Source organism: Peribacillus sp. FSL P2-0133, assembly GCF_037975445.1.
Lineage (GTDB): Bacteria > Bacillota > Bacilli > Bacillales > DSM-1321 > Peribacillus > Peribacillus simplex_E.
The window spans coordinates 167,501-282,843 of the sequence record NZ_CP150254.1 but is presented as its reverse complement, the minus strand read 5'-3'; the positions used below and the strand labels follow the sequence as shown (position 1 = coordinate 282,843).

Here is a 115,343-nt window from a genome sequence, read left to right as displayed (position 1 = left end):
CTCGTTAATTCCAACGCAACTTCTATTCCTTTTTTCAACGTATTTTTTGTAATCACTTCATTTAAATTAATTCCAAGATTAACGATGGTTTGGGCTATTTCAGGGCGGATGCCGCAAAGTATACATTTGGCGCCCACCAATCGGACCGCTTCCGCAGCTTGAATGATATGATGGGCAACCATGGTATCCACGACCGGCACGCCCGTTATATCAATAAGTACAACTTCAGATCTATGCTTAACCACGCCAGTCAACAGGTTTTCCATTATCTGTTTGGCACGTTCCGTATCAATCGTACCAATCAGCGGCATTACAGTAATGCCTTCCAATACAGGAATGAGCGGAGCCGAAAGTTCTTGCAACGCTATTTTTTGCATGGAAACCGTTCTTTCCCAAGTTTGAGTATATATATTGACTATTTCATTATTTATCGGTGTGGCCCATTTATCCAAATGGTTAACAAGGTTGACTTGATTATCAGGAGTAACCAGACCCTTTTCCACCATGCCATTAATGACAATTAAAGTGAATTTATGAAGTCCTTCATTGACGAAAGTAAGAGGCCATCCCAATTGGACGACTTTCTCGGCAAAATCAGAAAGCTTCAATGTGAATTCCTTGTTTTTACTATCAACGTTCGTGATGATCATATCTATAAATTCACTGCTCGTTTGCGTGAACATTCGATCTGAGACGACTTTAATTAATCTTTCGTCCGTACTTTCCTTCATGATGCCCATCCACTCAGTAAGGATGTAATCTTGATTTTGCTTAATAAAATCGTAAACCAATTGATTCATAATATCCTCCCATTCTAACACAATCGCTATGTTTCCCTGTCCTCGTCACAAGGATGTTAACTAACTGTAATCTTATTCCCATCTGGATTTTCTTCGAGTTTCCCTACTACACTTTTGCTTTTTTTAGGTATTTACAACATAACTACATACCCAAAATTCAGGTAAGAAAAACATCAATTAAAGAAAAGTTAAGGAGATACTATAAAAACAATGAACGTTCGATCCAATATCTAACTGTATAATGTTTTTATTCGTCAATTTTTTCATATTTCCTGCTGATACTTTTTGGACATATATTCATGTTATTTCACAAAAAAAAACACGATTCCCACATTTGGAGGAATCGTGTCATCTAAAATAGCATCAAGAATGATTTGTATTATAATAACGCCCGGTTTAACGGGAAAAATTTTCTTTAAAACTCAATGAGGCCTAAACTAATTTGCAAAGCTTCATTGACTTTTTGCATCATCGGTTCGTCAAGATGCGTAATTTTATCAGTTAAACGCTGCTTATCAATTGTCCGGATCTGTTCTAATAAAATGACGGAATCCCGCTCGAATCCGTACTTTTTTGCATTAATCTCAACATGTGTAGGCAATTTCGCTTTTTGAATTTGAGCTGTAATGGCTGCCACGATCACAGTCGGACTAAAGCGATTACCAATATCGTTTTGTAAAATTAGTACCGGACGGGTCCCACCCTGCTCTGAACCAACCACCGGGGAAAGGTCTGCGAAGTATACGTCACCACGCTTAACAACAATCAATGGCTCAGCCTCCGCTAACTAATCGTTCAACGCAATGACCAGCCTCAAATTCAGCCTGGAAGGCTTCAGAAGCAATCGTCAAATTAATGGCCGCCATTTCAATATAACCGCGTTTCATCGATTCACGAAACTCTTTCTTTTTACGTTCGCGAAGATACATTTTTGTGGCACGATAAATAAATTCACTGCGATTCACATTTTCCTCACTCGCATACCCATCTAACTCTGTTAAAAAATTTTGAGGTAATCGAATTAATATCTCTCTTGTTGCGCTGGATTCAGACACAAACATACACCTCCACCATCACTACACACCTTTATTATATATCCTTTTCAATATTACCATTAAATTGCCTATCTGCAAAGAGTATATTCTATTCTAAATCTTATTATCAGCATAATAAAGGAAATCTTATTCACAATCTTAGGATTTTTTTACAATCCGGTCATTCCAGGATGAAATTGCGTACATGATTCACCTGATTGTCTTTAATATATATGCGGGGCACTCTTGCTCCTATCATACATGTTACTTCATAGTTGATCGTCTCCAGTTTTGCCGCTATCTCATCGACAGTGATTGATTCATCCCCATCATTCCCCATTAATGTAACCTCTGTTCCTACAGGGTATGGTCCAGGAAGCTTGATCATGCATTGATCCATGCAAATCCTTCCGACTATGGGCACTCTTTTTCCATCCACAAGAACTTCCTGACCTTGCAGCTTACGGATCCAGCCGTCAGCATAACCGATTGGCAAAGTCCCAATCCATTCATCACCTTCAGCCGTATAAGTCGCCCCATAACTAACGCTTTCACCCTTGGCAAGCTGTTTAACCGCGACCATCTTCGTTCTCAATGATATAGCCTGTTTTAATGGAAATGGCAATATCGGCTTCATCTCCATGGAAGGACTCAAACCATACATGGAAATCCCCATTCTTATTGCATTCCATTCAGGATCGGTGAACCTTAAAGAAGCTGCACTATTGGCTGCATGAACATATTCCGGCTTTCTGGTCAATTCGGAAAGCATCCCTTTAAAGAAAGCAAGCTGCGCTTCATAAAAGTCAGTCTTTATTTCATCCGCCGTCGCGAAATGAGTGAATATCCCTTGGAAATTGAAACAAGCTTCCCTCTCAAGCAAACTTTCCACTTTCATGAGTTGGCCTTTATCTCGAATGCCGATTCTCCCCATGCCGCTATCCACTTTTACATGGATTTGCAAAACTTGTCCCGGTTTCAACAAATCCTTTGCCTTCTCCAACCATGCTACATCGAAAACCGTCAAGGAAATCCCATACTCGGCAGCAAGAGCTGCACTTTCAGGCCTCGATGCCCCAAGTACAAGAATCGGAGCCAATATTCCCTTTTTCCGCAAGGCGAGAGCTTCATCCAAAAAAGCGACACTTAAAAAATCTGCCCCCGCTTCAAGCGCCGTTTTAGCCACTTCATAGTCCCCGTGTCCATAAGCATTCGCTTTAACGACAGCGAAAAGACTAACACCTTTTCTTAGACTTTTTTTCATTGAAGAAATATTTTCAAAAATATTATCCAAATTTACTTCTGCCCATGTATCTCGATGAAATGTTTTCGTTTCCAAGACCTTTTCCTTCTTTCCTACACTCACAATAAGATTCTTCCCAGTAGCGAAGTTTTCGTTTCATTATAGGACCATTCTATAACCAACCGCTAGAAATATAAAGTGCTTTTTCACCTTGATTCTAATTTACCCAGCTGCCAGCCTAAATCAAATGGAAGGATTAAAAATGTCAACAAGCTGCTTCCCCGCCTATCCTACCTAGAAGAAACCTTCATAAGGAGACGGGAAACATCAGCTTGTTATGTAATCCTATTTGACTGGATCTTCCCCAACCGAACGGGCGACTTCTATCATTTCTTCCTGTTTCAGATCCTTTGATGCAAGCATATAATCGACACCTTCAAAAGTCCATGCAATCGTATTTCCTGTCATGGCTCCGACAGTATAACCCAAATCAACCGGTTCTCCATTCACATTCGTCGAAACGGATGTTTGAACCACCTCAGCTTTTTCCTGTACCAATGTAAAACTTTTTGTACCCTCATAGGTCAAAACGACTCGTTCTCCCTTTTCCGTCGTAATTTCTTTTTCTTCCGTTAAATTCATATCACCAATATTTTCAGGGTATTTCACCGCAAACCCCTCATTTTGGACTTCTGCCATAACAGGAGCTTCAAGTTGTGCACTTGTCATATTTTTCTTCATATCAAATGAATCTTTATCAAAAGTCGTATCGAATTTAACTTTTGAGAATTCAACAAGAACCAATGCAGTCTTATCGGGGTCCATAACTTTCACACTGACTGGAGATAAATCCTTTTTGTTTATAGTAATCTCTTGATATGGCAACATTTTATTGTTTTGGTAGCGCGTTTTCGTTTCAAAGACATAATGTTTATCCGTTTCTTTATATGTCGCACTTTTATCTTCCGTAATGTCTTTCACCAACGACTCGAACAAATAGGCCTGACTGCTGTTCTCCGGCCACTCGCTTTGAAATTTAAAACTTTTATTCAAAGCTGGCGTCAAAACATATACACCATCATCATTTTTCAATATCATCTGGCTTTGATCCTTCTCTTCATTTTTCAGATTCACGCGGTAAAAAGAGGGGTCCTTATGCCAAATCTCCACATTATACACTTGAGGTTCCGTCCCCATCTTTAATGTCATCTTCGCGTTAGCTTTATATCCTTTCATTTCGCCAAGCTTCTCATTCAATTCACTCACTACGTCACTCTGTGATTTTTGGCCGCAAGCAGAAAGAGCAAGCAAGAGCATGATCCCTGCAAAAAGCATTACCATCTTCTTCATCTTTTCAACCCCTTTTTGTCATTTGAACGTAAAAGGGAGAGGAAAAGGCAGGATCCGGACATTGGCTCGACTGATGTCTTAGATTCCTCAGTATTTTAGACACGGACTAATTCTAAGATCCGACTAAAAACTTTTCGAGAGCACCTACTCTGCCATGTACCTTTTACCGGGCCTTGTCTCCCTATAGCACTAAATGTATATGAGACAACCTTAAGGTTTATGACCCGATTGGACAAAACTCCATTCACCCTTCGATTACGACTTGCGCAACCGCATAATCCCTGCTGTGGCTAATCGAAAGATGGACCCCTTCAGAAAACGGCTTCGAAATCACCGGCTTTCCTTTATCATCCGAGATGATTTCAATATCCAAAAAGGATAAGTGCTTACCGATCCCTGTACCGTTCGCTTTTGAAAAAGCCTCCTTTGCCGCAAAACGCCCAGCAAAATACTCGACCTTCCTTCTTCCATTTAACTTTTCGAAAATCAAGATTTCACTTTCTGTTAATATACGCTCCTTTAAACGGGGTTGCCGATTAATCAATGTTTCCATTCTATCCAACTCAGTAATGTCCACGCCTATACCTTTAATCACTTTTACACCTCTTCTATTCATTTAATAGGTTGCATATCATTAGGAGGACTCTTTTACCTGAAAATGATAATATTGTATCTAATTAAAAACGATAATAAGGAGGAATTTATGTTTACAAGAACAGAAGGCTTCCGCGAATACGCAAATTCATATCGAGCTGTAACTGTGCTCATACTCATTATGATGATTGTATTCGTTCTCGTCCTTTTCCCCACATTTCCCGGCAATGTACTCTTTTATTATGGCACAGGTGTTAACTTATACATCGCTGATGGACAATGGTGGCGTTTAATCACCCCCATCTTTCTACATAGCACGTTTACACATTTACTGTTTAATGGATTCTCCCTTGCCATCTTTGGTCCATTCCTAGAGAAATTACTTGGCACCGTCAAGTTTTCAATCTTCTTTTTATCGACAGGGCTCCTTGCCAATATCGCAACCTTCCTAATTAACCCACTGACATATAACCACGTAGGTGCTAGCGGAGCAATTTTTGGTTTACTCGGATTCTTTCTATATCTTGTCCTGTTCAATAAAACCAATTTTACGAACAACGAAAGAAATACAGTATATACACTGACCGGAATTGCCGTTATCATGACTTTCATTCAACCGCAGATCAACGTTGTCGGTCATTTGGCTGGACTGGCAACCGGCTTTTTAACAGCTCCATTATACTTAAGAAAAAAATGGTAGGACAAACAGCCGACTCTTCCTTTAAATCATTGGGAGTCGACTGCTTTTTTTAGGTAAATACCATGATTTAATTATTAGGCAATCCTTTTCTTCCACATCAGCAACCACGCCGACCCTGGAAGTGATTCCTGATTTAATCGATGCTGAAATCGTAGCTAATTCTTTTCGATTCTGAAACCAACTTTTTTTATATGTGATTGATTGAATTCTGCTTCTCTGCATGATTAATGTTTGCTTTGAGAAAAAACGGCTGCTCAATAGCAACAAATTCCCTTCTATGCTCCATCCTGCATCCCTATATTGCATGTAAGCCCAAAAAATCGCCAACGGTACAAGCAAAAGGGAAAGATAACCCCAAGGTCTGAAAAACCATACCAAGGCACCTATGATCGGGATGTGGTATAGAAACTTACGAAACAAATACGGGGAAAGTGCACGCTTAGGTATCGGTGTCATCTCAGTGGTTGTTTCATAAACCGGTAAAATTCCCAGGATTTTTTCATGTAAATGCTTCTTCCTGATTAAAGGGAACAGCATGATCGATAGACTTTCTTTATCTTCCACACTGCCTCCCGCATACTCAATATAAACCGTCGCCAATCCCAATGGCTTTCGAATCAAATTCTCCATGATCCGAATACCTTGTATTTTATGGACAGGGATTGTCAGCTGTCTTTTCTCGAGAAGCCCTCTGGAAATAACGATTTCCTCATCCGTTTTTATCACGGTAAAGGAAGCATATTTAATTACCATGCTTAATGTGGCCAGTACATAAACCACCAATAAAGCAACTAGGGCAAACAAGGTCAGAATGATGGTCCCCATTTCAATAAAATCTTCATAATCCTTAAATATCCTCTCAAAAGGTATCATTTCATCGAACTGTGAAATAAATGCGATTGCTCCAGATAGGAAGACACCTACCGCTCCCGAAGTGGCAGCCATAACGAATAGTTGCGGCAGCGTCTGCTTAAAAACAGAAGACGATTTTGCAGCATAATCATTATCCGCTACTTCATCTTTATCTATATCAAAAGGATTATTCGCATTTTTTTCCTCACTAATAAAAGCATTGATTCGATCTGCATCACTTTTGCTTATAGCTGATAATACGGCATCAGCCTGAGACCCGCCTGCCGTTTCAATATTCAACTTCACCAGGCTGAATATCCGCTGGATGATGCCCTCTGAAATATCTATGCTATGAATCCGATCAAACTTTATATACCGTTTCTTCCTTACGAATACCCCGGACTCAATTCTGAATTCTCCCTCTTCCACGCGATATGTAAAGCGTAACCATTGAAGGAATGCATTACCTATAATAAAAAGTATAATAATGGCTATGACCAGCGGTTGTATCCATCCAGGAATTCCTTCATTCTTCCCAGGAATGACGACCACTAACAAAAAAGGGATGACTAACTCCTTAATCGATTTTATAATGTTAAGCAATACAGCTATGGGGTGCAGCCTTTTAGGTTCAAACATCTTCTTCCTCCACACTTGCCATCCTGGAAATATAGTGCCGCAATTCATCTGCCTCTGCTAGGTCCAGGGCAGGGATGACATGAAGGGTCGCTGCAGTTGAAATTTCAACGGAGGCTAAATCGTATTTCCTTAATAATGGCCCTTGCTTCGTTTCAACATGCTGAACCCTAATCATGGGTATGAGTGTTCTTTTAATGACGAAAATACCACTTTGGATATCAATTTCGGTATTTCTTACTTCGTAACGCCATCTCTTCCATTTCACCGATGGAATCAGAAAAATGGCCAGATAGGATTGGATTATCGAAATCATGATCAACGCTCCAAACACCCAATATGTCCAATCAAAAATGATTGTAAGCACGAGTACGGCGATGCTTATAATCCAAGTTATTGAAGAGCTTATAAGACCACTGATTTTCCATACGGTCAAGGCCTTATTCGATATACGATTTTCAGGTTCCATGTGCTTCTCCTCTTCCGGACAGGTAATTTTAATGAACCTCATCCTCCATCCTTCGCTTTCATCCATTATACTATAATTAATTGCTGGAAATTAACCCCTTTTCAAACAATGCTTTGAGCAGTCCATCCATCCAACCGTCAGCCATTCGGAAACCATATGAATTATGAAGATGCACACAAAAAAATGCCGCTCAAATGAGCGGCATTTCCAATTCAATTAAATCTTATTTGTTTTTTCTCTTTTTTGGCTTGTGCTGCGGTTTCCGTAACCATTCGATTTACGGTTCGTGCTCGGGCGTTTACTTGATCCGCTACCGTAATCTTTTCTGCCTGAAGAACTGCGGCCATTGCGCTGTCTGTTACCAGAAGAACTGCTGCCACCGCGATTGCGACGCATTGGAGATGGAGATTCTTCCGTTAACTTGATAGGCGTTTGATCCGGTTCTTTTGTCATTGACTTAAGCATGGCTGCAACTAAGTCCGCTGCGCTATGTTTTTGTAATAATTCTTCCGCTTGACCAAGGTATAATGTTAAATCCTCATTCTCGATTGTATTAAGGATTTTTTCCGTTACTGCTTTTTGTTGACCTTCCAACGCTTCAGTTAACGTAGGAGTCTTAAGTTTCTCCATACGTTTTTTCGTTGTATGTTCAACTGCATGCAGTTGGCCTCTTTCTCTTGGTGTTACAAACGTAATGGCAATACCATGTTTACCCGCACGTCCTGTACGTCCAATACGGTGAACGTAGCTTTCCGGATCTTGAGGGATATCAAAGTTGTATACGTGAGTAACGCCGGAAATATCTAGTCCACGTGCAGCCACATCAGTAGCAACGAGTACATCGATGCTGCGGTCTTTAAACTTTTTCAATACAGAAAGGCGTTTTGCCTGACTAAGGTCACCATGAATGCCTTCAGCCATATAACCGCGGATATTCAATGCAGATGCCAATTCATCTACACGGCGTTTCGTACGTCCGAAGACGATGGCTAGATCCGGTGTTTGAATATCGAAAAGGCGTGCAAGTGTATCGAATTTTTCACTTTCTTTTAACTCCAAGTAATATTGTTCGATACGATCCACTGTCATTTCTTTTGCTTTTACACGTACAAGAACGGGTTCCTGCATGAATCTTTCAGCAATTTTACGGATTGGATCAGGCATTGTAGCTGAGAAAAGCAATGTTTGTCTTTCATCAGGTACCGTTGAAAGGATCAATTCGATATCCTCAATGAATCCCATGTTAAGCATTTCATCCGCTTCATCAAGAACTACAGTGTGAACTCCGCCTAATTTAATATTTTTACGTTTGATATGGTCTAAAAGACGACCAGGCGTACCAACGATAATATGTGGTTTTTTCTTTAAAGCACGGATTTGACGGTCGATATCTTGTCCACCATAAACCGCAAGTACACGAGCGCGTTTTCCGTAACCAAGCTTGAAAAGTTCCTCGGAAACTTGAATGGCAAGCTCACGTGTAGGTGCAATGACGATCCCTTGCACGTTTTCGTTATTAATATCGATGTTTTCCATCAATGGAATACCGAATGCCGCTGTTTTACCTGTTCCTGTTTGCGCTTGACCAATGATATCTTTACCTTCAAGTGCTAGAGGTATCGTTTGGGATTGAATCGGGCTCGCTTCTTCAAATCCCATTTTTTCTATTGATTTCATGGACGTTCTATCTAATCCTAATTCGCTAAACAATGTCAATGTTTTCGTACTCCTTTTTATATCGTAAATTTACACGTGCATTCATGGATCATGCACAGATGTTTTAGTTCAAATCCTCATCATCATGACGGATGTTCTTCTTTATCTCTTATAAAAAGTTTATCATTATCACCTAAAAGTATGTCTGCCTTTTAGTTCAAATGAACTCAATATGATTTTTTAAAAAGGAAATATACCAGTACGAACATTCACCGGCATTTTTATTTTCGCGCACGTGTAGACTTATCATTAACATACGCTCATCTTTTTAAAAGTACATGTAACCAAAATTAAATTCAATATGGAAAATTAAAAGTAGCATAAACGGGTGTTTGACCGTTTTATTCAGGTGAGGGCTGCTGCACCTATTATTCATCAGACTTAAAAAGGCTGTATGAACAAAACTTGACGAGAGCCAAGATTCTTATACAAAACAGGCCCGGTGCGTTGAGGATTTGCAGAAGTGGAAAAGCGCTTAAATGCGGCTTGATTCCCTAATAGCTACTAAAGCCGCCAAGAGATGCAGCTTTTATATATGACCAGACGCGCGGCCTATTTAATCTAAAATAATCTCAAGAATGAACTCATGAAACATGTAAGAACATACAATTTTGTTGCCTCAACCTGATTAATTTAAATAATCATCAATGATAAGACATTTAAACTCATACTCATATTACCATTTTCAAACTGTTAATGCAATAAAGGATATCGCCCCATTCAGAGTTACTAAAAACTTTAGATCGTTTCAAAAACGAGGAAATTGGATAGTCCCACTTGATAATTGTGCAGCCTGATTTATTCATCACTAGGATTACCTTAGTTACTAAATCCATTCATGCGTAAGTGGATTTAAGACTGCAGACAAATTCGGAAGAAAGCGAGTTTACCTACGGTTTTTCCCTTTAAAGAACGTTCCAGTCGGTTTCAGAAATCCAGTTATGAGGATTTCAGTAACCTAGTCCTGTTTTAGGATGAGACGATTCCAACCACTTACTGTATCCATTTATATGCTTTGCAAAACGAACATCTATACATGATATGTGTTTAAATCAAATAGTTTCAACAAACATTTTTCAGGAAGGATTAGTTCGAATGAATGGCCACCATCCACGGTTACCCCCGTTGGAAAAAGAAAGGGCTTATTAAGAATCCACTTTGAATTGCCAGGTATATGGAATCATTTGATTTTCGAAAATTCCAACTTTTCACTCAAAAAATATAGTAAATAAGTCTAAATGCAGTATGATTGACCTATCAACAAAACAACGGGGGGTTATATGAATATATTCACAATAGATGTTCCTTTATGTAAGGATTTTGGTCGAATCTTAAAGAAAATGAACAAGAATGTCACCTTTTTGGAGGATCCACTCAATCAAAGTCATCTATTCAAGGATTCAACGGACTTAATGAAATCATTATTTATTTTACCTTTACACATATCAAAAGATTCTTGGCAGCAAACTTCTTTGTTTGCCTTAGCTGAATCTCACGAAATCCCTATCTTATTCATTTTCAAACGCGCTTTAGGAATGGAGACACCCTCGGCTTTACCAGAAAAGACATTTTATGAAACCATGGCGGTCCCTGCCGATTCAGTAGAAGTCAGGATTAAATTAAAATCACTCAAAAACATCAGCATGCAACTGTTTTCGGCAAAAATGAAGGGGCAAGAGCTTGAAAAGATACACCAAAAATCAGCAAGGAGCCTGCGAATTGCAAAGGGCATTCAACTTTCAAATTTACCTTTGTCGATCAATAATGAAGATATAGAGGTCAAAGGTCTTTCCCAGCCTTCGAGTGAACTGTCAGGGGATTTATTTTACTGGACGGAGGTTGATGACAGGATATACGGCTTCATAATGATCGATGTATTCGGAAAGGGCATCCATACAGCACTTATAAACATGTCCATACGGACTATGATGCCCGACCTAATCAAACGTGTAAAAGACCCCATTTTCATAACAGAGGAACTGGACAAACATATGCGGGGCCTATTTCAAGGAATTAATCGGGAAAACAAAAACCATGCTCGCATTACAGCTTTCATAGCATATGTGAATACAAAGGATCGACTCATCGAATATGTGAACTACGGACTTCCTTCAGCCTTTTTGTATTCCCCATGCACCAACCAAATTCTCAATTTAAACGAAGGGGCCACCCCAAGCGGACTGATTCCCGAATTGCCCATTAAAAAAATAGTCTTTCATTATGAACCGGGAAGCCGTTTCATCATCTATACAGATGGACTCTCTAAAACGCCCATTTCTTCCGCCTTTGACCGGTCTGACAATATCGAGAGGGAATTCATGGAAAATGTCCATCTCGATACAAATGACCTTCTTCAGGAACTTTTGGTCTCAAGGATGAGGCATTCAGTGATTAGCGATGACATCTGCATTATTGCAGGGACACTTTTTTAGGTACGATGAAAAAAGGCCGTTTCAAAAAGAAACGGCCAACTTTCTACGCTTTTTATTTTTGCAGGGCTTGAACGACTTCCTCCAACTTCATGCCCCTGGATGCTTTAACGAGAATGATGTCATTTCCCTGTGTAGAAGACTTAAGTTCCTCTATAAGCTCCTGCTTATCTTGAAAAGGACGAACCTGCTCCGATGAAAAAGACTTACTCGCTCCCTTGGCAATAAACTCGGCTAAAGGACCAAACGTGAAGATCTTATCAATCCGCTCATTGGAAATCAATTCACCAATTTTCAAATGAAAGTCTTTTTCCTGTGGCCCTAACTCCAACATGTCTCCCAATACAAGGATCTTTTTCTCGAATCCAGATAATCCCTCAACCAACTCCACTGCTGCCTTAACTGAAGTTGGACTGGCATTATACGCATCATTGATGATTTTCTGCCCTTTTGCGCCTTCGACCAATTCCATCCTCATATTAGTTAACTGAATGGTTGACAGACCTTTACGGATCGATGAATCATCCACATTGAATTCTTTAGCAACCAAGATGGCAGCCAATGCATTAAGAACATTATGATTGCCTAATACGGGTATCTCATAATTGATCTCCTTTTCACCACTTGCGATTGTAAACTCGGTACTGTCTGCCCCTTGGCTTATGGTCTGTGGATATAAATCATTTTGTTCCGTACGTCCAAAAGATATTACGTTTAAATCAGGGAAATCCTTTATACGATTGCGAAGCAATGGTTCATCACCATGATATATCAGCGTCCCATCTTTCGCCAAACCTTCGACAATTTCCAACTTTGCATTCGCGATTTCCTCGCGTGATCCTAAATCCAATAAGTGTGATTCACCGATATTGGTAATGATCGCTACATCAGGCTTTGTCATTTTTGATAAGAACTCAATTTCACCGCGGCTGCTCATTCCCATTTCCAAAACAGCCGCTTCAGTATCCTCTTCCATAGAAAGCACCGTTAGTGGTAACCCTAAATGATTATTGAAGTTTCCAATGGTCTTATGGACTTTATAGGTAGTGGCCAGCAACGCAGCCGTCATATCTTTCGTTGTCGTCTTACCGTTGCTTCCTGTTATCCCAATGACTTTTATATTCAACTGCTGACGGTAAGAACGCGCCAATTGCTGAAGCGCTTTCTCGGTATTTTCGACAATGATTATCGGTAAATCATTAGGAGGATTCGGAACATCCCTTTGCCAAAAAGAAGCAGCAGCTCCTTGCGCTAAAGCTTGCTTGACATACTGATGGCCGTCAACCTGCCCACCCTTAAGCGGAATGAACAAACATCCTTCCTTAACCGTTCTTGAATCGATGGTAACCCCATTAATTCCTTTGGACTGGAATGGACTGATATCATTTAATCCCTCTGCCATTTCATGTACTTGTTTTACCGTTCTCTTTATCATTTTGTTCCTCCTACATTCATCGAACCATTAATCGCTCTCTACTTCCAATAACCAAACGAAGCAGAAACCAGTTTAAATTGCACCGGTTCCTGCTGATTGGAATCCATCAAATCAACGTTTGATAGATTGTGAAGTTTACTGCTACATTACTTGCATGATCAAACTGTATATTTGATTTGTTGTTTTTCCTGATGACGTTCCAAGGCAAGTTTCACGAGTTTTTCAATTAGCGCTGGATAGTCGACACCTGTGTGCTTCCACAATAACGGAAACATGCTGAAAGGAGTAAACCCAGGCATTGTATTCACTTCATTAATATAGATTTGCCCCTCATGAGTTAAGAAGAAATCAGCGCGAACCAATCCAGAGCAATCCAATGACTTAAAGGCAGTAATGGCCATTTCGGATAAAGTTGCATACTCGCTTTCCGATATCTCCGCTGGAATGACCATTGCTGAATTACCGTCTACATATTTTGCTGAATAATCATAGAAGGTAAAATCCTTCTTAGGGATGATTTCGCCTGCCACTGAACAAGACGGTTCATCATTACCGAGAATACCAAACTCTAGTTCACGAGCAACGACCCCTTCTTCAATGATGATCTTCCGATCGAATTGAAAAGCTTCCGCTACCGCTTTTTCCAGTTCATCAGCATCATTACATTTGCTGATACCGACACTCGAGCCTAAATTGGCAGGTTTGACAAAACAAGGGTACCCCAATTCATCCGCTACCTTTTTAATGGCACTTTCAGTATTCTTCTCCCATTCGGACCGAATGAACCAAGTGTATTTCACTTGCGGAAGTCCCGCCTGGGCAAAAATGTTTTTCATGATGACCTTATCCATTCCTGCTGATGAAGCTAAAACGCCATTTCCTACATAAGGAAGGTTCAATAGTTCCAGCATCCCTTGTACGGTCCCATCTTCTCCATTTGGTCCGTGAAGCAATGGGAAAATTACGTCATACCCTGTTGATTCACTATTTTCATCAGTTGAATGTGCCTGCAAGGCAAGAGGCGAGCTCGATTTATCCGGTGAAAATGTCAAAGCCTCCACATTCTCAGCAGGTCCTGTTAACTTTGGTCCATTAATCCATGAACCCTCTTTTGTTATGTAAATCGGATATATATCAAACTTTGCTAAATCGAGAGCTTTAATGACCGCTAAAGCCGTCTGCATAGAAACCTCATGCTCCGCAGATTTTCCACCATAAAGCAAACCAAGTTTAGTTTTCATGAGTTATTACCCTCCAATATTCTTTTAACCATGTTCATTGTATCACTTTACACTAAAACGGATAAAGCGAAACTTCCATCATTCGAGCTTTACCAATGATGGTTAGTTGAGCCAATCGGGCATTTACAGGCTGTTAGACCTCCACATTTCTTTTTTGTTACATCATCTATCCGCCTGACCTACAGCCTGTTAATGCGGGGTAAAGCGAAACTTCCATCATTGGTGCTTTTCCAATGATTACCATAAGCGGAACACAGGTTAAAACCGCCACGTCCTGTGGCAACACCTGTGCTAGCACATCCTGTACGTCGCAATCGGGCATTTACAGGCTTGTTGGCCCACCACATTTCTTTTTCATTACATTTGCCATCCGCTTCCCTTACAGCCTGTTAATGCGGGGTAAAGCGAAACTTCCATCATTGGTGCTTTTCCAATGATTACTATAAGCGGAACACAGGATAAAACCGCCACCTCCTGTGGGTCGCCCTCTCTTATCTTTTATGCATGAGATGGTAAGTCTTACCCTAAAAAATTCGAGGATGTCAAATAATCCAATCCACGAACCTCGGAAGTTAGGATCATCAGGAGGATGATGTATTTTTAATAACGCTTTCCCATACCTTTTCTTTTCGATTGAAGATAATAAAGGCATCGGGTTCATTAATATCTCTATCCGAAAAGTCATCATGCATCTCATCCATATTTAAATAATCCCCTACGATCCATGCAGGTATCTCAATTTTCGTTCTTGTATACTTAACATCCCGAAAGGAAAAAGCGAGCCCCTCTGCCAGAATATGAGCCAAGGAAGAAATGATTTCTGCTGGAATCGCCGTCAGCTCTTTTTTCTTTCTGATTCCAAGCCATGTCCTCTCTACTTTTAATGGCTCCAGCTTTTGCGGAATCAGGCTTCCTAACATCATATAAAATGTCGAAAGAGAACGAAAATAAATTTTATTGAACCAGCCATCATCCTGGGCAAGGTACACAAATTGATTATTCAATTTACGGAAAAACGGGGGACTCAGATGGGTTTTAGCGTGTCCTAAATATAAAAGTTCCGCTAATTCCCTTCCATCCAATTCATCCAGTCCTTCCGCCTCTTCAAAATCGACCCAACAGAAATCTCCATATGCCCGAACATTTTCTTTAACGAGCTTCGCAATATCCTCAGATGAAGCGCTCTCAAGCAGGACATTCAAATTGTATTCCCCACCATCGAATTGATGTTTCAATAATAAGATGGAATCCAGGGTATATGGCAGCGAATAGACGAATTCACGAAAATTGAGTCCATTAAAAAGGACAAACCTTTCGGAAGCCTGCATATACATATATAAGATATCATTGCTATCATTCTTCATAACCTGACCCCCTCCGAGCTTTCAATCAATAATGTTATTTTATCAAACTTTTGGGTTTTCACGTAAGTTATATAGCCCTCAATATTAATCATCATCAGCATCGTGTAAATAATGCGAAACACAAAATCCATATTAACCCAAATAAACATCCCTATTACAGTAAAAAATATCGAATTTGAGGAATTGATCATGGATAAAGTTAAAAAAGCTTTTATCATTTATTCTTTTCACAGGAACGCTTCCCCTGATGCAACTAAAAGATTAGGTCTATGGCAATCAGAAAAATATGCATTCGAAAAATGTTTATATCAGGATAATGCAATCCTTGATATGGATGCGGTACAGGAAGAACTACCTTCGCACTATATAAAAAAGGATTCCATAATATAACGGGAATCAATCTATCTCCTGACATGCTTAGTGAAGCCGAAAAAATAGCCATGAATATAACGGGGACATACCCTTTATCCTTGGCGATGCAACACATGACCTTGATAAAAACGAAAATCATCTAAACTTCTGGGAACAAGAGGAAATGATTCGGTGTGGAGGTAAACAAAATGCAAGGCTTTATGAGCTTGGGTATATTTTGATTATCCGGAAAGACGCTTCAAGAAACAGTTACCTCCATATCCCTACTCGACTCGAATGAAGGATACAGGGTTTACATCCATCGAGAGCTTCTACCATAGTGAATTATTCCATGAAAACGATGATGTCAACGCTTTCTCTTCCGATTGCAGCTTCTGGATCGTCAATCGGAAGAGAAAGCGCATTTTTAATTCAAAAAAAAAAAATCCAGAGTGACATTTCACTCTGGATTTTTTATATTAAGAAACTTGCTCTAATTCTTTTTTGGAAGGAGGGTTGAATTGACCTTCCCATTTAGAGATGACGATAGCTGCAAGTGAATTACCGATAACGTTTACTACTGTACGTCCCATATCAAGAATACGGTCGATACCGGCAATAAATGCTAGACCTTCAATAGGAATACCGACAGTTCCCAATGTCGCTAAAAGAACTACGAAAGATACACCCGGTACACCGGCAATCCCTTTGGACGTGATCATTAACACTAGCATTAGCGTAATTTGTTCATACGCGCTTAAATCGATTCCGTACATTTGAGCGATGAAGATAGCTGCTAATGCTTGGTATAATGTAGAACCATCAAGGTTAAAGGAGTATCCAGTCGGAATAACAAATGTAGCAATATGTTTCGGACATCCCGCTTTCTCCATTTTTTCCATGATTTTCGGAAGAACCGCTTCTGAACTTGCAGTAGAGAAAGCAAGAATCAATTCTTCTTTTAGAAGTTTAATCAAAGTAAAGATATTGAATCCGACAAATTTCGCAATAAGACCAAGAATGACTATTACAAAGAAAATCATTGTTCCGTATACAGAAAGCGCTAACTTTCCTAGCGGAATTAAAGATTCCAAACCGAACTTGGAGATCGTCACACCGATTAGTGCAAATACACCGATAGGAGCGAATTTCATGACCATGTTAGTTAGGTAGAACATTCCTTCAGCTACACCTTGGAAGAAACGGAATACTGGTTTACCCTTTTCACCGATGGCCGCAATACTAAGTCCAAACAACACGGAGAAGAAAATGATCGCTAGCATATCGCCTTCTACCATGGCTTTAACTGGATTGGATGGCACAATGTTTACGATTGTATCTACGAACGATTCATGTTGCTTAGTTTCTGCTGTATCAACATAGGTAGAAATATCAGTTTGTTCTAGCTTGTCCATATTTACACCAACACCAGGCTGGATGATATTCGCTGAAATTAAACCAACAGCAATCGCTATCATAGTTACTACAACAAAGTATGATATTGATTTAGCTCCAAGTTTACCTACTGATTTTAAATCGCCTACACCTGCAACTGCAACGATAAGACTTGACACAATGATTGGTACTACAATCATTTTAATCATTCGTAGGAAAATGTCTCCGAATGGCTGTAAAAAGTTTTGGGCCGCCTCACTACCATAAAAAATGGCACCAACGATAATCCCTAAAATTAAACCAATGAAAATTTGGCTAGCTAAACTTAATTTGAATTTCTTCATTTACTTTCCTCACCTTCCATAAAGTCTTTGATGCAAAAACATTTTTGTCTCGGTAAGGGAAACAAGATACTAATAAAAGAAAGTAATTTTTCTTTTTTTGAAAAACTCTGTCTTTACGCCGAAAAAAAAGACACTTCATGTGTCGATTTCTTATTGGCGTGAATATTCACACATGTTCCCTTAAAGACGCTGACGAGGTTAGCTGTCGGGTTAGGAATTGGAAACACAAAGCCCTTTCATTTCTGAATTCACCCCTAGCGGATAAAATCCACAAAAATGGGTCCCCCGTTCTTGGAATAAGATTAAGCGAGTTAACTTATAATAAAATATTATACTAAAAATGATAATCTGTAAATATTTATTCGCATCCGTTCTAGAAAAAATCTTTAAATATGTCTGAATATTCTGTATTAATGGCTATTTTATCTATAATTACTCTTCCCATTTTTCAATCACACAAGTTATATTGATATAATTACTAAATAATTTGACATCACCTCTCTTGTTGAAGGAACAGTTATTTTTCCAAAATGCCAAGTAACAGATATCTTACTTTTTCCCTAGAGGTGAATTTTTTATAAGTTGCAACTTTCACTTTTTCAAATTGAATCGGAGTAATAAAATTAGAATGGTTCTTCACTGCCACATCCGGCTTCAACAGGATGACGTCACCTACCGACGGTCCCTTTATGATTTCTTGCTTTCCTTCTGCTTTAAGCCCTTTTGTAATGTAATGTTTATCCACATATCCTTTTTTAGTCAATTTGTAAATATAAGGCTGTTTTTGGTAATGTACCGCCTCTATGGGAACGGAGGGTACACCGGCTTTCTCATTGGTTATTACTGTAAGATACACTTTGGATCCCACCAATAAAGGTTCCGTTTCTTCGCCTTCCGGTTCTATTAAAGCCTGAAATGGAAATCTGTTATCTTTTTTTAACGACGGCTCTTCAGCTGGATAGGAATGGATACGGCCTATCGTTCCTTTCAATGTCTTTTTTGAATCAGAGGAACTTGCTTTTATAGTCATGCCCACATCAGCCTTTTTCATTTCCTCTTCGGTGAAATACCCTTCAATTGCCATATTTGTAGAAACAATGGATATGATGGGATTATTCAGGTTTTTATTAATATTTTTAACTACACCATCACCCTCGCTCGTCGTCACGATCGCATTGGACTGCTCCTCAATTGAACTTAATTTAGCGTCAAGCATTTTCACTTTTTCATTCAAACTGTTTTTTTCCAGTTCCTGCTTGTACATTTCTTGCTCAATGTTACTTTTAATAAGATCCGTCGAGCTTGTTGTTAAATCAATACTCAAGTTTTTTTCCACCGATTCATCAATGGCCGCTTTTCCAGAATCACTGGTCAGAGTCCCTTGATAAGACCTCAACTTGCCTATGTATTCTTCAATCCCTGCAATTTCTCCCTCAGCTGCCGTTTTCTCCGCTTCTAAATCCGCTTTTAGCGCATCAAGTTCGGTCGTCGTATACTCAAACAACGAGGTGCCAGCCGTAATCGCATCGCCTTCTTTTACAAGGAATTTCTTAAAATCATTTTTCTTGGTATCGAAATAGATATCATACTCTTCTACAGGTTTAATTACCCCATTTGTTTGAATAGTATCCGTAATTGTATCTTTTTTTACCTTTGTCCAGTTTTCAACGAAAACAGTTCGTTCCACTTTGCTTTCTTTTTTTTCAAGAAGGTATATGTTAACGGTTATTAACACTATCGACGCGATCGAGACCGCTGCTATTTTCCATTTTCCGCTCATTCTTTTCACCCGCCTTATACAAATACGCCTACTTGGATGTATGCTAAAAAGGCTTTAACAAACCATGTGGCCAGATAGAATAGAACAATCATTAAAAGGACCAAATAATTATTTCGTTCTGAAAATTCCTTTAAATAAAAATATTGCAGAGCAATAATAAGAAATTGAAAAATGGTGATTTCGCTGAAAAAGTGAATGAAATAATCACTTCTGAGAAAATACTGACTGATGATCCCCAATGAAAAAGGATTGGCATCGCTGCCTATATCCATTAAAACGAATAGAGGAATCAGTAATATTTTTTCCACTAACTGCAAACCAAAAAGAATCATTTGAACGATGACCAATTTTATATATGGGATATCAGTAACGATCCAAAAGAATAGAGCTGCTAAAAATATGTATATGGAAGGGGCGAGTATGCCTGTTATTATATTGCCGCTCAAAATCAGCAACTTTGCTGCTTCGAATTCATTGGCACTCATCGTCGTGATTTCTTTGGAAAATGATTCTGAACCAATGCCAAAATAACCCCCAATGGCGAATACTATAAGACTAAGAAAATATAAAAATAGTAATTTCAATCCAAGCTTTGTGACTGCCTCTGCATTTTGCAGCTGATAACGACTCCGATAAGGCTCTAAAATGCCCTTTAACAATCTGACCTGGTACACCATATGTGGTCCTCCTGCAAAAAATGATATTTCATCATATATTTTATCTTATTTTGGAAACAATTGCAGAAATAAGGGATGAATATACAAAAAAAACACATAAGCCCTTCCCTTCAAATTTAATCCCCACACTAATTTGTTGTTAATGCTGACAATTGAAAGAATGTCTTCTTCCCATCACTAGTACTTTTCCTAAACCCCCGCTTTTAAAACTCATTAACAAATGAAAAAAGAGGCTATACGCCCCTTTCAGTAATGCCTTCATATATTCAACAAATAATCCTTCATCATTAAGATAAGCTTTGAACTCAACGGACTTCTTTTTTCATTTTTTTCCAAAAACAACAAAAGGCTTTCCAAGATGATGGGGCTTGGCCTAACTTTTGAAAACTCTTCCTGGATCGCCTTTAAAGCTTCCGTATTCTTATTTGGTTCCATTCCCTCTTCCTTACGTGTTTCCACTTCCAGCATCCTGACGATGATCGAATGGATTTCCTCTTTTGGGCTCATATCCCGCATCGAGCATCCTGGTAAGGGAAATTGTTTCAATAATGGATCTTCCATGTTCTGCAGGCTTGCGATGATTGAATCCATCCGGTTCAATATGAAGCTAGGTAACAATTCCACATCGAAAGCATTTTGTTTCCTGATCAATATTCCGATATATCCTTTGAAAAGGGAATCCAAAATTATGGTGCAATCCGGCAAAAGATCAGCAGAAAGTCCCGGGTATAACTCAATGATTTTACGCTTGAACCAAATCAAGCCCTCTTCATGGATATAATGTAAAAATCTATCTAGTTCTTTGCTGATATGAACCATTTGTTCCTGCATCATCATTTGAATCAAGTTGGTGTTTCCCGTCATATGCTCAATGTGAACGGTGATCTGCCTCATGAATTTGTCTTTACTGGACAATGAAGCATCCAGTTCAAGATCAAGCAATGAATCCGTCAACGCTTCATAATAAAATTTAAAAATGGAGACCAGTAATTCTTCCTTCGATTTAAAATGATTATAAAAAGACCCCTTTGCTATCCCACATTTTTCAGCTATTTCCTGAACGGAAGTGGCATGATAGCCTTTCTCCGCGAAAAGCTCTACAGACTTATCTATGATCATCTTATTTTTTTCTTTCATCAAATTCATCCTATCTCTTAAAATTATCCGTTGGTGACCAATGGGTCACTTCTTCCAAATTGTATCCCAAAACCCTTGAAATAACAACGTTAACACTACTGAATATTATCTGTTGCAATCATAATCCATATACTATATATTTAAATTTGTGACCGAGTAGTCACAATTTTATGTATGGAGGGTGCAAGCTTGAATTCAATAATTAAATTTTCATTAAAGAATAAATTGGCAATCTGGTTGCTTACGATCATCATTGTTGCAGCTGGTTTATACTCCGGTTTAAACATGAAACAAGAAACCATTCCTAGCATCTCGACTCCTTTAATAAGCATCTCCACTGTATATCCTGGAGCTGCACCTGAAGAAGTAGCAGATAAGCTCACAGACCAGATTGAGCAGAAAGTAACAAATTTGCCAGGAGTCGAATTAGTCAGTTCATCTTCCATGGCTAATGCCTCTTCCGTCCAATTACAATATGATTATGATACGGATATGGACGACGCTGTAAAACAAGTGAAAGAAGCTTTAGAGAAATTAGAACTTCCTGAGGGAGTGGATGACCCAAGCGTATCAAAATTAGAATTAAACGCTTTTCCTGTCGTCGCACTCAGTGTAACAGATAAGGGTTCTGATTTACCAGCTCTTACAAAAAACGTTGAAGAGGTGTTAGTGCCTAAACTTGAAGGAATTGACGGCGTGACATCCGTATCAATTTCCGGACAACAAGTAAATGAAGGCAGCCTAGTATTCGACGAGGAAAAAATGGCTCAATACGGGCTCGATGAAGATACCGTAAAGAAGGTTATCCAGGCCGCAAATGTCAACATGCCTCTTGGGATATATAACTTTGATGATAAAGAAAAAACGATCGTTGTGGATGGAAACATCTCCACATTAAAAGACCTGAAAAATATAAAGATACCTTTAACCGGCGGCTCTCAAACAGGTACGCCAGCACAAACCGGACCGGAAACCAATCAATTATCTCCTGAAATGGCAACTGGTCCTGCCCAACTGCAAAACGTCAAATTATCAGACATTGCCGATGTTAAAATCACCGGTAAGGCTGAATCGATTTCAAGAACAAACGGTAGCGAATCGATTGGGATTCAGGTTACAAGATCGCCTGATGCCGATACAGTTGCAATCGTAGACGACGTAAAAGAAGAAGTTTCGAACTTCAAAGAAGAATTTAAAGGCGTAAGTGTACACACTACGCTTGATCAAGCCCAACCGATTAAAGATTCTGTTGAAACTATGATCAGCAAGGCACTCTTCGGCTGTCTGTTTGCCGTCATTGTTATCATGCTGTTCCTTAGGAACTTTAAAACGACTCTCATTTCCGTCATTTCGATTCCATTATCCCTGTTAGCAGCCCTTTTGGTGCTTAAACAAATGGATATTTCATTGAATGTCATGACACTGGGGGCCATGACCGTTGCCATTGGCCGAGTCGTCGATGACTCCATTGTCGTCATTGAAAATATTTATAGAAGAATGGCTTTAAAAGGCGAACAATTAAAAGGCGGCGAATTAATACGGTCGGCCACTAAGGAAATGTTCATCCCTATCCTTTCATCGACAATCGTTACTGTAGCCGTATACCTGCCTTTAGCAAGCGTTACAGGACCTGTTGGGGAACTATTCATGCCATTCGCCTTAACAATGGTGTTTGCATTAGTCGCTTCATTAATAATTGCCATCACACTTGTTCCGGCAATGGCAGACTCTTTATTTAAAAAGGGACTATCTAAAAAAGAATTAAAATCACATGAAGAAAAACCAAGCAAACTATCTTCATTCTACCGAAGAGCATTGGATTGGTCGTTAAACCATAAATTGATCACTTTCGGTACAGCCATTGTATTATTGATCGGCAGCTTATTCCTAATCCCAAGCATCGGTGTCAGCTTCATGCCTGCAGATGAAGAAAAAACGATCATCGTCACTTACACTCCCGCACCTGGAGAGTTAAAAGAGGATATTGTAAAACAAACAGAAAAAGTAGAAAAATACTTCATGGATAAAGACGATGTGGAGACCGTTCAATACACACTTGGTGAAAGCATGATGGGCGGCATGATGGGCGGCTCGAGTAACTCGGCTCTCTTCTATGTACTCTATGATAAAGACACCGAAAATTTCGGGGACAAAAAAGAAACCGTCATAAAGGATTTAACTGAACTTGATTCACCTGGAACTTGGAAACAACAAGAATTCACGTCAACATCAAGCAACGAAACCACTCTATTTGTTTACGGAAATACACAAAAAGACATTGAACCGGTAATTGATGATATTCAAAATATCATGAAGAAAAATAAAGATTTAAAAGATGTTGATACAAGTCTTTCCGATGCTTATGAGCAATATACGCTAGTTGCAGACCAGGAAAAGCTAAGCGACCTTGGACTGACAGCTGCACAAATTGGTATGTCCATTGCCAATACGAATAAAGATGATGCTATAACTACGATTAAGAAAGATGGAGAAGAAGTCAAAGTATATGTCGAGACAGAAGAAACGACTTTTGAAGACAAAAAAGATCTTGAGAATACGAAAATTTCTTCTCCAATGGGGATGGAAATCCCATTGAAAGAGCTTGTGAAAATCGAAGAAGGCAAAGCTTCCGATACAATCAGCCGCCGAGATGGAAAAATCTATGCCGACGTGTCTGCAACAATCAAAACGGATGATGTGGCAGCAGTAACAGCTGAGGTACAAAAGGAAGTTGATAAATTAGACCTTCCCGCAAGCGTCTCTATAGACTATGGCGGAGTGACGGAAGATATCCAAGAATCATTCACTCAACTTGGTATCGCTATGTTAGCGGCCGTTGCTATCGTATACTTTGTCCTAGTCGTTACTTTCCATGGTGGTTTAGCACCTATAGCCATTCTCTTCTCCTTACCATTTACGGTAATCGGGGCATTGGCAGGGCTATTCGTTGCAGGTGAGACCATCAGCGTTTCAGCAATGATGGGTGTCCTAATGCTTATTGGTATCGTTGTAACCAATGCCATCGTCTTAGTGGACCGTGTTATCAAGAATGAAGAATCCGGGCTATCTACCAGGGAAGCTTTACTCGAGGCAGGATCCACCCGCCTGCGTCCAATCCTGATGACTGCCCTTGCCACAATCGGCGCTTTAATACCTCTGGCAATCGGTGCGGAAGGCAGTGGATTAATATCACAAGGTTTGGGAATTACCGTTATCGGCGGACTTGTGAGTTCTACATTGCTAACACTTGTAATAGTGCCGGTAGTATATGAAGTTATAATGAAAATAGGTAAAAAGAAGAAAAAAACAGTTAAGTAACAAAGAAAAAGAAAGAGGGGATTCCTTATATTAGGAATCCCCTCTTTCTTGATTCAACAATTGATCAATATGCCCTTAACATATTAGCCCTTCATACTTCCGGCCCCTTTTGACCGAACTATATTCCTTCTTCTTTTAACACTCCCCGTCTCATAAGACAAAACGTCCTATTCGTCATTTCCAAGGAAATTTGTTTGTTTTAAAACTTTATTTAAACAAAAAAAGGGAAAGAACCCGCTTTCCCTTTTAATTTCTATAGCTTAGTGTTTGGTGAAAGTTTGATCTATCGCATTTGCCAGATCCAGCGATTCGTCTTTTAGATAACGCTTCGTTACGTTTAAATCTTTATGACCGGCAAGCTTTGATATCGTTTGTATATCTATTCCATTATCAACTAACCTTTGGCAAAAGGTATGTCGCAGTTTATGTGGATGCACATTGTATTTTTTTAATATATATTGAACTGACCTCGGAGTGATCCTTTGATTATAGCTTGAGATGAATAACGGATCCGCTTTTTCTTTTAAAGAATGAAGATAATTTTTTACATGTTGTATAGCCGATAGTGTAAGGGGAACAGATCTATCGATTTCACCTTTTGCGTTCCTGACAAGTATATAATTTCGCTCTGTTTCCATAATGACGTCACGGCCATTTAAGTCACATAATTCAGAAACACGAATTCCAGTATGTAACAAAAGGTAGACGATGGCAATGTTCCTTAGATTTCCTTCTGCTTCTATATCCCTTAACAGGATCTGCTGCTCATTGACGCTTAAAGTTTCAGGTACCTCAAGCTTGTGCTCCTTAACCTTACGTTCCACAGAAAGCATTACTTGCGGTTTGCCTAAAAATTTAAAGAAGACGTTTAGGGCGATATAGTGTTTTTCGATTGTCCCTGGGCTTTTCTTGCAATTTTCTAAATTATCAAGATAACCCTGAACATCTTCAGAATGAATCTCCATCAATATCTTTTGTGTCTGGTCACAAAACTGTGAAAGGACACCAGTATACGTTTTGATCGTATTAGCTGATTTGCCTTGGTCTCTCAACCATTCAGCAAACGAAAAAATCATTTCATCTTTAGCAGAGGTATCCATCGGCTATTCCCCCAATGACAGTTTCAGAACTACGTTAAGTTTAACATATATCCCTACAGAAACGAAGAATTCTGTCCCTTTGTCTGAAACAGATATGGATAATACAGATAGCTGTAGAAATTCAGATGCATTTATAGTATGTCCTACCATTTATACGGAATATTACTTTCTTTATGGTCCTTTTGAGTCACTACTTTTTTAACCGGTTTAAATAAAAAGATACTGAAGGAATATCAACCTCAAAAAAAGACCAGCCAGGGTGGCTGATCTTTTTAAATGGCTTGGCGGCGTCCTACTCTCACAGGGGGAAACCCCCAACTACCATCGGCGCTGAAGAGCTTAACTGCCGTGTTCGGAATGGGAACGGGTGTGACCTCTTCGCTATCGCCACCAAACATAAAAGGAACGTTGTTCCTTCAAAACTAGATAATAAGAAGGTATTTCATTTTTTAAAAAGCGTTGGTTAAGTCCTCGATCTATTAGTATCAGTCAGCTCCACATGTCGCCACGCTTCCACCTCTGACCTATCAACCTGATCATCTTTCAGGGATCTTACTAGCTTGCGCCATGGGAAATCTCATCTTGAGGGGGGCTTCATGCTTAGATGCTTTCAGCACTTATCCCGTCCGCACGTAGCTACCCAGCTATGCCTTTGGCAAGACAACTGGTACACCAGCGGTGCGTCCATCCCGGTCCTCTCGTACTAAGGACAGCTCCTCTCAAATTTCCTGCGCCCGCGACGGATAGGGACCGAACTGTCTCACGACGTTCTGAACCCAGCTCGCGTACCGCTTTAATGGGCGAACAGCCCAACCCTTGGGACCGACTACAGCCCCAGGATGCGATGAGCCGACATCGAGGTGCCAAACCTCCCCGTCGATGTGGACTCTTGGGGGAGATAAGCCTGTTATCCCCGGGGTAGCTTTTATCCGTTGAGCGATGGCCCTTCCATGCGGAACCACCGGATCACTAAGCCCGACTTTCGTCCCTGCTCGACTTGTAGGTCTCGCAGTCAAGCTCCCTTGTGCCTTTACACTCTACGAATGATTTCCAACCATTCTGAGGGAACCTTTGGGCGCCTCCGTTACTCTTTAGGAGGCGACCGCCCCAGTCAAACTGCCCACCTGACACTGTCTCCCACCCCGATAAGGGGCGCGGGTTAGAATTTCAATACAGCCAGGGTAGTATCCCACCAACGCCTCCACCGAAGCTAGCGCTCCGGCTTCTCAGGCTCCTACCTATCCTGTACAAGCTGTACCAAAATTCAATATCAGGCTGCAGTAAAGCTCCACGGGGTCTTTCCGTCCTGTCGCGGGTAACCTGCATCTTCACAGGTACTATAATTTCACCGAGTCTCTCGTTGAGACAGTGCCCAGATCGTTACACCTTTCGTGCGGGTCGGAACTTACCCGACAAGGAATTTCGCTACCTTAGGACCGTTATAGTTACGGCCGCCGTTTACTGGGGCTTCGGTTCAAAGCTTCGCTTGCGCTAACCTCTCCCCTTAACCTTCCAGCACCGGGCAGGTGTCAGCCCCTATACTTCGCCTTGCGGCTTCGCAGAGACCTGTGTTTTTGCTAAACAGTCGCCTGGGCCTATTCACTGCGGCTTTTCTGGGCTATTCACCCTAAAAAGCACCCCTTCTCCCGAAGTTACGGGGTCATTTTGCCGAGTTCCTTAACGAGAGTTCTCTCGCACACCTTAGGATTCTCTCCTCGCCTACCTGTGTCGGTTTGCGGTACGGGCACCTTACATCTCACTAGAGGCTTTTCTTGGCAGCGTGGAATCAGGAACTTCGGTACTATATTTCCCTCGCCATCACAGCTCCGCCTTAATGGAAACGGGATTTGCCTCGTTTCCGGCCTAACTGCTTGGACGCGCATATCCAACAGCGCGCTTACCCTATCCTTCTGCGTCCCCCCATCGTTCAAACGATGTATAGGTGGTACAGGAATATCAACCTGTTGTCCATCGCCTACGCCTTTCGGCCTCGGCTTAGGTCCCGACTAACCCTGAGCGGACGAGCCTTCCTCAGGAAACCTTAGGCATTCGGTGGAAGGGATTCTCACCCTTCTTTCGCTACTCATACCGGCATTCTCACTTCTAAGCGCTCCACCAGTCCTTCCGGTCTGACTTCAACGCCCTTAGAACGCTCTCCTACCATCGACACCTAATGGTGTCAATCCACAGCTTCGGTGATACGTTTAGCCCCGGTACATTTTCGGCGCGGAGTCACTCGACCAGTGAGCTATTACGCACTCTTTAAATGGTGGCTGCTTCTAAGCCAACATCCTGGTTGTCTAAGCAACTCCACATCCTTTTCCACTTAACGTATACTTTGGGACCTTAGCTGGTGGTCTGGGCTGTTTCCCTTTCGACTACGGATCTTATCACTCGCAGTCTGACTCCCAAGAATAAGTATTTGGCATTCGGAGTTTGACTGAATTCGGTAACCCGTTGGGGGCCCCTAGTCCAATCAGTGCTCTACCTCCAATACTCTCATCTTGAGGCTAGCCCTAAAGCTATTTCGGAGAGAACCAGCTATCTCCAGGTTCGATTGGAATTTCTCCGCTACCCACACCTCATCCCCGCACTTTTCAACGTGCGTGGGTTCGGGCCTCCATTCAGTGTTACCTGAACTTCACCCTGGACATGGGTAGATCACCTGGTTTCGGGTCTACGACCTCATACTCATTCGCCCTATTCAGACTCGCTTTCGCTGCGGCTCCGTCTCATCAACTTAACCTCGCATGAAATCGTAACTCGCCGGTTCATTCTACAAAAGGCACGCCATTACCCATTAACGGGCTTTGACTACTTGTAGGCACACGGTTTCAGGATCTATTTCACTCCCCTTCCGGGGTGCTTTTCACCTTTCCCTCACGGTACTGGTTCACTATCGGTCACTAGGGAGTATTTAGCCTTGGGAGATGGTCCTCCCTGCTTCCGACGGGATTTCTCGTGTCCCGCCGTACTCAGGATCCACTCAGGAGGGAACGAAGTTTCAACTACAGGGTTTTTACCTTCTTCGACGGACCTTTCCAGATCACTTCATTTACCCCGTTCCTTTGTAACTCCATGTTGAGTGTCCTACAACCCCAAGAGGCAAGCCTCTTGGTTTGGGCTAATTCCGTTTCGCTCGCCGCTACTCAGGAAATCGCGTTTGCTTTCTCTTCCTCCGGGTACTTAGATGTTTCAGTTCCCCGGGTCTGCCTTCAGTACCCTATGTATTCAGGTAAAGATACTGTTCCATTACGAACAGTGGGTTTCCCCATTCGGAAATCTCCGGATCAAAGCTTACTTACAGCTCCCCGAAGCATATCGGTGTTAGTCCCGTCCTTCATCGGCTCCTAGTGCCAAGGCATCCACCGTGCGCCCTTTCTAACTTAACCGTTAAAAAAGTCTTACAGATGCTTTGAAAAAAATTAATTGCCTTCTATCTATTATCTAGTTTTCAAGGAACAAAGCAGAAAGAATCCATCACATCGTGATGCTTCTCTTTCCTATTTGAATGAATTACTCATTCAAAACTGAACAAAACAAAAGCGCTCTCGTAATTATCCTTAGAAAGGAGGTGATCCAGCCGCACCTTCCGATACGGCTACCTTGTTACGACTTCACCCCAATCATCTGTCCCACCTTAGGCGGCTGGCTCCATAAAGGTTACCTCACCGACTTCGGGTGTTACAAACTCTCGTGGTGTGACGGGCGGTGTGTACAAGGCCCGGGAACGTATTCACCGCGGCATGCTGATCCGCGATTACTAGCGATTCCGGCTTCATGCAGGCGAGTTGCAGCCTGCAATCCGAACTGAGAATGGCTTTATGGGATTCGCTTACCTTCGCAGGTTTGCAGCCCTTTGTACCATCCATTGTAGCACGTGTGTAGCCCAGGTCATAAGGGGCATGATGATTTGACGTCATCCCCACCTTCCTCCGGTTTGTCACCGGCAGTCACCTTAGAGTGCCCAACTGAATGCTGGCAACTAAGATCAAGGGTTGCGCTCGTTGCGGGACTTAACCCAACATCTCACGACACGAGCTGACGACAACCATGCACCACCTGTCACTCTGTCCCCCGAAGGGGAAAGCCCTATCTCTAGGGTTGTCAGAGGATGTCAAGACCTGGTAAGGTTCTTCGCGTTGCTTCGAATTAAACCACATGCTCCACCGCTTGTGCGGGCCCCCGTCAATTCCTTTGAGTTTCAGCCTTGCGGCCGTACTCCCCAGGCGGAGTGCTTAATGCGTTAGCTGCAGCACTAAAGGGCGGAAACCCTCTAACACTTAGCACTCATCGTTTACGGCGTGGACTACCAGGGTATCTAATCCTGTTTGCTCCCCACGCTTTCGCGCCTCAGTGTCAGTTACAGACCAGAAAGTCGCCTTCGCCACTGGTGTTCCTCCAAATCTCTACGCATTTCACCGCTACACTTGGAATTCCACTTTCCTCTTCTGCACTCAAGTTCCCCAGTTTCCAATGACCCTCCACGGTTGAGCCGTGGGCTTTCACATCAGACTTAAGGAACCACCTGCGCGCGCTTTACGCCCAATAATTCCGGACAACGCTTGCCACCTACGTATTACCGCGGCTGCTGGCACGTAGTTAGCCGTGGCTTTCTGGTTAGGTACCGTCAAGGTACCAGCAGTTACTCTGGTACTTGTTCTTCCCTAACAACAGAACTTTACGACCCGAAGGCCTTCTTCGTTCACGCGGCGTTGCTCCGTCAGACTTTCGTCCATTGCGGAAGATTCCCTACTGCTGCCTCCCGTAGGAGTCTGGGCCGTGTCTCAGTCCCAGTGTGGCCGATCACCCTCTCAGGTCGGCTACGCATCGTCGCCTTGGTGAGCCATTACCTCACCAACTAGCTAATGCGCCGCGGGCCCATCTATAAGTGACAGCGTAAACCGTCTTTCCATCTTCTCTCATGCGAGAAAAGAACGTATCCGGTATTAGCTCCGGTTTCCCGAAGTTATCCCAGTCTTATAGGCAGGTTGCCCACGTGTTACTCACCCGTCCGCCGCTAATCTCAGGGAGCAAGCTCCCATCGATTCGCTCGACTTGCATGTATTAGGCACGCCGCCAGCGTTCGTCCTGAGCCAGGATCAAACTCTCCGAAGAAATGTTTGACTTGCTCATTTGCTTTTTTGATAGTGTGTGCTCACTTAAAATTTAACGTTGGCGCTTTGTTTTGTTCAGTTTTCAAAGAGCAATTTTACAATCATTCTTTCGAACGGCTGTTTATTCATCATAACACTTTATTGATTAGTTGTCAACTTCTGCGAAGTTTTTAACTTATTTTAAATCGCTGTGTTTTTCAGCGACCATTTCATCTTATCATTTTCATAGTAAGAAGTCAATAGTTATTTCTTTCAGCAATCTGCCGAAAGTGATGAAGTTTTTCGTTCGTAAAGTTGGTGCTTATTTATATTAATCTTTTCCTGCGATAAAGTCAACACATTTCACAATAAATATTTTCTTCTCTCAAAGTAAGATCAAGAATGGTTTCAAGGGTACGTTTTGCTTAAGGAAAATACACACATTAGTTGGACAGAGCTGAAGGTATCATGAAAAAGCCTTAAAAGTTTTCATCTTTTTTCATGACCTTATGAAACAAAAAAAGACCAGCCGGATGGCTGATCTTTTTAAATGGCTTGGCGGCGTCCTACTCTCACAGGGGGAAACCCCCAACTACCATTGGCGCTGAAGAGCTTAACTGCCGTGTTCGGAATGGGAACGGGTGTGACCTCTTCGCTATCGCCACCAAACATGAAAGGAACGTTGTTCCTTCAAAACTAGATAATAAGAAGGTATTTCATTTTTTTAAAGCGTTGGTTAAGTCCTCGATCTATTAGTATCAGTCAGCTCCACATGTCGCCACGCTTCCACCTCTGACCTATCAACCTGATCATCTTTCAGGGATCTTACTAGCTTGCGCCATGGGAAATCTCATCTTGAGGGGGGCTTCATGCTTAGATGCTTTCAGCACTTATCCCGTCCGCACGTAGCTACCCAGCTATGCCTTTGGCAAGACAACTGGTACACCAGCGGTGCGTCCATCCCGGTCCTCTCGTACTAAGGACAGCTCCTCTCAAATTTCCTGCGCCCGCGACGGATAGGGACCGAACTGTCTCACGACGTTCTGAACCCAGCTCGCGTACCGCTTTAATGGGCGAACAGCCCAACCCTTGGGACCGACTACAGCCCCAGGATGCGATGAGCCGACATCGAGGTGCCAAACCTCCCCGTCGATGTGGACTCTTGGGGGAGATAAGCCTGTTATCCCCGGGGTAGCTTTTATCCGTTGAGCGATGGCCCTTCCATGCGGAACCACCGGATCACTAAGCCCGACTTTCGTCCCTGCTCGACTTGTAGGTCTCGCAGTCAAGCTCCCTTGTGCCTTTACACTCTACGAATGATTTCCAACCATTCTGAGGGAACCTTTGGGCGCCTCCGTTACTCTTTAGGAGGCGACCGCCCCAGTCAAACTGCCCACCTGACACTGTCTCCCACCCCGATAAGGGGCGCGGGTTAGAATTTCAATACAGCCAGGGTAGTATCCCACCAACGCCTCCACCGAAGCTAGCGCTCCGGCTTCTCAGGCTCCTACCTATCCTGTACAAGCTGTACCAAAATTCAATATCAGGCTGCAGTAAAGCTCCACGGGGTCTTTCCGTCCTGTCGCGGGTAACCTGCATCTTCACAGGTACTATAATTTCACCGAGTCTCTCGTTGAGACAGTGCCCAGATCGTTACACCTTTCGTGCGGGTCGGAACTTACCCGACAAGGAATTTCGCTACCTTAGGACCGTTATAGTTACGGCCGCCGTTTACTGGGGCTTCGGTTCAAAGCTTCGCTTGCGCTAACCTCTCCCCTTAACCTTCCAGCACCGGGCAGGTGTCAGCCCCTATACTTCGCCTTGCGGCTTCGCAGAGACCTGTGTTTTTGCTAAACAGTCGCCTGGGCCTATTCACTGCGGCTTTTCTGGGCTATTCACCCTAAAAAGCACCCCTTCTCCCGAAGTTACGGGGTCATTTTGCCGAGTTCCTTAACGAGAGTTCTCTCGCACACCTTAGGATTCTCTCCTCGCCTACCTGTGTCGGTTTGCGGTACGGGCACCTTACATCTCACTAGAGGCTTTTCTTGGCAGCGTGGAATCAGGAACTTCGGTACTATATTTCCCTCGCCATCACAGCTCCGCCTTAATGGAAACGGGATTTGCCTCGTTTCCGGCCTAACTGCTTGGACGCGCATATCCAACAGCGCGCTTACCCTATCCTTCTGCGTCCCCCCATCGTTCAAACGATGTATAGGTGGTACAGGAATATCAACCTGTTGTCCATCGCCTACGCCTTTCGGCCTCGGCTTAGGTCCCGACTAACCCTGAGCGGACGAGCCTTCCTCAGGAAACCTTAGGCATTCGGTGGAAGGGATTCTCACCCTTCTTTCGCTACTCATACCGGCATTCTCACTTCTAAGCGCTCCACCAGTCCTTCCGGTCTGACTTCAACGCCCTTAGAACGCTCTCCTACCATCGACACCTAATGGTGTCAATCCACAGCTTCGGTGATACGTTTAGCCCCGGTACATTTTCGGCGCGGAGTCACTCGACCAGTGAGCTATTACGCACTCTTTAAATGGTGGCTGCTTCTAAGCCAACATCCTGGTTGTCTAAGCAACTCCACATCCTTTTCCACTTAACGTATACTTTGGGACCTTAGCTGGTGGTCTGGGCTGTTTCCCTTTCGACTACGGATCTTATCACTCGCAGTCTGACTCCCAAGAATAAGTATTTGGCATTCGGAGTTTGACTGAATTCGGTAACCCGTTGGGGGCCCCTAGTCCAATCAGTGCTCTACCTCCAATACTCTCATCTTGAGGCTAGCCCTAAAGCTATTTCGGAGAGAACCAGCTATCTCCAGGTTCGATTGGAATTTCTCCGCTACCCACACCTCATCCCCGCACTTTTCAACGTGCGTGGGTTCGGGCCTCCATTCAGTGTTACCTGAACTTCACCCTGGACATGGGTAGATCACCTGGTTTCGGGTCTACGACCTCATACTCATTCGCCCTATTCAGACTCGCTTTCGCTGCGGCTCCGTCTCATCAACTTAACCTCGCATGAAATCGTAACTCGCCGGTTCATTCTACAAAAGGCACGCCATTACCCATTAACGGGCTTTGACTACTTGTAGGCACACGGTTTCAGGATCTATTTCACTCCCCTTCCGGGGTGCTTTTCACCTTTCCCTCACGGTACTGGTTCACTATCGGTCACTAGGGAGTATTTAGCCTTGGGAGATGGTCCTCCCTGCTTCCGACGGGATTTCTCGTGTCCCGCCGTACTCAGGATCCACTCAGGAGGGAACGAAGTTTCAACTACAGGGTTTTTACCTTCTTCGACGGACCTTTCCAGATCACTTCATTTACCCCGTTCCTTTGTAACTCCATGTTGAGTGTCCTACAACCCCAAGAGGCAAGCCTCTTGGTTTGGGCTAATTCCGTTTCGCTCGCCGCTACTCAGGAAATCGCGTTTGCTTTCTCTTCCTCCGGGTACTTAGATGTTTCAGTTCCCCGGGTCTGCCTTCAGTACCCTATGTATTCAGGTAAAGATACTGTTCCATTACGAACAGTGGGTTTCCCCATTCGGAAATCTCCGGATCAAAGCTTACTTACAGCTCCCCGAAGCATATCGGTGTTAGTCCCGTCCTTCATCGGCTCCTAGTGCCAAGGCATCCACCGTGCGCCCTTTCTAACTTAACCGTTAAAAAAGTCTTACAGATGCTTTGAAAAAAATTAATTGCCTTCTATCTATTATCTAGTTTTCAAGGAACAAAGCAGAAAGAATCCATCACATCGTGATGCTTCTCTTTCCTATTTGAATGAATTACTCATTCAAAACTGAACAAAACAAAAGCGCTCTCGTAATTATCCTTAGAAAGGAGGTGATCCAGCCGCACCTTCCGATACGGCTACCTTGTTACGACTTCACCCCAATCATCTGTCCCACCTTAGGCGGCTGGCTCCATGAAGGTTACCTCACCGACTTCGGGTGTTACAAACTCTCGTGGTGTGACGGGCGGTGTGTACAAGGCCCGGGAACGTATTCACCGCGGCATGCTGATCCGCGATTACTAGCGATTCCGGCTTCATGCAGGCGAGTTGCAGCCTGCAATCCGAACTGAGAATGGCTTTATGGGATTCGCTTACCTTCGCAGGTTTGCAGCCCTTTGTACCATCCATTGTAGCACGTGTGTAGCCCAGGTCATAAGGGGCATGATGATTTGACGTCATCCCCACCTTCCTCCGGTTTGTCACCGGCAGTCACCTTAGAGTGCCCAACTGAATGCTGGCAACTAAGATCAAGGGTTGCGCTCGTTGCGGGACTTAACCCAACATCTCACGACACGAGCTGACGACAACCATGCACCACCTGTCACTCTGTCCCCCGAAGGGGAAAGCCCTATCTCTAGGGTTGTCAGAGGATGTCAAGACCTGGTAAGGTTCTTCGCGTTGCTTCGAATTAAACCACATGCTCCACCGCTTGTGCGGGCCCCCGTCAATTCCTTTGAGTTTCAGCCTTGCGGCCGTACTCCCCAGGCGGAGTGCTTAATGCGTTAGCTGCAGCACTAAAGGGCGGAAACCCTCTAACACTTAGCACTCATCGTTTACGGCGTGGACTACCAGGGTATCTAATCCTGTTTGCTCCCCACGCTTTCGCGCCTCAGTGTCAGTTACAGACCAGAAAGTCGCCTTCGCCACTGGTGTTCCTCCAAATCTCTACGCATTTCACCGCTACACTTGGAATTCCACTTTCCTCTTCTGCACTCAAGTTCCCCAGTTTCCAATGACCCTCCACGGTTGAGCCGTGGGCTTTCACATCAGACTTAAGGAACCACCTGCGCGCGCTTTACGCCCAATAATTCCGGACAACGCTTGCCACCTACGTATTACCGCGGCTGCTGGCACGTAGTTAGCCGTGGCTTTCTGGTTAGGTACCGTCAAGGTACCAGCAGTTACTCTGGTACTTGTTCTTCCCTAACAACAGAACTTTACGACCCGAAGGCCTTCTTCGTTCACGCGGCGTTGCTCCGTCAGACTTTCGTCCATTGCGGAAGATTCCCTACTGCTGCCTCCCGTAGGAGTCTGGGCCGTGTCTCAGTCCCAGTGTGGCCGATCACCCTCTCAGGTCGGCTACGCATCGTCGCCTTGGTGAGCCATTACCTCACCAACTAGCTAATGCGCCGCGGGCCCATCTATAAGTGACAGCGTAAACCGTCTTTCCATCTTCTCTCATGCGAGAAAAGAACGTATCCGGTATTAGCTCCGGTTTCCCGAAGTTATCCCAGTCTTATAGGCAGGTTGCCCACGTGTTACTCACCCGTCCGCCGCTAATCTCAGGGAGCAAGCTCCCATCGATTCGCTCGACTTGCATGTATTAGGCACGCCGCCAGCGTTCGTCCTGAGCCAGGATCAAACTCTCCGAAGAAATGTTTGACTTGCTCATTTGCTTTTTTGATAGTGTGTGCTCACTTAAAATTTAACGTTGGCGCTTTGTTTTGTTCAGTTTTCAAAGAGCAATTTTACAATCATTCTTTCGAACGGCTGTTTATTCATCATAACACTTTATTGATTAGTTGTCAACTTCTGCGAAGTTTTTAACTTATTTTAAATCGCTGTGTTTTTCAGCGACCATTTCATCTTATCATTTTCATAGTAAGAAGTCAATAGTTATTTCTTTCAGCAATCTGCCGAAAGTGATGAAGTTTTTCGTTTGTCTTAGTTGGTGCTTATTTATATTAATCCCATTTCACTTTAATGTCAATGCCTTTTTCTCTATTTCTTATATTTATATCTTGCACCGGTTATAAGCTTCTTCAATTTATCAAAAATTCCAAGACAGTACTTATATAATAGAAAGAATGGCAACGATACATGGAATAGACCTACTAAGTATCTTTATCCTTTTTTAATGCCTCTTAATGACAATGAATTTTGGAATATAACCAAGTTGACTTCACAATTTTCATTATGCTATTATATAACCAAGTAAAATAATCGGAATAGTTAATTTTATTTATAAACTTTCTTTCAATAAAACTTAGCTAATTTAAAGGAGATGGGAATATGACAGCAGCAATGGTAATACCAGGTGCGGAATCTTTTTTCATACCCGGCAATTCTATCGGCATTCTTATTTGCCATGGTTTTAATGGAACGCCACAAAGCGTAAGGTATTTAGGTGAAAAATTCGCCGCCAAAGGCTTCACTGTCTTCGCTCCTCGACTGGCGGGCCACGGAACGGATGAATATGAAATGGAAACGAGTCATTATCAGGAATGGATACAAGATGTTGAAATGGCTTATGCAAAATTAAAGCGAACCTGCACCCATGTATTCGCCATCGGACAATCAATGGGAGGCGCCCTTGTTCTCGATTTAGCGACAAAAGTGGCTTGTGATGGAATTCTCACCATCAATGCCGCTCTCCAAGTTCCTGAATATGAAAAATATCGTAACCAATCGGTTCCGCGCTTCGTTCCTGAAGGCAAGCCTGACATAAAAGACGATACAACTAAAGAAATCACGTATGACCAAGTTCCGGCAAAAGCAATTAATCAATTGCTCGATATAATGGAACATACCAGTCAAAAACTAGTAGACGTTGCATGCCCGATACTTATCTTCCATTCTCCAGAAGATCACGTTGTACCAGACTCGTGTTCCTATCAGATTTACGATACTGTCATGTCCGGTGATAAGGAGATGGCGTCCCTTGAAAATTCATATCATGTGGCCTCGTTGGATCATGACAAAGATCATATCATTGATCGGTCATATCAGTTCATTCAAAGGTTAAGCAAAAGGGCAATAATCGCTTCTTAAACTCCCTTCTCCATAAAAATCAGGTTTACCCATACATTTCATGGGTATATATAGCATATAAAGAAAAAGGAGGTAACATAATGAGCGGTTTATCAGACAAAGTAAAAAGTGCTGTAAATAAAGTTAAAGGTGAAACGAAAGACCAAGTCGGAAACGCGAAAAATGATCCTCACTTACAAGCAGAAGGTAAAGTCGACAAATTAAAAGGCAATCTCCAAGATGGCATTAGTAAATTGAAAAATGACCGTTAATGCAAATAACCGAATAGAGGATTCTCTCTCTAAACGAACATTCTCATTTCATATAAAAGTGACCCCCCTTTTATAGAGAAGAGGCGGCAGATAATCTGCCGCCTCTTCCTTCTTCAATTTGCTTGAATAACAACAACACACATATCATCAGGTTGATCTTGCTGCATTTCCGGGGACATTAAAAAATCGATAGGGGGAGATTCTTTACAATCAAACCATCTCGTCGAGACCGCTTCTTTTATTTGGTCGAGCCCTTCCGTCCCTTCTCGATCTATTGCTTCCATGACTCCATCCGTAAATAGCATAATCTGAATCTTCTCTTCATAATGAATGACGGATTTCTCTATTTTCATTTCGGTGAAGAACCCAACAGGACATGTCCCTTTTGAAAGTGAGGCCACTTTTCCATTGTCCATTAAAGCAAATCCCGGAGGATGTCCGGCATTCACATATTCCACTGTCTTTTGCTCTGTATCAATGATCATATAAATCGCGGTAAAATAATAATGCACTTGATTATCTTCTTTATTAAGGGTACTCATCCAGCGATTCATTTCGTTTATTACTGCCACTGGATCTGTATGTGTCCTGATGGCATCCCTCAATACGGAGGAAATGAACATGCACACAAGTGAGGCGGATATACCATGCCCCATCATATCCAACAGGATGATCCCATACCGATTTTCATCGATGCGGTGCCAATAGTACATATCCCCTGCTAATTTATTCGCAGGTAAGTATGATGCCCTTATAGTTAAGTGGTCATTTATAATGGGTTCACTTAATAAGCTGCTTTGAACCTGCATGGAAAGATCCAATTCATTGCGGATTTTTTCATCCTGCATTTTATGCCAATCTTTTTCATATTTAAGTCTTAACCCTACGCGAATCCTCGCAAGTAAATCTATTTTATTGATAGGCTTCATTATATAATCAATTCCACCAACATCAAGTGCCTCGGCCACCTTATTTGAATCTTCAAGGGCGGTTACAAAAATGACGGGTATATCTCTAAGGTGTGGAATACTTTGAAGTCTCCTGCACGCCTCTATCCCATCGATCTCCGGCATCATGATATCAAGCAGAATGATATCAACTGAAGTCTCTTTAGGTTGCGGACTATCCACCTGTAAATATTCAAACATCTCAACAGCTGAAGTTAATGATAGAAAATCCGTATAGCCAGCTCGTTTTAGAATTTTCTCTATAACGAAAAGGTTAACCTGGTTATCATCTACGATTAAAATCGTCATTCTTTCATTCCCCTTTTGGCTTATATCGAGCGGCAACATTTATCTTCATTATATGGATCGGTACGTTCTAAAACTCCCTTAAATATTATAACGAAGTTCAGTCTCATTTAATAATGATAAACCATGTCAGCGATTTTACATGGAGACCAACTCATTTTATATACCCCTTCTTCCGATACCTTAAACATAGAAATGCAAAAAAAGTGAAAAATAATGCACTAAATTAAAAAGAAAGAGTCCGCTTATATGCGAACTCTTTCTTTTTACAATTTCCGATAAATTCTTTCCTTTGAGTCAAAGTCCTCATAATCTTCCGAAAAGGATGATGTATGAAGTGTTTCCTTGCTGCCAACCGCAAGGAAGCCGTCTTTACAAAGACTGTCATAAAACAACTGATTAACATAGGTCTGCAATTCACCGGTAAAGTAAATCATCACATTCCGGCACATGATGATATGAAACTCATTGAACGAACCATCAGTAACTAAATTATGCTGGAAAAACACAATGTTTTTAAGGAGATTGAAATCAAGATAAGCATTTTGATAATCGGTTGTATAATACTCCGAAAATTCCTGGTTACCTCCAGCTTGCAAGTAGTTTTTCGTATAAGACTGCATTCTATTTAAAGGTAATATTCCTTTTTCCGCATGACGGAGAACTTCATCATTCATATCAGTGGCATAAATCCTCGCCTTATCATAAAGTCCTTCTTCCTTGAGGATGATCGCCATGGAAAAGGCTTCTTCACCGGTCGAACATCCCGCATGCCAAATTCTGATTTCAGGAAGTTTTTTCAGGAGCGGTACAATATTTAAACGAAAGGCTTTAAAGAAATCCGGATCGCGAAACATTTCAGTGACATTTATTGAAAAATCCTTCAAAAGCTTCTCAACATACCCTTTTTCATATAAAACCATTTCAATCATTCCGCTAATCCTGCGAACATGGTCCAGTCTCATTCTATTTTCAACTCTTCTTTTTATTGAAGAACGCATATATTTGCGAAAGTCAAAGCCAGAAACGGAATAAATGGCCTCTAACAATAATTCGATTTCTAAATCTTCTCTTTCCTCAATCGTTAAAGTATCCTTCATGCAAAACCTTCCTTACCCGTACTATCAATCAATTAGTCAGCCATACTCTTAGGACGGATAGCAGCTGATCCAATTTCAATGGCTTGCTGACATAATCGGAAGCTCCGGCCTTCAGGCATTTTTCCCTATCGCCTTTCATCGCTTTCGCAGTTAGCGCGATGATTGGAAGATCCTCGAACTTACTTTGCTCGCGAATTCTGGTCATCGTTTCGTAACCATCCATGCCTGGCATCATGATATCCATCAAAATAACATCTATATTGTTTCCTTTTTCAAGGAGTTCCAAACATTCATAGCCGTTTTCAGCTGTAAGGATTTCCATCCCCTCATGCTTCAGTGCATTTTTCAGAGCAAATATATTACGGTGATCATCATCGACGACCAGTACTGTTTTATTGCAGAACGGTTTGACCTTATCCCGATCTTCTTCATCCATTATAACTACATCCGATTCTCCTTGACCGCCAAAAGGCGCTGCAGAATCATCGTGGTTAGCTGCTGCCACTTCTGGAGAAGCAGCTATTGCTTCGCCGACATTTTTAAAGCCCTCTGGCATGCTTGGAATAAAGAAAGTAAAGGTACTGCCTTGCCCTTCTTCACTATCTACAATGACCCAGCCTCCCAGAAGTTTGGCGAACTCCCGGCAAATCGATAGCCCTAGGCCCGTACCGCCATATTTCCTCATTGTAGCTCCGTCACCTTGCTGGAACGCTTCAAAGATAAGTTTTTGCTTCTCTTTTGATATTCCAATGCCCGTATCCGTCACCTTAATTTCAACCCAATTGCTAGCTCCTTTTGTCTGTATCCATTGTGCTACATTTTCTTCATCAGCTTTTTGGATTTGAACAGACACAGAACCTTTTTCCGTGAATTTAAATGCATTGGATAACAGGTTTTTCAAAATTTGCTGGAAGCGCTGTTCATCCGTAAAGAAAATATCCGGAACGTTTTTACTTTTTTCTATTATAAAGTCAATGTTCTTTTTCTTCGCTACATGATCGAAGTTACGGTGCAATAACTCTGGAAGCTCACTCAAATTCATTTCGTCAAAGACCACTTCAAGCTTTCCGACTTCAACTTTTGATAAATCCAAAATGTCATTGATCAACGTTAATAAGTCTTGGCCCGATGAGTTAATGACACGAGCGAATTCCTGTTGCTCTTCATTTAATTTACTATCATTTGGATCTGAAAGCATTTCTGATAAAATCAGGATACTATTGAGCGGTGTCCGCAATTCATGGGACATATTTGCCATGAACTCGGATTTGTATTTGGAACTTAACTTTAATTCTTCCGCTTGTTTTTCAAGATTTTGTTTTGCGACTTGAAGCTCTTTCGATTTTTCTTCAGTTTCACGATTTCTCTCTTCTAATTGTTCATTGATCATTCGCAACTCTTCAGCCTGGGTTTGCAGTTCCTCCGATTGGGCTTGCATTTCCTCTGACTGTGACTGCAATTCTTCCGATTGAGCCTGTAACTCTTCGGTCTGTGCCTGTGATTCTTTCAATAAACGCTCTATTTCCATCCGGCCCTCTACATTATTAATCGTGATGCCTAGAGTATCAAGAACCTGGTTCAGGAAAGATTTTTGCAACTTCGTAAAAGTCTCCAAACTTGCCAGTTCAACCATCGCCACAACTTCTTCCTCAAAAACGACTGGCGCAATGACAATGCTTTTCGGATTGACTTCCCCTAATCCTGTCGTAACCAATTGAAAATCTTCAGGGATATCGTCAATGACTTTGGATTTCTTTTCAAGGGCACATTGTCCGATTAACCCTTCGCCAAGACGGAATTCACGTCTGCCCGAATCTTCGCCATCTCCAGCAAAGCTGGCAAGCTTCACAAAACGCATATCCACACCCTCACCCCGTTTGACGTAAAAAGCTCCAATTGAAGCCCCCATCATCGGTGCAAGTCTTGTAATGAACCGGTCAGCCAGAACTTCCACATCAACAATGCGCTGATACATGGTAGCTATATCTGCAACACGGGTCTGGATCCAGTTCTGTTCACTGATCTTTTCGGTGAAATCTTTCTCTTTTCGATTATAGTCTTCTAGCGATTCCGCCATATCATTGAACGATCTCGCTATTTCACCAATTTCATCAGTAGTCCGAACCGGAACTCTTGGTATGACCGATAAATTTTTAAAATCGATATTTTTGATGACCTTCGTAATCGATTGCAGATCTTTCGATGTACTGCGAATCATCCAAACAACCGTTACGGAAATAACCAAAATGCTGAGGATAACAGCGAAGATTACAAAACCGATCATATCTTCATAGGTTTGTTTCGAATTACTTAAAGTATCTTTCATGACACCTTCTTGGTAATCCTTAAAGTCATCCATCGTACTTATGACTTTCGTTCGTTTTTCCCTTTGGTCGTCCATCAGGCTTGTTAGATCCGAAGAGTTTCCTGACTTTATCTTTTGGATGATCTCAGCCTCCGTTATGGAGTAAGAAGCATATTGAGTCTCGAACTCTTTCATTAATTGCTTTGCTTTCGCCTTATTTAACGAACCTGATAACCCAGCAACTTTTGATTCAATCAAACTATGATTCTCATTGATGATTTCGAGGCTCTCTGCTCTTTCTTCTTTGTTTGCATCATTAGCTGCAAACAGGATCTCACGGTCCGACCTGGAAAAAAGCTGACGGATTTCCATCGAATCTTGAACTTTTTCATAGCGATTTTCAACTATTTCAGTCATGCTGCTCTTTAAATTGTTAAGCATAACCATCATGAAAGAAAGTAAAATAGCCAAGAAAAGCAAGATTAAACCAAATCCCAACATTTGCTTCTTCTTAAAACCCATTTTCCCGCCCACCTTCGATACTTATTTATACCAGCCAAAAATAAACGGCATTGCAAAGTAAATCTTAATACTATCATTAGTATTACTTTTATTCTTTGACACTTTAAAATGATATATAGATAGATTCATTGCTCAAAGTCAATTTTAACATTTACCAAGTCAAAATGGTTACCTACAGCGTAATTTTCAAGGAATTCCTTTTCCAATTAAGTAACAGTCTGCTTTAACCATTGTTATAATTGTCATTGTTCGAACGAAGGAGCATTAATAAAAGCCGAAAGTTTCCACTTTCGGCTCTTGTTGTGATCCTGTTTATTTAATCTTCTTCACTTCAACATATAAAACATGGTGGCCGTCCATTTCCTTTACAGTAAATTCAAATCCGGCGTATTCGATTTTATCCCCGACAGCAATCTCAAATCTGCCTGTCAGGAACCATCCTCCCAATGTATCGATATCTTCCTCCGGCAAATCGATCGCAAGGGTATCATTGACATCTTCAACCAATGTTTTAGCGTCGAATACATAATGCCCTTCATCAATCTTTTGAATGAGCGGACGTTCATCCTGGTCAAATTCATCACGGATTTCCCCAACGATTTCTTCAAGGATGTCTTCAACCGTAACAAGACCGGCCGTTCCGCCATATTCATCAGTCAAAACTGCCATATGGATCCGTTCCTTCTGCATTTTTAGCAGCAAATCATGAATGGCGATCGTTTCAAGAACACGTATGATGGGCGTTACAAAGGAATCCACCGTCAAAGCTGTTACATTATCTTCTGTAATCGTCGCTGTATAAAGTCGCTTGATATTGACCATCCCCACGACGTTATCTTTATCGCCGTCTATGACCGGATACCTTGTGTATTGTTCTTCTTGAATAAGTTCAACAACTTCCAATAATGGCATGCCTTTTTCGATAACGGTCATTTCCGTACGCGGAACCATGATTTCATTGGCAATACGCTCATCAAATTCAAATATCTGATTTACATATTTGTATTCAGATTGGTTGATCTCACCGCTTTTATAGCTTTCCGATAAAATGATGCGCAGCTCTTCTTCAGAATGGGCCATTTCTGACTCAGATGCTGGCTTTAATCCGAAAATGCCAGTCAGAAGACGCGCAGAACCATTCAGTAACCAAATGAATGGGTATAAAATGCGGTAGAAGAGAATTAACGGCTTTGCAAAAAGCAAGGTTACCTCTTCAGCCTTTTGAATGGCAACCGTTTTCGGTGCCAATTCACCGACTACAACATGAAGGAATGTTACGGAACCGAACGCGATCAGGAACGAGATGATGTGACTTACGGATTCCTCTAATCCCCATTTAGTGAACAATGGCTTTAAGATCGCCTCGACCGTCGGTTCACCCAACACCCCCAAACCTAAGGCGGTTACTGTAATCCCCAATTGACAGGCAGATAAGTACTCATCGATATGCGTTGTCACTTTCTTGGCTGCGAGGGCATTTCTATGCCCTTCTTCAATCAATTGATTGATTCGGGAACTTCTGACTTTCACGATTGCAAATTCCGATGCAACGAAAAATGCGGTTAATGCTATTAATACAGCTACTGCTAATAACTTTATAAAAATCTCCAATATGTGCGGGTTCGCCATATAGTGCCAATCCTTCTGACCTTCGGATTAGACATGTACGGCTTAATCCCAAGCACCTCCTGTATAAATGGTTATTGTCGTTTCAAAATGCGATTTTTGCCTTATAACATGAACCAAAACCATTTAGCCTATATCGTTAATATGCACCTTCGTGCATAAAACTATAGAGATAAATTTTAATCATACAAGCAACAATAATAATGATTGGATCAAGGCCATGCTTTCACGGGACACCTGTTTTTTTAGAAGAAGCTCACTTTTTCCGTCCTTTTCAATCAAGCTGATGAATTCCTGAAGTTCCTCGTTCAGGCCATCCATTTTATTCTTGAGTTGAAGACCTTTTTCCTCAATTGCTGACGCGGCTTCCATTTCCTTTTTAAGTAGTTCTTTAATATCTTCCAATGAAAGGTTTTCTCTTTTGTATCCTTCGATACGGCGGAGCCTTTCAAGTTCACCGACTGAATAATAACGGTAATTAGAGGCGGAACGTTCTGCTTTAAGCAAGCCTAGGTTCGTATAATAATCTACGGTTCGTTTCGTAACGTTCGCCATTTCCGCCAACTCGCCAATTTTTAAAGTCTCGTTCCCAACATAACCCCTCCTAACCGTCACGTGATGGTTTGACAAACAAAAAGTATGTCTTTTCCTCCATGACGTTTTATTCTATTCCATAATCGTACATTATTTTAATTGAAATGAAAAATATTTATTACCCTCTTTTTACCCTTTAATGGAAAAACAAAAACCGATTAATTGAATAATCGGTTTAATTTTATAATTTAATCCACGGATTTATTTTTTTGTTTTAACTGAGAATTGATTGCTCAATATCTTAGGACCGCATTGGCATAGGGAAGAATGCTTTAGCTTTTTTATTGGTGTTCCGCATGTTTCACAGACTTTTGCTACCATTTATACTGTCCTCCTTACTTTAATTGCTTGTTATATATATTATACTACTTTTATAATGATAATCAATACTAAATTAAAATAATTATAAACAAAGGGAGTTTTTGACTTTATTTTATTAGCTTTTCAATTCACAAGTGATTATAATAAAGATAAAATATCACAAAACACATAAGGAAGGTTGGTATAAGTATGCCGAGTGAAATCCGTTCCATTCCCCGTCCCTTAGTACGAACGAATCAATGGGTCATTTTGTTAAGCGTAGCCACCGCCTTATTAACGGGACAAATATGGATATTAGTGATTCCTTTAACAGCAGGACTTTTGGGTCTTCTCTTTAATTTCAATCCAGTGATGCGTCTCGCCAAGCTCTTTCTGAAAAAGAAACCTTCCGATTATATTCCTGAAGATCATTCACAACAGCAATTCAACCAAGTTATTGCAGTCGTTTGCTTGGGACTTGGATTAATTTCCTTCTTGCTTGGTTGGACCGTTTCAGGATATATTTTTACGGTGATGGTCGGGCTTGCTTCTTTCATAGCCATTCTTGGATTCTGCATTGGTTGCTTTATCCTCTATCAATGGAAACAATATTCCTATCGCCGATCTCTGCGCTAGATACTACAAAAGAGGACTGACATTCGTCAGTCCCTTTTTTTATTCAGATGCATGTACAGAATTATTTTTTTTAACCCAATAGGTAGCCAGTAAGATCAACAGAATTAATACAGCTTGCGGCAGTATCGTTTCTACTGTCGGATAAAGTCCTATCCATTTTACAAACGGGAAGGAAGTAATCGTATGTGTCTGCAGAACTTGTGAAACTTGAAGTGAATGAATAGAGACCCCAAGAATCTTAAATGCCAAAACATAGATGAGTATCGTTGCTGCTTTAAAGAATAGGGTAATCGGTAGTTTCACGCTGTAACGTAGCATGATAAAACCAATCACTACTAATATGAGGAAGGCAATTGCAATCCCGCTTAATAGCTGCTTCAATTCCATATACGGCGCCATACCTGTATAAAAGATAATTGTCTCCGCACCTTCACGGAAAATGGATAAAAAGCTAATTAAAGCAAACGAGACGATACTACCTGTAGCAATAGCTTGGTCCATTCGCTTGCCAATATAACGGTTCCATGCATGGATATTCGATTTACTATGGAGCCAAAGGCCAATTGTCAACATCATCAATACTGCCACTATCCCAGTGATTCCCTCAATGTACTCACGGCTTGACGCAGCCGTAATTTGAGAGAAAACAATATTGATGATGACCGCAAAGATGGTACTCGCGGCTAATCCAGCACCGACCCCTGTCCAAATCCATTTTTGTTTGTCCGCTTGTCCAATTTTCTTTAGAAAAGACAATAATGTCGCTACAATCAAGAGTGCTTCTAGCCCCTCCCGTAAAAGTATCAAAGCAGCATCCCATGTTGTATAGCTCGTATCTTCAATCAAGGGTAGCAACCGGGTGTTTAAATCCGAAACGATATCCTTCGCTTCCTCTGCTTTTATCTTTTTCGATTGTAACAAGCTGATTGCGGTCGGAACTTTTGTTTCCATATCACTGTACAACTTGCTGTCTCTTGTTGAAACTTCCCCTTCGACATTAGGCCAAATTGTTAAAATTTCATTCAACTGATCAATTGCTGAATCGATATCATTTTTTTCAATATCGGTTATGCTTCCTTGTAAGAGTTGTGTAACATCTCCAAGTGAATAAGTCACCTTCTGGTCTTCTTCTTTAACCTTACCAGCAAGAAAATCCTCCAGTAAACCTTTTAATTCAGAAAGATTCGTTTTGGCTTTTTCCGAATCAGGTGGGTCCTGGGTAATGGCTATCCTCACAAAGGCCATATACGTTTCAATCTTACCGTATGAAGCAACACTTTCCTCCCGAACAACAACCTCTGCGTCAATCCAATGATTCCGCAGGTTTGTATATTGACTCTTAGCTTGAACAAAGTCACCTTCAGCTATTGTTGCATCCAACTCATCTATCAATGGGATTAATGCCTGTAACCGGTCTTTATAGACCGTCTTATCTACTGGGTTTTCCTCTGTATCATATGTAATAAGAGTACTTGATAAAGCCGATAATTGCTTTTTAATTTCATCAGCGTCTGCTTGGTTCTTCACAGCACTTTTTACAGCCAATAGTTGCTTATCAACTTTCTTCGCAACTTCACTGTCCGTTTTTATCATTTTCCAATCTTGCTCGAATAGATCGATATTTTTCGATACTTCCTCAAGGTCGCCGGATTTTACCTTCATTAAACTATCGCCAATATAAACAAAAAGCTGATCATGGTTTTCACCCGCCGAAACCATCTTTATATCAGTCGAAAGAAATAAAAGACTGACGACTAAAACCAATATCCCACTCTTCCATCTAGAAACAGTCATACTGGTCCCTCCTTATTTATGAATTAAAATCGCCAACCCGGATACGCATCCATGCTGGCGATTTTCTCGTCTATCTTTTAAAATTCAATTACCTAAAAAGGGATTCTCCGATATAGCCACCCTTTTTCACACCTGGCAAACAAGCAAATACAGCACTACCTCGGTGAATGATATATTCATTCAGCTTATCATTTTTCGCAAGGCGTTCCTGTATAGGAACAAATTGTTTACTTGGGTTGCGTTGATAACAAATGAACAGAAGGCCAGCGTTTAAGCTTCCTGTTTTAGGATCCATTCCATCCGCATATGAATAAGGACGCCGCAGAATCTTTGCTTTTCCGTCCCCCCTGGATAGACTCATATGCGAATCTTCTGGAATAATCCGATTTCCATTTGGATCTTTAGCTTCTAAATCAACACTATCAAATTCATTCTTCATCCCTAATGGAGCTCCACTGTCACGGTGACGGCCAAATGTATTTTCCTGCTCTTTCAATATAGTACGATCCCATACTTCAATGTACATCTGAATTCGGCGTACAACCATATAACTGCCGCCAACAAGCCAGTCTGGACCATCCCCAGCCTTTACCCAAACATGATCATTCATTTCACTACTTTTCTTCGTATCCGGATTGGCAGTTCCGTCCTTAAACCCGAATAAGTTACGCGGTGTCGTTTTTTGAGAATCGGCTTGTTTAGTACGTTGGAAACCTGTTTGGGCCCAATGAATAATCGTTTTCCCTCTCCCGATTCTCACTAAGTTCCTAACGGCATGAAAAGCAACCTGAAGATCATCTGCACATGCTTGAATACAAATATCTCCACCGCTCCAAGAATCTTCTAACGCATCTAAAGGGAATTTGGGCAGATCCTTTAATTCAGCAGGCTTTTTCGATTTCAAACCAAACCGATCTTTACCATTCTTCGTAAATAGGGTAGGACCCACTCCAAAAGTAATCGTCAAATTAGAAGGTGACAATTCTTTTGCTTCCCCAGTATCTTTTGGAGGCATACTAGTATTTAGAGAAGCTTCACCTACCAATTTTCCCGCTGTCATCTGAGCCGCTGCTTCTGTCCAGTCCTTAAATAGCTGGATTAGGTCAGATTTATTATCTGTCGTAACTTCCAGTGCTGCAAAATAAAGGTTATCCTGAGCTTCAGTAGTAATGCCCGCCTGATTTGTCCCATAAAATGGAACAACATCATTAGTTTGTCCATTTGCCTTCGAATCAGATAGATTCAAAAGCCCACCAAATCCAGAGGCTCCTATCACGACTCCGACCCCACCAACTCCTGCTGTTTTCAACATATTGCGACGACTTACTTTTTTAGTAAAAAGCGAAGTTTCGTCATTTGGCGTGTTTTCTTTCAATTATGATTCCTCCGTTACAATCCCTATTTGCGAAAGTGGTTCAGCTAATGCATCAATGGCTTGGCTTAGCTCTTTAACCTCAGATTCTTTTAAATCCGTATAAGAGGTATAGCCATTACCTTCTTTATGCTTCTCAAGCAAGCTGTATACATCGTCAAAACGTTTTTGGATTTCCGTTACAAGCTTTTCGTCTTTTTCTTTAAGAGCTGGTGTAAGAAGTTCGTAGATTTTTTCGGCACCTTCTACATTTGCAACAAAGTCATATAAGTCTGTATGAGAGTATCGATCCTCTTCTCCAGTTACCTTACTGGTAGAAACTTCATTCAATAAATCCACCGCACCCGTGATCAACAAATCAGGTGTTACCTCAACCGTCTCAACTTTGGCACGAAGCAAATTGACATCACTCATTAATTGATCTGCATACTCTTCATAACCTTTTGTTGTGTTTTCTTCCCATAGACCCATTTCAATCCGGTGGTAACCGCCCCACTCTTCATCTTTAACGTCCCCTTTACGCGCATCAATTTTGGGATCAAGATCACCAAATACTTCTGCAATTGGTTCCGCTCTCTCATAATGCATACGTGCTGGAGCGTATACTTCCTTCGCCTTTTCAATATCACCGGTTGAAACAGCCGTCGTAAATTCTTCCGTTGCTTTTACAAACTCTTCTATTTCACCAATCGCATATTCACGGTACTCACTAGATACATCATCGAGCTTGCTTGCACTTGTTTCTTGGGCGTTATCATCTGCCGGCTTAGTATTTTCCTTTTCCTGCGAACAGCCAAATAATAGGCTGGTTGATAGTAAGACTGCTAATGACGCTTTTGCTTTCTTCATATATTGTATTCTCCCTTTAAAATGTTTTGTAGATTCATATTAGCAGATAATGAAATTCATTATCAATATATATTTTAATGGAAACATAACATTGTCCATTCTCTTCCAAAATATTCAACTTTATCCCTTTTCTTTTCGTATGATAAGCCATCGGCAGGCTAAAGATAAAAAAGGCAGCCTATACATCTGCTACCTTTCACGCTCACTCATTAATTTGTCATTTTCTTTGTCCATGATTTTTGTTATATCCTCAATAAATTTATCGATTAACATTAGCTCTTGCTCATTATAAGCGGAACATAACTCCTTGGTTGCCATAGAGAGCGATTGATAGTGCGATTTAATCTGTTCCTGTCTTTCGGGTATCGGTGCAATCATTACCCTTCTTCCATCCAATTGATCTCTTTCCCTTTTAACATAACCGGATTTCTCAAGGCGATTGATCAGTGCAGTAACCGATCCCGTACTCAATCCTGTAATTTTGGATAATTCACCGGCGGTAATCGGTCCTGTTTCATTCAATATTTCAGCACTCTTTAAGTCCGTATGGGACACCCCTATTTTCTGGGCCATGTTTTGTTGAAATAAAACGGACCTCATTCCATACCGCTGCAATCTGTGTGTTAAACTCTCTAACAGAGTTGCATTCAACCCATTATCGCTTGACATAAAATGCCACCCCTTTTACACTTAAATTTATCTTGATTTTCAAGATAAATATTTTGTTTCATCTTAACGTTTACCCTTCAACCATGTAAAGGAAATTCATTAGCTGGTTGATTTGAAGGAGGAAAATAAATGAACAATCAAAAAAAACAAAAATTCATTGTTGCCGGTTTACTATTGGGTATCTTGATGTCAGCAATGGATAATACGATTGTTGCAACTGCAATGGGAACGATCGTTTCTGATTTAGGCGGGTTCGATAAGTTTGTATGGGTGACATCTGCCTATATGGTCGCCACGATGGCAAGTATGCCGATTTTCGGTAAGCTTTCCGACATGTATGGAAGAAAGCGGTTTTTTATTTTTGGACTTATAGTCTTTTTGGTCGGTTCCGCATTATGCGGTATGGCTCAGAGCATAGTGCAGTTAAGTATCTTCCGTGCAATCCAAGGGATAGGCGGAGGAGCTTTGATGCCTATAGCCTTTACGATCATTTTTGATATTTTCCCACCGGAAAAACGCGGGAAATTAACTGGCCTTTTCGGCGCTGTATTTGGGGCCTCAAGCGTATTGGGACCACTTTTAGGCGCTTATATTACTGAATACTCCAGCTGGCATTGGATTTTTTACGTCAATGTTCCGATTGGGATCATTTCTTTATTTTTCATCTGGAATTATTACAAGGAGTCACCCAACACCCAAGAGCAAAAAATTGATTGGGGTGGCGCAGCAACTCTCGTCATTGCCGTTATCAGCTTAATGTTCGCTCTCGAACTGGGCGGGGAGTATGGCTGGAGTTCCTCTCCTATCATAGGCCTGTTTGCCAGTTTTGTGGTTTTCTTCGTTTCATTTTTCTTTTTCGAAAAAAGAGCAAAAGATCCAATCATTTCATTATGGCTGTTTAAAAGGCGATTATTTGCCACTTCTCAGATTTTAGCGATTCTTTATGGCGGAACATTCATTATTTTAACCGTCTATATTCCGATTTTCGTGCAGGCAGTTTACGGTGGTTCCGCAACAAATGCCGGCTTGATTCTCACTCCCATGATGCTTGGTTCAGTATTCGGCAGTGCAGTAGGCGGGATATTCAATACAAAGACAAGCTTTCGCAACTTAATGACGATTTCCGTCATCTGTTATTTTGCAGGAATGCTTCTATTAGGGACCATTACCCCTGATACCAGCAGGACTTTATTAACTTTGTACATGATTCTTACTGGATTTGGCATGGGCTTTTCTTTCTCCCTTTTACCTATTGCGTCCATTCACAACTTGGAACCTAGATTCAGGGGGTCGGCCAACTCAACAAACTCATTCCTCCGTTCATTTGGGATGACACTCGGTGTAACGATTTATGGAGCGATTCAGACCAATGTTTTCCAAAGCAAAATGACGGAAGCATTTAAAGGAATGCAAGGAGGTCCGGATACAGCCGGATTGATGGAGGACCCACGTCAGCTCTTCCAATCGGATGCACGTGCCGAGATTCCGGACTTTATCTTGGATAAAATCGTTCATGCGATGTCCGATTCGATATCATTAATATTCACCTTGGCTCTCATTCCGATCGGTCTTGCTGCAATCACTGTTTTCTTCATGGGAAAAACAAGAGTGGAAACACCTTCAAAAAAGGAATCATTGCAATAAACAAAAAGCGCTGAAATTCCAGCGCTTTTTGTTATTTTCATCTTCCTTCTATAAATGGGAGGTGAAGATTGCCGAAAAATCATTCCACAACTAAAATATAAGTAACACATTCACATACCGAGGTGAGAAGTTTGAAGATCGTATGTTTTGGTGACAGTTTAACAAGAGGCATTTCTTATGTTAAGGGGCGCCTTCGCATCATTAAAGAAAATTATCCGAACTCTTTAGCTAAGCTAACAGAATCTTTGCCATTCGTGGAAGTCTTGAATAAAGGGGTTTTCAATGACAACTCCGACCTGTTGGTTAGCCGGATCGAGAAAGACGTCATGTCTGAAAATCCCGATATCGTACTAATAGAGGTCGGTGGAAACGACTGTAACTTCCATTGGGATGAAGTAGCCAACAATCCAGAAGGTGACCATGAGCCCATCGTTCCAATCGAACGCTACCTGGATAATATCACACAACTTGTCAAGCAGATTCAGGACGAGCATGTAACACCATTCCTTTTAACTCTCCCGCCACTTGACCCTGCCAGGTATTACAGATCCATCGCTGATAAGTTCGGTCATTCGATCGGGCATTTCGTTTCCCATGTCGGTGGTATTGAACATTGGCATGGGATGTATAATCGCCAATTGAAACACCTTGCAGAGGAACTGAAGGTGCCATTGATTGATGTCCGTTCCTATATTAAATCCTCCGGCGACTTGAGAAGCTTGATTAGCGATGATGGCATCCACCTCACTTCAGAAGGGTACCAGCAAATGAGCATGGCCATATTCAGTGATTTGCAAAAGCATATGGAAGCGGATATTCTTCCTCAGCCATAAAACGGTAAAAAGGCAAAGCATGGCGCTTTGCCTTTTTTTCCTTACAGACTTTTCACTTCCACGTTTTCCGGAAGCTTGAAAGGGTTTTCGGTGTTGATCCGGTCATAAAACATCATCCCGTTTAAATGATCTAACTCATGTTGAAAAACGATTGCAGCAAAGCCCTTCAGCCGCATCTCTATTTCCTCACCATTACCATCCACCGCTTTAATTTTAACCCGTTCATAACGCGGTACATATCCTTTAATATCACGGTCGACAGAAAGGCAGCCTTCACTTTGCGGTAAATAGATCATAGTGGCCGAATGACTGATGATTTTCGGATTCACAAGGGCATATTCAAACAGCTTCCCCTTTTCGTCGGGAAAATACATGACGAACATACGTTTATTCAAGCCTATCTGATTTGCAGACAACCCCACTCCTTCACGCAAGTTGAACTTCTTTTGGAGTTTTGGATCCTGACTATTTTTCAGGTATTGCATCATGCATCCCAACGTTTCACGATCTTCTTCCGAAATCGGCAGGCTAACTTCATCCGTTACCTGACGCAGAATGGGATCCCCTTCTCTAACGATATCCTTCATCGTAATCATATAGTCTTTTATAAATTTACTCATAGAACTTCACACTCTTCTACCATTTTATTTTTTCATGACTTAGACCATTTCACTTTAGCATTTCGCTTTTAAAAAGTCTAATATGCTGGTTAGATTAAATATTTCTAAATTCCGGGATCTTTAAACTTCCATAATAAATATTATTTCTTGCATTTCACATTATTTACCTTTATTTTAAGGTATAAAGACCTATAGATTACATGTTTAAAAATTTTATACTAGATATATACTCTTAAAGGAGATGAAAAATTGAACTCGAACTCTAAATTAGTTTCGAAATTGCTGCCGTTCCTTACGGCTCTCATTGTGATAATTGCTGGAGTCAGTTGGTATGTTGTTACTCAGTCAAAGGATATGGTCATTCCCTTTTCTTCGGTAGAAAAGACGATTAAAGCCCAAAATGGAGCCCTTGTCACCATTGAAGAAAAAAGAAATGGCACTCTTCACATCTCCACGCCAGATGGAGAATATGTTTCCAATATTCCTCCCAACAGTCAAATGATCAATAAACTTGTCGAAACTTATAACGTTCAATATTCTTTTTCATCAACTAATAAATCAGCATTATGGATTTTAGGCGGTTTAATGGCGGCTCTCGTCACAACCGGTGTCATTATACAGAAAAAATCAAAGAACGGATTGCGGATCGGCAGTAAAAAACAAAGCCTTTCCACCCCAAAGCCCCTGCCAGAGATAACTCTGGATGATGTAGGCGGGTTGCAATCCGAAATCAAACAGGAAATCCTACAGACACTCACTACACTGAAGGAACCTGAACGTTCAGCTAAAATTGGAATTAAGCCGCCTCAAGGCATTTTATTATATGGCCCCCCTGGAACGGGGAAAACTCTGCTTGCACAGGCAATTGCAAAAGAGCTTGGTGCAAACTTCTTCTCAACGAGCGGTTCAGCCTTCAACGAAATGTTTGTTGGAGTCGGTGCAGCCCGTGTCCGCAGCCTTTTCCAAAATGCACGTAAGCAATCGCCAGCTGTCATTTTCATCGATGAAGTGGACGCGTTGGCTGGTAAAAGGAAAGCTCATGGCGGGGAAGAAGGCGAAAAAACGTTAACTGAACTGCTTGTGCAATTGGATGGAGGCCATCCAAATGAAGGCATTTTATTCATTGCAGCGACCAACCGGAAAGATATGCTCGATGAGGCATTTCTACGTCCGGGCAGGATTGATTTTTCTTTCCAAGTTCCACTTCCAGATACACAGGGAAGAAAGGAAATCATCGATATCCATACGAAGGGAAAGCGTCTAGCGACAGATGTCCTGGCTTCCCTGGATGAGTTGGCTGAAAGTACATCCGGTTTCTCCGGCGCTGACTTAAGCTCCCTGTTCGATACTGCCTCACGACATGCCCTGAGGAATGAACAGGAAATGATTCGTAAACAGGATCTAGATTACGCCATTGACCGTACGATACTTGGAGCGACATCACGTACCTTGAATGATGCGGATACGAAGCGGCGTGTGGCCATTCATGAAAGTGGACATGCCCTTATTGCAGCTTTGACAAAGCCCGGTTCAGTTCGAAAGGCGACCATCATTCCGCGTGGGGAAGCCCTTGGATATGTAGCGCCAATACCAAAAGAACTCCATCTGGCAACAGCCAGTGAATTGCTTGATCAAGTCAAAATGATCTTAGCAGGTGGCGTGGCGGAAAGAATGTATTTAGGAGAACATAGCATCGGTGTAGGCGGAGATGTACAACAGGCGAAGCATCTGCTTGAACAAATGGTCGATACCGGAATGCTTCAAGATGGATTTACCCTCACCTTTAATAAAGGTGAGAAGGAGCAAAAGATGCAGGAATTATTCACGAAAGCGATTTCTGAAACGGAAATGTTGATTGACTCGAATCGCTTACAATATGAAGAGCTCGTTGAAGAGTTATTGAAAAAAGAGACACTTGAAGGATCAGAAGTTCAGCGTATCGTTGATGCTTCAGAAATAACCGGCATATGCTCGAATGCTTAATACTCTTTTTCGCTGAGTCTTAAGACCTAATGTTATATTTAGAGCCTGTTTCCAATCGAACAGGCTCTTTTTTTTATCATATATGGCCTCAAGACAAAGAAATGAATTAACCAGATGGAAATTCCTCATACTAGTCAACACGATATGATCTTTTACGGTTTTTCCTCCCCTTGTCCACCTTGACACTCCCTTTCCTAATCAAAATCAAAAAATTCGATGGCAGCTCAAATACAATCCCCTTGGCAAATATGAATTTCAGAAAGTTTTCCGCTCCTCCATGCGAAGGCCATGGACTTCAGTCTGGTCTTACAGGTAACTCACTGACCACAACAGGCAGAGTGAAATCATAATATCGTTCAGAAGGAAGGAGAAATCATTAAAATCGGTACCCCGGGCGAAATCATTACACCTGCCGTTTTAGAAGAAGTCTTTCGTATTCATGCAAGAGTCCTGATAGATCCTGCCAATGGTGCACCCGTTTGTTTTGGTTATGACAATTTATCACAGCAAGAAGTATACAAAGAAGCCGTTTCATCCAATTAAAAAAAGGGATGTCGACAAGTCGACACCCCTTTTTTGACACGTATTATAGTTTTTCCAACTGGATGATATCCGGTGTATTTTGTTTCTGGATCCCTGACTTTTGCAATTTCACTGCCGTTCCTTCTGGTAAGTTAGTGAATATAATAGGAGTGACCGTTGATGGTGCATTCCGTTTTATGAAATCTAAGTCAATTTCCAAAAGAGGTGTTCCTTTTGTTATTCTTTGACCTTCTTGCACAAGAGCTGTAAACCCTTCGCCATTTAATTTAACTGTATCTAAACCAACATGGATCAGGATTTCCAGACCATTATCCATTTTCAATCCCAGTGCATGATTTGTCGGGAAGATACTTAGAACTTCCCCATCAATTGGGGATACTAGTTTTCCGTTGACTGGCTCGATAGCAAAGCCATCCCCCATCATTTTCATGGCAAACACTTGATCGGGAACTTGTTCGATCGGTAAAACGGTTCCTTCAATTGGAAGGACAAAGTCATTTGCACCCAAAGCTTGGTTTTCTTCCATTTTATCCTCTGCCACTTGTGCAGCTGGACTTGTTTTCACTTTGCTTGGATCGACGCCATTCTTGACAAGTTGTTTCATTGCATTTGCAACGAATTCAACATTCGTTCCAACAATGACCTGCACACTCGATTTATTCAACTTCATGACACCGCGCGCACCATGCCTTTTCAAGGCTGCTTCATTCACATTTCCTGAATCGGCCACTTGTAAACGCAAGCGCGTTGCACAGTTATCAATTATCTTTATATTCTCTTTACCGCCAAGATCTTGAATGAAAAGCGATCCCATATCGGTATATTTATCCCCTGTTTTCACAATAGTTTCTTCTTCCACAACTTCCTCATCGTCTTCACGGCCAGGTGTTTTTAAATCCATGATCTTGATGACAAAATAGAAAATCACGAAGTAAACTGCCGCGTATACTAAGCCAATCGGTATTAACCATAGCGGTTTTTGCGCTATACCAAAGTTCAAGAAATAATCAATGGCCCCTGCGGAGAATCCAAACCCATGATGGATATCCAATATAACAGCTAGTGCCAGGGAGACCCCGGTTAAAAGGGCATGTATTACATATAACACCGGTGCGATGAACATGAACAGAAATTCAATCGGTTCAGTGATTCCTGTTAGGAAAGAAGTGAAAGCTAACCCAATAAGCATCCCCGTCACCAGTTTACGTTTCTCTTTTTTAGCAGCTGCAATCATCGCTAATGCGGCGGCTGGAAGGCCGAACATCATGATCGGAAAAAAGCCGGTCATGAAGGGCCCAGCAGTCGGGTCCCCTGCGAAGAAACGATTTATATCCCCTGTCGCTCCATTGTATTCACCAAAAACGAACCAAACCATACTATTCAATACATGATGCAATCCTACTGGAAGCAATAAGCGATTCAATACGCCGAATACGCCGGCACCCAAAGCCCCTGCACCTGTAATCCAGTCTCCAACACTATTGATTACATCTTGAATCGGCGGCCAAACAAAACCGAATATGCCCGCAAGTATAATCATCGCCAGCGAAGTGATGATTGGGACGAATCGTTTCCCTGAAAAGAATCCAAGCCATTCAGGGAGTCTTATGTCGGAGTATCTATTATATAGAAAAGCTGCAACTATACCCGATATAATACCGCCTAGTACAGCCATGTTGATATCTTTATTAATCGCTTGTGTACCATTCGTTAAAACAAAGTAACCAACAAGACCTGCTAATGCCGCTGCACCGCTTCCATCTTTGGATAATCCAATTGCTATACCTAAAGCGAACAATATGGCAAGGTTATCAAAGATCGCTTGTCCCGAGGCAGCCATAAATGGAATATTTAGTAAATCTGGTTGCCCTAAACGAAGCAATAAAGCCGCTGCCGGCAAAACAGCAATCGGTAACATTAAAGCTTTCCCAATCTTTTGTAAAAAATTTAACATCGAACTCATCTCCCTTGTTCCTAACTTCTTTTAATTCAGCAGAACGAAAAGACGTATAAAGCGTTTTCATTTTATCAATATAATAACTTTTCTTTGGCTTATACTAGCACAGAAAACATATAGATGTCTATACCAATTTACTTGAAAATATACTATATTCTTCGAAAATAAAGCAATAATATCTTTTTTATTCCTTATACCCTTTAACTGGTCTAGACAACTTTTGATAAAAACGATAAAATGAGGGCAAAATATATGAGACTTTTTCATGACTCATTCATTAAGTTTTACTTTCATAAAGGAGATTATGTATGAAAACATTCATTATTAATAATCTAATAGTTCATGGCGAAAAGGAAACATACAAAAATGGGTATATTAAAGTCGTGGATGGAAAAATTGCCGAGGTTGGTCCAATCAGCCAATACAAACAGGAAGATGATGCCAAGGTAATTACTCTTTCACCGGATTATCAGGTAATTCCCGGTGCCATCGACATTCATATTCACGGAGCATCCAATTCCGATGCAATGGATGCCACACATGAAGCATTATCCACAATGGCAGAGACTCTTCCCAAAGAAGGAACCACGAGCTTTCTGGCCACTACAATGACTCAATCTACCGAAGCCATTGAATCAGCCCTTCTTAATGCTGGTAAATATATCGAAAATCAAACTGAAGAACATGCTGAAATAGTTGGGATTCATTTAGAAGGTCCTTTCATTTCACCTGCCCGTAAAGGAGCGCAGCCTGAGGATTATATCGTTGATCCTGATGTCACTCTATTTAAAAAGTGGCAGGAAATGGCCGAAAATCAAATCAAGCTTGTAACGCTTGCTCCTGAACAACCAAATGGATTAGATCTAGCCGCCCACTTAAGGGGAACTGGCGTCGTCGCCTCCATTGGACATTCAGATGCAACATATGACCAAATAGATGAAGCAATCCAGGCAGGCACTACCCACGTTACACATCTTTATAATGGGATGCGGGGACTCCATCACCGCGAACCTGGTGTTTTGGGAGCTGCTTATCTTCGAGACGAGCTATATGTTGAACTTATTGCTGACGGCATTCACTGCAGGCCGGAAATGGTGAAGCTGGCATATAACCAAATTACCAGTGAACGCATGATCTTGATAACGGACTCGCTTCGTGCCAAATGGCTTGAAAAGGGAACCTATGACTTAGGCGGTCAGCCAGTGTATGTAAACGAAACGAAAGCAACGCTTTCAGACGGTACACTAGCCGGCAGTATATTGAAAATGAACGATGCCATCAAGAACACATTGGAATATACCGATTGTTCCATGACTGACATCATAAAAATGACGGCAGAAAACCCTGCCAAACAGCTTCGGATTTTTGACAGAAAAGGAAGCATCCAGGTTGGCAAAGACGCCGATCTTGTAATATTGAATGACCGCATAGACGTTGAAATGACGTTCTGCAGAGGAAACTTAGCTTTTAAAAAGGAGAATGTATAATGAAAATCATAAAGGTGCAGGACTACATGGAAATGAGCCGGACAGCTGCAGAAATTGTGATCGGAAAAGTCAAAGGGAATCCAAATATCAAATTGGGCCTTGCTACAGGCGGCACCCCAAAAGGAATGTATGATAATTTGATTGAAGATCACGTGAATAACCAAACTTCTTATGAAAATGTAACATCTTTTAATCTTGATGAGTATATCGGCTTAAAACCAAATGATCCAAACAGTTACCATTATTATATGAATGACTCCTTATTCACTCACATCGATATAAATAAAGAGCGTACTCACCTACCAAATGGCACGGCCGATGATACCAACGGGGAATGTAAACGGTATGACGAAATGATTGATTCCGTGGGAGGGATCGATCTTCAGATACTTGGTATTGGCCAAAATGGCCATATTGGTTTTAATGAACCTGGAACTTCATTTACATCGGGTACACATGTCGTGACACTTGAAGATTCAACTCGCCAAGCGAATGCACGTTATTTCGATTCCATAGACGAAGTTCCTACACATGCCGTTACGATGGGCATTTCAACAATCATGAAAAGCAAAGAAATTCTGCTGCTGATATCTGGTGAAGAAAAAGCCGAAACCTTGAAGAAATTGATACACGGTGACATTTCCGAGGAATTCCCTGCATCTATCCTAAAAAAACATAATAGTGTTACAATTATCGCAGACCAAAAAGCGTTATCCGGAGTGATAATACCCTAAAAGGAGCGAAAGTCGATGATTGATAAAAACTCACCTCTTCCGATTTATTTTCAAATCGAAGAACAAATAAAAAGACAAATAGAAAACGGTGAGTTCCAAGCGCACAATGCCCTTCCATCTGAACGTGAATATGCTGAGCAATTCGAAATTAGCCGAATGACCGTCCGGCAAGCCATAAATAATTTGGTGAATGACGGATACTTATACCGTCAAAAGGGAAGAGGAACCTTTGTCGCCGATAAGAAATTGGAGCAGCAGCTCAATGGGTTGACCAGCTTCACCGAGGACATGAAAGCCAGGGGATTAAATCCAAGCAGTAAGCTGCTGAGCTTTGAAATCATTCCGGCTGATAAGAAGATTGCCAGTGAATTGCACATTTCCCTTTATGCTCCCGTTTATGAAATAAAACGCATTCGGTTGGCTGATGATGTTCCAATGGCTCTCGAGACCGTGTACATGTCTGCCAATTTAATTAAAGGATTAACGGAAGAGATCATTAACCTCTCTCTTTACCAATATGTCGAGAATTACGTTAAACTTAAAATAGACTATGCTACACAAACGTTGGAATCATCGATTGCTTCTGAATTAGAAGTCACCCATTTAGCGATTCCAAAGCACTCACCCATATTATTCATTCAAAGGCATACGTTCCTAATGGATGGAACTCCCCTTGAATATGTTAAATCGGCATATCGTGCGGACAGGTATAAATTCACTATCACTATAAGCAGATAAAATTGAATATATATTTTCATCACTAAAGTCTTTTAATTGCCAAAGGTAATCGGAGGGTGTCACAAATATGAACTCATACTTTGAAGAAGTGCAGGCTTTACTCACAATTGTGGGAGAACAGGAAAAGCAATCAATTAAGGAATCCGTCGACCATATCTCAAAAGCGGTGATGTCGGATGGAATCATCCATCTATTCGGAAGCGGACACTCTCATATTTTGACCGAAGAGGTATTCTACCGGGCAGGTGGGTTAGCCGCAATTCGTCCTATTTTCGTTGAAGATTTGATGCTTTTTAAGGGAGCTTCAAGGTCATCCCAACTTGAACGGCAAAATGACCTATCAGAGAAATTCATGCATGATGAGGATATCCGTTCTGGTGATGTCTGTATCGTCATTTCATCATCCGGCGTAAATCCCGTTCCCATAGATGTCGCCACTATCGCAAAAGAAAAAGGGGCCTTCGTCATTGGACTAACATCACCGGAGTATGCAAAAAGTTGTCCTTCACGGCATAAACAGAAGCATTATCTCCACGATGTCGTTGATTTGGTCATAGACAATCATATTGCCAAAGGTGACACATTACTGAAATCAAATAATATATCTTTTGGTTCTGGATCGACCGTGATCGGGGCCGTTCTCCTCAATATGATTTTCACGCAAGTCATCCAAACGATTATTGAATCAGGGGAGACCCCTCCCGTATTCCTGAGCAGTAATATCGAAGGGGCAGATGAACACAATCAAAAGATCATCGCGAAATATAAAACAAGAATCCCCCAATTATGAATCGATATAGCAAAAAAGGAATACATAAGCTTTTATGTTCATCGTGAAGCAGTCATATAAAAGAAGGCATCCATTCGGATGCCTTCTTTTATTCAATGGTTACTTCCCTTTATTCCTTATTCTTCAAAAACGGCCACCAATTCGCATTTCCAAATGTCGCAACCATAACAGGAATAAACAATGGCAATATGACAAACGCATATAAAGCAAGCCCCACCAAAATTAAAGTGGCTATCTCCAAGAGCGATAAAACTCCTGCTGGCATCATGGCAGCAAAGGTTCCACCCAGAATGACAGCCGCTGAGATGATCACCGTTCCCATTTTTCTCATGGACAGTAACATAGCTTCCTTGACCGGTTTATCTTTCCACTCGTTAAAGCGATCCATCAAGAAAATGCTATAGTCAATGCCAAGAGCAATCAAGATGACGAAAGCAAAGAAAGGAACTGCCCAGCCGATGCCGGCATAACCGAGAATATTAACAAAAATCAACTCTGTAATGGCTGCCGCTGTATAATAAGTCAAAACGAGCGACACAATCAAATAGACCGGCATGACCAAGGATCGCAGCATGAAAAAGAGAATGATTGCGATACCCGACAGCATCAAAATGACCGTCCGCGAGAAATCCTCCTCAGACATCATGCCCAAGTCATGATGTGTACTTGTGATTCCCCCTATCGCCACCTGCGCATTTTCAAGCTTTGTATCTTTCGTTACTCTTTCAACGGCTGCCTCAATCGAATCGATTTGCTCGATTGCTTCATTGGAATATGGATTTGCCTTGAATACCACATCCATGGTCATGATTTTACCATCTTCAGATAAATACGCGTTCAATGCTTCCCCGAATTCTTCGCTTTCCACTACTTCTTTGGGAATGTACATGCCTGTTACCGTTTTATCCGTTTTTGCCAGCCCTGATAAATAACCCTGTGCGGACGATAGTCCATCATGGACTTCATTCAAACCATCAGCACTTTCATTTAAGCCATCTGTCAAATCGGTAAGTTGCCCGCCGAGGCTTGAAAAACCATTTAGGAGCTCTTGCTGCCCATTACTTAAGCTGGTAAGGCCTCCTTTAAATCCTGACAAGTTATTTATGACTTCCCCCTGACCATTGGCCATCGTGCTTAAACCTTTTTGTAAAGTGTCAACACCTGAAATCAATTGGTTCAGGCCCTCCCCAAGAGAAGTTTGACCCTTTACGATCTCTGCCATATTTTGATTCGCCGTATTCAAACCGCCGGACACTGAACCAAGATTCCTATTGAGCTCGGATAGGCCTGCTGCCATGGGCTCCAAGCCACCCTGTGCCCCTTGCACCGTTTGCTTGATCGTTTGATAGGACTGATCAGCCTGTAATTCTGGATGTGTGGCTTCCATTTGCTCAAAGGAAGGATTTAAACCAGCAAGGCTTTGTGATACGCCCGTAAGGTTAGTTTGAATCTCTTTGTATCCCCCTGTGAGCTCACTTAACCCATTGGCTGATTGTTTATAGCCTTCGAGGAGCTGTCCGCTTCCGGCGGCGAGCTTCTCCAAGTTTGCCTTGACCTCAATCAGTCCGTTTTTTATGTCCCCAGTCCCTGAAGACCCATCGCGAATGCCTGCTTCAATGCTTGTTAACGCCTTCTCTACCTGACCTACGCCGCTCTTCAATTCATTGGTGCCGGATATGAGACCTCCTATACCGTCCGTCGCTTGCTTCAAGCGCGGTCCTGAATCGGAAAGCTCACTGCCTGCCGTTTTTAATCCATCACTGATTTGTTTAATGCCTTCATTTCCTTCCCCGATTCCCTTTTCCAAAGTTTTGGCTTGGTTCGCGACAAATAAGTCCTTAATGGGTTCACCTGTCGGGCGGGTCATGGAACGAACTACATCGACTTCATCCACCTTGACGACTTCCTGGCTGATTTTTTCAGCAAGTGCGACGTAATCCTCCGAATCCATGCGTTCGTCATTTTTTATGACAATCTGTGTTGGCATGGATTGTCCTGGCCCGAATTCATCGGAAATGATATTAAATGCCATGATGGAAGGAACATCATCACCCGCTTCTTCAAGGGAGTTATATGAAATCTTCCCATCATACATAAACAAAAAGGGAACACAGACGATTGCAACGATTATAAGCGCCAACAATGGGCGGTTCAAGGAGAAGTTACCCAGAATTCCCCATAGTTTACTTTCACTATGCTCAAGCTTCCCTTTTGCCGGCCAAAATAGCTTCTTGCCAAGAACCGCCATGAAAAATGGAACGATCGTATAAAGGGCGATCATTAAAATGAAAACCCCTATTGCAACAGCCGCCGCAGATTGATAGAGCTTAAAAGTAGAAAAACCGATTGCCGCAAAGCCAATCATTACGGTCAGCCCACTGAAGAAGACAGTCTTACCGGCGGTTCGGTATGTCTCCACGATCGCTTCAGTCAAGGACTCCTGTGACGATAGCTCCTCCTTGAAACGACTAAGAAGCAGGATGCAATAATCAGTCCCGATTCCAAATAAAATACCTACCAGGAATATTTGGGTGTAAGACGAAATCGGAAAGTCCCATTTATCCACCAGGAATGAGACGATGGACTGTGAACATAAATAAGTGAAACCGACTGTTACTAATGGAATGATCGGTGTCACCACTGAACGGAAGACTATCAGCAATACAGCCAGAATGAAGACAACCGTGATGCCTTCAGTTTTCTTCAGCCCCTCTTGGGAATTGGCATTAAGATCCTCATCGATCATCCAGCTACTTGTGTAATAATGCTCGACGTCCACTTGTTCCAACTCTTTATAAAGGGCATCGATCACGTCCTTAGCTTCTCGGTCCCCCTTGACCATCGTGATGGAAGTCAAAACTGTTGATTCATTCTCCGAGACCAACTGGCCTTTTAGCGAGGGCTCTTTAAAATGGGTCATAACCTCTTTGATGCCAAGCTCTGCTTTATTCTTTTCAAGCTTTTGGATCGCTATCTCAATCTCTTTCAATTCCGAGGAAGACAACTTCTTATCACCATGGAATACGAGAGCCACTTGTGACTCATCCTTGTCCTGGATCTCTTTCATTAGCTCATTGGCCATCCCGGAGGAATACTCTGCCGGTACATCCAGCTGTCCCTTATTCCGGACAAGTTCCGCCATATTCGGTGCCGCAAACAATAATCCTGCTGTAATTGCAACCCAAACGATAATGACCAGCCATCTTCCCTTTATGATTCCCCTCATTTATATTTCCTCCAATTCCTCATTTTTCATTTGAATGAAAATTTGTGAAAGCTTCTCATATGTATCAAGGAATCTAACAATCTCTTCATAATCGAATTTCGTCATGATGCTCTCTACCAATTTATGAATCTTACTTTCCGTTTCATGTAACAATGCTTCCCCCTCTTTGGAAAGCTTCAAGTGAAAGACCCTTCGGTCAACCAGGTCCTGTTCCCGTTCTATCAATCCTTTGCCTTCCAGCCTGTTGATGTTGGAAGTGACGGCACTCTTATTAATATAAAAGGCATCACTGATTTCCGTCGATGTACACAACCGCTGTTGTTGAATGAACCGTAAAGTATAGTATTGTTCGTTCGTCAGCACATCACAAATCTGGTCTTTTATTAAAAGCTCACCCATCTTATTGACATAGAAGGATACCCTCATATATCGATCAATCAATCCAGAAACTTTGTCATTAGTCATCATTGCACCTCTCGAAAAGTAGTTCAGTCATTTAACTATATGTAGATTACTATTGTTTTATTTATTATGTCAATCCCATCATAGTTTATTATTTCCAGTTTAACTTATGGTAAATAAGGGAAAACCAAAAGTAAGCAAACAATCTACTATTCTAAAGGAGGAAATATAAATGACTCAATCGACTATCGAAACTCAACCGAATAGCAAACTCTTAAAAGGGATTCTAATTGGGGGGCTTGTTGGTGGTGCGTTGACCTTGCTTGACTCCAATACAAGAAATAAAGTAAAGCGTTCAGCCGTCCTTTTAAAAGACAACTCCATGAATATGATTGAACAGGTCAAGGAAAATCCCGGAGAAATGAAGGAACAGATGGTATCAGGAGTCAAAGGGGCAACGGAGACGATTAAAGAGGCAATCAATGACGTTGAAACACTATATGAAACCGTTAATGAAGACGTGGTGGGTAAAGTATCCGAAGTAAAGGATATCTCCACTGATGCCCTTGGTACAGCTAAAGATGCAACAAGTGAATTGAAAGACATCAGTTCAAAAGTGGTCGTTGCCGGTAAACAGCTGAAAGAAACACCATCACAATCATTGAAAGCCGATAATGATAAAAATGAAAAAGAGAGTGATGAAATCGTTAAAAAATCAGGATTATCCAATCAAAAATCCATTTCATCCAACTTTTAATATATAAAAAAAGCTGGGGCACGATGCCCCAGCTTTTGTTTTTCCATATATCATCTCACACGATGATCTTAGTTAGAACCCTCTAATTTATTCGTTATCTCATGGTCTTTTTTCACTTCAGCCAACCAAACTGGATATTCCTCTTGTAATTTTTCAGAAAGAAGCGTTTCTTTAATTACATCTTTACTGTCTTCTAAATTAGCCTTTTTTGCTTCCTTCTTACCGGTTACTTTTATGATATGGTACCCATAATCGGATTTGACTGGGTCACTGACTTTATTTATATCAAGATCAAAGGCGACATCTTCAAACTCTCCCACCATATCACCTTTCCCAAAATACCCCAGGCTTCCGCCGTTATCCGCCGTTTGTGTATCAGTGGAATATTCAGCTGCCAATTTAGCGAAATCACCGCCTTCTGCAATTTCTTTTGCAACTTTTTTAGCCGTTTTTTCGTCTTCGACTAAAATATGACTAGCTTCCACTTGTTCAGCTTGATCAAATGTTTCTTTATTATCTTCAAAATACGTACTGATTTCATCGTCCGTCACGGTAATTCTCGGTTCGACCAGTTTTTTCGTTTGCAGATAAACCACGATGTCCTTTTTTAAGGCCTCCATGGAAGAACCGCTTGCTTCCAATTGCTCTTTTAACGACTTTTCATCACCATAGGACTCAACCATAGTATCGATTTCTTTCTGGATTTCTTCATCCTTTATTTTAATTCCCGCTTTTTCCGCTTCCAATTCAACCAATTTATTCGTAACTAACAGGTCTAAAGTGTCTGCTCCGTACCCCGCAACAAGCGCGTCATACAGCTCATCCTTACTGATTTTCTCGCCATCGATGCTCGCCATTGTCTTATCCGTGGACGAGATCATCGCAAATACCATGATCCCGGCAATGATTAAAATGCTCCCTGCCCAAATATATGCCTTCGTGCTTCTTAATAGTTTCATGAATACTCTCCCTTAATTTTTCTATAATGATAGCTTAGAAATATTAATTAATCCTTAAGATTCCTTAATATGCACTAACCCATCATTATACTAACATACATATATCCCTACAGATATTTTAGAGTATTTCATTCTGCTACCAATTTACATTGAGATTTGGTTGATCATTACAAAAAAAAATTATACCGTTATATCGACTTTGATATATAGGTAACCGAGTGCAAAAAAATAGAAACAAAAAAGCATGGTGTACGGAGGGAATTCCTACACCATGCTTTTTTTATGTGTTATTTACGATGCATCTTGAATTCAAGGAAGAGTTCGTTGTAATGGGCCAAGTTTTTCTTCCCGAGGTTTTCGTACACTTCGAGTTTCTTTGTCAGTTCCGGTGATGGATAGAAACGTTCATCCTTCACCACTTCTTCAGGCATATATTTCAGTGCTTCTTTATTAGGTGTCGAGTAACTTACATATTCAGCATTCTGTGCCGCAACTTTCGGGTCCAGCATGAAGTTGATGAACTGGTGAGCCGCATCGACATTTTTGGTTGTCTTCGGTATGACCATATTATCAAACCATAAATTGGACCCCTCTTTTGGAACAACGTATTCGAGATCTTCATTTTCAGCCATGATTTCAGAAGCAACTCCCGACCAAACAAGGCCAATCGCCGCTTCCTGGGCTTCCAATAGCATGCGGCTTTCATCTCCTACTATCGCTTTAATATTCGGGGTGAGGGCATCAAGCTTGGATTTTGCCTCTTGAAGGTGTTCTTCATCTATATCATTCAATGAATAATTCAAAGAGTTGAGACCCATACCCATCACTTCTCTTGCCCCATCCGTCAAAAGGATTTCATTTTTTAAATCTTTATCCCATAAATCCGCCCAGGCCGTTATTTCTTTGCCACCGAGCATCTTGGAATTGTAAACAATTCCAACCGTTCCCCAGAAATAAGGGACGGAATATTTATTCTCCGGATCGAATGGCAGATCGATGAATCGCTCATCGATATTTTTCAAATTCGGAAGCTTGGAATGATCCAAGGGAATCAGCAAGTCTTCTTGCCGCATCTTATCGATCATATACTCAGACGGAATGGCAATGTCATAAGTCGTACCGCCTTGTTCGATTTTAGTCATCATGGCCTCATTCGAATCGAACGTCTCATAAATGACCTTTATCCCTGTTTCTTTTTCAAAACGTTCGATTAGATCCGTATCGATGTAATCGCCCCAATTATAGATGGTAAGCGTATTGCTGCTCGTAAACCCTTGCGATGAATTCAATCTTGAAATCGCATATAGCAGCAAAGCGGATACGAGGGAAATGATCAAAAACATTTGGACAAGCCTTTTCATCGTTTCCCCCCCATTCCCGTTTGCCTTACACGTTGAGTTATAAAGTAATATACGACAACCAACAGCAGTGTCACGACGAACAGCAGTGTCGATAGTGCATTGATATTCAATGAAATACCACGGCGGGCCAATGAATAGATTTCCACAGAAAGAGTGGAGAAGCCATTACCGGTCACAAAGAACGTAACTGCAAAATCATCAAGTGAATAAGTCAATGCCATAAAAAAACCAGCAAAGATACCTGGTAAGATGTATGGAAGGATGACCTTCGTCAATACATCCCACCGGCTTGCCCCTAAATCTCGGGCCGCATCAATTAAAGTAGGGCTCATTTCCTGAAGTTTCGGAAGAACCAGCAGCACTACGATCGGGATGCTGAAGGCGATATGCGACAACAGTACCGAGTAGAATCCAAGCTTGATCCCGGCCATTGTGAATAAAATCAGGAAGGAAGCACCGATGATCACATCGGGACTGACAATCAATACATTATTCAATGATAATACCGTATTCTTAGCTTTACTGCTCGTAAAGGACCGAATTCCAATCGCCCCCATCACCCCAATGATCGTTGAGATCAGTGCAGATAATAAAGCGATCACAAGTGTATTCAATACAATGATCAGCAGCCTTGTATCTTGGAACAGTTCCATGTACCACTCCATCGTGAACCCTTTAAAGTCATACATCGTTCCACCGCTGTTAAAAGAGTAAAAGACTAAAAAGAAAATCGGTGCATAGAGTATGAGAAAAATCAAAACGAGAAACGCTTTTGATGTTGGTGATAATTTATTGCCCAATTTACACACCCTGCTTTCGGTTACCCGTTACAAACATAATCAGGAACATTATAATAATCAAAAATACCGCAATTGTGGAACCCATTCCCCAATCCTGTGTCACAAGGAAGTGCTGCTCGATAGCCGTACCAAGCGTAATGACGCGGTTACCGGCAATCAGTCTTGTAAGCATGAACAAAGAAAGTGCCGGGATGAAGACTACCTGGCATCCCGTCTTTACACCATCTAACGTCAATGGAAAAATGACACGGCGGAATGTCATCCATCGGGACGCTCCCAAGTCATTAGCCGCATCCAAAAGGGTTGGATTCATTTTATCAAGCGAATTGAATATCGGTAAGATCATAAACGGGATGAAAATATAAACCGAAACGAATATGAAGCTGAAATCCGTAAAGAGAATCTGCTGCTTCCCGATTCCTACAGCCTCTAGAAAACCATTCGCCACACCATACGTGCCAAAAATACCAATGAAGGCATAAGCCTTCAAAAGTAAATTGATCCAGGAAGGAACGATGATTAGCAAAAGCCACAACTGCTTATGCTTTGTTTTCGTTAACAAATATGCGGTTGGGTAAGCGACTAAAAGGGATATTCCCGTAATCAGGAAAGCATACCAAAATGAGCTTAATGTCATTGTTAAATATACTGGCGTAAAGAACTTTTGATAGTTAATCAAAGATAGATTGCCTTCAATGTCAAAGAAGGAATAGTAAAGGATTAACAAAATGGGTGCAATCACGAATAAAGCAATCCATAAGACATAGGGTATGAAGTAAATATTCCGGGATATTTTATTCTTCATGACTTTCTCCATCATGATACGCTTCCAGACGTTTATCGAATTCTTCTTCCGTTTCACCCAATCGCATGACATGAATCGATTCTGGATCGAAATAAAGACCTATTTCATCTCCAACTGCCACTTTTTTCGTTGATTGGACAAGCCATTCATTTCCATCATGGTCATAACAGCTGATTTCATAATGAACACCGCGAAATAGCTGGGAGTCCACCCGAACTTGCAGTTTTCCGCGATTTACGGAAGTAATCTCTAAATCTTCCGGGCGGATGACGATATCGACAGCTTCATTACTGTTCAATCCTTGGTCGACACATTCGAACTGTCTGCCGACGAATTCCACACAGTAATCTTCAATCATTTTTCCTTTTACAATATTAGACTCACCGATGAAATCTGCAACGAACCGATTCAGTGGTTCATCATAAATATCCGTAGGGGTTCCACTTTGCTGAATCTTCCCTTTGTTAAGGACAAAAATCTCATCTGACATCGCTAACGCTTCCTCTTGGTCATGAGTGACGAAGATAAACGTGATACCAAGCCTCTGTTGCAGCTCCCGTAATTCATATTGCATTTCTGTACGTAATTTTAAATCGAGGGCAGATAGCGGTTCATCCAGAAGGATGACTTCCGGTTCATTAACAATCGCCCTGGCAATCGCTACCCGTTGCCGCTGACCGCCGGACATTTCCCTGATCTCCCGTTTTTCATACCCCTCCAAATTAACAAAGCTGAGGGCTTCCTTCACCTTGATTTCCACTTCCGAATTCTTCATTTTTTTAATCCGAAGACCAAATGCTACATTTTCAAACACATTTAAATGCGGAAAAAGTGCATAATCCTGAAATACCGTATTCACTTGCCTTTTATTGGCTGGCACGTCATTGATCTTTTTACCTTCAAAGTAAATATCACCTTTGGAGGCTTCCGTAAATCCGGCAATCAAGCGAAGGATCGTGGTCTTCCCACATCCGGAAGGACCCAAGAGCGTATAGAACTTCCCTCTCTCGATTTCAAAACTAACATTATCGAGAACTACCGTATCATCATCAAATTGCTTCGTAACCTGATCGAAGCGTATTATATTCCCGTTTGCCATAGCTTCTTCCCTCTCTCTATTACCTTACTCATCAATCTTCAACGATTGCATTTGTTTTGAATTCTATAAGTATGATTCCGTCACCACGAGTAATAACTCTGACGGACCTTCAAAATCATTGATGATTTGATGTTCATCTGAAGCATGAAAATAAATCGATTCCCCTGCCTTGACGAAATACGTATGTGTACCAAGCTTTACAATGACTCTTCCGCTTAATACATAACCGAATGTTTCCGACAGGGATGGTTCAAACTGTTTGAACTCCCCTTTTTCCTGGAGAATCAGCCGAATAGGTTCCATTTCCTTTTCATTCGATTCAGGCACGAGCCACTGGATTTGATACCCGCGTTCTTCATCGATGAAAAATGTTTGTGCTTCTTCTTCATAAACCACTTTTTGGACTTGATCCTCTTCATCGAAGAACTGCTTCGGCTTGCAGCCGAGTACTTCTAAAATATTGAAAAGAGTTTCAATTGAAGGGGAACTAAGATCCCTTTCCAACTGTGAAATATATCCTTTGCTTAAATCCGTTCTTTCCCCCAATTCTTCCTGGGTCAATCCTTTTTTCAAGCGAAGGTTCTTTATTTTTTTTCCAATTTGCATCCCATTACCCTCAATCGGTTTACTTATAGTAAACCCACAGTAGATAAAGTTTTATATAAGTAAACTTTCAGTTTAATTTTACGAATATCATTATACAGGAAATGCGGGAAACTTCAAACGGAATTTCCAGGTGTGAATAAAAAAAGGACCGCCACTTGGCAGTCCCCCTTTTACAACTTCAGACATATCTCTTGCGCTTTCTTTTCCCCATCAGCAATACAGTCCGGTATTCCGACACCATTGTATGAGCAGCCCGCAAGTAAAACATTCGGATAATTCTCGGAGATTTTCTCCTCCAATGATTGAACGATTTGAGGATGTTTAATATGGTAGTTCGGCATATTCTCATGCCATTTCGTCACTTCACTCGTTACTGGATTCCCGGAAATGCTTAGACTGTTTTTAATGTCGCGTAAAGCCACCTGGATCAATTCCTGGTTTGTAAGGGACCGTAAGCGTTCATAGTCCGGACTAGAGCTTTTATAAAAAAGCCTTACCAAAAGCTGACTGTTTTCAGAAGTATGCTCCCATTTCCGGCTTGTCCATGTACATGCATTGCAGATCAAATCACTATTATCACCTGCAATGAAACCTGTCCCGTCTTTAGGAAGCATGCTGTCCGGGATATCGAATCCAAGATAAACGCTAATCATCGAACTATTGATCAAGCCGTCGAAGTCCTCATCCAACTCCCGATCACCCAATAATTTCTGGGCGACTGTATGCGGTGTACTCAATACGATGAAGTCCGTTTCCAGCGTTTCACCGTTTGCCAATGAAATGATGTACCCTTCATCTCCAACTCCAATTTTATCCACACTGACCCCTTTTAAAATTTCCACCAGATCGAGGCTTTCCTCAATTCGATCAACCAATGTTGATAGGCCATTTTTAAACGAAAGGAACTTCTTATTACCCTTGCTTTGGTATTTCTGCATATTTTCCGATAGACCGCGTATTATACTGCCATATTCATTTTTATAATCCAGCATCTCTGGCAGTGTTTTGGCAATGGTCAATTCATTTAATTTTCCTGAGTAAACACCCGATAGGACAGGCGATATCTGCTTTTGCACCAATTCCTTACCTAAAAAGCTTTCAAGAAATAAACCAATTGAGTCATTCTTCGTAAACGTCTCATTTTTTGTATAGAAATCCTTTAAGGCGTCAACCTTCCCTTGGGCAGAAACCAGATCGCTTTTCGCCAGCGACTCAAGGCTCATTGGTATTCCGAATAGGGCATCCTCGGGAATTCCCTTCAGCATCCCATCTGTATGGATGAATGATTTTCCCGTCGCATTATAGACAACTTGATCCTCTAGGTTCAATTCCTTAATAAATGGTTTTATATTTTGTTTCCTGGCGACAATCGAATCGGCACCCGCTTCAATTTTAAATGGACCATTGAGCACAGTCCTTATTTTACCGCCTAGTTCCTCATTTCCTTCTATTAATATCAATCGTACGGAGAGATTCCTCGCTTTAACTGTTTTTTGTAAATAATACATGGTTGATAAACCGGTAATGCCTCCACCTACGACTACGACTGTTTTCATTAGGGCTACACCTCGATTAACGAATTTTGCATTAAGTAAAGTGTACCATAAGGCAGCGGCATTATTAAAAGCGGCACTTCTAATTCATTGGTTTCGTAATGAAACCTGTAACAAATTTGACAAAAAAAGACCTCTCCTCTTGGAAAAGTCTAGATCAAACAATATTAGTTATTCGTTTCTTATTCCATATCCTTGTTCATCGTATCTAATCGATACTCCATTATCTCCATCACCCCGCTTCTGCCTACTTTTTGAATCCCTGTATCCTGATACCCAGATTTCGCATATAGCGATTTTGCAATCACGTTCATGACGTTCACTGCCAGAATGATCGAATCCTTGTTTGGAAAAATCGCTTTTGCGAATTCCGGAAGGATTTGCAAGGCTTTCTTCGCAACCCCTTTACCTTGATGCTTTTGATCAACAAGAAATCCACGGAGTAATATCGCTTTTTTATCATTGGTGAAAGGGGTGATATTCTCGCCAATGTGTAAAACGAAAAAACCAACTGGAATACCCTCATCCATTATTACGATAGGATGCCTGTCGCAATCTTCCCGGCAATATTTTAGTGACTCTTCAGGCAGAGCAGAAAAAGGGGTTTGTGTATCCGGTAAATAAAACTGGGAAAGCTGGTGAAGATGTTCCGGTAAATAAGGCGTTAAGGTGATGGTCCCGATTTCCTTGTCCTGGTTCATTAAGCACACCCTCTATCATCAATTATTGGATACATTAATGATTCGATGACCCTTCCGATAATCCCTTCATAAACCGCAAGGAGCACTGCCGAATATATCGGCAGTGCTCCTTAAGTAAATCAATGTGTATTTTCATTGATTGTTAGTGCTTCCCGTAAATTGATCTGCTGGCGGAGTATGTTGGCAACATCTCGGGAAATTACTCGTTTTTCAAACATATCCTGCACTTCGTCCCGTTCTGCCTGGATCGCTTTATAGAACAGCTCTCTTTCATAATCGGCCATTTTACTCGGGGTCCGGCCTCTATTTTCACGTTTGCATTTTAAAATCAGCACTTTATACTCATCTATGATCATCGAGGATGTCTTATGATTATCAGCTGTAATTCCGGCCTGTATCTCTTGGATGGCAGCTTTATACATCCTGATTTTAAGATCCCTGACCTTTTCCAATCTCTCAAGATTGATTTTTCTTATTTCTCTTTTATTAGGGAAAAATAATTTTAAAACCCTCAGCATACTTCTTCTGAAAAGCGTTACTGACCTGAAAAAACGGAACTTCAGTCGATTTGTTACGGCACTTTCCATACGCTGGATGTATTCCTTGCATATATACGCCGTCTCCCGGTCCACTTTTTCATCCTTAATGAGCTTATCCAGGAATCTTTGCTCTGCTTCAAGGGCCTTGAAGCGAAGATCCTTCTCTTCTTCCCTCAATGCAGCTGGTTCTTTCTCCTGTTCTACATAGGACAAATCATTGATCTTTGTACAGTACCTCGAAATGATCGATAAAGCCGCTTCCCGGTTTTCATCAGTCATTTGTGACTCAATCACCCGAATAGCCGCTTGATGTGATTGAATGGCAGCAGTTTTCGTTTTGTCAGCCTGCTTGTCCACCACTTCCTCTTCTTCGGACCGTGCCACGATTGGCAGAAATATACTCGCAACAAGCAAGGTCAGCAAAATGACTCCTGCTGCTATGAAAATGATTAACGAACGCTCAGGAAAAGGACTTCCATCCGCCAACACATACGGAATCGAAAACGAACCCGCTAACGTTACAGCTCCGCGAACACCGGAAATGGTAATGATTCCGGCCGCTTTGAAGTCCGGTTTTTGGGCGCCTGCTTTTTTCGTCATCCAGCCAATCGACCAGGCAGCCGTAAGCCAAATGAATCGTAAAGCGAAGAGGAAAAGTGTAATGACCACGATATAAAGGATCACTTGTCCATTATTGAAGGCTGGATCTTGAAAGATAATTTTCGCAACGCTTGGGATTTGCAAGCCAAGCAAAACGAATACAAGGCCATTCAATATATATAAAATGACGGACCATGTACTTCTTGAAACGACCTGAAGTTCCACAGTTGGTGATATTTCCCGATCTCGTTCAATGGCATGGACAATTCCCCCAGCCACGACCGCTAAAATCCCAGAAAGGTGGAAATGTTCCACAGCGAGGAAAATAATAAAAGGAGTTAGGATTTGGATCAGCATATGCATCGTGACGTCTTCCATCCCTAAACGGCGAAGAACTACACGAAGCCTGATAATGATGAAAGCAAGTATTGCTCCACCTACAAACCCGCCAATTGCAATCCATATGAAACTGAAGGTTGCATCGACTAAGGAGAAAACACCAGTAACTGTAGCCGCAACGGCAAACTTAAAGGCAACTAGACCTGAGGCATCATTCATTAGTCCTTCTCCTTCGAGAAGGTGCATGATACTCTTCGGTAACTTGACCCGACTCGCCAAAGCACTCACTGCCACAACATCTGTAGGTGACAAAATGGCCGCCAAAGCGAAAGCCGCCGGCAATGGAATCGAAGGGATCATCCAATTAATTAAATACCCGCCTGCCCAAACCGTTATGAATACAAGGCCCAGTGCAAGCATTAGAATGGGTGCTCTCAACTTCCATAGTGCTGTTCGGGGTACATTTTTTCCATCATTGAACAATAGGGGCGCGATGAATAACAGCAAAAACAATTCCGTCTCCATCTCAACATGCATACCCAGGGGTAAAAGCGCCAATATGACCCCCAGTGTTATTTGTATTAATGGTACAGGTATAAAGGGTATAAAATGGTTAATTACATTAGACACTCCAATCAATATAAGAAGAGCTAATATAACAAGAAAAAACTCCATACAAACATCAAACTTCCTCTCTCATCTATTCTCATAACTATAAGCGTAACATATTTATACCCATTCATTCATGCATTAACTATTCTAACCTAGAATCCTCCTGAATAATGATACCTGTTTTAATATCATGAAGATTGAAGTGTTGGATGTTTTACAAAATCAACTCTATCAACAAACTTGGGCACACATAAAACAGAAAAAAGCTGATTGGCTAACCATAATCAGCTTTTCCCAAATGATGAATGAAAATGGTCTTTGTGAAAAGACACCTCCCATAACAAGCTCGGAATAAAAAACTTATTTAGTTCCCGGGACAAAGAGACGAAGATGTTTGTGCAGTACATTTGCCTGGAAAGGAAGAAGGATGCCTTCATCGCCATCGATATTGACTGCTAGTTCCTCTGATGTGGCTAAATGGAGCTTGGATGTTTTAATATATTCAACTTCGTCATGTCCCTTGATCTCTCCCCTAATTAAACTGGGAATGATCTTGACGATGAGAGGAAGAGATAAATCCTTAATGATGAATGTGTGCAGCTTTCCATCATTCACTTCCGCCTCTGGTGCAAGTTGTTCGAAACCGCCGACAGAGTTAGTCATTGTTGCAATTAGTAAATGTGCCTCGCCCATCCACTTTCCCTGATCATGTTCCACCGTTAAAGGAAACGGAGTCTTTTTAATGATCGCTTTTGCTCCTTCAATGAAATATGCAAAAGACCCCAGACGGGTTTTTTGTTCAACGGTAACATTATAGGTAGCCTCGGCAATCGCCCCTACTGCCAACACATTCATGAAGTAACGGTCATTGATCTTCCCTATGTCCGATTCCTTAATATGCATATCCTTTAAGATCTCAATGGCTGCATTAGGATCCAGGGGTATTCCCAAAGATCTCGCGAAATCATTAATGGTTCCTAGTGGAATGATTCCGAAAATAGGTCGATGTTGCTGCTCGCCCAAGCCATTCACTATCTCATTCACCGTTCCATCCCCACCCATGGAAATGACAGCATCGAACCTTTCTGCACAGGCCTCCTTTGCAAAATCCGTAGCATCCCCCTCTCCTTCCGTTTTACAAACGCTTACCTCATCATAAATTTCACCAAGTGCCTTTTCCGCTTTCGGCAAAATCTTTCCTGCCTTTTCCTTACCTGAAGATGGATTGATGATAATCATCGCTTTCGACATATGCTACCTCCCATTATTGTACTTCTACTAGCAAGTTACCTCTTTACTGATGTACTAAAACCACACGGACATTTTTTCTGATTGTTAAATAAGCATTTCCCCCAGTAACTTAATCGCTGCCACTTGAAGTTTTCCGTCATTTTAAAACACGCTCTTATTTGTTACATAGACTGTGAAACCGGCATTCACTGATCACTGAAATTTCCTGTTCCACATCTGTTATATTAATACCTATCCCAACCAATTGAAAATTGTCTGTCCCTTTCGCTCCCTCTTTGTTTTTTCCTTTCATAAAAAGCATTATTTCTTCAATTTCCTACTTGCCGTGAAGAAAAATACAAAAATAAATTGATGATAAATCCCTTTCCTATAAGGTTTTCACACTAAGAGTGAAAAAAATTTGAAATTTTCTGTAAAATACCTATACATTTTCCAAATTCGGGTATATACTGTATTATAACAACGAGCAAACACCCAAAACTGTACTATAAAGAGGAGGAGCGAGACATGCAAGCAAATCAATCAGATTTATTCATAATCGATTCATTTAAACATTGCCCGGAGTGTGGTGAAACACATGTGGACCACTCAGATTCCTATCTGATGGAATGCGATCGCTGCCTTTCCAAACGTGAAGAATAAAACGATCGGAAAATATATCTAACATTAAAAAGGAGGAAATATCATGCAAATGAAAAAGTCCATTGAGTTTTTTAACAATATCCCTGCTAAACATTGCCCCGAGTGCGGTGACCATATTATTGAGCACGCTGAGTCCTACTTAATGGAATGTGACCGCTGCCTTTCCAAACGCGAAGACTGATTAAACCAAATCAAAAAAGGAGGAACCACCATGCAAACTATAAATCCACTGGAATTCTTCAGGACTCTGCCGCCTAAACAATGTTCGGAGTGCGGAACCCATATCACGGAACAAGCTGAATCCTACTTAATGGAATGTGACTACTGCCTTTCCAAACGCGAAGACTGATTAAACCAAATCAAAAAGGAGGAATCATCATGCAAACTAAAAACCCATTGGAATTCTTCAGGACTCTGCCGCCTAAACAATGTTCGGAGTGCGGAACCCATATCACGGAACAAGCTGAATCCTACTTAATGGAATGTGATCGCTGCCTTTCGAAACACGAAGACTAAATTAAACCAAATCATAAGGAGGAATCATCATGCAAACTAAAAACCCATTGGAATTCTTCAGGACTCTGCCGCCTAAACAATGTTCGGAATGCGGGACCCATATCACGGAACAAGCTGAATCCTACCTCTTGGAATGTGACCGCTGCCTTTCCAAAAAAGATGAATATTAATATAAGATGCTGACATCAAGAAGCTATATAGGCCAATTTGATGTCAGCATTATTTCCTTGCATTCAAAAAAGGATGTCCCCGGAACACCCTTAAGCCGTACTTATTTTTTATCTCCCAATATATTTGTCTACATATTTTCCACTTATCTGCCTGCTGCTGTATTGTAAGAAATCCAATGCAAAAATCATGAATTCAAGGCCTAGACGCTTATCTGAACGCATAAAATCAGAACCTAGCAGTTTCTCCAATTTTTCAAGCCTATGGTATAGCGTTTGCCGGACAATGAATAGTTGTTTCGATGTTTCCTGTTTGGAACCGTTACAAGCAAGATAGGTCTTCAAGGTAGGCATTAACTCACCATTGTTTTGCTTGTCATATTCAATGACCGGACCTAAATATTCGTACACCGTTTCCTCCAGATTACCATGTTTATTTATGAGCGAAATCATGCGATGCATATGTAAGTCCTGATAAAAGAAGCTCCTGTTATCCTCTGGTAGTGTATCCTGAAGCAGCAAAGTCTCACGGGCCGTTTCATAACTTTTATAAATCTCACTTAACCTTTGAACATGCTTTCCAAACCCAATGGCAAGCAGACCCATACGATTACGCCCGCTTACATCCATTTTCATGATTCGATCCACCGCGCTTGTAATCCTTGATTTCCAATCTTCAGATGAACGATTATCACCTAGAATAAAAACAAGATGCTGATGTATTTCCATGGAAAATATCTGAAACCCGTACTGTTCAAAAACTGTTCTAAACATTATCTTAAAATAGGTTCCATCTAATTTTGTGGAACTTTTATTATATTTTGGGTGTTGTTTGCAAATGCAAACAATTCCGCCATCCAACTGCATTTTCGGATCAATATAGGAAAGTCTCTCCCGGATTGCTTCATCACTATATTCACCTTCAATCCAATTTGTAAGCCATTTACTTTCTTCCGACATTTTCTTTTCTTCTATATATAACTCCCTTAATAGATGCTGTGCCAATGCGGTAGCCGTTCGATCCAAGATCAGTGAATCAAAATCAGTCAACTCTCTGTCGTTGCTGCAAATGAGCAGTTCCGCATAATTTTCACCGAGCACTTGAATCGGCTGTCCAAGAACGGTCTTATCCAATTTCCGCTTCTCTTCGTATATGTCCGCTACCATTTGGAAGGTTATTTTTTTCTTGGTTTTTGGAATGCTGGCTATATCATTTTCATTAAAGATAAGAATAACCTGTACATTTAAATAGCTGTGGAGAAATTTTAGAATTGGTTCATAATGGTCAATTTCGAGGAGATTTTTATTTAACTGCTGGGAGTAGTTTTCTAAGTTGGAGATCATCTGATATTGTTTATTGATGATAAGGGAATGAATATCCTGCGTGATTTCTACGAAAGGGACCTCTTCATGAAATAGGATGATAGGGAATTGCCGTTCATTTGCGAGATCAATGGCACATTGCGGCACGGCCATGGTGTCTGCGCCAACCTCTATACAGAGTCCAGCTGCATCGCATTCAATTAACTGTCTTAAGTAGGATAGAAATGTGTCATCGCAATCTTTCCACCCTAAACCGGTAGTCAGAATCAGTTCATTTCCATTTAACAAATGGCTGATTTGGGTTACTTCCATACAGTGTACCCACTTCACTTGACGCTTTATCCCACCGCTACCTGCAATTATATCCGTCAGATTAAAATGCTTGCGTGTTAGAATTTCCTCGATTGTAATCGATGTATTCATCCATACACATCCTTTTATAAAACTGCTTTAAAATCTATTATAAACGGACAACCTTTAAATCTCCAGACACTTGTTAGAAAATCTAACGTCAAAATTCTACAAAAAAATCGAACAGGAACAAGAAAAAGGACCCATTCGTGAGGAATAGGCCCGGTTCATAACCATTTCAATTCAATTTTTTGACAAGCAATGTAGAGAAGTATTTCCTTCCTTCCGGGGTTTTGATGTTCAATTGCTTCCATTCCTGCTTCGTTCCTTCAATCAGTTCAAAATCGAGAAAAGCTCCACTTAAACTTTCGGAAACCCGGGTGATTCGATATCCTCTTTCAAGTAAAAAATCGATTTGTTCCCTTTCTAAGCGATACTCTTGATATTCGGACATTTACATTCCCCCTTTTTCATACGTTCTCCTTGCCGGTTGAAGCCGGAAAAACCATCTCTTCCTCAAGTTCTGGACCTTTTCCGATTTTCCAATCCCTGCCAACTGAAATTCCTAAATATTTCTCATCGCTGGGATCAATGATTTCAGCTTGTTCATATTGCTTGAACCACCAATACTTAGCTAATATATAATAACTTGCACCGCCGAGAAGAAAGCCAATAATAAACGAGTAATTTGAAAAAATCGTGGCACCGATTCCGCCAATCACCCAAGAAATGATTCCTGCCCAATTCACTCCATTCAAATATTTATACTGGCCTTCACTCTCATAGAGGTCTCGTACATTCACTCTCCGTTTACGGAGGAAATAGTAATCCGCTATCAGGATGCCGACAATGGATGCCAGGATTCCGCCTATTATTAATAAAACTTCTATTATGATGCCGAACAGGCTCCATGGCTGAACTACTATCCCAATAACCCCCGCCACAACGACTCCCGCCCAAAATGGCATTTTAGGACCCATGACATTGGAGAAAATCGTAGCTGCGGGAATGACATTGGCCGTAGTATTCGTCGACCATTGAGCAAATACGATCATGATTAATAGGACCCCGAGAGCAATTCCACTTGCTGATCCCTGTATGGCAACTACAGGATCATAATTGGAAACAGCCATATAAGAAACGGCTCCGATAATCACCATGAACGTCTGCGTGATGGGATAGGTGATAATATTCCCAATTATTTGCCCCTTATTGCGCTTGAACCAATTTTTTTCATTTTTTGGTGCCTTTATATAGCGGGAAAGCGTGGGCATATCTGCAGTCAACGTGCCCCAAAATCCCATATTTGCCATGATGACGACCATGAAAGCCGTGGCGGCAGCACCGCCAGTGACCGGACTTTCAATCCAGGACCATACATCTCTTCCTTGGGCCACAGCCTGATCGGATAGAGTGAAATACATCCAGCCAGAAATTAAAATGATAACGGGCGCCGCCAAGTCGGCGAATCGTTCTATCGACTTTATTCCCATTGCCGTGTTGACCAATTGTAAAACGGCAAAAATGAGGAAGCATATAAACCAATTATCAAAGTCAAAAAGGGTTGTGAAGATAGCGTTCATTGCAGTGGCTCCAAAGTAAGTATTGAGGCCGAACCAGCATGACGCTACAAAACCCCGTACAACCGAAGGGATGTGGGTGCCAATCGTACCGAACGGCGCCCTCATATAGACCGGGAATGATATTCCATGTTCAACACCAATATCCCCTGTCATTGTCATCAAAAAGCCGAGAACCACACAGGCAATGACCGTTGCAAGAACGACCCAGCCTAAGGATAAACTTTGAACACCGTTCCCACCGATTGCGAAGGCGGCCAATACTACAGCCATGCCCACCCAAATGAAACCAAATCCGGCTGCACTTATATTTTTCTCACTATGAGGTATAGGCAGCAAATCGGGAGACTTTAAATAATCTTTCTTCTCACTCATAGAAAATCCCCCTAAATTAATTTGCAAGATTCCTTACCGAAGTTAGACTGGAAGCCTTTTTCCGGTATCCGGCTTCAGCGCCGCATTATATTTTGCCCGTTTCAGGAATTGCCCTTTTCCAGCTTCGCCTACAAATTGTTTGTCTTTAATGACGAATTGACCTCTCGATAAAACGGAAACCGGTTCACCTGTAATTTCCATACCTTCAAACGCATTATAATCCACAGCCATGTGATGAGTATCTGCAGAAATGGCCCTTTCAACTTTCGGGTCAAAAATGACGATATCAGCATCCGAACCTACCGCAATCGTCCCTTTCTTAGGGAATAATCCAAATAGTTTTGCAGCACGCGTAGAGGTCATGTCGACGAATTGATTCAAGGTAATACGCTCTTTCATGACCCCTTCAGAGAAGAGGATGCTCATACGGTCCTCAATCGTTGGGCCACCGTTCGGTATTTTCGTGAAATCTTCACGTCCAAGTTCCTTCTGTCCCTTAAAATCAAAAGAGCATTGATCGGAGCCGATCGTTTGCAGCTGTCCCGTTTTCAAAGCATTCCATAGCACTTCCTGATTTTTCTTCTCCCTTAACGGCGGGGACCATACATACTTAGATCCTTCGAAATGGGGCTTTTCAAGATAAGACTGGTCAAGAACCAAATATTGCGGACAAGTCTCCCCCCAAATATCCACCCCTTTATTTCTTGCCTCCGTGATCTTTTCAACCGCATCTTCACAGGTGACGTGAACCACATAGAGCTGACCATTTGCCATTTCCGTCAGTTTAGCTGCACGTCCAGTTGCTTCCCCTTCAAGTTCCGGAGGCCTTGTCAGTGCATGGTAAATTGGATCGGTGTTACCTTCAGCAAGTGCCTGCTTTGTAAGATAATCGATGACATCACCATTTTCAGCGTGAACCATGACAAGTGCGCCAAGTTCCTTTGCTTGCAACAAAGTGCGGTATAGCGTGGCATCATCAGCTTGAAAAACATTCTTGTAAGCCATGAACACTTTAAAGGAAGAAATCCCTTCATTATCGATGATACTTGGCAACTCAGCCAATACATCATCGTTAATCTCACTGATCATTAAATGAAAACCATAATCTATGGCCGCTTTTTCATTGGCCTTTTCATGCCATGTTTCAATTGCTTTCTTTAATGGCACCCCTTTTTCGGTCAGACAAAAGTCGATGATCGTTGTCGTGCCTCCATATGCAGCAGCAATCGTACCCGTTTCATAATCATCCTTCGTCGTTGTCCCTCCAAACGGCATATCGAGATGGGTATGCGGATCAATGCCCCCCGGAAAAATATAAGCGCCTTTTGCATCAATGATTTCAGCCCCCTCAGCCGGCAGGTCCTTGCCAATCATTGCAATCTTCTCATTTTCAATCAATATATCCGCCTGATACGTATCTGCAGCTGTTGCAATCGTTCCATTTTTAATGATTTTCTTCATCTTCGACCCCTCCATCATTTTACGAAATCAACACTTTCACTGCTTATGCCCCCAAGGAACGACTGGCGTTCATTCCAGGTCATTGGCGGTAATTCATTTGTCAACTCGATCATATCGATCGCCCCATCGACCGGACAGACGATCGAACAAAGGTTACAGCCTACGCAATCTTCTTCGCGCACTCTCAAGAAGGAACTGCCTGACGTGTCCTTTAACATATCTATACATTGATGAGATGTATCTTCACACGCAATATGGCATTTATTGCAGTTGATGCACACATCATTATTAATGCGCGCAACAACCTTATAATTGAGATCTAAATTCCCCCAGTCGGAATAACGCGGTACGGACTTACCGACAATATCCATCACAGAAGAAATCCCTTTTTCATCAAGGTAATTGGACAGGCCATCAATCAAGTCTTCTACTATTCTAAAACCGTGATGCATGGCAGCCGTACAAATTTGCACTCCAGTTGAACCCATCAATAAAAATTCCACCGTATCCTGCCAATTTGAAATCCCGCCTATTCCGGAAATGGGAACATTGATCATTTTATTCCTTGCACACTCAGCCACCATATTCAAAGCAATCGGCTTCACGGCGGGACCGCAATACCCTCCGTGGGCCCCCTTGCCGCCTACATGGGGAATCGTATTCCATGAATGGATGTCCACTCCTGCCAAGCTGTTGATCGTATTGATCATGCTTATTGCATCCGCACCGCCGCGCACCGCCGCTTCAGCCGTAACCGTAATGTCGGTTATATTGGGTGTAAGCTTGACGATGACGGGTTTGGATGCAGCTTCCTTCGCCCAGTATGTTTGCTTTTCCACAAGTTCGGGAACCTGTCCCGAAGCAGCTCCCATCCCACGCTCTGCCATACCGTGCGGGCAACCAAAGTTTAACTCGTAACCATCGACCCCCACATCTTCTATACGTTTGATGATTTCATGCCACTTTTCCTGTTTTGGCTCCACCATCACCGATGCAATGATTGCATGATCAGGGAATCTCTTCTTCGTTTCATATATTTCTTTCAGATTCACTTCAAGAGGACGATCCGTAATCAATTCTATATTGTTGAACCCGGCAACTCTCTGTCCATTAAAGCTGACCGCTGCAAAACGTGATGAAACATTCAGGATAGGATCACCCAATGTCTTCCAAACAGCTCCACCCCAGCCAGCTTCAAATGCGCGCTGGACTTGATAACCCGAATTAGTAGGTGGTGCTGAAGCAAGCCAAAAAGGATTGGGAGATTTAATACCTGCAAGATCAATTGATAAATCAGCCATGATAAGCCTCCTAATTTTCATAGTTATTAAGCAATATCCACCGCTTCGCCCATCAAAATCGATTCAATTTCATAGGCTGTCTTCTTCCCTTGCTGGGCAGCTGAAACAACCATTGCCTCACCTTGGCCTTTTCCGAAGATCACGTCACCGCATGCAAAGATCTTTTCATTCGATGTCCTGTAGGAATCACCCTCCAATGTTACGACACCATCATCATGTTGAATGCCGAACTGTTCAATCAATCCTACATACCTGGATTGGCCTATAGCACGAATGACCCCATCGACCGGTATGACGAACTCTGATCCGGAAATTTGGACTGGACGGCGCCTACCATCTTCCCCCGCCTCGCTAAGCACCATCTTCACGCACTCGATGCCCGTAACCTGACCGCTTTCATCCGAGAGTATCCTGGAGGGGGCAGTCAGCCAGTGAAACCCGACACCTTCTTGTTTGGCAAACTCATATTCAAAATCATAGGCTGTCATTTCCTTTTGGGTACGACGATAAATAATGCTCACCTGTTCGGCGCCAAGGCGTACAGAACAGGTTGCGGCATCGATCGCCGTGTTTCCAGCCCCTATTACCGCCATCTTCTTCCCAATGAATTTATCAGTGATTGCCCCTGTTTTCGTTGCTTTCACGAAATCGATTGCATCATAAACTTCAGCCAAATCCTCCCCTTCAATTCCAAGCTTAGGAACATCGGACATGCCGATCGCTAAAATGACCGCATCATAGTCGGCAGTCAGCTGATTTGCGGAAACATCCACTCCGACCCGTGTATTCGTTTTAATATCAACATCCAAACTCTTTACTTGTTCTGCTTCCCAATAAGAAATGCTCTGAGGTAAACGGAACGATACAATTCCGTAAGTATTTAATCCGCCTGGATTCTTTTCAGCTTCGAAAATGGTTACACTGTAGCCAAGCAAGGCTAACTCCCTTGCTGCAGACAAACCCGCCGGACCGCTTCCTACAATGGCAACTTTTTTGCCATTCTTCTTCCCGGCCTTGAATAGGGCTTGTTTATTTTGGATGGCCCAATCTGTGGAATAACGCTGGAGATTGCCAATCATGATTGGCTTTGTAGAATGGTTCAGGACACATGACCCCTCACATAGCTCTTCAGTCGGACATACCCGCGCACAGCTGGCACCGACAGGATTGGCTGTCATGATGGTCTTGGCCGACCCTTTAAAATTACCTGAAGCTATCTTCTTAATAAAACCTGGAATATCTATTCCGGTCGGACATGCTTGGATGCATGGGGCATCATAGCAGTATAAACATCGATTCGATTCTTCCAAAGCTTCCCTTGGGGATAAACCCCTCTCCACTTCCTGGAAGTTAATCTCCAGATCACCTTTTAATGGGCTCGTCATACTCATCCACTATTTCTCCTTCCAAACATTTATTTTTGAAAAATAAAAAGGGAGGAATTGCATGCATTTCTCTCTACTGTCCTCATATTTAAACGATTGAAAGCATTGCCAACATGGTTTTCATCAATTTATTCAACTAACAGTCATGGCGATTTCCCAGCCAAAATTCTCTCGTTTTGTTTATTATTTTCTATCATTCTCTCACTGGTCACGCCTCGGTCCCTGCTTCCTTCTAACACAAAAAGCCCCCCCTGCTAATCTTAAAAACTCATATCCTGATGATAAATCAGAGAATTGAGTATTCTTTATTTTATAATGTTAAAAAGTAAGTTACATTATACAAAGTGTAAAGTATTTCCAGATGCTAGATATGCAATATGTAATAATCATGTTATATTTCCTAACAATAAGTGATAAACATCGTCATTTTTCTACATTCAAACTTACTTTTCACCATACTTATTGATATTCTTTGGATGATTTGTTCTGAAGACCTAATTATCAACACTTTGTCCACATAAAAAAAAACCCAGAAACTAAAATCTTGGTTTCCTGGGTCTTTTCACTTTTATCCACAACTTATTCACATATTATATGGCATTATTCTCTTTGTTTTCGCAGAACAGAGGCATTCAACCAAAAGTTATCCACAATATTGGATCGACTTTTCCACTTATCAACAAACCGTTAACAATTTATCAACAGGCAGGTTCATTCCGGATGAATAACGTATCGTTTATATTTCTCATAATCCGTTTTCTTGCACTCAAGCTTTATTCGATATCCGGTTGCCTCATATTCTGTTACGGTTATGTGACCATTTTCATTGAAATATGAAACCAGCTGTCCTTGATCAAATGGAATCAGCATTTCACAGTGAGTATAGTCTACAAAAATATGCTTGCGAATTTGATCTATCAATTCCTCAATGCCAACTTTGTTTTTTGCTGACATATACACAGAGCCACGATTCACCTGAGGGATATCCAAATCGGTAAGGTCCGCTTTATTATAGGCAAAAATCGTTGGAATCCCTTTAATGCCTATCTCGTCTAAAGTATTATCCGTTATCTCTATTTGCTGCTCATGATTAGGATTGGAAAAATCGACAACATGGATCAACAGATCCGCTTCTACCACTTCTTCCAATGTGGATCGGAATGCTTTCACGAGATGATGGGGTAATTTGGACACAAACCCCACCGTATCCGTCAATAAAAATTCCTTTTTATCCGGAAGCGGGATGTTTCGGACGGATGTCTCAAGCGTAGCGAACAGCATATCCTTCTCAAACACCTGCTTCTCGGCTGTTGGATGGAACATCTCAATCAGGGCATTCATGATCGAAGATTTACCTGCATTGGTATAACCGACTAAGGATACGACAGGGATGGCATTCTTTTTCCGCTGTTTCCTCTGCGTTTGCCGGTGTGCAACAAGGGCTTCCAGTTCTTTATTCAAAACACTTATATTTTCCTCGATTCTCCTGCGGTCAAGCTCTAACTGCTTTTCACCTGCACCTTTGTTTGTACCGACCCCGCCACTCTGACGCCCTAATGACTCCCTCAAACCAACGAGACGCGGGAGCATATACTGAAGCTTTGCCACTTCTACCTGAAGCTGTGCCTCCTTCGTTTTCGCCCGATGCGCGAAGATGTCCAGAATCAAGATTGTCCGGTCGATCACCTTGCAATCCATGTCCCTCTCCAGATTACGAAGTTGCGAAGGGGAGAGCTGATCATTAAAAATGACGACGTTAGCTTCTTTATGCTCAACGAGATTTTTTACTTCCTCGATCTTCCCGGTTCCGATAAAATGTGACGAGTTCACCCGTTGCAAATTTTGTGTGATGGTCCCTGCAACCTCTACCTCACATGCTTCCGTTAAATTGGCCAATTCCTCCATTGAATACTCAAAATCCTTTTGACCGTTGAGATTAACTCCAACCAAGATTGCCCTCTGCTGTAATTCCATCATTTCAAATCCCTTCCGTACATACCTTACTCCCTATATTATGCTTAATCAAACCCATCATACTGCCTAAAAGCCAGCCACATTGTAGCATACCAGACATTACTTGCATAACGTTCGCTGCCCAAGTTTATAGGACTTCCCTTTACTATAAAAGAAAATTCAACAAAAAAATAACAGGACCGATTAATTTTTTCAAAGTTTCACATGAAACAATTGGAAAGCTAATAAATAAAAGCTCCCTCGTGCACCTTAAGATACACCAGGGAGCTCATATTATTCTATTCCTTTACTCTCAATAACCTAAGACTATTCAATGTAACTAATAACGTCGCACCCATGTCGGCAAAAATCGCCATCCAAAGTGTTAACCAGCCCGGCGCTATCAATAATAAGGCCAGGATTTTAATCACCAATGAAAACGTGATGTTCTGCTTAATGATTTTTAATGTTTTGCGGCTTAAGCGGATTGTATAAGGCAGCTTCGATAAGTCATCACCCATTAAGGCAATATCGGCTGTTTCAAGGGCCGTATCTGTACCCGCCCCGCCCATTGCTATTCCTACCGTGGAAGCTGCCAAGGCCGGAGCATCATTGACACCATCGCCTACCATGGCCACTCGATCATATTTTTGTTTCCATCGTTTAATGATGGTCAATTTATCTTGTGGCAATAGCTCCGCCTCGATCTCATGAACGCCAGCTGCCGCTCCAATAGCTTTAGCTGTTCCGATATTATCCCCAGTCAGCATGATCGTTTTTTCAATGCCTAATGCATGCAGTTTCCGAATTGCTTCTTTACTGCTTTCCCTTATTTCATCAGACACCGCGATGAGCGCCAGGATCTTCACTTGATCGCCAAGCACCATCACCGTTTTTCCCGCATTTTGAAAGCCGCTGATTAATTTAAGCACATCATCAGAGAAAACTAAACCTGCCTCTTCTTCAAAAAGGTGGGGTTTACCAATGTAATAGATTCCTTGATTGATTTTCCCTTTTATACCTTTACCTGTGATCGCAGTAAAATCCTCTACCAATAAAGAATGATAGTCCACATCGTGGTTTTCCGCCTTTTGAAGAATGGCTGTGGCAAGGGGGTGCTGTGACCTGCTTTCTAAAGCAGCAGCGATAGCCAGCACATCCTGTTCATTCAACTCAGCAGATAACACAGTGAAATCAGTCACTTCAGGTACGCCCTTTGTTAAAGTACCCGTTTTGTCAAACGCAATCGCCTTTAAGGCTCCCGCTTCCTCCAAATGGACCCCGCCTTTAATCAGCACACCATGTTTCGCAGCATTTCCGATAGCTGTCACAATGGCGATGGGCGTAGAAATGACCAAAGCACAAGGACAACCGACAACAAGTACAGCCAACCCCCGGTAAATCCATTCACTCCAATCCCCGTTCATCACAATCGGGGGCAATACGGCAATGGCCAAGGCAATGAGCATAATGGCCGGCGTATAGAATTTTGCGAATTTATCCACGAAAGCTTGGGAAGGGGCCTTTTCGGCCTGTGCTTCTTCAACTAGGTGGATGATTTTTGCAATCGTCGTATCCTCGACTCGCTTCGTGACCTCCACTTCGAGCAACCCTTCACCATTTAAGGTTCCGGCAAACACTTCACCATCAACCGTTTTAAAAACCGGCTCGGATTCCCCAGTAATGGCTGCTTGATTAAGTGTCGAGGCCCCTTTCATGATCCTGCCATCCATGGCAAGCTTTTGACCCGGTTTAACGATCATGATGTCGCCCACTTCAATCTCATCAACAGCAACCATCATTTCGTGATGCCCCCTACGGATCAAGGCTTCTTTAGGTGCGATGTTCATTAATGATTCTATAGAATTACGAGCTTTATCCATCGAATATTTTTCCAGTGCTTCACTTATCGCAAATAGGATGACGACAGTCGCCCCTTCGCCCCATTCACCAAGCACGGCCGCCCCGATGATTGCAACCGTCATAAGGGTGTGCATATCAAAGCGAAGTCTGACAAGATTCTTCAATCCATTGACAAATAATGAATATCCCCCAATTATGATTGCAGCCGCATAACCGATCACCGGCATGATGCCTCCATCAGCATATCGATTATCCAATATCCAGCTGATCAGCAAAAGGATAACCGAGAACACCACTTTTATATTTTCTTTTTGCTTCCAAAATGGTTCCTTTTGCTTCACCTGTTCCTGTTCACCACGGATTCTCAGGTTATCAAACGCACCCGCCTTTTCAATTTCTTCTATAGTCGCACTGCCCTGTACAGAAATCTTCGAGGCACCAAAGTTGATTTTGGCATCCTCCACGCCCTCTAGTTCACGGACTTTGTTCTCAAATTTAGCTGCACAATTAGTGCATGATAGACCTTGGATACGATATGTTTTTAATGGGGACTCAGCCATCGACCCTTACCTCCTGCTGATGTTCTAAAGCAATGAGAATTAATTGCTTTATATGGTGATCATCCAACGAATAAAAAGCCAACTTGCCTTCTTTTCGGTATTTTACGATTGCGTGTTTATAAAGGGTACGAAGATGATGTGACGTTGTCGCCATCGAAGCACCAATGATATTGGCCAGATCGCACACACACAATTCCTCGTCCTTACAGAGCGCATAAGCTATCTTCGCCCTATTCTCATCGCCTATAACCTTAAACAGCTTCGACATGCTGGATAAATTCACCTGGCTCATTTCCTCTTGAATGCGATTAACCTTCACTTCATCATGCAGGTGGACATCACATATATCTTTCAGTTCCGTCATCTTCTCACACCTCTCATTCAAATCTGCGTTTGATTATAATATAACACAATTACCTGAATATTCAAATCTATATTTGAATGTACAAGAATCTTTTCTCCTTCCTTTGAAAGTGCTATATGTCTTTATATGTGGGCCATCGTTTTTTGTTTCACTTCGCAGTCGTTCCCCTGGAATTTTACTGAACACAAAAGGGCAGGCCGTCCTCTTTTCAGGGACTCCATGAATCTCCTGAACCGAAACTTCTATACTTCAGGCGAAAAAAAAAGAAGGGACATAAATTCCTTCACGTCCCTTCAATCCAATGATTTCAGTAATTTCCTATCGATTCCTTGATAAGTATAATATATTTAATTTAGTATTTTTTAGAAAAACTATGATATACTTAGTCAAACCTTTTTAAGCGTTTTACTTTACTTGTACCATTTACCCTGCTTATCGTTGAGCAGGGTTTTTTGCTATGTATTTTCACAAAACAAAAAAAAGACAGACCCTATAACAAGGATCCGTCTTTTTTTGTTATTGAAATTATGCTTTTTGAACGTTAGAAGCTTGAGGTCCGCGTTGACCTTGTTCTACTTCAAAAGTAACTTCTTGACCTTCGTCTAAAGATTTGAAACCTTCGCTTTGGATAGCTGAGAAATGTACGAATACGTCGTCTCCGTTTTCGCGTTCGATGAATCCAAAACCTTTTTCTGCGTTAAACCATTTTACTTTACCTTGTTCCATTGTTGTTGCCTCCTAGTGCATCTAAGCACAATGTATTACTATCCTTGCTCTAAGTCATCATCGAAAACGAAAAGTAGTACTTTTAGTATCCTTAGTACCGAACAAAAATAATTAAGACTAAGCATAACATTAAATGGTAGCGATTGCAAATAGTTTGGGGAAACTTTTTTCCAGCAATTTTTAATACTCTCTAAATTCATTTAAAATCAAGCAGTAACCAATTGGCTCTATCTATACAGATGATGGCTTCATGACCTCCCACATGCATTCATCAAAACAAAAACCTCTCGTATAACAAGAGGTTTTTGTAAATGTTCAAATCGAATATTTATTTTTCGGTAATGAACTTTTCTACCATTTCTTCTAAAATGGCCGATTCTTTTGCTAAATCTTCATTTTGTTCCTTCAATCCAGTCATTATGGTGCTTTGTTGAATTGCAGCTGCCGAGATTTGCTCCGTTGTTGCGACTCCTTCTTCTGAAATCGCCGCAATTTCCTGAATGGATGCCAGGCTTTCATCCGAAGACTCATTGATTTTTTTCGAATGTGCGGCTAATCGTTCCGTGCCTTTCAGTAATTTCTCTAAGGATTCAAATATCTTATTGAAAATCTCGCCATTGTTTTCCACTAAGGAAACACCATTTAATATATCCTGAAAACTCTCATCATTATTTTGGATGACTTTGGCTGTTTGTTCATTAATCCGCATAATGGATTCTGAAATGATATCGATGGATTCATCTGTTTGCACAGCCAATTTTTGCACCTCTTGAGCCACTACGGCAAAACCTCTGCCGGCATCACCCGCCCGTGCCGCTTCAATGGAAGCATTCAGGGATAGCAGGTTCGTTTGAGAAGCAATCACCCTTATTAAGCCAATCACTTCATTTATCTTCACTACATCCTCTTCCAGGCTCACCAAATTGGCTTTATTCGCTTGGCCATTTTCCATGATTTTATCCATCTGGCTCGTTACATCTTGCACTTGTTTACTTCCTTGTTCAGCAAGTGTATTGGTATGCAAGGTAAATTCATTCATTTCATTCGTTTGTTCGTTCATTAAACGGATTGTGTCCGTTAAGTCACTGATCATATTGGAAATTCGGTCAATATGATGGGCACGTTCTTCTGAAGCTTTTGCTTCTTCCGTTGTCCCCGTCACTATCTGGCCATAGGATTCCACCATCTCCTCAAAGGATTGCTGAATGGACACTGTCGTTTGATTCATCGTTTGGGCGTGTTCACGGACATTCTGGATAATACGGGCCAAACTTAACCTCATATCTTCGAATCCATTTGAAAGATCGCCAATCTCATCCTGTCTACCAACGTGAATCGATTTACTTAAGTCCCCTTTTGCCATTTCATTCGTGTAACCAACAAGTTCATTGACGGGTCCCGAAATCTTTTTCCCGATGACAACGGCGCATAGCACACCTAATATAACGGCACTTGCAAGAAATAAGATATTATAGAATATCATTGTGCTTTTTAATTCATCAATGAATTTTGCATCCATATCGATTCCGGCAATCGCGCCCGTCCCTTTGATTGGCGTAAAGTACGACTTGTGTGTACCCCACTTATCTTTATATATTTCACTTAATACGTCTTCGTTTCCATTTATCGATTTTGCCTGTTCCGGCGTGAAAGGGGATTCCACCATGTAGTCCTCGCTGCCGTTCAAGGCTACAATCATGTCGGCATCATTCTCCCGCTTCAACACATAAACATATTCAATTCCCTTTTTATCTTCAACAAAGGCATCTAGTTTCCGCCTAATCTCTTCGCCCCGTTCGGAAGCTTTGTTTATCAAAGTGGGATTGAGGCTCGCTGCTAAACTGTGGGCATTTTCAGAAAGGCGATCATCGAATTGCGGAAGGACATTCTCATTGATCATTTTATTAGTAATATAGGAAAAGCAAAGACCCATGGCCCCTGCGAAAAGTACGATAGGAATAATATAAAACAAGAATAGTTTTGCCAGCAAAGATTTTTTAGGATTAAGCTTTGAAAATCTCATTTCCATGCCCCCCTTAGATGAAAACCAGGTGTTTTATAGTCAAATATGGTATTAAGTCCAAATGGAGCAATTGGAGATTTTCATCCAAATCCTCACTTCTATAAAAGATGATTGCCATGCTCCGGTCATTTTGAAAAGGAAGCTGCCTATATTCCAAAACATGTTCGAATTCATGACGAAGTCCATCATGATCAATACATGAAACATCTTCCGGATTTATTTCCAGTGGTACCTCTGCAAAGAAAAAGCTATATATATGATCGTCCATCTCTTCCAATATCCGATTCCAATCAGGTTTCGTTCCTGAAAAATAGTGTTCATACATATTCATTCCATAGGCATGGTAACCTAGATCCGTTGTACCCGCCCCAGCAAAACGCAGGGGATTGATTTCAATGGGTATCACCCGGTTTTCCTTTTTGCGAATTTCAAAGTGTACAGGGTAATTCCTAAGTGGAAGGACCGTTTGAATATTCTTCATGAACTTTAGTGCATCATGATAGATTTCGTTAATGGCCAACTTCGAAGTATAATAAATTCGATCGGAAGTATCGTAATCATCCTTGAATAATCGTTTGAAGATATTCAAAATGACCGGTTCACCATCTTGATTGTAATAGCCATCAATGGCATACTCTTCACCCTGAATCCACTCTTCTATTAAAACGGTCTGGGAACCGACCACTTCTGAATCATATAATCCATCCGAATGAAGTAAATCCGCTTTAAGCTGGTTCACGGCTATATCCCAATCCTGCTCATTATTGACTTTGTGGACCCCTACACTCGAATAGCCAATATTGGGTTTGATAACTGCCGGAAACGGTATTTGATTTTTATCCAGGTCACTTATTATGGATAAATCAATATCTTGGAAATAGAAATCGGGATATAAAGATTTCGTCAAATTTCGCACCTGACTCTTATCCTTCAATAACTTTGACCAAATGTATTCATTGCTATTCGGTTGGAAATGACCTAATAATGTTATGCCATTTTCAGAGTTTGTAAGAATTCTTTTGTCCATTTCCATGGACTTGAAAAATTCGGTATCTTTTTGAATGTTTAGCTTTTCTGATGTTAATGCGACTCCCCATTGCCCTTGTTCCAGCACTGGAATTTGCTGTTCCTCCAACACCTTTAGAAGAATTGGCGACACAATGGACTCATTCAAAATAATCATTTTTTCCACCTAACTTATACTGTTTTTTGTATCTCCATATTTAATCGGTCAAAAGCGGTAAGTATTTAGCTTATATAGGGATTATTATTAAAAATGCATTAAAAATAAAGATATCAATATATCTTTTTACCTTTCCCATCAGATCTAGCCTTGAGGTCCTTACATGGAATGTTTAATTTTCTTGCACCTTCATTAAAAAAGGCCGACACTATTTTAAATGTCCGCCATATTTTTTCAAATTTATCGTGCAGAAAAAGTTCACCACTAATTTTCGTGGAATAATAAGAACTAGTTCATATTCAATTCATAACTTCTTTGTATACTTCTCTGTAATGAAAACCAAGAAAGGATGTATTTCATATGTCAGAAGCAAAAAATCAAAAGGGATGGCGCCAGTTCATTCGGTTAATTCAACAAACGAAGCCTTCTAAACTAATGATAGGGATTGCATTGGCATTAAGCCTTGGTACAACGGGTGTAGGTTTATTAGTCCCTTTATTCACAAAAAATCTAATTAATGATTTTTCGATCAGCTCACTAAGTACTGAACGGATCACCCTTCTCGTTCTTGCCATCATCGTTCAAGCATTGGCCAGTGGATTTTCCATCTATTTATTAAATCGGATCGGTCAATCTGTAGTGGCGGGTATCCGCGATCAACTATGGAAAAAATTACTCGTATTGCCCGTGAGTTATTTTGATGAACATCCCTCAGGAGAAACAGTCAGCCGAATGACAAATGATACAACTGTAGTGAAGGGATTAATCTCTGAACACCTCTCAAATTTCGTTACTGGAATCATTTCCATCGTAGGCTCCATGATCGTATTATTCGTACTGGATTGGAAAATGACATTATTGATGTTCACTGCAATTCCACTCTCTGTTTTGATATTAATGCCATTAGGGAAAAAAATGCATAAAATTTCAAAAGGGATGCAGGACGAGACAGCAAGCTTCACCGCAGTCCTTCAGCAGGTGCTAACGGAAATACGCCTTGTTAAAGCTTCGAATGCAGAAGCTTTGGAATATCAAAATGGAAAAAAAGGAATCCATAAATTATTTCAATTCGGATTAAAAGAGGCAAAAATCCAAGCGTTGATTGCGCCGCTAATGAGTTTTGTGATGATGGCATTACTCGTGCTGATTTTAGGTTATGGTGGAATGCGCGTTTCTTCAGGAGCCCTGACAGCTGGAGCTCTAGTTGCATTCATCATGTATCTTTTCCAAATAATCATGCCAATGGCTCAATTAGCTAGTTTCTTTACACAATTCCAAAAAGCAACGGGTGCAACAGAGCGCATCATTTCCATTCTGGATTCAGTGGAGGAAGAAGATGCGATGCAGCCAGTTCAAAATATAAGTCAATCAATCAGCGTGGAGAACCTGAACTATAGTTATAATAATGGAGAACAGGTACTTAAAGATATAAGCTTTAACGTTGAAGCCGGAAAGGTCACTGCAATTGTCGGCCCAAGCGGCAGCGGAAAAACGACCCTTTTTTCGTTATTCGAGCGTTTCTACAAACCACAGCAAGGGTCCATATCCATAGGCGGGAAAAACATAAATGATTTCACACTCCTTTCATGGAGAAGCCAGATTGGATATGTTTCACAAGAAAGCCCGATTGTATCAGGTACAATTCGAGATAATATTTGTTATGGCATCGAACGGGATATAACGGATGAGGAATTAAATCAAGTGGCTAAAATGGCGTATGCAGATCAGTTCATTTCTGATCTTCCGAACGGATATGATACAGAGGTTGGTGAAAGGGGCATGAAATTATCAGGGGGTCAAAGACAAAGAATCGCGATCGCTCGTGCATTTTTAAGAAACCCCAAAATATTAATGCTTGATGAAGCTACTTCCAGCCTAGACAGCAAATCAGAAAAAGTGGTTCAACAGGCATTGAATGATTTAATGAAAGGCCGAACAACAATAGTTATCGCCCACCGCCTATCGACCGTTATCGGTTCAGATCAAATCATCTTCCTTGAAAAAGGGAAAATAACAGGCAGCGGTACTCATAAAGAGCTGTATCATACGCATTCATTATATCGAGAATTTGCTGAACAGCAGTTGCACAAACTTGAACTGGCCTAATTCACCGAAAGGAAAGAAGCAGGATGACAAAAATATTGATAGTAGATGATGATGCACATATTCGCGAACTTATAAACCTGTTGTTAAGAAAAGAAGGATTCGATCTATATGAGGCCCGTGATGGACTGCAAGCATTGAAAGTAATGGAGAAGGTGAAAATCGATTTGGCAGTCATCGATATTATGATGCCTAACATGGATGGATGGCAATTATGCAAAGAGTTAAGGGAATTTAGTGATATCCCCATTTTAATGCTGACTGCAAAAGGGGAAACAACTCAAAAAGTAAAAGGATTCGGTCTTGGGGCAGATGATTATCTTGTAAAGCCATTTGAACCGATCGAATTGGTTCTTAGAATAAAGGCATTACTTAAACGGTATAAAATCACTATTTCACAAACATTAAATATCGGCGAATTAAAGATGAATCGCAACACGCATGAAATGTCATTCAAAGAACAGGAATATACGATTCCATTAAAAGAATTCGAATTGTTGTTTAAATTAGCAAGCTATCCTGGAAAAACTTTTTCCAGGGAAGATCTTATTGAAGACATTTGGGGCTATGATTATGAAGGTGATGAACGAACTGTCGATGTACATATTAAAAGAGTGAGAGAACGGTTTCCGGAATCGGAGTTCCCCTTCCGAATTAAAACGATTTGGGGATTGGGCTACCGTTTGGAGATAACGAGATGAGAAGCAATCGATTTTTCAAACAAATGCTTGGCATATTGTTTTTTCTTACGTTTAATTCAATTTGCTTTTCGGCCGGGTACTATATCATTGAGCTATTGCCATTAAGGTTACCCGATTTTGTACGGTATCTGACCACAATCATCACAAGCATCGCAATCATGATATTAATTGGCTATCTTATGCATGCCATCCATCACAATAAACGGGCAAATATTTACCTCGAGATCATTAATGCCTTAAGGAAAATAGCAAATGGCGATTATAATGTTCAATTGGATTTTAAAATCGATAGGAAAAACGAAATGACCGATATCATTAACCACTTCAATCACATGGCCAAGCAATTGAAGCAAATGGAAGAGATGCGGCAGGAATTCATCTCTAACGTCTCACACGAAATACAGTCGCCCCTAACCTCCATCGTAGGATTTGCCCAAGCTCTTCAATATAATAAGCTGACAATCGAAGAACGAAATCATTATCTTCATATAATTGAGACAGAGAGCAGGAGATTATCTAAATTAAGTGATAACCTTCTAAAGCTTACATCCCTGGAATCTGAGCATCATCCTTTTGAAAGGACAGACTTCCGGCTGGATCAGCAAATACGAACCATTATTTTGGCTTGTGAACCGACGTGGTTGGAAAAAGAACTCGAAATGGATATATCTTTAGAAAAGATTCGAATTTTTGCAGACCAGGATTTAATGAGCCAAGTATGGACAAATTTAATACACAATAGTGTCAAATTCACCCGCCATCGTGGAAAGATCACGATTCGATTACAACAGATTGATGACCTGGCATCCATAACGATATCCGACAATGGAATTGGCATATCTGAAACAGACCAGTTCCATATATTCGAACGATTCTATAAAGCCGACCTGGCAAGGGAACGTACAAAAAGCGGGAGCGGTTTAGGTCTGTCCATCGTGAAAAAGATTATTGAAATGCATGAAGGGACCATATCCGTGGAAAGTGAGCTCGATAAGGGAACGACTTTCACCATTCTGCTTCCTATTTCGTGAAGGGTTTTGTGATTGTTAAGTACCTTTTATAAAAGAGGTTGATCATTAATGCTGCCTTATTGTTAACAACACTGCCCAGTTCGTTGATGATTATCTTGTAATATCAACGCTTCTATTAAAAGAAAATGGCTATCCAGAACAGGAGATTGTGGGGAAATTTGCAAAAAAAAATTGAAACAGGAAATGGAGAATTTAATCAGATCATTGGGGCGTATCGTTGGGTTCAAATCAGGTTCGATCCCAACGGTTAACAAGCCGGAAGAATTGTTGGTGGCAATAATATGGACATCGACCTCAAAGAAATCCTCTTAAATGAAATCGTTATGAATTAGGTTCATTTTAATACCTGTATTATCTTTGATTAAAATTTATTTTATTGTTAGGAAAAGAACATACATCAAAAACAACAAAATAATATATCCATCAAAGAATTTAACTTTTCCACTTTGAAATTGATTATTTTTTCTTACCTTTATAAATAAAAAAGTTAATATAGATAGAAAAAATATTAAACCTGTTATGGCAGTAATTGGAGACACCATTACCTTAAAATAAGTTTCAGTAACCTTTTCTGGGAAATGCATGATGATCCTCATTATTTCATTCACTAAAAAGTGAAAAAAGATAGCCGGAACAATACTTCCAGTATAGATGGTTAATAGTGCAAAAGAGATACCAATTACAAATGCAAAAACCAAGTTTCCCACCGTCATATGATAAATGCTAAAAATAAGAGCACTTAAAATTATGGCCGACTTTATGTTCATTCTCTGATATTGTTTTAATAATATGCCTCTAAAAAGAATTTCTTCACTAATCGCCACTGAAAAGCCAATCATGATAATGCTGTAAAAACTTATGTTTTTACTACTCTCCATAAGTGTATTAACAATTTTTTCAGCAGTAAGCCATTCGCCGGTTAGTAGATAATATTGAATCCTACCAAAAAACATAGTTATCATGTGAACTATAATACCCATTAAAATACCAAGAAGTATATATTTTATATGTACCTTTTTAAGCCTAATGCTCGATAAGGTTATTTTTTTCTTTTTTAAGAAATGAAAAAGCACATAGATAAAAACCAGTTTACTTAAAAAGAAAAATAATTGTTTGTTTATTTGGAAAAAAAGTTCTTGTAATATAAGTTGTGCAAAAGGAAAAATAATCATAATTAGTATTGTTATATATAATATAAAGCGATGAGTTTGCTTAATATTAGTATCCATTCTTACCCCTTTTTATATAAAAATTTCAAATTCTAAAAAAACTCTCTTTTTAGAATAAGGGTTTGCATTTGCACTATTTCTAACTTATTTTATTGCTACTTTTTTATATTTAATGTAAGTTTCATTTCTTTGTTCTGTTTTTATCAAATTACCAGTTGGGTTATATGTTTTTAGAGTTCCAGTCAATTTCCATGTTTCTTTGTACTGGTTCCATTTTTTCGATGCCGAATATACCTTTTCTCCCCCACCAGAAACAGCTATTATACCAGCTATTTCCATCTTAAAGGTAAGGTTTAGACTCCATTTTGTATCATCAGTCACTTTTTTGTGAAAGGCACTTGATTGTCGTTTATCTGTGGCTGTTTTCCAAGTATATCGATTACAAGTAGCACACACCGGAGATATACCAATTCTATTATTAGTCATTTCTCCTGTTTTTTCATCTACTAGTATAGGTATTTCTTGACCTAAAGGTACATCAGTGCCTGATAGAGTTGTATATTCTGTCAGAAACCCACCTGATTGGCTTTCCTCTTTTAAATCAACTTCTTTAGTTGGAGAACTTGCAAAGGTTGATACGGGATTAAATCCAAACAAAAATACATGAATTATTAAAATAAAAAGATATAGTAACTTCTTCATTTCTTCACCCCACCTAATATTTTTTCCTTAAATACCCACTATGAATTTTTGTTTTAATATCTTAAGTAGTTTGGTTGTAATATTTGTATATCTCGATTTTATCAAAAACCAAAAGCACAAGAAGTTCCAAATCCGGAACTCCTTGTGCTTTTTTTGAACTTTAAACTATTTATGGAATCGCAACCGTAAAGGTAAGGTCATTAAGGAGGGAGAATCTTCCTTTTTGCCTATGGAGCTAGATCAGACGGCAGATATGGGGATCTTATAACCTCAGGACCACATCGTTTCACTTCTAATATTGAACAGAACCCCGAATAATGGACACTTTAATAGAGGTTCAGCTCACCCGTAACTAATCCGATTTTTTATTTATTTCCTCCAAAAAGTTGAACAGTCTGCCTTATCAAAAATATTAAACTCGATCATTTTTTCAAGTAATGAATAATCAACCGGACTGTCCCACTTGATACGTACCAACTGCTTGGTGTGATCATAGCCAGCCTGCACGATTTCATCAGAAAAATGATCAATCCCTGCCTTTTCAGGGGCAACAGCCAAATGATGTTTCGCTACACTAAAGCCAATAATATATGTGTCATGATCGGTAAACATAGGCTGATTCCACGCAATCTTCGGCATTAAATTTGGAAATTTCTTAGTTACCCAAGCCAAGACTTCTTCCGTTCGGTCCCTATGTTGCGGGTTATCAATATTCGCTAAAAATTCTGCAAAAACTTCCATGTCATTCTCTCCTAAATTAAAAAATTTTTATGAAGATGTTATTTTCATTCCAATACGCCCCAGCTTCGATAGAATTACAGCTTCATTTTCCACATCGCCTAAATTTAATGCCTTATGGATTTCTTTCAACAATGCACTATAGGAAGATCTTTAACTTTGCTCTAATGGATGCCGTGATTACCTACCGATGGATTTAATAGATTGCATTAAACAACTCTATTGTCACTGCACATCGTTTCCTATTCCTTAGAATGCTTTAAACCACTTATCAACTTGAGAGGTTCTCGTTGTTTTAGACATAAAAAATACCCCTTTGGCTAATCATAGCCAAAGGGGTAAAGCTTCGCAACTTTTTAAAAACAGTTAATCTATATTTAGATCTACCTAACATTGTTCAGTTACAAAAAAAGTCGGGTACTGATTGGATATTTGGCATCCGTTCGTTGAGGAAAAAATCTTGTATTATTGTACCTCTATGACAAAAGTATAAGAGGAGTCTCCATTTGACCATTTAGCGTTAATTTCAATTACATACTTTCCTTTTTCCGACGGTAAGGTTATGTGGTGTTGATTCATAGGTAATTCTTCACCACGTTTTTCTCCTTCCCATAAATAAGCCTGTAATTCTGGTTGGGAGCCATCATTAAACTCTACATTTGCTACTGAACTTTGTTCAACTATTTTCGCTTTCATATCTTCAGCTATTTGAATTGGTGCAGCAGCATCGGCGATAACCGTAGTATTAGAGAGTAAACGCTTTTTTTCCCACTGATAAGTACCTCTAGCTGTTTCGATATTTTCATCATTTATACTCACTATCGCTTCTGGTGGTTCTTCTTTGGTTTCATTTGAACAACCTACTACTATAAGTAAGAACAGCATCAATATAGCGAAAAAATATTTCTTATTTTTCACATTAATCCCACCTTTTTTCTGTTAGACGTTAACTATTTATAAAAGTTACATGCCTTCTTCTACAATCCTGCAACGCATTTGTGGAATGGAAATAAAAGTGAAAGATTTTTAAGGGAGGGATCGTAATGGTTCCATCCTTTTTTTGATATACATAAGAGAATGAAAGAAGACCACAATAGGTAGTCTCTTCTATTTGTTTAAAACCAACAATAAGTTTAACAAACGCTATCTAAAGGTAATTTAATACTGAATCTCGAAATTAAAAGGATTAATTTAAAGACCAGCCTGATATCCAGGCTGGTCTTTTGGTTTATTAGTAACAAGAATTATTCTTAATTTCCAATCTCGCTAGAACAGGACTACCGCAGCAACTAGAAGCTAGATTCATACTGTACACTCCTGTTTCAGGGAGATTCAACTGTATCTCTTTCGCACCTTTGACATCCCCTGTAAGGTAATCCACAACATCAATATTTATTGAAGTCCCCAGCTGAGTTAGTTCTTTATCCGCTAATATAAACAAGTATTATATTTAAAAAAGAAGCATAGGATATAACCTATGCTTCTAGTGCTTAATCTTATTATCGAGTACCCGACTTTGTTGTCCAGTACCCAACTTTGTTGTCTTTCAACAAACATACATTGCATTCATTCCGACTTACTCAACCGTTACACTTTTCGCAAGGTTACGTGGTTTATCCACGTCACATTCGCGGTGCAAGGCTGCGTAGTAAGCAATGAGCTGCAGCGGGATAACAGAGATAAGGGGTGTTAATAGTTCATTCACTTCCGGGATGACGAAACGGTCATCCTCTTCTTCAAGCCCCTTCATGGAAATGATGCAAGGGTTGGCGCCTCGGGCAACCACTTCCTTTACATTACCACGGATGCTTAGGTTGACACCCGCTTGCGTAGCAAGGGCTATGACAGGTGTACCTTCTTCAATCAAGGCGATCGTTCCATGTTTAAGCTCTCCGCCAGCAAAGCCTTCCGCCTGGATGTATGAAATCTCCTTCAGCTTAAGGGCCCCTTCAAGCACAACATAGTAGTCAAGGGAACGGCCAATGAAGAAGCAGTTTCTCGTAACGGACAAATATTCACGGGCAATGTCTTCCATCTCTTCTTTCGAATCACATAGGGCTTCCATTGCTGTCGCAACGATTCCAAGCTCTTTTACAAGGTCGAAATCATACTCCATGTTACGGAATTGGCCAGTTACATTCGCTAAGATCGATAAGACTGCCACTTGAGCTGTGTAGGCCTTTGTAGAGGCAACGGCAATTTCAGGGCCAGCATGCAGCAAGAGCGTATAATCCGCTTCACGTGACAATGTAGAGCCAGGTACGTTCGTGATGGTCAGGGCTTTATGACCAAGCGCTTTGATGGACACTAACACGGCACGGCTATCTGCAGTTTCACCACTTTGTGAAATGAAGATGAATAGCGGTTTTTTCGATAATAACGGCATATTGTAAGTGAATTCCGATGCCACATGGACCTCAACCGGAATTTCAGTCATTTTTTCGATGAATTGCTTACCAATCAACCCTGCATGATAGCTGGTTCCGCAAGCGATGATATAAATACGGTCAGCCTCACTTACGGCTTCAGTAATGCTATAATCGATTGCAAGTTTACCTTCTTCATTTTGGTATGCTTGAATGATTTTACGTATGACAGCTGGCTGCTCGTCGACTTCTTTAAGCATATAGTGCGGATACGTACCTTTTTCAATATCACTCGCATCCAGTTCAGCAGTGTATGGAGCACGCATGACTTCTTCGTTGGAAAGGTTCTTGATCGTTACCTTTTCTTTTGTCACGATAACCATTTCCTTATCCATCAGTTCAAGGAATTGATCTGTGACTTGCAACATGGCCATTGCATCCGAAGCGACAACGTTAAAGTCTTTTCCGACACCGATTAGCAGCGGGCTTTTATTTTTTGCGACTAAGATGGTTTCATCATTTTCAGCATCCAATAGGGCAATGGCATATGAACCCTCCAGAAGAGTGAGTGTTTGACGGAACGCCTCTTCCACTTCCATGCCCTCGTTTACGAACTTCTCTATGAGTTGAACGATGACTTCCGTATCCGTTTCACTTTTAAAGGCAACATCCTTCAAATATTCACGTTTTAGAATCGCATAGTTTTCAATGACCCCATTATGAACTAAAGTCAATCGACCTGAATTACTTTGGTGAGGATGGGCATTTTCACGGCTTGGCACACCATGGGTGGCCCAGCGTGTATGTCCTATTCCAGTATGTGCCATAGTATTTTCATCCACGGCTCCGCGTAAGTCCGCGATTCTTCCCTTTTCCTTAAAGATTGTAACGCCTGCTTCATTTCTCACAGCAATCCCTGAAGAGTCATAACCACGGTATTCAAGTTTTTCAAGACCTTTTAATAAAATTTCCTTTGCATCGTTAAGTCCAATATATCCAACAATTCCACACATAATTTCTGTTCCTCCAACCGATTCGAGGGAACAGGAATGCACGGGGGCATCCCTGCCCCCTCATCTCTGATATATATTTTTTATAAAGGAAATGCCTTAAAGCACTTTTTCCCTTTGTGCATTTCCAACCCTTTGTGCAGTAAGTTGCCCTACTGTTTTAAGATTGGAATTACTGCGGCTGTGCACTTCAGCCGGGAGGTATCCGCCGATCATTCGATAAACCTCCTCCTCGTCAACTAAGCCATTTCTCGTCCTGACTTAGTTCAGGCGCTTTTGTGAATCCGTTTCTCCTTCCCTACCCTCCTTTTTAACACAACCCTTTTCAGAAAATGAGTTGTAAATCAGGATAATCATACCTTAAACAAGGGACATAGGTCAATTCTTTATTACCAAGACCTAAAAAAAGTACTTCTTAATAAAAATATGCATAAAAGGAAATTACGTTCCTTTTATGCATAGGATTAATTATTCGTTCATTCCCATTTCCGCTCTTACAACTGCGACGATGCGATCTACATAATTAGTGCATTCCTCAGCTGTCGGTGCTTCAGCCATAACACGGACTAGCGGTTCAGTACCGGATGGTCTCACCAAAATTCGACCGTTTCCGTCCATTTCCTCTTCGACTGCCTTGATGACTTCCTGTACCTTTTCATTATCGGTTACAGCGTGTTTATCGGTAACTCTGACATTGATCAGCGTTTGTGGATATTTCTTCATCTCGCCAGCGAGCTCCGATAAGGTTTTTTTGGTATCACTCATGATGTTCACAAGCTGCAGGCCCGTCAATAAGCCATCGCCTGTCGTATTATAGTCCAGGAAGATGATATGTCCGGATTGTTCGCCGCCAAGGTTATAGCCGCCTTTTCGCATCTCCTCGACCACATAGCGATCCCCCACTGCCGTCTGGGCGCTTTGTATACCATGCTCTTCAAGACCTTTATAAAAACCAAGGTTGCTCATGATCGTAGAAACCACTGTTCCTTGTTTCAGACGGTTATTTTCTTTCAAGTATTTCGCACAGATATACATGATTTGGTCGCCATCCACTATATTTCCTTTTTCATCTATCGCAATGACGCGGTCTCCGTCACCATCGAATGCAAGTCCGACATCCGCACCTTTTTCCTTTAAGAATTCAGCAAGTGCCTCAGGATGGGTGGAACCTACCTTATCATTAATGTTCAAGCCATTGGGCGATGCCCCCATCGTAGAGATGTCTGCATCAAGATCTGCAAACAAATGCATTGCCAAGGCAGATGTCGCCCCATGTGCACAATCAAGAGCAACATGAATGCCTGTAAAATCTTCATCCACTGATTGTTTCAAGTACTGGAGATACTTTTGCCCTCCTTCGAAATAATCGTTCAAATGGCCTAAATCTCCGCCTACAGGGCGTGGAAGTTCATCCTTTTCCATATCTAATAGTGCTTCAATTTCCGCTTCTTGATCATCGGATAACTTAAACCCATCCGGTCCAAAGAATTTAATCCCATTATCCGCTACTGGATTATGGGAAGCGGAAATCATGACACCTGCTTCAGCACTTAAGGCCTTTGTTAAATAGGCAACTCCCGGTGTCGAAATGACACCGAGGCGCATCACCTCAGCCCCTATGGATAAAAGACCGGCAACAAGCGCACCTTCCAGCATTTCACCTGAAATTCGAGTATCGCGTCCTATCAGCACTTTGGGTTTCTCTGTATTTCTAGTAAGCACGTAGCCACCAAAACGGCCTAGTTTAAATGCCAACTCCGGTGTTAATTCGCTATTCGCTATACCCCTGACTCCGTCTGTTCCAAAATATTTACCCATCTTTATCGCTCCTTCTTCGAATCGTTACTGAATTTAATGATGATGTTAAAGGATGGTCATGTCTCTTCGTCTTTTTGTGAGATGGTGACCGAAACCGTTTTAGAATCCAGTTCCCATTCCACTCCCTCAGGCACTGTTACCGCCAAATCCACATCATGCGTACCTTCATCTAAATTACTCACATCTACTGTAAGATTAATGTCGTCTTTAGTTATTTTCTTCAAATCATCCGCCTCACCAAGCAAAGTGATGCTAGTTACATCGGATTCCAATTCGGCATTTTGGTCATCCTGTATGCCCACAGGCACTATTTGTATATTGTTGAAAGTTTTAGACTCAATGGCAGCCGGTTCATCTTCTTCTGCTTCTTCTTCGACTACTTGTTCTTCTTGTTTTTGTTCGGTTTCTGGTTCTTCCTCTTCTACGACTGGCTCTGCATTCTCTTCATCCACATCAACTTTCTCTGTACGAATCTTGACCTTTGCCTTACCCAAGGACATTTTTTGTACACTTTCCGGTTTATCAAGATCAAGTTCCAGTTCTGTATCACCATCAATTTTCGAGATATTTACAGGAAGAACTACTTCATCTATTTTCTCCAGGCTCGTTTCCGAACCAAATAAGGTGACCTCTTTTGGGTCGACACTTATACTCGTGATTCTGATGCCATCCTTTGTCTTGCCAGTTTGCTTCGGTGCTATCGACACCGTCTTGGAAGGAATGCTCACTTCTAAGGAAACTGAAACAGTAGATGGCTCGATCGTCACATCCAGCTTGTTCAAGTCCCTGTCCAGGGCTTTAACGGTTGCCTTGCTGTTCACCGTTTCGTTAAGTCCCTTACTTATTTCAAGGTTTGCCTTTACATAGGAAATTTGTTCAATCGCATCTTTAGCACCCGTTATTTTGACAGTTTTCGGGCTGACTGTTGGCTGGCCAGCGGTATATCCCTCTTCAAGTAAAGAGCTATTATACTCGGCTTCAACGGGGAATTCCTTCGTCACCCGTTCCTGAACGTTGACCTCCGCATATTCCGGATCGATCGTCGCCACTAACTTTTCATTCAAATCACTTATTTTAAATGTGACAGTTCTGTCCCCCATTGAGATTGCAGGATCGGAAAGGTCTACATACACTTTAAAGTCCCTTTGGTTTTTCGCATTTATCAATAAGCTTTTTGCTCCCTTTAGAGTAACATCAACCGCCTCCGGCACTCCGCTCACCACTAGATTCTCACGGTCATAGTACACTTCAACCGGTACATTTTCGATGGTCTCCGTACTGATTTCAGGGGCAGTCGATAAACCAAGGGATTTTTTATCCGACTCCATTTCGAAGTTAATGGAAATGAACAAAAGTGCCGCCAAGGCAAAAGCTACGATTCTCATAAACCAAGCGCTATTGGTGAATTTATCCATTCTTTTTCCCCCTCCAGTTAAAGATGCTTGAGGAAGTTGATTTGATGTTTTCCACTACCAGTTCACTTGTAAGCATGGCCCTAAATGATTCTTGATTCAAATCCCGGTAAAGTTCCCCGTTTTTAGTGACGGATATCCCTCCCGTTTCTTCTGAAACGACAATCGTAAGACTATCCGTAACTTCACTCATGCCTATGGCTGCCCTATGCCGTGTGCCAAGTTCCTTTGATATGAAAGGACTCTCTGATAGTGGCAAATAGCAAGCTGCAGCTGCCACCTGGTTATTTTGCAGAATAACTGCACCATCATGGAGCGGCGTATTAGGGATGAAGATATTAATGAGCAGTTCTGAAGAAATATAGGATTTTAGCGGTATCCCCGTTTCAACATAATCCCCTAGCTCCGTACCTTTTTCTATCGTAATCAAGGCTCCGATCCGCCTTTTTGCCATATAGGTGGACGCCTTTAGGATTTCTTCGACTAAACGCTCTTGCTGATTCTCTTCCGGAACGGTGCCCCTTGCAAAGAGCTTCCCGCGTCCTAATTGTTCAAGTGCCCTTCTCAGTTCAGGTTGAAAAATGACGAGAATCGCCAATACTCCCCAATTCATGACTTGTGCCATTAACCATCCGAGTGTATTGAAACCAAACAGGTTGCTTAAGCTTTTTACAATGACAATTACAAAAATTCCTTTTAGCAGCTGAATAGCCTTCGTGCCCCGAATAATAGTTAACAATTTATATATCACAAACCATACAAGGAGAATATCAATGAAATTTACTACATAGTCCCAAACAGTCAAGTTGGTTAAAGACATGTTGTTTCCTCCAGTCAGTATTACTCCAAATACAAATTACAATCTTTATACGATAACCTTAATAGTATACCATTTTTTAAATGATACATCTAAAAACTAGTGTGAGAAATTTACATAGGAAAAATGAATCATGAAAAAGGGTTCCCTTCCCTTTAAAAAATAAAGCTGAGCGAAGTCACCGTAAATGAAAAAACGGTGCCCCCTCCCAGCTTTATTCCTTATTCCTTTTTCTCCTCTTTAGCAGGAACCAACGAGGTTGCAGTATCCTTTACTTTATACCACATCCACTCAAAAGCTTGGTCAATAACATGGATGCTTCCAGTCACATTCCCTGCTTTTGACATATATTTATGCCCATTTATGACTGTCACATCTCCCTCTACTTCACCATCTATTTGAATGTTACCATTTTGAACTACCACATTCCCCTTGATTGTCTCACCTTCAGGCACAATCACCGTTTCACCTTCGACCACTAAGTTAGGCTGCTTTGATACTGAAAAATGTTCGTCCTGATTATAAGTGGAAAAAACAGATCCTGTCATCAATAAGATGAACATCGCTGCCGCTGTCATGAAGGGATGGCTTTTGAACCAACGTTTGGCACCTGTTGTTTTCGTTTCCTTTGGCAATTGAGCCATAACCTTTGCTGTAAAGTCATCCGGGGCCTTTATATGGGAAGTGCTTTGTACAAGAGCGACCGCCTTTTTCATTTCATGAAAGTAATCCCGGCATTCAGCACAGTTATGCAAGTGCTCCCGTAAAACTTCTTTATGCTCCGGTTTGATGTCCTCATCTAAATAATCATGCATATATTCAATGATTTCCTCATGGCAGTTCATTTTTCTCACCTTCTTTTTATAAATGGCGTAGTTGTTTACGCAAGGCTTCCCGACCGCGATGTATCCTCGTCTTAACCGTACCGACCGGCAAATCGAGTATTTCACTGATTTCCTTTAGAGATAACTCTTCAATATACTTCAATACGATTACCGATCGGTATTTCTCGGGCAATTTCATTATTTCCACTTGAATGGTTTCCTGTAGTTCTAAAGATTCAACCTCTTCCTCGGGTTTCGCCATATCCGATGCAATTTGGGAATACATATTCAATCCCTCTGTTCCTGCCACCTCTGCATCTAAATAGTAATCCGGTTTTTTCTTGCGAAGCCGGTCAATACAAAGATTGGTCGCAATCCGGTATAACCATGTAGAAAATTTCATTTGTATATTGAAACTTCGAATATTCACGTAGGCCCTTACAAAGGCCTCTTGTGCCAAATCTTCTGCTTCTTGCCTGTTTCCGAGCATCCTGAAACATATTTGGAACACTTTGTCCTTGTATATTTCGACAATTTCCCCAAATGCATTATGGTCTCCCTTTAATACTTGATTAATTCTCTCTCTAATGAGTGCATCCATTTTCCGGTATTACCCCCGCTCATGCGGCTATACGATTACTACGAACCGTAAGCTAAAAGGTTTCAAAAATTTAATACATTAATTTTAACAAAGTTTTACATTTTATGTTTAAGAAAAAAAAAACAGGGCTATATAGTAAGAAATTGTAAAATCCAAGGGAGTGATTCTCTATATGACTGCAGAACAAATTTTAGACCATATTGAACAATACAGACAGAAAATGATGTTTTTGGCTTCCCGTTCTTCAATGGTGGATAATGAAGTTGTTGAAGTTAGCAGCAAACTGGATTCTTTAATCATCCAATACATCCATTTAACTAAAAATGGAGACCTCACTGACAGACGTGCCCTCAAGTGAATATGGATATACGATTGCAACCATTTATCTATAGATATGTTCCTGTTACATACACCCTAGTAAATAAACCTACGTCTTCTAGCATATAAAAAACAGTAACCCATTACAAGCCGGTTACTGTTTCTTTTATTTTTTCAGTTATAATAATTTTTCTCCAAATAGCGAACCCATTAGAGCCACGGCCACGATCGCCGTCTTATTTCGCTCATCTAAAACGGGATTCACTTCAACGAATTCAGCTGATGTAATCAAGTTGGATTCCGCAAGCATTTCCATGGCCAAATGACTTTCCCGATAACTTATACCACCAATCACCGGTGTCCCCACTCCGGGTGCATCTGCTGGGTCGACTCCATCCAAATCCAATGAAAGGTGGACGCCATCCGTTCTCTCCCTTAAATAATCAATGCATTCTTCCATAACCCGTGCCATTCCCATGCGGTCGATCTCATGCATCGTGAATACTTTAATCCCTTTCTCACGGATAAGTTCTTTTTCCCCTTCATCCAATGACCTTGCTCCAATTATTACGATGTTTTCCGGTTTCACTTTTGGAGCAAAACCATGGATATTGATTAGGTCCGGATGTCCAAGCCCAATACTGACAGCTAGGGGCATACCGTGTATATTCCCTGATGGTGAAGTATCTTCCGTATTTAAATCCCCATGTGCGTCGTACCAAATCACACCCACATTTTCATAGTGCTTCGCGACTCCTGCCAGTGTACCTATAGCTATGGAATGGTCTCCTCCCAATACAAGCGGAAAGGAACCCCCTTCTATTATTTCATCAACTCTTGTAGCTAACAGGGAGTTACCCTTCGCTACAAGCTGTAAGTTTTTTAGATTTGTCCCAGGCTCATCTGCATTTTCAGGGCGCCCTACAATTATATCCCCTAAATCCTCTACTGCTATATTCAACTTTTCAAGACGCTCGACAATCTCTGCGCAGCGAATGGCACTAGGTCCCATATCCACCCCTCGCCTTGCTTGACCGAGGTCCATAGGCAACCCGATGACGGAAATTTTCTGAATAGACATACAATTCCCCCTTTCCATCATTTTATATCGTATATGCCGATTGGTTCAACTCGACATTTCCATGTATAAAGATGCACGTTCCTATCACATATGTTTTTTGTGAAATAATATCTTTCTGGGGATTAGTTTACCCAATTATGTCTTAAACAAAAAAAAGTCTTAAACCATTTTTGGCTTAAGACGTAAGTTTTGGTGTATGTAGTTGATGGTGGAGCCTAGCGGGATCGAACCGCTGACCTCCTGCGTGCAAGGCAGGCGCTCTCCCAGCTGAGCTAAGGCCCCTAAGGGATTTAAAATTTATTAAGCGGAAGACGGGATTCGAACCCGCGACCCCAACCTTGGCAAGGTTGTATTCTACCACTGAACTACTTCCGCAAATGGCTGGGCTAGAAGGGATCGAACCTTCGCATGACGGAATCAAAATCCGTTGCCTTACCGCTTGGCTATAGCCCAATATATGATATGTAATGATTAATGTTCAACAAAATAAAAAGGTGGTAATCATATATTTCCCCAATACAGAGAATATATAACTGATCCACAGGATTTTATTAAAATGGTGGAGGGGGGCAGATTCGAACTGCCGAACCCGAAGGAGCGGATTTACAGTCCGCCGCGTTTAGCCACTTCGCTACCCCTCCGCAATATATGGTTGTAAATGGTGCCGGCAAGAGGACTTGAACCCCCAACCTACTGATTACAAGTCAGTTGCTCTACCAGTTGAGCTACACCGGCAAGTAAAGAATAAAATGGTGGAGGATGACGGGATCGAACCGCCGACCCTCTGCTTGTAAGGCAGATGCTCTCCCAGCTGAGCTAATCCTCCGAATTAAATGGTGACCCGTACGGGATTCGAACCCGTGTTACCGCCGTGAAAGGGCGGTGTCTTAACCGCTTGACCAACGGGCCGAACTTTTTTTGTGTTCATAGATAGATTGGGAAGCTCCCAAGCGGATTCGAACCGCTGACCTCTTCCTTACCATGGAAGTGCTCTACCTACTGAGCTATGGAAGCATATGGCTCCGCAGGTAGGACTCGAACCTACGACCGTTCGGTTAACAGCCGAATGCTCTACCACTGAGCTACTGCGGAATAATATAATGTTTCCTAAAACCCATTTAAAGATTTAAATGAATAGCCTGGCAACGTCCTACTCTCACAGGGGGAAACCCCCAACTACCATCGGCGCTGAAGAACTTAACTTCCGTGTTCGGAATGGGAACGGGTGTGACCTCTTCGCCATCATTGCCAGACTATATTCATTTTTGAAGAATTTTCATTCCTTCAAAACTAGATAATAAGAAGGTATTTCATTTTTTTAAAAGCGTTGGTTAAGTCCTCGATCTATTAGTATCAGTCAGCTCCACATGTCGCCACGCTTCCACCTCTGACCTATCAACCTGATCATCTTTCAGGGATCTTACTAGCTTGCGCCATGGGAAATCTCATCTTGAGGGGGGCTTCATGCTTAGATGCTTTCAGCACTTATCCCGTCCGCACGTAGCTACCCAGCTATGCCTTTGGCAAGACAACTGGTACACCAGCGGTGCGTCCATCCCGGTCCTCTCGTACTAAGGACAGCTCCTCTCAAATTTCCTGCGCCCGCGACGGATAGGGACCGAACTGTCTCACGACGTTCTGAACCCAGCTCGCGTACCGCTTTAATGGGCGAACAGCCCAACCCTTGGGACCGACTACAGCCCCAGGATGCGATGAGCCGACATCGAGGTGCCAAACCTCCCCGTCGATGTGGACTCTTGGGGGAGATAAGCCTGTTATCCCCGGGGTAGCTTTTATCCGTTGAGCGATGGCCCTTCCATGCGGAACCACCGGATCACTAAGCCCGACTTTCGTCCCTGCTCGACTTGTAGGTCTCGCAGTCAAGCTCCCTTGTGCCTTTACACTCTACGAATGATTTCCAACCATTCTGAGGGAACCTTTGGGCGCCTCCGTTACTCTTTAGGAGGCGACCGCCCCAGTCAAACTGCCCACCTGACACTGTCTCCCACCCCGATAAGGGGCGCGGGTTAGAATTTCAATACAGCCAGGGTAGTATCCCACCAACGCCTCCACCGAAGCTAGCGCTCCGGCTTCTCAGGCTCCTACCTATCCTGTACAAGCTGTACCAAAATTCAATATCAGGCTGCAGTAAAGCTCCACGGGGTCTTTCCGTCCTGTCGCGGGTAACCTGCATCTTCACAGGTACTATAATTTCACCGAGTCTCTCGTTGAGACAGTGCCCAGATCGTTACACCTTTCGTGCGGGTCGGAACTTACCCGACAAGGAATTTCGCTACCTTAGGACCGTTATAGTTACGGCCGCCGTTTACTGGGGCTTCGGTTCAAAGCTTCGCTTGCGCTAACCTCTCCCCTTAACCTTCCAGCACCGGGCAGGTGTCAGCCCCTATACTTCGCCTTGCGGCTTCGCAGAGACCTGTGTTTTTGCTAAACAGTCGCCTGGGCCTATTCACTGCGGCTTTTCTGGGCTATTCACCCTAAAAAGCACCCCTTCTCCCGAAGTTACGGGGTCATTTTGCCGAGTTCCTTAACGAGAGTTCTCTCGCACACCTTAGGATTCTCTCCTCGCCTACCTGTGTCGGTTTGCGGTACGGGCACCTTACATCTCACTAGAGGCTTTTCTTGGCAGCGTGGAATCAGGAACTTCGGTACTATATTTCCCTCGCCATCACAGCTCCGCCTTAATGGAAACGGGATTTGCCTCGTTTCCGGCCTAACTGCTTGGACGCGCATATCCAACAGCGCGCTTACCCTATCCTTCTGCGTCCCCCCATCGTTCAAACGATGTATAGGTGGTACAGG

General features: G+C 41.5%; 87 protein-coding genes, 9 tRNA genes, 8 rRNA genes, 2 pseudogenes and 1 riboswitch (2 of these 107 running past the window's edge). Of the genes and pseudogenes, 26 read left to right on the top strand and 80 right to left on the bottom strand.

Annotated elements, in window-relative coordinates:
* The 6 genes from MKY17_RS01470 to acpS all read right to left on the bottom strand — a co-directional run.
* On the bottom strand, positions 1-800 hold the 5' portion of the coding sequence (locus MKY17_RS01470; RefSeq protein ID WP_048682050.1) for an RsbT co-antagonist protein RsbRA. The gene continues 28 nt to the left of window position 1, outside the view; 800 of the gene's 828 nt are visible here — the first part of the coding sequence; the start codon lies at positions 798-800; its stop codon lies off the left edge, out of view.
* Positions 801-1,215: 415 nt separating this feature from the next.
* Positions 1,216-1,566, bottom strand: a complete 351-nt coding sequence (locus tag MKY17_RS01465; protein WP_034306610.1) for a type II toxin-antitoxin system PemK/MazF family toxin — start codon at positions 1,564-1,566, stop codon at positions 1,216-1,218.
* A 7-nt stretch (positions 1,567-1,573) separates the two neighbouring features.
* Complete coding sequence (locus tag MKY17_RS01460; RefSeq protein ID WP_034306380.1) at positions 1,574-1,855, bottom strand: antitoxin EndoAI; 282 nt, start codon at positions 1,853-1,855, stop codon at positions 1,574-1,576.
* Positions 1,856-2,015: 160 nt separating this feature from the next.
* Positions 2,016-3,200, bottom strand: a complete 1,185-nt coding sequence (gene alr, locus MKY17_RS01455; protein ID WP_286177108.1) for an alanine racemase — start codon at positions 3,198-3,200, stop codon at positions 2,016-2,018.
* 222 nt (positions 3,201-3,422) lie between these two features.
* Positions 3,423-4,427 carry an outer membrane lipoprotein carrier protein LolA gene (locus MKY17_RS01450; RefSeq protein WP_098372174.1) on the bottom strand — a complete coding sequence of 335 codons (1,005 nt, stop codon included), beginning with the start codon at positions 4,425-4,427 and terminating at the stop codon, positions 3,423-3,425.
* 244 nt (positions 4,428-4,671) lie between these two features.
* On the bottom strand, positions 4,672-5,022 hold the full coding sequence (gene acpS, locus MKY17_RS01445) for a holo-ACP synthase (protein WP_053537119.1): 351 nt from the start codon (positions 5,020-5,022) through the stop codon (positions 4,672-4,674).
* A 108-nt stretch (positions 5,023-5,130) separates the two neighbouring features.
* On the opposite strand from acpS, the gene MKY17_RS01440 reads away from it, so the two are divergent.
* On the top strand, positions 5,131-5,721 hold the full coding sequence (locus tag MKY17_RS01440; protein WP_144553806.1) for a rhomboid family intramembrane serine protease: 591 nt from the start codon (positions 5,131-5,133) through the stop codon (positions 5,719-5,721).
* Between the two features lie 21 nt (positions 5,722-5,742).
* Here the strand turns inward: MKY17_RS01440 and MKY17_RS01435 are convergent, their stop codons facing one another.
* The 3 genes from MKY17_RS01435 to MKY17_RS01425 all read right to left on the bottom strand — a co-directional run bounded on the left by MKY17_RS01435 (position 5,743) and on the right by MKY17_RS01425 (position 9,394).
* Positions 5,743-7,212, bottom strand: a complete 1,470-nt coding sequence (locus MKY17_RS01435) for a PH domain-containing protein (RefSeq protein ID WP_339201243.1) — start codon at positions 7,210-7,212, stop codon at positions 5,743-5,745.
* The gene (locus MKY17_RS01430; RefSeq protein ID WP_098372182.1) at positions 7,205-7,678 is read right to left on the bottom strand and encodes a PH domain-containing protein; all 474 of its coding nucleotides are present in this window, start codon (positions 7,676-7,678) and stop codon (positions 7,205-7,207) included. The genes MKY17_RS01435 and MKY17_RS01430 overlap by 8 nt, the downstream gene beginning before the upstream one ends.
* A 216-nt stretch (positions 7,679-7,894) precedes the next feature.
* Positions 7,895-9,394, bottom strand: a complete 1,500-nt coding sequence (locus MKY17_RS01425; RefSeq protein WP_179891097.1) for a DEAD/DEAH box helicase — start codon at positions 9,392-9,394, stop codon at positions 7,895-7,897.
* A gap of 1,280 nt (positions 9,395-10,674) precedes the next feature.
* Between MKY17_RS01425 and MKY17_RS01420 the strand changes: the two genes are divergently transcribed.
* On the top strand, positions 10,675-11,826 hold the full coding sequence (locus MKY17_RS01420) for a PP2C family protein-serine/threonine phosphatase (RefSeq protein ID WP_339201242.1): 1,152 nt from the start codon (positions 10,675-10,677) through the stop codon (positions 11,824-11,826).
* Between the two features lie 52 nt (positions 11,827-11,878).
* Here the strand turns inward: MKY17_RS01420 and murF are convergent, their stop codons facing one another.
* From murF to MKY17_RS01405, 3 genes are all read right to left on the bottom strand, one after another.
* Positions 11,879-13,258 carry a UDP-N-acetylmuramoyl-tripeptide--D-alanyl-D-alanine ligase gene (gene murF, locus MKY17_RS01415; protein ID WP_339201241.1) on the bottom strand — a complete coding sequence of 460 codons (1,380 nt, stop codon included), beginning with the start codon at positions 13,256-13,258 and terminating at the stop codon, positions 11,879-11,881.
* Between the two features lie 158 nt (positions 13,259-13,416).
* Positions 13,417-14,499 (bottom strand): D-alanine--D-alanine ligase, encoded by a 1,083-nt coding sequence (locus MKY17_RS01410; RefSeq protein ID WP_098372169.1) that lies wholly within the window; start codon positions 14,497-14,499, stop codon positions 13,417-13,419.
* Positions 14,500-15,080: 581 nt separating this feature from the next.
* Positions 15,081-15,863, bottom strand: coding sequence for a hypothetical protein (locus MKY17_RS01405; protein WP_098372168.1), 783 nt, complete (start codon positions 15,861-15,863; stop codon positions 15,081-15,083).
* A 189-nt stretch (positions 15,864-16,052) separates the two neighbouring features.
* On the opposite strand from MKY17_RS01405, the gene MKY17_RS01400 reads away from it, so the two are divergent.
* Positions 16,053-16,253, top strand: coding sequence for a hypothetical protein (locus MKY17_RS01400; protein ID WP_098372166.1), 201 nt, complete (start codon positions 16,053-16,055; stop codon positions 16,251-16,253).
* A pseudogene (locus tag MKY17_RS01395) lies at positions 16,243-16,378 on the top strand (hypothetical protein); the annotation flags it as partial. The gene MKY17_RS01400 and the pseudogene MKY17_RS01395, both read left to right, overlap by 11 nt.
* Positions 16,379-16,693: 315 nt before the next feature.
* Here the strand turns inward: MKY17_RS01395 and MKY17_RS01390 are convergent.
* From MKY17_RS01390 to MKY17_RS01375, 4 genes are all read right to left on the bottom strand, one after another.
* Positions 16,694-17,953 (bottom strand): cation:dicarboxylase symporter family transporter, encoded by a 1,260-nt coding sequence (locus MKY17_RS01390; protein WP_098372165.1) that lies wholly within the window; start codon positions 17,951-17,953, stop codon positions 16,694-16,696.
* Between the two features lie 172 nt (positions 17,954-18,125).
* Positions 18,126-18,272: riboswitch (cyclic di-AMP (ydaO/yuaA leader) on the bottom strand.
* Positions 18,273-18,470: 198 nt separating this feature from the next.
* Positions 18,471-19,733 (bottom strand): efflux RND transporter periplasmic adaptor subunit, encoded by a 1,263-nt coding sequence (locus tag MKY17_RS01385; protein ID WP_098372164.1) that lies wholly within the window; start codon positions 19,731-19,733, stop codon positions 18,471-18,473.
* A 14-nt stretch (positions 19,734-19,747) separates the two neighbouring features.
* Positions 19,748-20,410, bottom strand: a complete 663-nt coding sequence (locus MKY17_RS01380; protein ID WP_098372163.1) for a hypothetical protein — start codon at positions 20,408-20,410, stop codon at positions 19,748-19,750.
* A gap of 258 nt (positions 20,411-20,668) precedes the next feature.
* Positions 20,669-21,547 carry a TetR/AcrR family transcriptional regulator gene (locus MKY17_RS01375; RefSeq protein WP_179891096.1) on the bottom strand — a complete coding sequence of 293 codons (879 nt, stop codon included), beginning with the start codon at positions 21,545-21,547 and terminating at the stop codon, positions 20,669-20,671.
* 189 nt (positions 21,548-21,736) lie between these two features.
* Between MKY17_RS01375 and MKY17_RS01370 the strand changes: the two genes are divergently transcribed.
* Positions 21,737-24,865, top strand: a complete 3,129-nt coding sequence (locus MKY17_RS01370; protein WP_098372161.1) for an efflux RND transporter permease subunit — start codon at positions 21,737-21,739, stop codon at positions 24,863-24,865.
* Positions 24,866-25,125: 260 nt separating this feature from the next.
* On the opposite strand, the gene MKY17_RS01365 is transcribed toward MKY17_RS01370, so the two are convergent.
* The 7 genes from MKY17_RS01365 to MKY17_RS01335 form a co-directional block, all read right to left on the bottom strand.
* Positions 25,126-25,965, bottom strand: coding sequence for a tyrosine-type recombinase/integrase (locus MKY17_RS01365; RefSeq protein ID WP_098372160.1), 840 nt, complete (start codon positions 25,963-25,965; stop codon positions 25,126-25,128).
* Between the two features lie 279 nt (positions 25,966-26,244).
* Positions 26,245-26,360 (bottom strand): 5S ribosomal RNA (rrf, locus tag MKY17_RS01360).
* Between the two features lie 64 nt (positions 26,361-26,424).
* Positions 26,425-29,357 (bottom strand): 23S ribosomal RNA (locus MKY17_RS01355).
* A 175-nt stretch (positions 29,358-29,532) separates the two neighbouring features.
* Positions 29,533-31,083, bottom strand: a 16S ribosomal RNA gene (locus tag MKY17_RS01350).
* A 531-nt stretch (positions 31,084-31,614) separates the two neighbouring features.
* A 5S ribosomal RNA gene (gene rrf, locus MKY17_RS01345) occupies positions 31,615-31,730 on the bottom strand.
* Between the two features lie 63 nt (positions 31,731-31,793).
* Positions 31,794-34,726, bottom strand: a 23S ribosomal RNA gene (locus MKY17_RS01340).
* Between the two features lie 175 nt (positions 34,727-34,901).
* A 16S ribosomal RNA gene (locus MKY17_RS01335) occupies positions 34,902-36,452 on the bottom strand.
* The 16S, 23S and 5S rRNA genes sit together here, the layout of an rRNA operon.
* Before the next feature lie 638 nt (positions 36,453-37,090).
* On the opposite strand from MKY17_RS01335, the gene MKY17_RS01330 reads away from it, so the two are divergent.
* A complete protein-coding gene (locus MKY17_RS01330) occupies positions 37,091-37,849 on the top strand; it encodes an alpha/beta fold hydrolase (protein ID WP_098372126.1) in 759 nt (252 codons plus the stop codon).
* 80 nt (positions 37,850-37,929) lie between these two features.
* Positions 37,930-38,100 carry a CsbD family protein gene (locus MKY17_RS01325; RefSeq protein WP_096340795.1) on the top strand — a complete coding sequence of 57 codons (171 nt, stop codon included), beginning with the start codon at positions 37,930-37,932 and terminating at the stop codon, positions 38,098-38,100.
* A gap of 113 nt (positions 38,101-38,213) precedes the next feature.
* Here MKY17_RS01325 and MKY17_RS01320 read toward each other — a convergent pair whose 3' ends face one another.
* The 5 genes from MKY17_RS01320 to MKY17_RS01300 all read right to left on the bottom strand — a co-directional run bounded on the left by MKY17_RS01320 (position 38,214) and on the right by MKY17_RS01300 (position 45,521).
* Complete coding sequence (locus MKY17_RS01320) at positions 38,214-39,356, bottom strand: fused response regulator/phosphatase (protein ID WP_098372127.1); 1,143 nt, start codon at positions 39,354-39,356, stop codon at positions 38,214-38,216.
* Positions 39,357-39,619: 263 nt separating this feature from the next.
* Complete coding sequence (locus MKY17_RS01315) at positions 39,620-40,453, bottom strand: protein-glutamate O-methyltransferase CheR (RefSeq protein WP_098372128.1); 834 nt, start codon at positions 40,451-40,453, stop codon at positions 39,620-39,622.
* Between the two features lie 28 nt (positions 40,454-40,481).
* Entirely contained in the window at positions 40,482-43,280 is a 2,799-nt protein-coding gene (locus MKY17_RS01310) for a response regulator (protein ID WP_098372129.1), read from the bottom strand.
* Positions 43,281-43,592: 312 nt separating this feature from the next.
* Entirely contained in the window at positions 43,593-44,891 is a 1,299-nt protein-coding gene (locus tag MKY17_RS01305) for a hemolysin family protein (protein WP_098372157.1), read from the bottom strand.
* A 198-nt stretch (positions 44,892-45,089) separates the two neighbouring features.
* Complete coding sequence (locus MKY17_RS01300) at positions 45,090-45,521, bottom strand: MerR family transcriptional regulator (RefSeq protein WP_286177107.1); 432 nt, start codon at positions 45,519-45,521, stop codon at positions 45,090-45,092.
* A 489-nt stretch (positions 45,522-46,010) separates the two neighbouring features.
* Between MKY17_RS01300 and MKY17_RS01295 the strand changes: the two genes are divergently transcribed.
* Complete coding sequence (locus tag MKY17_RS01295; RefSeq protein ID WP_339201238.1) at positions 46,011-46,436, top strand: DUF4395 domain-containing protein; 426 nt, start codon at positions 46,011-46,013, stop codon at positions 46,434-46,436.
* Positions 46,437-46,475: 39 nt separating this feature from the next.
* On the opposite strand, the gene MKY17_RS01290 is transcribed toward MKY17_RS01295, so the two are convergent.
* From MKY17_RS01290 to MKY17_RS01275, 4 genes are all read right to left on the bottom strand, one after another.
* Complete coding sequence (locus tag MKY17_RS01290; protein WP_098372131.1) at positions 46,476-48,230, bottom strand: FTR1 family protein; 1,755 nt, start codon at positions 48,228-48,230, stop codon at positions 46,476-46,478.
* Positions 48,231-48,318: 88 nt separating this feature from the next.
* Positions 48,319-49,605: an iron uptake transporter deferrochelatase/peroxidase subunit gene (efeB, locus tag MKY17_RS01285; protein WP_098372132.1), complete on the bottom strand. Its 1,287-nt coding sequence runs from the start codon at positions 49,603-49,605 to the stop codon at positions 48,319-48,321.
* Positions 49,606-50,451: an iron uptake system protein EfeO gene (gene efeO, locus MKY17_RS01280; protein ID WP_098372133.1), complete on the bottom strand. Its 846-nt coding sequence runs from the start codon at positions 50,449-50,451 to the stop codon at positions 49,606-49,608.
* A 189-nt stretch (positions 50,452-50,640) separates the two neighbouring features.
* Complete coding sequence (locus MKY17_RS01275; RefSeq protein ID WP_098372134.1) at positions 50,641-51,120, bottom strand: MarR family transcriptional regulator; 480 nt, start codon at positions 51,118-51,120, stop codon at positions 50,641-50,643.
* A 129-nt stretch (positions 51,121-51,249) separates the two neighbouring features.
* On the opposite strand from MKY17_RS01275, the gene MKY17_RS01270 reads away from it, so the two are divergent.
* Together MKY17_RS01270 and MKY17_RS01265 are read left to right on the top strand one after the other, a co-directional pair.
* On the top strand, positions 51,250-52,764 hold the full coding sequence (locus MKY17_RS01270) for an MDR family MFS transporter (RefSeq protein WP_098372135.1): 1,515 nt from the start codon (positions 51,250-51,252) through the stop codon (positions 52,762-52,764).
* 131 nt (positions 52,765-52,895) lie between these two features.
* A complete protein-coding gene (locus MKY17_RS01265; protein ID WP_098372136.1) occupies positions 52,896-53,597 on the top strand; it encodes an SGNH/GDSL hydrolase family protein in 702 nt (233 codons plus the stop codon).
* Between the two features lie 41 nt (positions 53,598-53,638).
* Here the strand turns inward: MKY17_RS01265 and def are convergent, their stop codons facing one another.
* Positions 53,639-54,217 carry a peptide deformylase gene (gene def, locus MKY17_RS01260; RefSeq protein ID WP_098372137.1) on the bottom strand — a complete coding sequence of 193 codons (579 nt, stop codon included), beginning with the start codon at positions 54,215-54,217 and terminating at the stop codon, positions 53,639-53,641.
* 249 nt (positions 54,218-54,466) lie between these two features.
* Between def and MKY17_RS01255 the strand changes: the two genes are divergently transcribed.
* Entirely contained in the window at positions 54,467-56,200 is a 1,734-nt protein-coding gene (locus MKY17_RS01255; RefSeq protein ID WP_098372138.1) for an AAA family ATPase, read from the top strand.
* A gap of 351 nt (positions 56,201-56,551) precedes the next feature.
* Positions 56,552-56,743 (top strand): annotated as a pseudogene (locus tag MKY17_RS01250) (ABC transporter ATP-binding protein); the annotation flags it as partial.
* A gap of 43 nt (positions 56,744-56,786) precedes the next feature.
* On the opposite strand, the gene nagE reads toward MKY17_RS01250, so the two are convergent.
* Positions 56,787-58,697: an N-acetylglucosamine-specific PTS transporter subunit IIBC gene (nagE, locus tag MKY17_RS01245; protein WP_098372139.1), complete on the bottom strand. Its 1,911-nt coding sequence runs from the start codon at positions 58,695-58,697 to the stop codon at positions 56,787-56,789.
* Between the two features lie 311 nt (positions 58,698-59,008).
* On the opposite strand from nagE, the gene nagA reads away from it, so the two are divergent.
* From nagA to MKY17_RS01225, 4 genes are all read left to right on the top strand, one after another.
* A complete protein-coding gene (gene nagA, locus MKY17_RS01240; RefSeq protein WP_098372140.1) occupies positions 59,009-60,187 on the top strand; it encodes an N-acetylglucosamine-6-phosphate deacetylase in 1,179 nt (392 codons plus the stop codon).
* Complete coding sequence (nagB, locus tag MKY17_RS01235) at positions 60,187-60,921, top strand: glucosamine-6-phosphate deaminase (protein ID WP_098372141.1); 735 nt, start codon at positions 60,187-60,189, stop codon at positions 60,919-60,921. Before nagA ends, nagB begins: the two co-directional genes overlap by 1 nt.
* Before the next feature lie 15 nt (positions 60,922-60,936).
* Positions 60,937-61,659 (top strand): GntR family transcriptional regulator, encoded by a 723-nt coding sequence (locus MKY17_RS01230; protein ID WP_098372142.1) that lies wholly within the window; start codon positions 60,937-60,939, stop codon positions 61,657-61,659.
* Between the two features lie 67 nt (positions 61,660-61,726).
* Positions 61,727-62,449 carry an SIS domain-containing protein gene (locus MKY17_RS01225; RefSeq protein WP_098372143.1) on the top strand — a complete coding sequence of 241 codons (723 nt, stop codon included), beginning with the start codon at positions 61,727-61,729 and terminating at the stop codon, positions 62,447-62,449.
* 109 nt (positions 62,450-62,558) lie between these two features.
* Here the strand turns inward: MKY17_RS01225 and MKY17_RS01220 are convergent, their stop codons facing one another.
* Both MKY17_RS01220 and MKY17_RS01215 read right to left on the bottom strand, forming a co-directional pair.
* Positions 62,559-65,675, bottom strand: coding sequence for an MMPL family transporter (locus tag MKY17_RS01220; protein WP_098372144.1), 3,117 nt, complete (start codon positions 65,673-65,675; stop codon positions 62,559-62,561).
* Complete coding sequence (locus MKY17_RS01215) at positions 65,676-66,140, bottom strand: MarR family transcriptional regulator (protein ID WP_098372145.1); 465 nt, start codon at positions 66,138-66,140, stop codon at positions 65,676-65,678. It abuts the gene before it with no gap.
* 169 nt (positions 66,141-66,309) lie between these two features.
* On the opposite strand from MKY17_RS01215, the gene MKY17_RS01210 reads away from it, so the two are divergent.
* Complete coding sequence (locus MKY17_RS01210; RefSeq protein ID WP_339201235.1) at positions 66,310-66,834, top strand: YtxH domain-containing protein; 525 nt, start codon at positions 66,310-66,312, stop codon at positions 66,832-66,834.
* A gap of 68 nt (positions 66,835-66,902) precedes the next feature.
* Here MKY17_RS01210 and MKY17_RS01205 read toward each other — a convergent pair whose 3' ends face one another.
* From MKY17_RS01205 to MKY17_RS01160, 10 genes are all read right to left on the bottom strand, one after another.
* Positions 66,903-67,793, bottom strand: coding sequence for a peptidylprolyl isomerase (locus MKY17_RS01205; protein WP_063236126.1), 891 nt, complete (start codon positions 67,791-67,793; stop codon positions 66,903-66,905).
* Between the two features lie 287 nt (positions 67,794-68,080).
* A complete protein-coding gene (locus MKY17_RS01200; protein ID WP_339201234.1) occupies positions 68,081-69,154 on the bottom strand; it encodes an ABC transporter substrate-binding protein in 1,074 nt (357 codons plus the stop codon).
* Positions 69,151-69,954, bottom strand: coding sequence for an ABC transporter permease (locus tag MKY17_RS01195; protein ID WP_098372148.1), 804 nt, complete (start codon positions 69,952-69,954; stop codon positions 69,151-69,153). The genes MKY17_RS01200 and MKY17_RS01195 overlap by 4 nt, the downstream gene beginning before the upstream one ends.
* A gap of 1 nt (position 69,955) precedes the next feature.
* On the bottom strand, positions 69,956-70,759 hold the full coding sequence (locus MKY17_RS01190; protein ID WP_098372159.1) for an ABC transporter permease: 804 nt from the start codon (positions 70,757-70,759) through the stop codon (positions 69,956-69,958).
* Positions 70,749-71,858, bottom strand: coding sequence for an ABC transporter ATP-binding protein (locus MKY17_RS01185; RefSeq protein WP_098372149.1), 1,110 nt, complete (start codon positions 71,856-71,858; stop codon positions 70,749-70,751). Before MKY17_RS01185 ends, MKY17_RS01190 begins: the two co-directional genes overlap by 11 nt.
* A gap of 63 nt (positions 71,859-71,921) precedes the next feature.
* Positions 71,922-72,464, bottom strand: coding sequence for an XRE family transcriptional regulator (locus MKY17_RS01180; RefSeq protein WP_141994151.1), 543 nt, complete (start codon positions 72,462-72,464; stop codon positions 71,922-71,924).
* Positions 72,465-72,634: 170 nt separating this feature from the next.
* Complete coding sequence (locus tag MKY17_RS01175; protein WP_098372151.1) at positions 72,635-74,020, bottom strand: protoporphyrinogen oxidase; 1,386 nt, start codon at positions 74,018-74,020, stop codon at positions 72,635-72,637.
* Between the two features lie 179 nt (positions 74,021-74,199).
* Positions 74,200-74,718: a GNAT family N-acetyltransferase gene (locus tag MKY17_RS01170; protein ID WP_339201233.1), complete on the bottom strand. Its 519-nt coding sequence runs from the start codon at positions 74,716-74,718 to the stop codon at positions 74,200-74,202.
* A gap of 119 nt (positions 74,719-74,837) precedes the next feature.
* On the bottom strand, positions 74,838-76,871 hold the full coding sequence (locus MKY17_RS01165) for a Na+/H+ antiporter (RefSeq protein ID WP_339201232.1): 2,034 nt from the start codon (positions 76,869-76,871) through the stop codon (positions 74,838-74,840).
* A gap of 297 nt (positions 76,872-77,168) precedes the next feature.
* Positions 77,169-78,059 carry a diacylglycerol kinase family protein gene (locus tag MKY17_RS01160; RefSeq protein WP_144553348.1) on the bottom strand — a complete coding sequence of 297 codons (891 nt, stop codon included), beginning with the start codon at positions 78,057-78,059 and terminating at the stop codon, positions 77,169-77,171.
* A 507-nt stretch (positions 78,060-78,566) separates the two neighbouring features.
* Between MKY17_RS01160 and yhfH (MKY17_RS01155) the strand changes: the two genes are divergently transcribed.
* Genes yhfH (MKY17_RS01155) through yhfH (MKY17_RS01135) form a run of 5 tightly spaced genes read left to right on the top strand, consistent with a single transcriptional unit; the run spans position 78,567 to position 79,387 of the window.
* Positions 78,567-78,701 (top strand): protein YhfH, encoded by a 135-nt coding sequence (gene yhfH, locus MKY17_RS01155; protein ID WP_098372155.1) that lies wholly within the window; start codon positions 78,567-78,569, stop codon positions 78,699-78,701.
* 43 nt (positions 78,702-78,744) lie between these two features.
* Positions 78,745-78,882, top strand: coding sequence for a protein YhfH (gene yhfH / locus MKY17_RS01150; protein ID WP_098372156.1), 138 nt, complete (start codon positions 78,745-78,747; stop codon positions 78,880-78,882).
* A gap of 30 nt (positions 78,883-78,912) precedes the next feature.
* On the top strand, positions 78,913-79,050 hold the full coding sequence (yhfH, locus tag MKY17_RS01145; RefSeq protein ID WP_144529495.1) for a protein YhfH: 138 nt from the start codon (positions 78,913-78,915) through the stop codon (positions 79,048-79,050).
* Between the two features lie 29 nt (positions 79,051-79,079).
* Positions 79,080-79,217, top strand: coding sequence for a protein YhfH (yhfH, locus tag MKY17_RS01140; RefSeq protein ID WP_144553350.1), 138 nt, complete (start codon positions 79,080-79,082; stop codon positions 79,215-79,217).
* Between the two features lie 29 nt (positions 79,218-79,246).
* Positions 79,247-79,387: a protein YhfH gene (gene yhfH / locus MKY17_RS01135; protein WP_098371755.1), complete on the top strand. Its 141-nt coding sequence runs from the start codon at positions 79,247-79,249 to the stop codon at positions 79,385-79,387.
* 108 nt (positions 79,388-79,495) lie between these two features.
* Here yhfH (MKY17_RS01135) and MKY17_RS01130 read toward each other — a convergent pair whose 3' ends face one another.
* From MKY17_RS01130 to MKY17_RS01075, 12 genes are all read right to left on the bottom strand, one after another.
* Positions 79,496-81,130: a PucR family transcriptional regulator gene (locus MKY17_RS01130; protein WP_098371754.1), complete on the bottom strand. Its 1,635-nt coding sequence runs from the start codon at positions 81,128-81,130 to the stop codon at positions 79,496-79,498.
* A gap of 166 nt (positions 81,131-81,296) precedes the next feature.
* Positions 81,297-81,512, bottom strand: coding sequence for a hypothetical protein (locus MKY17_RS01125; protein WP_098371753.1), 216 nt, complete (start codon positions 81,510-81,512; stop codon positions 81,297-81,299).
* Between the two features lie 16 nt (positions 81,513-81,528).
* The gene (locus tag MKY17_RS01120) at positions 81,529-83,013 is read right to left on the bottom strand and encodes an NCS1 family transporter (protein ID WP_098371752.1); all 1,485 of its coding nucleotides are present in this window, start codon (positions 83,011-83,013) and stop codon (positions 81,529-81,531) included.
* 42 nt (positions 83,014-83,055) lie between these two features.
* On the bottom strand, positions 83,056-84,474 hold the full coding sequence (gene hydA / locus MKY17_RS01115) for a dihydropyrimidinase (RefSeq protein ID WP_098371751.1): 1,419 nt from the start codon (positions 84,472-84,474) through the stop codon (positions 83,056-83,058).
* Positions 84,475-84,488: 14 nt separating this feature from the next.
* Complete coding sequence (preA, locus tag MKY17_RS01110) at positions 84,489-85,775, bottom strand: NAD-dependent dihydropyrimidine dehydrogenase subunit PreA (protein ID WP_339201229.1); 1,287 nt, start codon at positions 85,773-85,775, stop codon at positions 84,489-84,491.
* 26 nt (positions 85,776-85,801) lie between these two features.
* Positions 85,802-87,166: an NAD(P)-dependent oxidoreductase gene (locus MKY17_RS01105; protein ID WP_339201228.1), complete on the bottom strand. Its 1,365-nt coding sequence runs from the start codon at positions 87,164-87,166 to the stop codon at positions 85,802-85,804.
* 705 nt (positions 87,167-87,871) lie between these two features.
* A complete protein-coding gene (hflX, locus tag MKY17_RS01100; RefSeq protein ID WP_144553358.1) occupies positions 87,872-89,137 on the bottom strand; it encodes a GTPase HflX in 1,266 nt (421 codons plus the stop codon).
* Between the two features lie 275 nt (positions 89,138-89,412).
* The gene (locus tag MKY17_RS01095) at positions 89,413-91,536 is read right to left on the bottom strand and encodes a heavy metal translocating P-type ATPase (protein ID WP_144553360.1); all 2,124 of its coding nucleotides are present in this window, start codon (positions 91,534-91,536) and stop codon (positions 89,413-89,415) included.
* Positions 91,529-91,900, bottom strand: coding sequence for a metalloregulator ArsR/SmtB family transcription factor (locus MKY17_RS01090; RefSeq protein WP_098371746.1), 372 nt, complete (start codon positions 91,898-91,900; stop codon positions 91,529-91,531). The genes MKY17_RS01095 and MKY17_RS01090 overlap by 8 nt, the downstream gene beginning before the upstream one ends.
* Positions 91,901-92,425: 525 nt before the next feature.
* Positions 92,426-92,626 (bottom strand): cold-shock protein, encoded by a 201-nt coding sequence (locus MKY17_RS01085; protein ID WP_034304915.1) that lies wholly within the window; start codon positions 92,624-92,626, stop codon positions 92,426-92,428.
* Positions 92,627-92,954: 328 nt separating this feature from the next.
* Entirely contained in the window at positions 92,955-94,649 is a 1,695-nt protein-coding gene (locus MKY17_RS01080; RefSeq protein ID WP_179891077.1) for a methyl-accepting chemotaxis protein, read from the bottom strand.
* Between the two features lie 13 nt (positions 94,650-94,662).
* Complete coding sequence (locus tag MKY17_RS01075; RefSeq protein WP_098371744.1) at positions 94,663-95,832, bottom strand: ATP-grasp domain-containing protein; 1,170 nt, start codon at positions 95,830-95,832, stop codon at positions 94,663-94,665.
* 360 nt (positions 95,833-96,192) lie between these two features.
* Here MKY17_RS01075 and MKY17_RS01070 point away from each other — a divergent pair, with 360 nt between their 5' ends.
* Genes MKY17_RS01070 through MKY17_RS01060 form a run of 3 tightly spaced genes read left to right on the top strand, consistent with a single transcriptional unit; the run spans position 96,193 to position 99,667 of the window.
* A complete protein-coding gene (locus MKY17_RS01070; RefSeq protein WP_098371743.1) occupies positions 96,193-97,938 on the top strand; it encodes an ABC transporter ATP-binding protein in 1,746 nt (581 codons plus the stop codon).
* Positions 97,939-97,961: 23 nt separating this feature from the next.
* Positions 97,962-98,636 (top strand): response regulator transcription factor, encoded by a 675-nt coding sequence (locus MKY17_RS01065; RefSeq protein ID WP_098371742.1) that lies wholly within the window; start codon positions 97,962-97,964, stop codon positions 98,634-98,636.
* Positions 98,633-99,667: a HAMP domain-containing sensor histidine kinase gene (locus MKY17_RS01060; protein ID WP_098371741.1), complete on the top strand. Its 1,035-nt coding sequence runs from the start codon at positions 98,633-98,635 to the stop codon at positions 99,665-99,667. Before MKY17_RS01065 ends, MKY17_RS01060 begins: the two co-directional genes overlap by 4 nt.
* 368 nt (positions 99,668-100,035) lie before the next feature.
* Here MKY17_RS01060 and MKY17_RS01055 read toward each other — a convergent pair whose 3' ends face one another.
* The 10 genes from MKY17_RS01055 to sigW all read right to left on the bottom strand — a co-directional run bounded on the left by MKY17_RS01055 (position 100,036) and on the right by sigW (position 111,124).
* The gene (locus MKY17_RS01055; RefSeq protein WP_098371740.1) at positions 100,036-100,896 is read right to left on the bottom strand and encodes a type II CAAX endopeptidase family protein; all 861 of its coding nucleotides are present in this window, start codon (positions 100,894-100,896) and stop codon (positions 100,036-100,038) included.
* Positions 100,897-100,980: 84 nt separating this feature from the next.
* On the bottom strand, positions 100,981-101,538 hold the full coding sequence (locus MKY17_RS01050) for a hypothetical protein (RefSeq protein ID WP_098371739.1): 558 nt from the start codon (positions 101,536-101,538) through the stop codon (positions 100,981-100,983).
* Positions 101,539-101,907: 369 nt separating this feature from the next.
* On the bottom strand, positions 101,908-102,279 hold the full coding sequence (locus MKY17_RS01045) for an iron chaperone (RefSeq protein WP_098371738.1): 372 nt from the start codon (positions 102,277-102,279) through the stop codon (positions 101,908-101,910).
* A 462-nt stretch (positions 102,280-102,741) separates the two neighbouring features.
* A complete protein-coding gene (locus tag MKY17_RS01040) occupies positions 102,742-103,194 on the bottom strand; it encodes a hypothetical protein (protein ID WP_098371737.1) in 453 nt (150 codons plus the stop codon).
* A 658-nt stretch (positions 103,195-103,852) separates the two neighbouring features.
* Complete coding sequence (glmS, locus tag MKY17_RS01035; protein ID WP_098371736.1) at positions 103,853-105,655, bottom strand: glutamine--fructose-6-phosphate transaminase (isomerizing); 1,803 nt, start codon at positions 105,653-105,655, stop codon at positions 103,853-103,855.
* 465 nt (positions 105,656-106,120) lie between these two features.
* On the bottom strand, positions 106,121-107,470 hold the full coding sequence (glmM, locus tag MKY17_RS01030) for a phosphoglucosamine mutase (RefSeq protein WP_098371735.1): 1,350 nt from the start codon (positions 107,468-107,470) through the stop codon (positions 106,121-106,123).
* Positions 107,471-107,526: 56 nt separating this feature from the next.
* A complete protein-coding gene (locus tag MKY17_RS01025) occupies positions 107,527-108,885 on the bottom strand; it encodes a CdaR family protein (RefSeq protein WP_339201224.1) in 1,359 nt (452 codons plus the stop codon).
* On the bottom strand, positions 108,878-109,702 hold the full coding sequence (cdaA, locus tag MKY17_RS01020) for a diadenylate cyclase CdaA (RefSeq protein ID WP_034304935.1): 825 nt from the start codon (positions 109,700-109,702) through the stop codon (positions 108,878-108,880). The genes MKY17_RS01025 and cdaA overlap by 8 nt, the downstream gene beginning before the upstream one ends.
* 218 nt (positions 109,703-109,920) lie before the next feature.
* The gene (locus MKY17_RS01015; protein ID WP_098371733.1) at positions 109,921-110,544 is read right to left on the bottom strand and encodes an anti-sigma factor; all 624 of its coding nucleotides are present in this window, start codon (positions 110,542-110,544) and stop codon (positions 109,921-109,923) included.
* 16 nt (positions 110,545-110,560) lie between these two features.
* Positions 110,561-111,124, bottom strand: a complete 564-nt coding sequence (gene sigW, locus MKY17_RS01010; protein WP_098371732.1) for an RNA polymerase sigma factor SigW — start codon at positions 111,122-111,124, stop codon at positions 110,561-110,563.
* Between the two features lie 172 nt (positions 111,125-111,296).
* On the opposite strand from sigW, the gene MKY17_RS01005 reads away from it, so the two are divergent.
* Positions 111,297-111,482 carry an aspartyl-phosphate phosphatase Spo0E family protein gene (locus MKY17_RS01005; protein WP_076372678.1) on the top strand — a complete coding sequence of 62 codons (186 nt, stop codon included), beginning with the start codon at positions 111,297-111,299 and terminating at the stop codon, positions 111,480-111,482.
* Between the two features lie 138 nt (positions 111,483-111,620).
* On the opposite strand, the gene rocF is transcribed toward MKY17_RS01005, so the two are convergent.
* The 12 genes from rocF to MKY17_RS00945 form a co-directional block, all read right to left on the bottom strand.
* Positions 111,621-112,523, bottom strand: coding sequence for an arginase (gene rocF, locus MKY17_RS01000; RefSeq protein ID WP_141992575.1), 903 nt, complete (start codon positions 112,521-112,523; stop codon positions 111,621-111,623).
* Between the two features lie 206 nt (positions 112,524-112,729).
* A tRNA-Ala gene (locus tag MKY17_RS00995) sits at positions 112,730-112,805 on the bottom strand.
* Between the two features lie 21 nt (positions 112,806-112,826).
* Positions 112,827-112,898, bottom strand: a tRNA-Gly gene (locus tag MKY17_RS00990).
* 3 nt (positions 112,899-112,901) lie between these two features.
* Positions 112,902-112,976, bottom strand: a tRNA-Gln gene (locus tag MKY17_RS00985).
* Positions 112,977-113,080: 104 nt separating this feature from the next.
* Positions 113,081-113,164: transfer RNA gene (locus MKY17_RS00980), tRNA-Tyr, on the bottom strand.
* Between the two features lie 18 nt (positions 113,165-113,182).
* Positions 113,183-113,258, bottom strand: a tRNA-Thr gene (locus MKY17_RS00975).
* Between the two features lie 15 nt (positions 113,259-113,273).
* Positions 113,274-113,349: transfer RNA gene (locus MKY17_RS00970), tRNA-Val, on the bottom strand.
* Between the two features lie 8 nt (positions 113,350-113,357).
* Positions 113,358-113,432, bottom strand: a tRNA-Glu gene (locus MKY17_RS00965).
* A gap of 32 nt (positions 113,433-113,464) precedes the next feature.
* Positions 113,465-113,537, bottom strand: a tRNA-Thr gene (locus MKY17_RS00960).
* A 3-nt stretch (positions 113,538-113,540) separates the two neighbouring features.
* Positions 113,541-113,615, bottom strand: a tRNA-Asn gene (locus tag MKY17_RS00955).
* A gap of 45 nt (positions 113,616-113,660) precedes the next feature.
* A 5S ribosomal RNA gene (rrf, locus tag MKY17_RS00950) occupies positions 113,661-113,776 on the bottom strand.
* Between the two features lie 74 nt (positions 113,777-113,850).
* A 23S ribosomal RNA gene (locus MKY17_RS00945) occupies positions 113,851-115,343 on the bottom strand (it continues 1,440 nt past the right edge of the window).

Bases quoted from the DNA above. Each gene is read 5' to 3' on its own strand.
- MKY17_RS01450 (WP_098372174.1), bottom strand. From the start codon at position 4,427: ATGAAGAAGATGGTAATGCTTTTTGCAGGGATCATGCTCTTGCTTGCT.
- MKY17_RS01440 (WP_144553806.1), top strand. From the start codon at position 5,131: ATGTTTACAAGAACAGAAGGCTTCCGCGAATACGCAAATTCATATCGA.
- MKY17_RS01435 (WP_339201243.1), bottom strand. From the start codon at position 7,212: ATGTTTGAACCTAAAAGGCTGCACCCCATAGCTGTATTGCTTAACATT.
- MKY17_RS01430 (WP_098372182.1), bottom strand. From the start codon at position 7,678: ATGGAACCTGAAAATCGTATATCGAATAAGGCCTTGACCGTATGGAAA.
- MKY17_RS01420 (WP_339201242.1), top strand. From the start codon at position 10,675: ATGAATATATTCACAATAGATGTTCCTTTATGTAAGGATTTTGGTCGA.
- murF (WP_339201241.1), bottom strand. From the start codon at position 13,258: ATGATAAAGAGAACGGTAAAACAAGTACATGAAATGGCAGAGGGATTA.
- MKY17_RS01410 (WP_098372169.1), bottom strand. From the start codon at position 14,499: ATGAAAACTAAACTTGGTTTGCTTTATGGTGGAAAATCTGCGGAGCAT.
- MKY17_RS01405 (WP_098372168.1), bottom strand. From the start codon at position 15,863: ATGAAGAATGATAGCAATGATATCTTATATATGTATATGCAGGCTTCC.
- MKY17_RS01400 (WP_098372166.1), top strand. From the start codon at position 16,053: ATGGATAAAGTTAAAAAAGCTTTTATCATTTATTCTTTTCACAGGAAC.
- MKY17_RS01390 (WP_098372165.1), bottom strand. From the start codon at position 17,953: ATGAAGAAATTCAAATTAAGTTTAGCTAGCCAAATTTTCATTGGTTTA.
- MKY17_RS01385 (WP_098372164.1), bottom strand. From the start codon at position 19,733: ATGAGCGGAAAATGGAAAATAGCAGCGGTCTCGATCGCGTCGATAGTG.
- MKY17_RS01380 (WP_098372163.1), bottom strand. From the start codon at position 20,410: ATGGTGTACCAGGTCAGATTGTTAAAGGGCATTTTAGAGCCTTATCGG.
- MKY17_RS01375 (WP_179891096.1), bottom strand. From the start codon at position 21,547: ATGAAAGAAAAAAATAAGATGATCATAGATAAGTCTGTAGAGCTTTTC.
- MKY17_RS01365 (WP_098372160.1), bottom strand. From the start codon at position 25,965: ATGGATACCTCTGCTAAAGATGAAATGATTTTTTCGTTTGCTGAATGG.
- MKY17_RS01330 (WP_098372126.1), top strand. From the start codon at position 37,091: ATGACAGCAGCAATGGTAATACCAGGTGCGGAATCTTTTTTCATACCC.
- MKY17_RS01325 (WP_096340795.1), top strand. From the start codon at position 37,930: ATGAGCGGTTTATCAGACAAAGTAAAAAGTGCTGTAAATAAAGTTAAA.
- MKY17_RS01320 (WP_098372127.1), bottom strand. From the start codon at position 39,356: ATGACGATTTTAATCGTAGATGATAACCAGGTTAACCTTTTCGTTATA.
- MKY17_RS01315 (WP_098372128.1), bottom strand. From the start codon at position 40,453: ATGAAGGATACTTTAACGATTGAGGAAAGAGAAGATTTAGAAATCGAA.
- MKY17_RS01310 (WP_098372129.1), bottom strand. From the start codon at position 43,280: ATGGGTTTTAAGAAGAAGCAAATGTTGGGATTTGGTTTAATCTTGCTT.
- MKY17_RS01295 (WP_339201238.1), top strand. From the start codon at position 46,011: ATGCCGAGTGAAATCCGTTCCATTCCCCGTCCCTTAGTACGAACGAAT.
- MKY17_RS01290 (WP_098372131.1), bottom strand. From the start codon at position 48,230: ATGACTGTTTCTAGATGGAAGAGTGGGATATTGGTTTTAGTCGTCAGT.
- efeO (WP_098372133.1), bottom strand. From the start codon at position 50,451: ATGAAGAAAGCAAAAGCGTCATTAGCAGTCTTACTATCAACCAGCCTA.
- MKY17_RS01275 (WP_098372134.1), bottom strand. From the start codon at position 51,120: ATGTCAAGCGATAATGGGTTGAATGCAACTCTGTTAGAGAGTTTAACA.
- MKY17_RS01270 (WP_098372135.1), top strand. From the start codon at position 51,250: ATGAACAATCAAAAAAAACAAAAATTCATTGTTGCCGGTTTACTATTG.
- def (WP_098372137.1), bottom strand. From the start codon at position 54,217: ATGAGTAAATTTATAAAAGACTATATGATTACGATGAAGGATATCGTT.
- nagE (WP_098372139.1), bottom strand. From the start codon at position 58,697: ATGTTAAATTTTTTACAAAAGATTGGGAAAGCTTTAATGTTACCGATT.
- nagA (WP_098372140.1), top strand. From the start codon at position 59,009: ATGAAAACATTCATTATTAATAATCTAATAGTTCATGGCGAAAAGGAA.
- nagB (WP_098372141.1), top strand. From the start codon at position 60,187: ATGAAAATCATAAAGGTGCAGGACTACATGGAAATGAGCCGGACAGCT.
- MKY17_RS01230 (WP_098372142.1), top strand. From the start codon at position 60,937: ATGATTGATAAAAACTCACCTCTTCCGATTTATTTTCAAATCGAAGAA.
- MKY17_RS01225 (WP_098372143.1), top strand. From the start codon at position 61,727: ATGAACTCATACTTTGAAGAAGTGCAGGCTTTACTCACAATTGTGGGA.
- MKY17_RS01220 (WP_098372144.1), bottom strand. From the start codon at position 65,675: ATGAGGGGAATCATAAAGGGAAGATGGCTGGTCATTATCGTTTGGGTT.
- MKY17_RS01215 (WP_098372145.1), bottom strand. From the start codon at position 66,140: ATGACTAATGACAAAGTTTCTGGATTGATTGATCGATATATGAGGGTA.
- MKY17_RS01210 (WP_339201235.1), top strand. From the start codon at position 66,310: ATGACTCAATCGACTATCGAAACTCAACCGAATAGCAAACTCTTAAAA.
- MKY17_RS01205 (WP_063236126.1), bottom strand. From the start codon at position 67,793: ATGAAACTATTAAGAAGCACGAAGGCATATATTTGGGCAGGGAGCATT.
- MKY17_RS01200 (WP_339201234.1), bottom strand. From the start codon at position 69,154: ATGAAAAGGCTTGTCCAAATGTTTTTGATCATTTCCCTCGTATCCGCT.
- MKY17_RS01190 (WP_098372159.1), bottom strand. From the start codon at position 70,759: ATGAAGAATAAAATATCCCGGAATATTTACTTCATACCCTATGTCTTA.
- MKY17_RS01185 (WP_098372149.1), bottom strand. From the start codon at position 71,858: ATGGCAAACGGGAATATAATACGCTTCGATCAGGTTACGAAGCAATTT.
- MKY17_RS01180 (WP_141994151.1), bottom strand. From the start codon at position 72,464: ATGCAAATTGGAAAAAAAATAAAGAACCTTCGCTTGAAAAAAGGATTG.
- MKY17_RS01175 (WP_098372151.1), bottom strand. From the start codon at position 74,020: ATGAAAACAGTCGTAGTCGTAGGTGGAGGCATTACCGGTTTATCAACC.
- MKY17_RS01170 (WP_339201233.1), bottom strand. From the start codon at position 74,718: ATGAACCAGGACAAGGAAATCGGGACCATCACCTTAACGCCTTATTTA.
- MKY17_RS01165 (WP_339201232.1), bottom strand. From the start codon at position 76,871: ATGGAGTTTTTTCTTGTTATATTAGCTCTTCTTATATTGATTGGAGTG.
- MKY17_RS01160 (WP_144553348.1), bottom strand. From the start codon at position 78,059: ATGTCGAAAGCGATGATTATCATCAATCCATCTTCAGGTAAGGAAAAG.
- yhfH (WP_098372155.1), top strand. From the start codon at position 78,567: ATGCAAGCAAATCAATCAGATTTATTCATAATCGATTCATTTAAACAT.
- yhfH (WP_098372156.1), top strand. From the start codon at position 78,745: ATGCAAATGAAAAAGTCCATTGAGTTTTTTAACAATATCCCTGCTAAA.
- yhfH (WP_144529495.1), top strand. From the start codon at position 78,913: ATGCAAACTATAAATCCACTGGAATTCTTCAGGACTCTGCCGCCTAAA.
- yhfH (WP_144553350.1), top strand. From the start codon at position 79,080: ATGCAAACTAAAAACCCATTGGAATTCTTCAGGACTCTGCCGCCTAAA.
- yhfH (WP_098371755.1), top strand. From the start codon at position 79,247: ATGCAAACTAAAAACCCATTGGAATTCTTCAGGACTCTGCCGCCTAAA.
- MKY17_RS01130 (WP_098371754.1), bottom strand. From the start codon at position 81,130: ATGAATACATCGATTACAATCGAGGAAATTCTAACACGCAAGCATTTT.
- MKY17_RS01125 (WP_098371753.1), bottom strand. From the start codon at position 81,512: ATGTCCGAATATCAAGAGTATCGCTTAGAAAGGGAACAAATCGATTTT.
- MKY17_RS01120 (WP_098371752.1), bottom strand. From the start codon at position 83,013: ATGAGTGAGAAGAAAGATTATTTAAAGTCTCCCGATTTGCTGCCTATA.
- hydA (WP_098371751.1), bottom strand. From the start codon at position 84,474: ATGAAGAAAATCATTAAAAATGGAACGATTGCAACAGCTGCAGATACG.
- preA (WP_339201229.1), bottom strand. From the start codon at position 85,775: ATGGCTGATTTATCAATTGATCTTGCAGGTATTAAATCTCCCAATCCT.
- MKY17_RS01105 (WP_339201228.1), bottom strand. From the start codon at position 87,166: ATGAGTATGACGAGCCCATTAAAAGGTGATCTGGAGATTAACTTCCAG.
- hflX (WP_144553358.1), bottom strand. From the start codon at position 89,137: ATGATGGAATTACAGCAGAGGGCAATCTTGGTTGGAGTTAATCTCAAC.
- MKY17_RS01095 (WP_144553360.1), bottom strand. From the start codon at position 91,536: ATGGCTGAGTCCCCATTAAAAACATATCGTATCCAAGGTCTATCATGC.
- MKY17_RS01090 (WP_098371746.1), bottom strand. From the start codon at position 91,900: ATGACGGAACTGAAAGATATATGTGATGTCCACCTGCATGATGAAGTG.
- MKY17_RS01085 (WP_034304915.1), bottom strand. From the start codon at position 92,626: ATGGAACAAGGTAAAGTAAAATGGTTTAACGCAGAAAAAGGTTTTGGA.
- MKY17_RS01080 (WP_179891077.1), bottom strand. From the start codon at position 94,649: ATGAGATTTTCAAAGCTTAATCCTAAAAAATCTTTGCTGGCAAAACTA.
- MKY17_RS01075 (WP_098371744.1), bottom strand. From the start codon at position 95,832: ATGATTATTTTGAATGAGTCCATTGTGTCGCCAATTCTTCTAAAGGTG.
- MKY17_RS01070 (WP_098371743.1), top strand. From the start codon at position 96,193: ATGTCAGAAGCAAAAAATCAAAAGGGATGGCGCCAGTTCATTCGGTTA.
- MKY17_RS01065 (WP_098371742.1), top strand. From the start codon at position 97,962: ATGACAAAAATATTGATAGTAGATGATGATGCACATATTCGCGAACTT.
- MKY17_RS01060 (WP_098371741.1), top strand. From the start codon at position 98,633: ATGAGAAGCAATCGATTTTTCAAACAAATGCTTGGCATATTGTTTTTT.
- MKY17_RS01055 (WP_098371740.1), bottom strand. From the start codon at position 100,896: ATGGATACTAATATTAAGCAAACTCATCGCTTTATATTATATATAACA.
- MKY17_RS01050 (WP_098371739.1), bottom strand. From the start codon at position 101,538: ATGAAGAAGTTACTATATCTTTTTATTTTAATAATTCATGTATTTTTG.
- MKY17_RS01045 (WP_098371738.1), bottom strand. From the start codon at position 102,279: ATGGAAGTTTTTGCAGAATTTTTAGCGAATATTGATAACCCGCAACAT.
- glmS (WP_098371736.1), bottom strand. From the start codon at position 105,655: ATGTGTGGAATTGTTGGATATATTGGACTTAACGATGCAAAGGAAATT.
- glmM (WP_098371735.1), bottom strand. From the start codon at position 107,470: ATGGGTAAATATTTTGGAACAGACGGAGTCAGGGGTATAGCGAATAGC.
- MKY17_RS01025 (WP_339201224.1), bottom strand. From the start codon at position 108,885: ATGGATAAATTCACCAATAGCGCTTGGTTTATGAGAATCGTAGCTTTT.
- cdaA (WP_034304935.1), bottom strand. From the start codon at position 109,702: ATGTCTTTAACCAACTTGACTGTTTGGGACTATGTAGTAAATTTCATT.
- MKY17_RS01015 (WP_098371733.1), bottom strand. From the start codon at position 110,544: ATGAACTGCCATGAGGAAATCATTGAATATATGCATGATTATTTAGAT.
- sigW (WP_098371732.1), bottom strand. From the start codon at position 111,124: ATGGATGCACTCATTAGAGAGAGAATTAATCAAGTATTAAAGGGAGAC.
- MKY17_RS01005 (WP_076372678.1), top strand. From the start codon at position 111,297: ATGACTGCAGAACAAATTTTAGACCATATTGAACAATACAGACAGAAA.
- rocF (WP_141992575.1), bottom strand. From the start codon at position 112,523: ATGTCTATTCAGAAAATTTCCGTCATCGGGTTGCCTATGGACCTCGGT.